This is a genomic window from Streptomyces sp. NPDC102279 (assembly GCF_044766365.1).
Lineage (GTDB): Bacteria > Actinomycetota > Actinomycetes > Streptomycetales > Streptomycetaceae > Streptomyces.
In genome coordinates this window covers 57,672-168,581 of sequence record NZ_JBIWLU010000010.1, presented here as the reverse complement: position 1 = coordinate 168,581, position 110,910 = coordinate 57,672, and the positions used below count along the sequence as shown (strand labels likewise).

Sequence of the window (110,910 nt, the reverse complement as noted above, 5' to 3'; positions counted from 1 at the left end):
AGGTGGTGACCGCCGCGGCGGCGCTGGACGCGGGGGTGGTCGACGACGTGGACGAACCGAGCGACTCGCCGAACCCGTACCGGCTGCCCGGCACGACGACACGGCTCACGAACGAGATCGAGGGCTGCGAGGACGCCTCGCTGCGCTATGCCTTCACCTGGTCGTGCAACACGGTGTTCGCCAAGCTGGGGTTGGACGTCGGACTCGACGCGATGACGCACACGGCGGCGGACTTCGGCTTCAACGACCGCAAGCTGCGCATCCCCTTCGCGGTGGCGCCGAGCAACTTCGATCTGCGGCTGGACAAGGCGCAGTTGGCGCTGTCGTCCATCGGCCAGTTCGACACCCGGGCGACCCCGCTCCAGATGGCGATGATCTCGGCGGCCGTCGCGGGAGACGGCACGGTCCGCAGGCCGTACCTGGTGGAGCGGACGACCCGGCGCGGCGGCGGGACCCTGGGCACGACGGGTCCGCGGACCCTCCACCAGGCGATGAGCGCGTCGACGGCCCAGCGGATGCGCGAGCTGATGACCGACGTGGTGGAGGAGGGCACGGGTACGGTGGCCGCCATTCCCGGTGCGACCGTGGGCGGCAAGACCGGCACCGCGCAGCACGGCGTCGGCAACGCGGGAACGCCGTACGCGTGGTTCATCTCCTGGGCCCGGCCCGACGACTCGATGGAGCCGGCGGTGGCGGTGGCGGTCGTCGTCGAGGACGCGGCGGCGAATCGCGGGGACATCAGCGGCGGCGGCTTCGCGGGCCCGATCGCCCGGTCGGTGATGGAGGCGGTGCTGGACACGAGGGGCCGCGGAGACCGCTGAACCGGGGGCGGACCTGCCCGGCCGTGTCGGCTCTCTCGTCCTGTGAGACGTGGGTGTGACAGCCGCCCGAGGCCGCCTACCGTTCGCTCATGACATTACCGACAGGCGCGCACGAACTCGCCGAGGTGAACATAGCCCGGCTCAAAGCACCTCTGGATTCACCGCAGTTGAAGGCCTTCGTCGACGCTCTCGATCCGGTGAACGCGGTGGCGGACGCGGCCGACGGTTTCGTATGGCGGTTGCAGAGCGACTCCGGGAACGCCACCGACGTTCCCGTCCTCGGGGACGACTGGCTGATCATCAACCTGTCCACCTGGCGCGATCCGGAGGCCCTGACGGCGTTCATGTACCAGGGGCAGCACCGCGAACTGCTGTCCCGGCGGCACGACTGGTTCGAGCGGCTCGCGGAGGCGATGACCGCGCTGTGGTGGGTTCCGGCGGGCCACCGTCCGACGGCCGAGGAGGCCGAGTCCCGTCTGCTGCACCTGCGTGAACACGGGCCCACACAGCACGCGTTCACTTTGCGGACGTCGTTCCCGCCAGCGGTCTCGACCGGGATCTAGAGCCCCCCGGGCACCAGTTCCCTGCGGCGCAGCCAGTCGTCGGCGACGTCAGCGACGCCGGTGCGGGCGGCCACCACGCCGCCGGTGATCGCACAGGTGGTGTCGACGTCGCCGAAGCCCTCGGCGGTGCTCCACAGGGCCCCGGTCAGGTCGGTCGCGTGCCGGGCGGCGCACCAGAGGGCGAAGGGAACGGTGTCGTCGGCGCGGATGCGCTGACCGTTGCCGAGGACGTCCGAGGCCTTCCAGGGCGGGGTGGCGAACGGGAGCACGGCCGCCCTCTCGACACCGTCCCGCACGGCACTCGGCGGGGTCGCGGCGGCGACCGCGGCCAGGTCGAGCCCGCCCCGCGCGGACAGTGCCGCCGCCATGGCCACCGCGACCGCGCCCGCGACGCCCTCCGGGTGGGCGTGCGTCACCTCGGCCGACAGCGCGGCCTGTTCGGCGACGGCGGGCAGGCTGGCCTGGAACCAGGCTCCCAGCGGGGCGACCCGCATGGCCGCGCCGTTGCCGAGGCTGCCCTCGCCGCCGAACAGGGCGCGCGCCAGCTCCGGCCAGCGGTGCGGCTCCTGGAGCAGCCGGGGCAGCAGTTCGTGCATGCCGTAGCCGTAGCCGCGGGCGGGGTCCGCGTCGTGGCCGAGGGCGAAGGCCCGGGCCAGTTCCGTCTGCCGGATCTCGCCGTGTTCGTCGAGGACGCGCAGGACACCGAGCGCCATCGCGGTGTCGTCGGTCCAGTGCCAGGTGTGCTCCTGCGGGGTGCGCCGGGCGCGGATCTCCTCGTACGCCTGGAGCCGGTCCCGGAAGAGGGGGAACCAGCGCTCGCCGAACGCGTCGCCGAGGGACAGGCCGTCGAGGCTGCGGCGGGCCGCTGGGCGGTCGGCGGGGATCGGCGGGGTCATGGGGTGATGATGCCGGGCCCGAGGGCCGGTTGCGCAGTGGTTTTCGCGCGTCGGGGTGTCGCGTCGCGGACGGTCGCGTACCGGTTGTGCGAACTAGTCCCGCCCAGGGGATTGACGAGCTTGCTGACAAGCAGTCTCATAAGTTGTGACCGCCGGTAACCCCCGCAGATCCCGTACGACGAGGTGGAAACAGTCATGACGACGGTGACCGAAGCCGAGGTGCTCCGTGATGCGCTCGGTCTGCTCAAGGACCGGGAGCAGGTGGCCGAGCGCCTCCTCGACTCATCCGCCAAGCACTCCTTCGACCCCGACAAGGAGCTCGACTGGGAAGCGCCCTTCGAGGAGGGCAAGTGGTTCTGGCCGCCCGAGCTGGTGTCGCTGTACGAAACCCCGATGTGGCAACGGATGAGCGAGGAGCAGCGGATCGCGCTGTCCCAGCACGAGGCGGCGGCGCTGGCCTCGCTGGGCATCTGGTTCGAACTCATCCTGATGCAGCTGCTGGTGCGGCACATCTACGACAAGGCGGCGACGAGCGCGCACGTGCGCTACGCGCTGACCGAGATCGAGGACGAGTGCCGGCACTCGAAGATGTTCGCCCGGCTGATCACCCGCGGCGGCACCCCGCACTACCCGGTGAGCCGGGCGCACCTCAACCTCGGGCGGCTCTTCAAGACCATCTCGACGACGCCCGGTTCGTTCACGGCGACGCTGCTCGGTGAGGAGATCCTCGACTGGATGCAGCGGCTGACGTTCCCGGACGAGCGGGTGCAGACCCTGGTCCGCGGCGTCACGCGCATCCACGTCGTGGAGGAGGCCCGGCACGTCCGCTACGCCCGCGAGGAGTTGCGGCGCCAGATGGTCACGGCACCGCGCTGGTCCCAGGAGTTCACCCGCGTCACCTCCGGCGAGTTCGCCCGCGTCTTCTCGGTCGCCTTCATCAACCCCGACGTGTACACGAACGTCGGCCTCGACAAGCGCGAGGCGATGGCCCAGGTCAAGGCGAGCGGGCACCGGCGCGAGGTGATGCAGACCGGCGCCAAGCGGCTGACGGACTTCCTGGACGACATCGGCGTGCTGCGCGGAACGGGACGGCGGCTGTGGAAGTCGTCGGGGCTGCTGGCCTGAGCCGTCGCGGCGGCGGGACCGGCCCCGGGCCGGTCCCGCCGGTCGCCCGCCGTTGTGTGGGAGTTGTGTACGGGCCGGTTACGCTGCCCGACATGACCTCGCAGGCCTCCACCCCCGCCTACCGCCGTCTCAGCGTCGAGGAGAGGCGCAGCCAGCTCCTCGAAGCCGCGCTCTCGCTGTTCGCCCAGCGGGTGCCCGAGGAGGTCTCGCTGGACGACGTGGCGGAGGCGGCCGGAGTGTCCCGGCCCCTGGTGTACCGGTACTTCCCGGGCGGCAAGCAGCAGTTGTACGAAGCCGCGCTGCGTTCCGCCGCGGACGAGCTGGAGCAGTGCTTCGCGGAACCCCCCGAGGGGCCGCTGACCGAGCGCCTCTCACACGCCCTGGACCGCTACCTCGCCTTCGTGGACCAGCACGACGCGGGGTTCAGCGCCCTGCTCCAGGGCGGCAGCGTCATCGAGACCTCACGGACGACGGCCATCGTCGACGGGGTCCGCCGGGCGGCGGCGGACCACATCCTGGACCACCTCGTGGTGCAGGACCCCGGGCCCCGGCTGCGGATGACCGTACGGATGTGGATCACGGCGGTGGAGGCCGCCTCGCTGGTCTGGCTCGACGAGGGCAAGGAACCGCCGCTGGACGAGCTGCGGGACTGGCTCGTCGAGCAGTTCGTGGCCGTCCTCGCGGCGAGCGCCGGGCGCGACGCGCAGACCGCCGCGGTGGTCCGGGCCTCGCTCGCGATGGAGCGTCCGGACGGCATCGTGGGGGCGCTGGTGCGCCGGGTGCTGCCCGTTGTCGGGGACGCGGCCCACCTGCTGTGACACTGGTCCGGTGAAGAGCGAAGACACCCCCTTTGCCGGCGGTCCGCTGGACGGCCGCGTGCTGCCCGTGCTGCTCGGGATCACCGGCCACCCGCCCAAGACGTACCGCGTCCCGGTGCCCGCCGCGGACGGCGGGCCGCCCACCGTGCTCGTGTACCGGCGTGTCCAGGCGGCGACGAGCCGGCGGCTCGGGCTCCACAAGGGGTGGAAGTACGAGTACGACCCCGAGGACGACGGGTCGGGGCCGCGGTTCGCGTGGCCCTGGTCCAACCGCAGGCACAAGGGCGCCGGCACGGGCGACGCCACGCCGGGCGGCAACGCCGACGAGTGACCTTCTTGGGCCGAAGCGGTCACCCGGCGCGCGCCCGGGACGCGCCCGCTCGATCCTGCCGGTGCGAGACGGGCGGTGGACGGGCCGCCCCGGCACCGGAGGTGATGACGTGTCAGGAAGGCTTCTGCGTCTGGTCTGCACGGCGGCGGTGGCGGCCGGAGCGCTGCTCGCGCCGTCCCCCGCGGTGGCCGTCCCCGACCCCGGCCCCGCCCCGACCGCAGGCAGCTCCGCCGGCCCCTCGGACCACGGCGGGAGCGGCACCGACGGCGCCGCGGGCCCGGGCGCCCCGCAGTCCGCGGCCACACTCCTGACGGAGCTTCAGCGGCTGTACCGGGAGGCCGAGAAGGCCACCGAGGCGTACAACGGCACCGCGGAGAAGCTGAAGAAGCAGCGCACGGAGACCGGCCGGCTCGACGCCCGCCTCGCCACGGCCCGCCTCTCGCTGCACGACAGCCGCGGAGCCGCCGGACGGCTGGCCCGGCAGCAGTACCAGAGCAGCGGCGAGATCTCCTCGTACGTACGGCTGCTGCTCGCCCGGGATCCGCAGCACGCGCTCGACCAGGGGCACGTGATCGGGCAGTTGTCGCTGGAGCGCGCCGAGACCGTGCAGCGGATCACCGGGAGCGAGAAGCGGACCGACGTGCTCGCGCGGGCGGCCCGCAAGGCCCTCGACGGTCAGCTGTCGCTCGCCGAACGGCAGAAGAAGGAACGCGACGCGGTGCGCGGGCGCCTCGACGCGGTGCAGAAACTGCTCGCCTCACTGACCGCGGAGCAGATCGCCGAACTGAACAGGACCGAGAAGGCCGGGACGGACACGGCACAGCGGAGCATCATGACGTCCGGGGCGCTCGGCAGCGAGCGGGCGCCGTCCCCCGCGGGCGAGCGAGCCGTGCGCTACGCCGTCGGACAGATCGGCAAGCCCTACGAGTGGGGCGCCGAGGGCCCGGCGGCCTACGACTGCTCGGGGCTCACCTCACAGGCCTGGGACCGGGCCGGGCAGCCCGTCCCCCGCACCAGCCAGGAGCAGTGGGCCGAGCTCCCGAGAGTCCCCCTGGACGAACTGCGCCCCGGCGACCTGGTGGTCTACTTCCCCGAGGCCACGCACGTCGCCCTCTACCTGGGCGGCGGAATGGTCGTGCAGGCGCCGCGGCCCGGCACGGACATCAAGGTCTCCCCCATCGCGGCCAACCCGCTTCTGGGCGCGGTCCGCCCCGACCCGGGCGGGGAGCCTCTGCGGCACTACACACCGCCGAAGCTCCCCGAGGGCGCGTCGGAAGGAAGCGACGAGGGCTACGCCTCCGTCGCCCCCGCGACCGAGGCCAGGTAGGCGCCCGTCTTCTCCGGGTCGTAGAAGAAGTTCTCGAAGTCGGCCGGGTTGTTGAAGCCGTTGGCGAAGCGGTCGGCGACGGGCTGGAGCTGGCCGGCCGCGCCGATCAGGTTGAGCACGTGCTCCGGCGGGACGCCGAGCATGGCGTTCGTCCACTTGGTGACGTGCTGCGCGGTGTCCCAGTAGCGGTCGAACGTCGCCTGCATCCACTCCTCGTCGAAGGGCTTGTCGCCGTGCTCGACGATCGAGGAGAGGTAGGCGGCGGCACACTTGGACGCCGAGTTGGAACCCTGTCCGGTGATCGGGTCGTTGGCCACGACGACGTCGGCGACGCCGAGGACCAGGCCACCGCCGGGGAGCCGGCCGATCGGGTTGCGGACCGTCGGGGCGTACCGCCCGGACAACGTGCCGCCCGCGTCGGTGAGTTCGACGTTGGTCGCCCGCGCGTACTCCCAGGGCGTGAACCGCTCCATGAGTTCCAGCGTCAACGAGAGGTGCTCGGCGGGGTCCTTGACGCCGTTGAAGACGTCGAGCGGGCCGCCGGGGACGCCCTCCCAGAAGAGGATGTCGGCGCGGCCCGAGGTGGTGAGGGTCGGCATGACGAACAGCTCGCCGACGCCCGGGACCAGGTTGCAGCGCACCGCGTCGAAGTCCGGGTGCTCCGGGCGCGGGCCCAGACCGTGGACGTAGGCCACCGCGAGGGCGCGCTGCGGCTCGCCGTACGGCGAACGGGAGGCGTCGCGGCCGAACATGGAGACGAGCTCGCCCTTGCCGGCCGAGACCATCACCAGGTCGTACGTGCGGGAGAAGTAGTCGAGGTCGGAGACCGCGGCGCCGTGGATGACCAGCTGGCCGCCGCGCTGGGCGAAGGTCTCCATCCAGCCGGCCATCTTGACCCGCTGGTCGACCGACTGCGCGTACCCGTCGAGCTTGCCGACCCAGTCGATGGCACGCTGCGAGGGGCCCGGGTCGAAGGAGCCGGGCGCGGCGACCGAGACACCGAGGCCCTCGATCCTCGGAGCCTGGGACTCCCAGAAGTTCAGCTGGAGATCGCGCTCGTGCTGAAGTGCCGTGTCGAACATGCACTGTGTCGACATGACCCGGCCGGTGCGGATCTCGTCCGCCGTCCGGTTCGACATCAGGGTGACCTCGTATCCCTGCGACTGGAGGCCGAGGGCGAGCTGGAGTCCGGACTGACCGGCTCCGACGACGAGTATCTTCCGCATGCGGGTGTTTCTCCTAGGACCTAGGCGTCCCTATTCGGGGCTGACTTCCAGCGCGTGGCCGACCACGGCCAGCAGGGTCTCGACGACCGAGATCCGGCGGCGCGCGTCCATGATCATGACAGGTATGTGCGGGGGCACGGTCAGGGCCTCGCGCACGTCGTCCGGCTCGAACCGCTCGCTGCCGTCGAAGTGGTTGACGGCGACGACGTACGGCAGGCCGCAGCTCTCGAAGTAGTCGAGCGCAGGGAAGCAGTCCGACAGACGGCGGGTGTCGGCGAGGACCACCGCGCCGATCGCACCGCGCACCAGGTCGTCCCACATGAACCAGAACCGCTGCTGACCCGGCGTACCGAAGAGGTACAGCACCAGGTCGTCGTCGAGGGTGATGCGGCCGAAGTCCATGGCCACGGTGGTGGTCACCTTGTCCGGCGTCCCCGTGAGGTCGTCGGTGTCCTCGCTGGCCTGGGTCATCAGCGCCTCCGTCTGGAGAGGCGTGATCTCCGAGACAGCGGTGACCATGGTGGTCTTGCCGACACCGAAGCCGCCCGCCACCACGATCTTGGTGGCGATCGGCGCACGCGTGCGGTCCGTCTGCCAGGCCTGAAGGTTCTCCTCATCGTCGAGGAGGGGAGCGACGCCAGGTGCGGCGTCAGAGACGACGGAGTCCACTCAGCACCCTTTCCAGCAGAGCGCGGTCCGGCTGTCCCGGGCCGTGACCTGTTCCGTACACACGGATCTTTCCCTGGTCCGCCAGGTCGCTCAGCAGCACTCGGACCACACCGAGGGGCATCCTGAGGAGGGCGGCGATCTCGGCCACCGTGCGCATACGGCGGCAGAGTTCGACGATGGCCAGCATCTCGGGCATGACCCGGTTGGCGAGCGAGCCGTTCGTCAGTTCCTTGCGTTCCTCCGGGGCCTCCAGCGCGGCCACGAAGGTCTCCACGAGCAGGACGTGCCCGAAGCGGGTCCGTCCGCCGGTGAGCGAGTACGGGCGCACCCGGGCGGGCTTGCGGTCGCCGCCGCGCACGGGGAGCTTCTGCACACTGTTAGACGCGGTCATCGGGCACTCCCGAGCGCTTCGGCCTCAAGGGATTTTCGGAGTTCGATGCGCAGCTCGGGGGTCAGCACGTGTCCGGCCCGGCCGACGAAGAGCGCCATGTGGTACGCCACCACGCTCATGTCGCAGTCCGGGGAGCCGTGCACGCCGAGGAGCGAGCCGTCGCTGATCGCCATGACGAAGAGACTGCCCTCCTCCATGGCGACCATCGTCTGCTTGACGCCGCCGCCGTCCATCAGCTTGGCGGCCCCGACGGTGAGGCTGCCGATGCCGGAGACGATGGTGGCGAGGTCGGCCGCCGAACCCTTGGGTCCCGCGGGCCTGGTGGTGTCGGCCGTCCGTGCCTCGGCGTTGCGGCCGGGGTCGGAGGACAGCAGCAGCAGGCCGTCGGAGGAGACGACCGCGACCGACTGGAGGCCCGGCACCTCCTCGACGAGATTCGTCAGCAGCCAGTGCAGGTTACGGGCTTCGCTGCTCAGGCCGAAGGTACTGGGCGCGGTCAACTGCTTGCCTCCTCGACGGTGCCCCCCGATGCTTCTACGTCCTGTGTGGTGCGCGGGCGCCCGGTGGGCGTGGATCCCGCGTGTGCGGTGGGCGCGGGTGCCGGCGGGGTCTGTCCCGCGGGGGCGGGCGTCTCCGCCGTCCGGTCGGCGATCTCGGCCTCCACTTCGCGACGGCCTTCGACCGCGCCCCGGTGGAACCCGCCCAGCCTGCGCCGCAGGGCGTCGGCGTCCACGCCGCCCACCCGAGGGGGCGGCGCGGCGGCGGGGGCGGAGATCTTCGGCGTCCGCTTGGGCAGGCCCTTGTCGGTGAGCCGGGGGCGCTCATCGGGGGCACGCTCGTGGCTGTCGGGGCCGATGGCGTAGGGGTCGGTCGTCCGGGTGGGCAGCGGCTCCGCAGGAGCGGGCGCCGCGCCGGGGCGGGCCCCGGCACCGGTGGGTGCGGCTCCGGCCGGGGTGCGTGTCCCGTCGCGGCGGGGCAGCGGCTCGGCGGGGACGTCCGCTCCGGACGGCACCGACGCGGGGCCGGTGTCCGGTTCGCCGAAGGCCCCGAGGGTCTCCGTGACCGGGGCGGGGTCGGTGCGGTGCGGTTCCTGGGTGTCCGCCGCGAGGTCCGGGAGCAGCAGCTCCATGGTGGTCTCGGGCGTGGCCTCCGGTGCCGGGGCAGCGGCCCGAAGCGGCTCGCGGGGCGCCGGGATGACCGGGGTCTGCGCGGAGCCGGGCACGGGGTCGGGGGCCTGCTCGGGCGTACGGTCCGGCGTGGGCTCACCGGAGTCCAGTACGGCCGCCTGGGCTGCGGCGATCAGCGGGTCCTCGACACCGGCGGGAGGCGGGGTGAGGGCCGAACGGCCGCGCAGGACGTTGGAGTTGGCCTCCGCGTCCGCGCCGGGCAGGGCCACCGAGGGGGCGGCTCCGGCGAGCCGGGTGGCCGGGGCCGGGACGCTGGACGAGGGTGCCGCCGCCATCAGGGACTTCGGCAGGACGACCACCGCGGCCACCCCGCCCTGCTTCTGCTCGCGCAGCTGTACGCGGACGCCGTGCCGGTGGGCGAGCCGGGCCACCACGTAGAGGCCGAGCCCGAGTCCCTCGCCGCTCTCCTGGTCGTAGGCGTCCTCGGGGTCGAAGTCGGCGAGCCGGGTGTTGAGCTGGCTCATCCGCTCGTCCGTCATGCCGATGCCCTCGTCCTGCACGGAGAGCATCACCTCACCGCTCTCCAGGAGCCAGCCGGAGACCTCGATGGGCAGGTCGGGCGGCGAGAACGAGGAGGCGTTCTCCAGGAGTTCGGCCACCAGGTGGCTGAGGTCGTCGGCGGCGAACCCGGCGAGGTGGGCGTGCGGCGGCAGCGCGGCGATCCGTACCCGCTCGTAGCGCTCGATCTCGCTGACCGCGGCCCGTACGACGTCGACCAGCGGGACGGGGCTCGCGTGGTGCTGGACGTGCTCGGCGCCGGCGAGGACGAGGAGGTTCTCGCTGTGCCGCCGCATGACGGTGGCGAAGTGGTCGAGCTTGAAGAGGGTGGCGAGGCGGTCCGGGTCCTGCTCGCGCTCCTCCAGTCCCTCGATGACGCCGAGCTGTCGCTCCACCAGGCCGAGGGTGCGCAGCGCGAGGTTGACGAAGGTGCCATGGATGGTGCCGCGGACCTGGTCCAAGTGGTTGGCGGCCGCGGTGAGTTCGATGCGGAGCCTGTCACGCTCGTCGGCCATCAGCTGGCGCTGGCCGATCAGGTGCTTGCGGTCGCCTTCGAGGGTGGCGTGCCGCTCCTGGAGCGCCGCGGCGTGTGTGTGCAGCGCGTTGACGGAGCGGACGACCTGGGCGAACTCGTCGTTGCGGCCGGTGAACTTGACCGGTTCCACGGAGCCGGGGTCGGCGGCGAGCCGGGCCGAACCGCGGCGGAGCACGGAGAGCGGCCGGGTGAGCGTGCGGGCCATGGCCATCGTGACGCCGACCGCGACGAGGAGCAGCGCGCCGAGGAGGACGACGCGGATCTCCAGGGCGGTGACGTCGTCGTCCCGGAGCTGTTCGAGGTCCTTGGTGCGGTGGTCGTTCAGGGAGGACTCGGCGCCGCGCATCAGGTCGATGCGGGCGGACAGCGCGGCGTCCAGCTTCTCGGCGGAGGTGCCGAGTTCGCCGTCCGCGAGCTTCGGCTCGTCGGTGAGGCCCGCCAGGTACTTGGCGGCGGAGCCCACGTCGGGGCCGGTGACCGTGGAGTCGTAGGAGGCGACGGCCTTCTTGGGTGCCGTCTCCCGGAAGCCGGCGAGGGCCGCGTCGGAACGGACCCGGGCCTGCTGGGCGGCGCTGCTCAGCGCGTCGCGCTGCTTGGCGCCGGCGGCCGAGGAGGCGGTCGTGGTGGTCGCCAGGCCCGTGAAGGGGTCGACGACGGTCTGCGTGGTGCGCGGGATGGCGAGGGCCGCGAGGAGCAGCCCGCGGGCGGCGGCGGACTGCTGGACGGCGGTGTCCAGTTCGGCGAGCGCGTGTGCGCCGGAGCCGGCCCGGACCGGCATGCGGTCGGCCAGGTCCTCGGCGAGGGCGTGGAGTTCGGCGATGGCCTCGGAGTAGGCCTGGTGCGCTTCGAGGGCGGTGCTCTTGCCGGTGAGGGCCGCGCGCCGCAGAGCGGAGATCCCGTCCAGGTCCTTGAGGAGTACGGCGGGGGCCTCGTCGTCTGCGCGCAGTTCGTCGACCTGCCGGTCGACGCGGGCGCTGCGCTGCTCGGAGGGCGCCTTGGCCTTGGGGCGGCCGGCGGCGACGTAGGAGGTGACGTCGTCGCGTTCGTCGGCCAGGGAGTGCGCGAGGGTGAGCGCCTGCTGGGTGCGCTGGGAGAGCGTCACCAGGTTCTGGGAGTCGTTCAGTTGCTGCGAGGCGGCCAGTACCGTGGGCGCGCCGGCTCCGGCGATGGCGACCGCGACGACCGCCACGGCGACGATGAGCCGGTTGCGTACGTGGGCGGTCCTGCCCCGGCCCGTGGAGCCGGTGGCGTCGCCGACGGCGCCACCCTCCGCGGAACTGGAGACCGTCTTCTTGCCTGTGCGCCTCGGCCGCGTCATCTGCACCGGTGCTCGCATTCCTGACTCGTGTACCCATCTGGGGCCCGGGTGACGTCCCGTCGATCGCGGCGTCCGCCCGGTACGGCTCCCGACCCTCCCAGTGCCGGTGGGCGGTGGTCCCGCTTCGTCCGGCCCGCCACCCGAAGGAGTGAACCCCGGAGGGGAGTTGGCGGGCAAGTTCCTGCGGCGCTTGCCACGAGCCCGCGCGGCGGGCCGGTTGGACGTCGGGACCGGGCTTTGGCAGTATTCGCCGCCACGCGTTGCCGGAGTCGATCATTCCATGCCAAACCAGGCTTCCGAGCTGGTGGTCGGCACGGGTTCGGCGACCGTTGCCAGCCTTTCGTGAGCCTTGTGAAGGGCTCGTGCAGACTGGTGTGATGCGCACTGAACTCGTCTCGGAGCCCGGCGACCCGGCCTGCCCCAATGAGGACTTCGCATCGGTCGGACTTCCCGCCTCAGGACAGGGCGGTTCCCTGGTCGTGCTGGACGGGGTGACTCCGCCCCGGAGCGACTACGGCTGCCGGCACACGGTCGCCTGGTTCTCCGCGCGGCTCGGCGGCGCCCTGGTCGAACTGTCCGTTTCGCAGGGCGATGTGACGCTGCGGGAGGTGCTGGCCGAGGCGATCCGCCGGGTGGCCGGGGCGCACGCCGCGACCTGTGACCTTTCTCACCAGCGGACGCCTCAGGCAACCGTCGTCCTCGCGCGGTGGTCCACCTCCGAGGTCGAGTATCTGGTCCTGTCCGACTCGGCCCTGCTGGTGGAATCACCCGTCGGCGAGGTGACCGCGCTGCTCGACGACCGCCTCTCCCGCGTGCCGCGCGCTTCCCTCGCCTCGGACGCGGTGGCCGACGCCACCGTCCGCAACAGGGAGGGCGGCTTCTTCACGGCGGCGGCGGATCCTGCGGTGGCCGCCCGCGCGGTGACGGGCACGCTGCCCCGCGCCTCGGTCCGCGCCCTGGCCGCCCTCACGGACGGCGCGACCCGCTGGGTGGAGAAGTTCCACGAGGGGGACTGGGCCGATCTGTTCGCGCTGGTGCGCAAGGAGGGCTCCGCGTCCGTGGTGGACCGTGTCCGGGAGCTGGAGCGCGCGGACGCGGTGGAGCGGCGGCACCTGCGGCGGAGCAAGACGCACGACGACGCGACGGTGGTGTTCGCGGAGCTGTGAGCGGCACCGGGAGGGGTGCCGCTCCGCTGTGGACGCGGGCGCTCACTTCTCCATGCGTGAGTTCACTTCTCCATGCGGGAGTTCAGCTGGTGCAGCAGCCGGGCGAGTTCGGCGACCTCGTCCTGGTCCCAGTGGGCGAGCTGGCGGACGTAGCGGGCGCGGCGGGCCTCGCGAACGCTGGTGACGCGGCCGCGACCCTCGTCGGTGAGATGGACGAGCCAGGCGCGGCCGTCGGCCGGGTCGGGTTCGCGGGCGACGAGTCCCAACTCCTCCAGGGCGCGCAGCTGCCGGGACATGGTGGCCTTGCCGACGCCGATGTAGGCGGCGAGTTCGGTGGCGCGCTGGCGGCCGCACTCGTCGAGCCGGACGAGCAGTCCGTACGCGGCGGACTCCAGGTCGGGGTGGACCTCGCGGGCCATCTCGCCCTGGCTGGCGCGGGCCCGGCGCAGGAACAGCGTCAACTCGCGCTCCAGGGACAGGAACTCGTGCACCCCGTCCCCGTGGTCCACGGGCCGGTCCGCCCCGTGGGCCGACGCGTCGGACGTGACCGGACGCCCGCCGTCGTTGCCGTGATCGTGCACGTCAGCACCCCTGACTCGGTTTCCCGATCCTGAAAGTTTCCGCCAGAACTCGCCCGTTACCGCAGCTCCGCCAGTATTTCGCAGGCGTAGACCAACGGCAGCGTCCGGCCCCTCTTCCCACGCCGTGGTCTACGTGCGTAGCTTCTTTATCAGGCACTTACATCGCTGGCATGCGCACGCCATTCCGGGTCAACGGCGACCTGTTCCCCAAGGCCCGCGTGCCCGCGCTCTCCCCCCACCGGGCTCCAACGGAGCTCCATCGCCCTTCGGAGGCACGCACATGCCCGTGCACAGATCCGGAACGGCCCGCCGCCTGCGCCTGCTCGCGGCCGGAACCCTGCTCGCCGCGTTCTCCCTGCTGTCCACACTCCCCTCCTCCGCCGCGGACATCCCCGCCCGGGGCTCCGCCCGGATGGGTATGGGGGTCGTCGCCCACGACGGCCAGGGCGGCCTGCCCACCGGCACTCAGGCCACCCAGACCGAAGGCGTGGACGTCTCCAACTACCAGGGCAACGTCGCCTGGGCCACGCTGTGGAGCAGCGGAGTCCGATGGGCCTACACGAAGGCGAGCGAGGGGACGTACTACACGAACCCCTCCTTCACCCAGCAGTACAACGGCTCGTACGGCGTCGGCATGATCCGCGGCGCGTACCACTTCGCCACCCCCGACACCACGACCGGCGCCGTCCAGGCCAACTACTTCGTCGACCACGGCGGCGGCTGGTCCAAGGACGGGAAGACGCTGCCGGGCACGCTCGACATCGAGTGGAACCCGTACGGGGCCGCCTGTTACGGCAAGACCCCGAGCGCGATGGTCAGCTGGATCAGCAGCTTCCTCACCCAGTACAAGGCCCGCACCGGGCGCGACGCGGTGATCTACACGGCCACCAGCTGGTGGAGCCAGTGCACCGGCAACTACGCCGGTTTCGCCGCCGCCAACCCGCTGTGGGTCGCCCGGTACGCCTCCGATCCGGGGACGCTGCCGGCCGGGTGGGGCTACTACACGATGTGGCAGTACACGTCGTCCGGCCCGACGGTCGGTGACCACGACAAGTTCAACGGCGCCCTGGACCGCGTGGTGGCCCTCGCCAACGGCTGACCCGCGCCGGACGTACGACGCGGGCACCCGACGCGGGACGGACGGGCCCGGCGCACGGCGAAGGCCCGGGCCTCCCTCACGGGACCCGGGCCTTCCCCTCCGATGGGCGTCCGTCACGCCGCCACCGGAACCTCCGGCACGGCACCGTTCGTCGCCGGCGCCAGTGCCAGCTCCAGGACCTGACGGACGTCCGTGACGGCGTGGACGTCGAGCTTCTCCAGGACCTCGGCCGGGACGTCGTCCAGGTCGGCCTCGTTGCGCTTGGGGATGATCACGGTCGTGACCCCCGCCCGGTGCGCGGCGAGCAGCTTCTGCTTCACCCCGCCGATGGGCAGGACCCGGCCGGTCAGCGAGACCTCACCGGTCATGGCCACGTCCGTGCGCACCGGCCGGCCGGACAGGAGCGACGCGAGGGCGGTCGTCATGGTGACGCCCGCGCTCGGACCGTCCTTGGGGATCGCGCCCGCCGGGAAGTGGATGTGCGCACCCCGGTCCTTCAGGTCGCCGACGGGGAGTTCGAGCTCCGCGCCGTGCGAGCGCAGGAAGGAGAGCGCGATCTGCGCGGACTCCTTCATCACGTCGCCGAGCTGACCGGTGAGGGTCAGACCGGCGGCGCCCGTCTCCGGGTCGGCCAGCGACGCCTCCACGTAGAGGACGTCACCGCCCGCTCCGGTCACGGCGAGACCGGTGGCGACACCGGGCACCGCGGTGCGGCGCTCGGCCGGGTCCTGGGCGGACTCGGGCACGTGGTGCGGGCGCCCGACGAGTCCGCGCAGGTCGGCGTCGGTCACCGTGAACGGCAGCTCCCGCTCGCCCAGTTCGTGCTGGGCCGCGACCTTGCGCAGCAGCCGGGCGATGCCCCGCTCCAGATTGCGCACGCCCGCTTCCCGGGTGTACTCCCCGGCGAGCTTGCGCAGCGCGCTCTCGTCGAGGACGACCTCGTCCTTCTCCAGACCGGCCCGCTCCAGCTGGCGCGGCAGCAGGTGGTCCCGGGCGATGACGACCTTCTCGTCCTCGGTGTAGCCGTCGAGGCGGACCAGCTCCATACGGTCGAGCAGGGCCTCCGGGATGGCTTCGAGCACGTTGGCCGTCGCGAGGAACACGACGTCCGAGAGGTCGAGTTCGACCTCCAGGTAGTGGTCGCGGAAGGTGTGGTTCTGCGCCGGGTCGAGGACTTCGAGCAGCGCCGCCGCCGGGTCGCCCCGGAAGTCGGAGCCGACCTTGTCGATCTCGTCGAGCAGGACCACCGGGTTCATCGACCCGGCCTCCTTGATGGCGCGGACGATCCGGCCGGGCAGCGCGCCGACGTACGTACGACGGTGGCCGCGGATCTCGGCCTCGTCCCGGACGCCGCCGAGGGCGACGCGGACGAACTTGCGGCCCATGGCGTGCGCGACGGACTCGCCGAGCGAGGTCTTGCCGACGCCGGGCGGGCCGACGAGCGCGAGCACGGCGCCTCCGCGCCGGCCACCGACGACCCCGAGGCCGCGGTCCGAGCGCCGCTTGCGCACGGCGAGGTACTCGGTGATGCGCTCCTTCACGTCCTCCAGGCCGGCGTGCTCGGCGTCGAGCACGGCCTGCGCGCCCTGGATGTCGTACTGGTCCTCGGTCCGTTCGTTCCACGGCAGTTCGAGGACGGTGTCGAGCCAGGTCCTGATCCAGCTGCCCTCGGGCGACTGGTCACTGGACCGCTCCAGCTTCTCGACCTCCTTGAGTGCCGCCTCCCGCACGTTCTCCGGGAGGTCGGCGGCCTCGACGCGGGCCCGGTAGTCGTCGGACTCGTCCTCCTCGCCACCCTCGCCCTTGAGGTCGCGCAGCTCCTTGCGAACGGCTTCGAGCTGGCGGCGCAGCAGGAACTCGCGCTGCTGCTTGTCGACGCCCTCCTGGACGTCCTTGGCGATGGACTCGGCGACGTCCTGCTCGGCGAGGTGCTCGCGGAGCTGCTCGGTGGCCAGCTTCAGGCGGGCCACCGGGTCGGCGGTCTCCAGCAGCTCGACCTTCTGGTCGAGCGAGAGGAAGGGTGAGTAACCGGAATTGTCGGCGAGCGCGGACACGTCGTCGATCTGCTGGACGCGGTCCACGACCTGCCAGGCGGCGCGCTTGCGCAGCCAGCTGGTGGCCAGGGCCTTGTACTCCTTGACCAGGTCGGCGACCCGGCCGGGCAGCGGGTCCGGCACGGTCTCGTCGACCCGGGTGCCCTCGACCCACAGGGCGGCACCGGGGCCCGTGGTGCCCGCGCCGACCTTCACACGACCGCGCCCGCGGATCAGCGCGCCCGGGTCGCCGTCGGCCAGCCGGCCGACCTGCTCGACGGTGCCGAGCACACCGGTGCTCGCGTAGGTCCCGTCGATACGCGGGACCAGGAGTACCTGGGGCTTGCCGGGCGTTGAACGAGCGGCGGACTGGGCTGCCTCCACGGCGGCCCGCACATCGGCGTCGTTCAGATCGAGCGGAACCACCATTCCAGGCAGCACGACCTCGTCGTCGAGCGGCAGCACGGGCAGAGTGAGTGATGCGGACGTCGAAGCCATGATCTTCCCTTCGGCATACAAGTTGAGCTATGCCGACTCAATGCATCGGAGTCCCTCAATGTTCCCCGAGGGCTGTTCGCTGTGAGCGATCACGCAGGAGGCGCCGGAAACAGGTCTGCCGCGAGGCACGTCTGGCGCGGGGCCGACGGGCCTGACATCATCTCCCCAGTAAGGGTCTCTATGTGACTAGGACCGTTACGTGAAGCATGGGCGCACGCAGCGGACGGCTGGGGAGACAGGGGGCAGGGGTGGACAGGATCGTGCGGGCCTGGGTGGACGGGTGGGTCGTCTCGCGCGGGGCGGCGGCGCCGGTGGTCCGGGAGTGGGGATACACGATCGACGTCGGGCAGGAGGGACACGTCACGCGGCACGTCCTCGGGGAGACGCGCGACCGGGTCGAGGCGGCGGCGGTCCGCAAGGTCGCGGACGCGGTGACCGCACCCGGTGTCTGGCTCAAGGTCTTCGCCGAGCCGTCGGCCGTCCGCCACCTGCTCGGCGAGGGCTGGTGGACCGACCCCGAACCGGGCTACCTGATGTCGGCACCGTTGGCCGCCACCGAGGACGCCGGCCCGGACGAGCCGCTCCCCCAGGGTTACCGGTTGCGCACCTGGTCCCGCGGCGGCGTCACCCGTGCCCTGGTCACGGCGCCGGACGGCTCCTGGGCGGCCCGGGGCCAGATCGCCACGACGGGAGCGACGGCCGTCGTCGACCAGGTAGAGACGTCGGCCGGGCACCGGCGGCGGGGACTCGGGCGCACGGTCATGCGCACGCTCGACCGGGCGGCGGCGGACCAGGGCGCGGAGACCGCCGTCCTCGCGGGAACACCGGAGGGACGGGCGCTCTACGCCTCACTGGGCTGGCGCGTGGAGGCACCGCTGCTGAGCGCGCGGTACACCGGAGAGGACACGCGCTAGGAAGCTGCCGGACTGTCGGCGTCGAGGTCGGGCGAGGCGGCGCGAGGGGTTCCCGTCGGCGGACGGGTCAGGTCTCGGCCGCTCCGGAAGCCGCCGCGCGCTCGCGCCGCGCGCCGCACCAGGGGCCAGGTCGCGACGCCGAGGGCCAGTGCCAGGAGGTGGCCCCAGTTCGTCATCGGGTCGTCGAGCGTGATCAGGTCCTCCGCGAGGACGGAGCCGAAGACCGTCAGCAGAGGCCACCGCAGCCAGGGCGGGAGGAGTCCCGCGAGGGAGCCGACGCTCGCGGCGACACCGAAGCTGATGCCGTAGTCGAACCGGTGCAGCGAGCTGCCGGGAAGCCGCCCCGCCCACACCGCCAGCCCGACCGGCACCTCGGTGGCCAGCGTGGCGACCACGTGCCCGAGCAGGAAGACACCGGCGGCCCGTGCCGCCCCGATCCGCCGCTCCAGTGCGGTCAGTACGAGCAGGAACCCGGCGGCGTACGGCGAGAGGATCCCGCCGACGATCCACAACGCGCTCGCGAACAGCACCGCCACGGGGTATCGCACGAGGTGCGCGACGTCCGTACTGGACGCCTGGTGCAGGGCGCGCACGAGCGCGGGATCCGCGTGGCCGGCGACGTACGAGGTGACGGCGAGGACGGTGGCGTACCCGAAGGTGAAGGGCGTGCCCGGCGGGGTGGGCAGGAGCCGTCCGACAGATCGGGCGGCTCGGGCCGCGAGACCGCCCGGCCGTCGCGCGTGGGCCGGTGCGGCCGACGGCGCGGACGCCGGAGCGGCGTCCGAGGAGAGGGCACTCGGCACAGGGGCCGCCGGGTTCGGAACAGCGGCCGCGCACCGAGCAGTTGGCGCAGCGACCTGCTCGGTGCGCTGCCGGGGCATGCCGTCGAGGCCGTTCGCCGCGGGTCCGTCCGACGTCGGTCCGGCGGTCCCGGGGCGGCGCGCGGCGGGCAGCCCCGCCCGCTCGACGGCTTCACCGCGTCGGGCTGCGGGCTCGTCCGGCCCGGTGGGTGCCGCCCCTCGCGGGCGGTGCCCGGTGATGCTCCCGTCCACGCTGCCGTGCTCCTTCCGTCACCGCCAAGCCTCCGCGCCCCACCCGGCGCTGTCCACGACAGGTGCCCCGTACCGGGCGATTCACAACAACTCCTCATGGTTCCCGGCCGGGCTCCGAGGTCGTTGCCGGGCGGAGCCCGGGGTCTCAGGCCTGCTGCGGCAGCCCGGTGCCCGCCGTCGTGACCGACCGCAGGCGGAGCGCCGCTCCCTGACCGTCCTGGCCGACCGGGACCTGCTGCCGGTCGGGGACCGCCCGAACCTGTGTCTGCGGGGCGTCTCGGAGCGGACGGCGGCGGCCGCGTACGGCAACGTCGTGGCCGACCCGCTCGACGCGGACCTCGCCGTCCCGCACCTCGGCACTCCCTACGAGGAGCGGCCCTGGCTCTTCGAGTCCTTCTTCCACGGGGGCTCGCTCCCCTTTCCCGAGGACGAGCTGTAGGAGATCCTGCGGCTCCTGGACACGGTGCCGACGCTGGTGCGCGTCAACCTGGAGCGGCCCGCCGTACTCCCGGAGATCGCGGAGCGGGTCGCCGCCCTGGCCGCCGGCTACGGCGCGAGTGCCGGCGCTCCTCGACGTCGCCGTCGGACGGGCGCGCGCCGAGGGCCGGCTGCCCTTCGAACTGCCGCGTTCCATGGAGGCGGTACGGGCGTCCCGGCCGGACGTGCCCGACGACACAGAGGACCCGGTGTTCGCCTGCGGGCACGGCCTGGACGTCGGATGAGACCGCGGGGTGCCTGATCGCGCCCGCACCGTCCGAGGCCCGGACCGTGGGGGGGCCGGGCCCCGGATATTCCGCCCCCGGGGCCCCGCCTGGATGCCAGGATGGAGGCCATGACTGCCACGTACGACACCCCCGTGGTCATCGACCGGCGCCAGGGCCCGTACGGCGAGGTCGTGCTGCGGCGTCACGGCGCGCTGCTGCAGATCATCGCCAACGGATGTTTCCTGATGGACACCTCCGACGGGCGTTCCGAGCGCCTGCTCGTGGACGCCGCCCGCGACGCCCTGGACGGACGTCCGGAGCCGAGCGTGCTGATCGGCGGGCTGGGCGTCGGGTTCTCCCTCGCGCACGCCGCCGCGGACGAGCGCTGGGGGCGCATCACGGTGGTCGAGCGGGAGCGGGCCATCATCGACTGGCACCGCGAGGGCCCCCTCGCCGAGCTGTCGGCCACGGCGCTCGCCGACCCGCGCACCGAGATCGTCGAGGACGATCTCGTCGACTACGTCAATGAGATCTCCGACACGTTCGACGCCCTGTGCCTCGACATCGACAACGGACCCGGATGGACGGTCACGGAGGGCAACGCGGGCCTGTACGGGAAGGCCGGACTCGCAAGCTGCGCAAGGACGTTGAAGCCGGGCGGCGTACTGGCCGTATGGTCGGCCCAGCCCTCTCCGGAATTTGAAGGAACCTTGTGGAATGCCGGATTCCAGCGGGTCCGTACCGAAGAGATCCCCGTTGCCCGGGGCGTTCCCGACGTGGTGCATCTCGCGGTAAGGCCTGGATAGCCGAGGCCCCGTGCCTGCCCGTACTCTGCTTTCCTGACGCGGATCATTCAAGCGTCAAGCGCAGTCATGGGATCACCCCACGGATTCCGGAAAGCACACTCAGGGGCGGGCGATGGAGCAGACACACACCTCCCAGAACGGCACGGCGGCGACACCGGGCGCTCAGCGCCGGGTGCTGGTGGTCGAGGACGACCCGACGATCGTCGAGGCCATCGCGGCCCGCCTGCGCGCCGAGGGATTCCTCGTGCAAACCGCGGGCGACGGTCCCGCCGCGGTGGACACGGCCGAGGCCTGGCAGCCCGATCTGCTGATCCTCGACATCATGCTGCCCGGCTTCGACGGCCTGGAGGTCTGCCGCCGCGTGCAGGCAGCGCGCCCGGTGCCGGTGCTGATGCTCACCGCGCGCGACGACGAGACCGACATGCTGGTCGGACTCGGCGTCGGCGCCGACGACTACATGACGAAGCCCTTCTCGATGCGTGAGCTGGCCGCGCGCGTGCACGTCCTGCTGCGCAGGGTCGAGCGCGCCGTGGTCGCCGCCTCCACGCCCCGCAGCGGCATCCTGCGCCTCGGCGAGCTGGAGATCGACCACGCACAGCGCCGGGTGCGGGTGCGCAGCGAGGACGTGCACCTCACTCCCACCGAGTTCGACCTGCTGGTCTGCCTCGCGAACACCCCCCGTGCCGTACTCTCGCGCGAGCAGCTGCTCGCCGAGGTGTGGGACTGGGCCGACGCGTCCGGTACCCGCACCGTGGACAGCCACATCAAGGCGCTGCGCCGCAAGATCGGTGCCGAGCGGATCCGTACGGTGCACGGCGTGGGCTACGCGCTGGAGACCCCGACTCCCTGAGTTGGGCCGCCGTCGGAACGCCGGGACCAACGCGTCCGGGACTTTCGTGAGGGGCTGATGTGATGAGCGTGCTCGGCGAGCGGGGACGCGGGCTCGGCGCGCGCTCCTCCGGGGAACGCAGGGGCGCGGGCCCCTGGGCCGGCCTCCGGCCCTTCTCCATCAAGACCAAACTGGGCGCGCTGGTCGTCATCTCGGTGCTCATCACCACGGGTCTGTCGATGATCGCGGTGCACACCAAGACGGAACTCCGCTTCATCACGGTGTTCTCGATGATCGCCACCCTGCTGATCACCCAGTTCGTGGCGCACTCGCTCACCGCGCCGCTGGACGAGATGAACGCGGTGGCCCGGTCCATCTCGCACGGCGACTACACGCGCCGGGTGCGGGACGACCGGCGCGACGAGCTGGGCGACCTGGCCCAGACGATCAACCTCATGGCGGACGAGCTGGAGGCCCAGGACCGCCAGCGCAAGGAACTCGTGGCGAATGTCTCGCACGAGCTGCGCACCCCGATCGCGGGGCTGCGGGCGGTGCTGGAGAACGTCGTGGACGGGGTGTCCGCCGCCGACCCCGAGACGATGCGCACGGCGCTGAAGCAGACGGAGCGGCTCGGGCGGCTGGTGGAGACCCTGCTCGACCTGTCCCGCCTGGACAACGGCGTCGTCCCGCTGCGCCGGCGGCGCTTCGAGGTGTGGCCGTACCTGTCGGGAGTACTGAAGGAGGCCAACATGGTCGCCTCGGCGCGCGCGGACATCGCGTCCGGCTCCGGCAGCCACACCCGCACCGACGTCCATCTGCACCTCGACGTGTCCCCTCCCGAGCTGACCGCGCACGCGGACCCGGAGCGGATCCACCAGGTCGTGGCGAATCTCATCGACAACGCCGTCAAGCACAGCCCGGCGCACGGCCGGGTGACGGTCAGGGCGCGGCGGGGCGATCACCCGGAGTCGCTGTCGCTCGAGGTCCTGGACGAGGGACCGGGCATCCCGAAGTCGGAGTGGCACCGGGTCTTCGAGCGGTTCAACCGCGGTGGGGTGCCCGCGCCGCACGGCCCCGGCAGCGACGGCGGCACGGGCCTCGGCCTGGCCATCGCCCGGTGGGCGGTCGATCTGCACGGCGGCCGGATCGGTGTGGCCGAATCCGAGCGGGGTTGCCGGATCCAGGTCATCCTTCCGGGACTTCCTTCTCTGCCAAGTTGACGTAAAGTTCGAAGCGGAGCCGCAAGATCCATCACGGTCGCCGCCGGTGTACACGTGTGATCAGGCAGAGGGCCGCGAGAGTCGTGCCGCGACCCGGGGTCGGCGTACCCTTCCAGAAGCGGAACCCCGCTTGTTTCCCGCCATTTCCCTGCGCGAAACACGGATTCCGATGTGACTTGCACGACGTTGGACGGGCCCGGCCTGACCTACCCGGCCGGGGAGGCGTAGCCTTTATTCCCGCTGTCCATCACCTTGTGAAGCGGAAGAGGGCGGTTGCCGCCGTGTCGCCACAGTCCCCCAGTAACTCGAGCACTTCGACCGAGGACCAAGCCGGGAAGAACCCCGCTGCCGCCTTCGGACCCAACGAGTGGCTCGTCGACGAGATCTATCAGCAGTACCTCCAGGACCCGAACTCCGTAGACCGAGCCTGGTGGGACTTCTTCGCCGATTACAAGCCCGGGGCGCCCGCCGCCTCGGCTCCGGCGGGTACTGCGGCCGCGGGGGCCGCAGGGACCACCACGCCCGCGCCGGCCGCTGCGGCCGCGCCCGCGCCGCCCGCGGCGCGCCAGGCTCCCCCTCAGGCGGCTCCCGCCGCTCCGGCCGCGCCCGCGCCCGCTCCGGCGGCTGCTCCCGCGGCTCCGAAGCCCGCTGCCGCCGCCCCGGCTCCCGTGAAGGCCGCTCCGGCCGCCGCGCAGCCGAAGGCCGAGCCGGCCACCGAGGCGCCCGAGGGCCCCGAGTACGTGACCCTGCGCGGTCCCGCCGGTGCCGTCGCGAAGAACATGAACGCCTCGCTGGAGGTGCCCACGGCCACGTCCGTGCGCGCGGTCCCGGTGAAGCTGCTCTTCGACAACCGCATCGTGATCAACAACCACCTGAAGCGGGCCCGGGGCGGGAAGATCTCCTTCACCCACCTCATCGGCTACGCGATGGTGCAGGCCATCAAGGCCATGCCGTCGATGAACTGGCACTTCGCGGAGAAGGACGGGAAGCCCACCCTCGTCAAGCCCGCGCACATCACCTTCGGTCTCGCCATCGACCTGGTGAAGCCGAACGGCGACCGCCAGCTCGTCGTCGCCGGCATCAAGAAGGCCGAGACGCTGAACTTCTTCGAGTTCTGGCAGGCCTACGAGGACATCGTCCGCCGGGCACGTGACGGCAAGCTGACGATGGACGACTTCTCCGGTGTCACGGTCTCGCTGACCAACCCCGGCGGCCTCGGCACCGTCCACTCGGTCCCGCGTCTGATGCCCTCGCAGTCGGTCATCATGGGCGTCGGCTCCATGGACTACCCGGCGGAGTTCCAGGGCACCTCCCAGGACACCCTGAACAAGCTCGGCATCTCGAAGGTCATGACGCTCACGTCGACCTACGACCACCGGGTCATCCAGGGCGCCGCCTCCGGCGAGTTCCTGCGGATCGTCGCGAACCTGCTCCTCGGCGAGCAGGGCTTCTACGACGACATCTTCGAGGCGCTGCGCATCCCCTACGAGCCGGTCCGCTGGCTCAAGGACATCGACGCCAGCCACGACGACGACGTCACGAAGGCCGCCCGCGTCTTCGAGCTGATCCACTCCTACCGGGTCCGCGGCCACGTCATGGCCGACACCGACCCGCTGGAGTACCGCCAGCGCAAGCACCCCGACCTGGACATCACCGAGCACGGCCTCACCCTGTGGGACCTGGAGCGGGAGTTCGCGGTCGGCGGCTTCGCCGGCAAGTCCCTGATGAAGCTGCGCGACATCCTCGGCGTGCTGCGCGACTCGTACTGCCGCACCACCGGCGTCGAGTTCATGCACATCCAGGACCCGAAGCAGCGCAAGTGGATCCAGGACCGCATCGAGCGCTCGCACTCCAAGCCGGAGCGCGAGGAGCAGCTGCGCATCCTGCGCCGGCTGAACGCGGCGGAGGCCTTCGAGACCTTCCTGCAGACGAAGTACGTCGGCCAGAAGCGCTTCTCCCTGGAGGGCGGCGAGTCCGTCATCCCGCTCCTGGACGCCGTCATCGACAGCGCCGCCGAGTCCCGGCTGGACGAGGTCGTCATCGGCATGGCCCACCGCGGCCGGCTGAACGTCCTCGCGAACATCGTCGGCAAGTCGTACGCGCAGATCTTCCGCGAGTTCGAGGGCAACCTCGACCCGAAGTCGATGCACGGCTCCGGCGACGTGAAGTACCACCTGGGCGCCCACGGCACCTTCACCGGCCTCGACGGCGAGCAGATCAAGGTCTCGCTGGCGGCGAACCCGTCCCACCTGGAGACGGTCGACCCGATCATCGAGGGCATCGTCCGCGCACGGCAGGACATCATCAACAAGGGCGGCACGGACTTCACCGTCCTGCCGGTCGCCCTGCACGGTGACGCGGCCTTCGCCGGCCAGGGTGTGGTCGCCGAGACGCTCAACATGTCGCAGCTGCGCGGTTACCGCACGGGCGGCACGGTCCACATCGTCATCAACAACCAGGTCGGCTTCACCGCCGCCCCGGAGTCGTCGCGCTCCTCCATGTACGCCACCGACGTGGCCCGCATGATCGAGGCGCCGATCTTCCACGTGAACGGCGACGACCCCGAGGCCGTCGTCCGTGTCGCGCGGCTCGCGTTCGAGTTCCGTCAGGCGTTCAACAAGGACGTCGTGATCGACCTCATCTGCTACCGCCGCCGCGGTCACAACGAGTCCGACAACCCGGCGTTCACCCAGCCGCTGATGTACGACCTGATCGACAAGAAGCGCTCGGTGCGCAAGCTCTACACCGAGTCCCTCATCGGTCGCGGCGACATCACCCTCGAAGAGGCCGAGCAGGCGCTGCAGGACTTCCAGGGCCAGCTGGAGAAGGTCTTCACGGAGGTCCGCGAGGCCGTCGCCCAGGCGCCCGAGACGCATGTCCCGGACGTCCAGGCCGAGTTCCCGGTCGCCGTGCCCACCGCGGTCTCCCAGGAGGTCGTGAAGCGGATCGCCGAGTCCCAGGTCAACATCCCGGACAACGTCACCGTGCACCCGCGGCTGCTCCCGCAGCTCCAGCGCCGTGCGGCGATGATCGAGGACGGCACGATCGACTGGGGCATGGGCGAGACCCTCGCCATCGGTTCGCTGCTCCTGGAGGGCACGCCGGTCCGGCTGTCCGGCCAGGACTCGCGCCGCGGCACCTTCGGCCAGCGTCACGCGGTACTGATCGACCGGGTCACGGGCGAGGACTTCACCCCGCTCCAGTACCTCTCGGACGACCAGGCCCGCTACAACGTCTACGACTCGCTGCTCTCCGAGTACGCGGTCATGGGCTTCGAGTACGGCTACTCGCTGGCCCGACCGGACGCGCTGGTCATGTGGGAGGCGCAGTTCGGTGACTTCGTCAACGGCGCGCAGACGATCGTCGACGAGTACATCTCGGCCGCCGAGCAGAAGTGGAACCAGACGTCCGGCGTCACCCTGCTGCTCCCGCACGGCTACGAGGGACAGGGCCCGGACCACTCCTCGGCCCGGATCGAGCGCTTCCTCCAGCTGTGCGCGCAGAACAACATGACGGTCGCGCAGCCGACGCTCCCGTCGAACTACTTCCACCTCCTGCGGTGGCAGGTGCACAACCCGCACCACAAGCCGCTGGTGGTCTTCACCCCGAAGTCGATGCTGCGCCTGAAGGCCGCGGCCTCGAAGGCGGAGGAGTTCACGACGGGCGAGTTCCGCCCGGTCATCGGCGACGACACGGTCGACGCGGCCGCCGTGCGCAAGGTCGTGTTCTGCGCCGGCAAGCTGTACTACGACCTGGAGGCCGAGCGGAAGAAGCGCGGCTCCACGGACACGGCGATCATCCGCATCGAGCGCCTGTACCCGCTGCCGGGTGCCGAGCTCCAGGCGGAGATCGCCAAGTACCCGAACGCCGAGAAGTACCTGTGGGCCCAGGAGGAGCCGGCGAACCAGGGTGCCTGGCCGTTCATCGCGCTCAACCTGATCGACCACCTCGACCTCGCGGTCGGAGCGGACGTCCCGCACGGCGAGCGCCTGCGCCGCATCTCGCGTCCGCACTCCTCGTCGCCCGCCGTCGGTTCCGCGAAGCGGCACCAGGCGGAGCAGGAGCAGCTGGTGCGTGAGGTGTACGAGGCCTAGTCCTCGGCGTCTCGCCACGGCAGCACGAACGAAGGGCCCGGCCCGAGTCCCTGTGGACTCGGGCCGGGCCCTTCGGCGTTCCCTCTGCGACGGCTTCCCCGCATCCCCGCACGGGGTACCGGGGCTCCGGGCTCAGGTGGACTGGGGCTCGAAGTCCCAGTGGGGCCGGTTGCGGGAGCGGGCGGAGATGGTGTGGACGTGCCGCGCACCGAGCGTGGAGTCGAGGTCGGACAGTGCCTCCTGCTCCACCTTCTCGGCCTCCTGACGGTCCGCCATGCCGCGCAGGTCGGCGGCGAGCGCGACGCGCGCGGACAGGGTGAGCGGGTGGGTGCGGCCGAGGGTCTCGGTGGCCCGGGCGACCGTCTGCCGGCTCAGCTCCGTCGCCGGTTCGGGACCGATGACGAGGTTGCGCAGGGCCGCGGCGTTCACGGCGCAGCCGAGCGTCCAGGGATGGTGCTCGCCCACCGCGGCCGTCATGTCGGCCAGCGCCTGCTCGACTACCTCGTGGGCCTGGTCCCATTCCCCGACGCTGCGCAGGATAAGGGCGTGGTTGGCGCGGGCGCCGACGATGAACGGATGGCCCTCGGGCAGCATCATCTCGTACCGGGCGAGGACGGACTCGCCGATCTCGCGCGCCTGGTCGATGTCACCGTGGTCGCGGTAGAAGCAGCTCGTGCCGACGGCGAACCGGAGGGTCTGCGGGTCGGTCTCGCCGAGGACCCGCTCACAGCGCTCCAGCACACTGGCGAACATCGGGCCCGCCGCGGTGCGGTCGCCGGTGCGGTACTGGCACAGGGCGAGGTTGTGCTCGGCGTCCAGGGTCTGCGGGTTGTCGCGGCCCATGACGTTGCGGTGCTCGCGCACGCTGGTGCGCTGCGCGGACTCGGCCTCGGCGTACCGGCCGAGGAGACGCAGGTCCGTCGCGTAGGAGATCTCCGAGTACAGCGTCCACGGGTGCCGTCCGCGCAGCAGCAGGCGCCGTGACTCCAGGGTGCGCAGGTCGGCGTCGTGGGCCTCCTGGTACCGGCCGAGGAGGCGGAAGGAGACGGCCAGGTTCTTCTGGGCGTTCAGGGTGCGGGAGTCGGCGTCGCCCAGGAGGTCGCGGTACAGCGCCAGCAGCCGTTCGGAGAGCCTCAGGGACTCGTCGTAGCGGCCGAGGCCCCGCAGGTCGGCGGCGAGTCCGCCGAGGGCCCGCAGATGGTCGAGGTCCTGCTCGCCGCGCTGCTCGCGCAGGTGCTCGACGGTGGCGCGCTCCAGGACCTCGGTGCCCTGGTAGTCGCCGGCGGCGCGGAGCAGGTTGGCGTAGTGGTAGGTCAGTTCCCAGACGCGCGGGTGGTTCTCGCCGAGGAGCGGCTTCCAGGCGGCCAGTGCGCGCTCGCCGAGCTTGGTGCCGGCCCGGTACTCGCCCGAGATGTACATGTAGCGGAGGCAGTTGAAGACCAGCGACTGCACCGCGGGGTCCTTGCTCTGCAGGACGTCCGCGAACTTCAGGTGCGGGACGATCTCGGCGTAGCCGGGCCACAGGCGGGTGTCGGTGGGCCGCCGGGGGTCGGCGGCGGCCAGGGCGCGCCGGACGACGTCGACGAACTCGCGGCGGTCCTCGTCGGGCATGTCCTTGTGGACGATCTGGTGGACCATGCGGTGCAGGTAGAGCGACTCGCCGGAGGAGGCGGTCTCGTCGCCGGCCGCCTCGTGGGACTCCAGTCGGACGACGGAGTACTGGCGGAGCTGGTTGATCGCCCGGTTCCACAGCAGCGGGTCGTTGAGCAGGCCCGCGATCTGTTCGGGGAGCTGGTCGTGCGGCATCTCCTTCAGGAGGCGCACGGGGATGAAGCCGGGCGCGAAGAAGGTGCACAGGCGGAGTAGGTCGACGGACTCGGGGACGGTGTCGCGGAGTTTGTTGAGGAGTATCGACCAGGCGGTCTGGAAGGCGACGGGGAAGTCGGCGGAGATCTTGACGACGTCCTGGTCGATGCCGCCGTCGAGGAGGGCGATGTACTCCTGGACCGACAGGTCCGAGTCGTTGAGCCAGCCGGCCGTCTGGTCCAGCAGGAGGGGCAGGTCCTCCAGCGCCTCGGCGAGCTGGTCGGCCTCGGGTTCGCTGAGGCGGGGCGCGCGGCGGCGGATGAAGGCGACGGACTCGTCGCGGTCGTAGACCGGCACCTCCAGGAGCTTGCTGTTGTGCTCGCTCCACTCGGGGTTGCGCGAGGTGATCAGGACGTGTCCGGCGCCGGTGGGCACGAGGTCGTAGATCTGGTCGGGCTCGTCCGCGCCGTCCAGGATCAGCAGCCAGCGGCCGTACGGCTCGCCGCGGCGCAGCGAGTCGCGGACGGCACGCAGCCGTTCGCCGTACTCGGCGCCGGTGCTGAGGCCCAACTGCGGTGCCAGCTCGGCCAGTCGGCGCCGGTAGGTGACCCGCTTCTCGGCGTTGACCCACCACACGACGTCGTACTCGGAGCCGAAGCGGTAGACGTACTCGGCGGCGAGCTGCGTCTTGCCGACGCCGGACATGCCGTGCAGGGTGACGACGCCGGCGCCCGGCTCGGCGCCCTGGAGCAGGTGGTAGGCGTCGTTCAGAAGGGGCTCGCGGCCGGTGAAGCGGGTGTTGCGGCGCGGGACGCCGCCCCACACCTCGGGCATGGCGGCCGGGTAGCGGGGACCGCGCCGGGCGCTCTCGGTGGCTTCCGGCAGCGGGTCGGAGGGCAGGTCGAGGCGGTCGAGGACGCGGCGTTCGGCCTCGTCGGCGCCCATGTTGTTCAGGTCGACCGCGCCGAGCACGGCGGTGGCCGTGGGGACCGGGCTGGTGGTGACGGACACGGCGGCGAACCGGGACGGGTCGGGGGCGACGACCTCGCGCAGCGCGGTGTTCCACTCCTCCTGGGTGCGGGGGCCGAGTTGGAAGTACCACTCGCTGACCACGATCAGGATCCGGCCCCGGGCGAGGGTCAGGTCGCGCAGCAGGTCGACGAGCGGGACCTCGGCCGGGGAGTCCCAGCGCTGGTAGACCACGCGATGGCCGCGCCGCTCCAGGCGGTCACCGATCCAGGCGGCCCAGGCCCGGTTGAACCCGGCGAAGCTGATCGTGACGGTCTGCTTCACGGCCCCCCTCTCGGCTGGCCGGACCGGCGTACGAGCTCCAGACATGCAGCGGCCTCCCCGCGCGTGATTTTAGAACCGCCGCGAGGGCCTGCGATAGGGCGCCGACACAGCCGCCCGCCGCCTGCCCACGGTCCTTGGTCAAACGTGTTCAGCGACGATCTTGGCGCACGGAGGGTCCCGCGTCCGGGAAGCCGCGGCTTTCGGCGAGGATGGCTCGATCCGGCCGGTGGCGTGAAGGCATTCACCGGCGGGGCGTGTGCCGCTGTGTCCACAGCGTGCGGGCGGCCCGTACGTAGGCGGTGGCCCGCGCCGTCTGGCCGCGCGGCGCCGGCTGCTCGGCGAGCCGTTCGTACACCTCGACCATGCGGTCGACGAACTGGCGTCCCCGCGTGGTGAGATCGCCGGATCCGACGAGCGCGGGCAGGACGGCCCCGACCTGCTCCTGGTAGCGGGCGTGCCGGGCCCAGGCTGCGTCCCGCTCGGCGGGGTGCCGGGCGGCGAGCGCGGTGCGCTGGAAGAAGTCGGCCAGCGCCAGGTGGGAGTAGGCACCCTGCAACAGACCGTCGTACGGGCGCGGGTCGGGCCGCCAGGGCGCGAAGTGCCGTGCCTCGCCGTCGGCGTGATGGAGCGTCATCATGTCGCCGAGCGCGGCGAGTTTGGTGTGCTGTATCTCGTGGACGAGGGTCGCGGCAAAGGCGGTGGCGGTCGCCGGAGCGCTGCTCAGGACGGCACCGAAGGCCTCACGGCGGGTGCCGCTGCAACTGCCGCCCGCCCGGCCCTGCACCGCCCCGGGGGGTGCGGAGAGGGGGACGAGGCAGCGCAGCAGGGCCGCCGCTTCCGTGAGGCGCCGCTCGCCGCCGAGACCGAGCGCCGCCGCCGTGCCGGACCAGGCGTGCAGCCAGTGCTTGCGGTCGGCGTCGTCGAGGGTGACGGGGCCGCTGAGCGTGTGCGGCCGGGGCCCGCCGCGCGCCGTCCGGTAGGGGTCGAGGTCGTCGAGCGGCACGGGCGCGGAGCCCGGCAGCAGCCCCGGCAGCGCGTACGCGGGTGTCCAGGCCGCCGCCTCCGACCACGCGCCGACGCCGCTCTGCACGTGGACGACCACGTCGGCCTCGCCCGGCCGCCGGAACGTCAGCCGTCCCCGCCGGTGCACGAGGCACACCTCGGTGTCCCCGGGACAGCCGGTGCGCAGCGCCCCGAGAGAGGGCAGCGTGAGGACGCCGTCGCGCGCGCTGAGGCGTACGGCGCAGGACACCCCGGCGCGGACGGCGGCCACGGCGGCGAGCGCCCCGAAGTGGGCGAGCGCGCGGGCCGGTTCACCGGGATCGCGCTCGGTGCCGGGGCCGGTCGCGGTGCCGAGTCCGCGCAGGGCGTCACGGGCCCAGGGGCCGGTGAAGGGGTGCAGGAGCAGGGACCGGACGCCGGTCGGGTGTGGGACGGGGAGAGCGGGGGCGGAGGTGTTGTGGCCGGTCCGGTGCGGGGGGCGGGACGGCGACGGCGCGCGGTCCGCCGGGACCTGGCCGTTCTCGTCACCGGTGGCCCGTTCGGCCGGCGGCTCGGACACGAAGGCATCCGCGTGCCGGGCGGGCCGTCCGGCCGGGGGCTCGGACACGACACCGCCCGCGGGGCCGAACACCCCCGTAAGTGCGCCCACTTCACCTGTCCCGGCGCCGGGGACCGGCCTCGCTTCGGGGCCCGGACCGGCCGCCCCGCGCGCGCGGCGGGCGGCCCGCTCCAGGCGTTCCACCTCCTCCAGGAGGGCCCAGTCCTCGTGCAGCCGGTTCAGGGCGGCGGCGGGCAGGAGTCGCGGGCCGGCGGCCTCCGCGGCGTCGAGGACCGCGCGGAGCAGGAGCAGCCGCCGGGTGTGCTGGTCGCGCACGAGCAGCCCGAGGGTCTCGGGGCCGCCTTCGGTGCGGCCCAGTTCGGTCAGGGCCCGCTCCGGAACCGGCGGCAGGATCACGGGAAGCCCCCTTCGGAAGCGGCGGGGACGGTGACGGCCCCGGCCAGTCTCCCCGCGACGTGCCGGATGAAGCGCTGGAGGTCGGCGCAGTAGACGGACGGGTTGGCGAAGCCCCGCCCGGCCCGGTAGCGGTGCGCGTAGTGCCCGCCGCCGCAGACCGTGAGCAGCGGGCAGGCCCTGCAGTCGGCCGAGAGCGCGGCGGCGCCAGCCTGCCGGGCGGCGATCCCGGGGTGGCCGAGAGCCTCGTCGAAGCCGTGCCGGAAGACGTCGAGTCCGGTCTCCGCCGCCCCCGCGTAACAGGACTTCAGGGAGTCGACCTGTTCGATGGAGCCGTCGGTCTCCACGACGACGGCGTCGAACGGTGCGAGGCCGAGCGACTCGGTGGCGGCGGGCAGCCCGAGGAGCAGCGCGAGGCACTCCTCGAAGAGCCGGACGCGCGTCTCCCGCCGCCCCGCCCCCCACCAGCGGTCGAAGACCGCGCACAGCCAGTCCCCGTAAGCAGTCGCGCCGACGGCCCAACGCAGCGGCGGGGCCGACCAGTTGCCGTGCGGGAGCAGCAGGTCGAGGGCGGGTGGCCGCAGCGCGAGCAGTGACTCGTACAGCTCGACCGGGTCCGTCGTGGGGTCCACGACGGTGAGGATTCCGGCGTACGCCCGCGGGTGGTGTGCGGCGATCAGGCGGGCGCCCCGGGTGGCCGCGGGCCAGGAGGGGCGTCCGGCGCGGTCGGTGCGCAGCGTGTTGTGCTCGGGCAGGCCGCCGTCCAGGCTGATGCCGACGCGGATGCCGTGCCGGGCGAGGACGGCGAGCCGGCGTTCGGTGAGCAGGGTGGCGTTGGTCTGGACGGTGGCGTGCACCGTGCAGTCGTCCGGGACCAGGTGGCGGACCCGGTCGGTGAACCGGGCGAGGGTGCCGACGCCGGCGAGCAGCGGTTCGCCGCCGTGCAGGACCAGGGACAGGGCGGTCGAGCCGTGGGCGCGGGCGTGTTCACCGATCCGCCGCGCGGTGTGTTCCAGGACGGCGGGCGGGGTGGCGGCGGGGCGGGCGCGCCAGCCGTGGTCGGGGCCCTCGTAGAGATAGCAGTAGCGACAGGCGAGGTTGCAGCGGCCGTGCATCTTGACGATGAACTGCCGGAAGGGGAAGGGCGGTTCACCGGGGTGGGCCGCGTCGGCGTGCGACGGGGCGGGACCCGGCGGGCGGGAGGTCGCGGTGGCGCGCGGACCGGGATGTGGGGTGTCCCGGTGCGGGGTGGACGTCGTGGGGATCGCGGAGGTCACCTCTTCCGACACTCCGGCACCCCCATGACGTACGGCCCCGCGGTTCCGCGGCGCGCACCGCGCCTCGGCCCCTGCCCGTACGGGGCGGCATTCCCGGGCGGGGCCCGGACACAAACGCGGCGCGCCGGAAGTTGTCCGGTTCAGTCACCGGAGCGGACCGGAACTGACGTCTTGCGCGACCGCGTCGGCGTTCCACACGTCCTTCGCGCCCTTCAGAAGGAGTTGTTGAACCCCCAGAGGATCTCGCTGGGCTGTGCGGCCCGTTCCCGCAGATCGGCCAGCACCTCGTCCAGCACCGGGTGCCGGACCGCGCGCAGTTCCGCGAGGTCCAGTTCCAGCAGATCGGGCAACTCCGCCGGCCCCGGCGGCCGGTCCTCCGTGACGTCCGCGTCCCGTGCTTCGTCCCGTACGCCCATGTCTTCCCCCTAGGCTTCCCTGTCGCCGCACCGGCGGACGCCGGCGGGCACCTGCTCGCTCACTCCAGCTCGGCCAGCCGTTGCGCCGTCTGCCGGGCCGTCGGCTCGCCCGTGCTCAGGGCGCCCTCCGGGAACCGGGACCACTCGGCCCGTGCGGCCCGGTAGGCCTCGCGCGCGGCCCGCGGCCGTGCCGCCGCCTCGTAGGACATACCCCGCCAGTGCTGTGCCCGCGCCCCCAGTTCCACGGCCTCCTGGCGCTCACGGTCCGTCTCCGCCTCGCCCTCGGCGTCGCGCGCCGTCTCGGCGGCGGCCCGGAAGGCGTCGATGGCCTCGTCGAGACGCGCCTTGCGACCGAGGCTCTGGTACGCCTCGAACTGCGCCTGCCCGAGCTCCAGCCAGCAGCGCGCGGTGGTCAGCGGCGGGCCCTCCTCCAGCGCCGCGAGCCCGAGAAGGTGCTCGGCCTCCCGCAGGTCGACCCGGTCGCCGCGGGCGCGGTAGCGCAGCATCAGCGCGCGGCCGAGCAGCAGCAGGCGGTGGGCGAGATCGCGGCTGCCCGCCGGGGTCTCGGCGCGGCAGTCGCGCAGCACCCGGATGGCCCGGGACAGCGACTCGGGTCCGCGGTCCAGGACCGCGCGGTGCAGCAGGGCCTCTCCCCATTCGGCCAGGACGTCCGCGTGCGCGGGGGCGTCCCGGGGCACGCCGCGGGACGCCTGCTGGAACCGGTCGGCGGCGTCCTGGAGTTCACGGGGGTCGCCGCTCTCCGCGTACCGGGCGACGTGAATGCGGCCGGCCCGCACGTGCAGGGCGGCGCGCAGTCCCTGGTCGCGGGTCAGGCCGAGCGCCTCGTCGACGTGGGTGCGGGCGTCGTCGAGCGGGCCGCCGGACCGGAGGACCGCGTCGACGAGGTCGAGGAGTATCCGGACGCGCGCGGTCTCGGCGGCGACGCCGGTCGCGCTTGCGGGGCCGGGTTCGAGGGCGGCGCGCAGGGAGTGGGCGCCCTGTTCCGCGTAGAGCCTGGCCTGTTCGTGGTCGGCCGTGGCGCCCGAGAGGCGCAACAGCACGCGGCCGTGGGCGAGCGGCAGTTCGGGCGGTCGGGGCTGCTCGTCGGGCCAGGCGTCGGCGAACGCCTCCAGCATGCCGACCGCGCCCTGCAGGAGGGCGCTGTCGCCGCCGAGGCGCCACTGCGCCTCCAGGGCGCGGACCCGTTCCAGGGTGAGTCGCAGGGCCTCGGCGTCCTCCAGGCCGGGCGCGGCGCAGGCCACCGCGTACTCGCGGTCGGCGCGGCGCAGCAGGTCGAGCGCGCCGCGCCGGTCGCCGCGCCGCCTGCGGTCGGTGGCGGCGGCGTGCAGTACCCGGGCGAGGGCGGCGCGTTCGCGCAGGGCCCGGGGGTGCGCGACGGCCCGTTCGGCGGCGGCCTCCGCCTCGCGCAGCAGGTCGGCGCCGCCCTGCACCTCCCACAGCCGCAGCACGCGGGTGGCGTACTCGGCCCACAGTTCCGGGTCGGCGCCCGCGGGCCGTTCGTGTTCGGTGGCGCCGCGCAGCAGTTGGACGGCGTCGATGAGGTCCTGCACCATGCCGTCGCTGTCGAACTGGCCGGCCAGGGAGCGGGCCCGGATCACCGCGGGGTGCGTGGGCCGGCCGCCGGGCAGGTCGTCGCGGCCGCGCCCGCCGTACAGCGCGAACTGTTCGGGCAGCGGCATGAACCGCTCCAGCACCCGGGCGGCGACCTCGGCGAAGGGCTGCGGTACGAGGGTGGCACCGCCGTTGTCGCCGTTCTCGCCCGCGTATCCGGTGCCGGGCGGGTACGGCCGCCCGGAGCCGCCGTCGCCGAGCTGGGCGAGCGCCAGGGCGGGGAAGTTGGGGCCACCCCTGCCGAAGCGGTGCGCGATGTACTCGGAGCAGTGCTTGAGGACGAGCATGGCCTCGTCGCGGCCCAGGGGCGACAGCAGGGCCTCCTGCACGCCCGGCGCGAACTCGTACCACTGGGCGCCGTCCTCGCCGTGGTCCTCGGCCTTGGCGCGCGAGACCAGTCCGCTGAGCAGGACCTCCGCCAGTTCGGAGGGCCCGGAGTCGGGGAGCATGGTGCGCTGGACGAGCTGCATCACGGGGAGGCTGAGAGGGGCCGCCGCGAGGTAGCCGGCGAGCCTGCCGGCGGCCTTGGAGGCGTTGGACCGGAACCGGCTGACCAGTTCCAGTCCGGACAGCCGTCGCCCGGCGCGGGGTCCCTGGGCCGGTCCGTGGTCGTGACGGACCCATCCGACCGCGCCGGCGACGGGTCCCGCTCCGGCCCCGGACAGCAGCCGCGCCCAGGCGCCGAGGGCGGTGGGCTCGGGGGGCAGGACGGGCACCGGCAGGGCGCCCGCGCGTGCCTCAGGCACCGTTCCGGCGGGGAGGCGGACCTTCAGCGTGGCGGCACCCGCGAGGGCTTCGCCGCGTGTCAGGCGGCCGTAGGAGACCGGGAGCCGGGTGCGGTTCCACATGCGCTGCGGGAGTGGCTGGAGCACCGCGACGGGGCCGAGCCGGGACAGGTGGTGGAGCAGCCGGTGGGCGCGGCCGCTGTGCCACAGGGGACCCGCGCAGTCGCTGACGAGGAGGGTGACCCGACGGCCGGTGGGATCGCTGAGCCGGTCGGCGGAGTGCAGCGGGGCGACGCCGGGCTCGGGGCTTCGGCTGACCGCGGGCTCGCCGTCGGGCCCCTGGTGCAGATGGCTGACCTCGATTCCCCAGAAGGCGCCCAACTGGCCGAAGACCTGCTCCAGTTCGGTGAACATGCGGTCCCACACGCGCATCGACGAGGAGGCGTCCATCACCAGTTGGAGCGCCGCGTCGGCGCGGGTGACACCACGGAACACCGGGAGGACCAATCCGCCCGCGCGGGCGCTGAGTTCGGCGGTGGCCGTCTCGTCGAGGGCGGTGCGCAGGGGCGGCGCGGCGGTCCGGTATCCCTGTAACGGGCGTAAGGCGCGCTGGAGTTCGAGTGGGGAGGGGAACGCGGGCGCTGCCGGTACGCCGACCGGCAGCTCCGCCGCACGGCCTCGCACGGGTCCGCGGGGCGCGCCGTCCCGCGGCACCGGGTACAGCGCGACGCGCCGGTCCGTGCCGGGGTCCTGCCGGGGCGACCCGGTCCCGTCGCCGGGCGGCGGCCGGCCGGTGTCCCGCGGATCGGGCCGCACGGGAAGCGGACCGTCGCCCGGCGTCAGCGCGACGTCCGGCGGCGCGCTCCCCCGCCCGCGCTCCACGGCGTCCGTCGGACGGGACCAGCGCGCCAGCCAGAGCGCGTCGGCCAGTTGTCCGGCGTCGGGATCGAGCCCGATCTGCCGCATCCGGGCGATGAGTTCGGCGATCGGGTCGCCGCCGGGCATCAGCGCGTCACCTCGGGCGGTCGAGTCGCTGGATGAGCAGGTCGGCGAGCCGGTCGCGGCTGGGCGGGGCGGCCGCGTCCGTGAGGTAGATGGCGTTCAGGAGCTGGTCGGCGGCGACGAGTTCGCTGCGCGAGCGCTCCAGGAAGTGGGTGATGAGATCGTCCCCTGCGCGGGCGGCCTCGTCGCCGAGGTGGGCGCGGACGAAGGTGGCGAGCCGCTTGTGGTCCGGGCGGCCGAGTTCGAGGTGGATGCAGCGGCGCATCAGCGGGGCCGGGAAGTCGCGCTCGCCGTTGCTGGTGAGGACCACGAAGGGGAAGGCGCGGCAGCGCACCCGTCCGTCGCGGACCCGTGCCTTGCCGCCGTCGGCGGTGAGCACCTCGGCCTCGCCGCCGGGCAGCCGATCGGCGACGCGCTCCAGCTCGGGGATCGCGAACTCGCCCTCCTCCAGGACGTTCAGGAGGTCGTTGGGCAGGTCGATGTCGCTCTTGTCGAGTTCGTCGATGAGCAGCACGCGCGGGGTGTCGGACGGGAGCAGGGCGGTGCCGAGCGGGCCGAGCCGGATGTAGCTGCCGATGGCCTCGACGGAGCCGGGGGCGCCGGGCGTGGCCGGGCCGGCGCCCTGGGGGGCGGCGATCTGCACGTCCTGGAGCCGGGCGATGGCGTCGTAGTGGTACAGCCCGTCCTGGAGCGTGGACCGGCTGACGATGGGCCAGCGCAGCACGTTGCCCAGGCCGAGTTCGTAGGCCACCGAGTGCGCGAGGGTGCTCTTGCCCGCGCCGGGGCTGCCGGTGACGAGCAGCGGGCGGCGCAGGTACAGCGCCGCGTTGATCATCTCCAGCTCCTCGGCGCCGGGCCGGTGCAGTTCGGCCAGATGCCGGTGCGCGCCCAGCCTGCGGTCCTCGGAGCCGTCGGCGCCGGCTCCGGCCGTGTCCCGGCTCGCGAAGTCGCGCCACGGCGGCGGGGCCGGAAGGCGGTCCAGGCCGTCGTGGGGTTCGCCGGCGCCCCGGTAGATGAGCCACTCGCTGGATTCGGTCATTGCCCAGTCCTCGTCGTCACTCGTCCACCACGGCAGCCGTCGGAGTCTGCATCACCGTATCGACCCTCGGGAGGCCTCGTAAGGTCCCAAGGCGGGCTCACGGCAGCCCACTTGGGCTCTCCCGGCGCATCGCGGGGCCGCGCCCCGGCCGGTGCGGTCACGGCGCCTCCAGCAGGTCTCCGGTGCCGGGCAGGGGCCGGCGGGGGTCGTCGTAGAAGAGGGCGATCCCGTCGGCCCAGTAGGTCTCCGGTTTGCCCGCGCGCAACCCGGCCCGCAGGGCGTGCACCAGCTCGGGGAGCCGGTCCGCGCCGCCCGCGCCGGCCACCGCGTCGCCGGCTCTGCGGTGGAACTCGCCACAGACCGCGTCGGCCTGCCCGCGCCAGCGCCGCCACAGGGCCACCCCGTACCCGCCGTGCACGATCCGTACGAGCGCCACCCGGTCGTCCTCGAAGCGGTGGTCGCCGTACCGGCAGAGCACCGGGACGGTCCGGTGCGGCAGCCCGCGCAGCGACTCCGCGGCGGGGACGGGCACCCGCAACCCGTCCTCGCAGTCGAGGACTTCGGCCTGGGCGCCGTGCGTGTGGATCCACTTCCAGCGCGCCTCCCGCTCGTCCCGCTCCTCCTCTGGCAGCGGTCCCTCCTTCCCGTCCGGCAGGCCGCTCCCGTCGCCGGGGTCGGGCAGCTGTTCCCGGTCGGCGCAGCGCACGACGACGGGGCGGTACGCGCCGAGCGGCGGCTCGTCGGCGCCCAACTGCCAGGCGTCGACGTCGAGTCCGAGCAGCAGATGGGGCAGCGCGACCTGGAGGTCGGCGGGCCGTCCGGGTTCGTCGCACTGGCGGAAGGCCTCCGCGAGGGCCGGTGCGAGGACGGCCGGCAGGTCCTCCAGCACGGTGCGTTCGCCGTCGCGCAGCCGCACCACCTCGCCGGTCGGCCGGCCGACCGCCACGTGCCAGTCGCAACGGCCCGGCTCCCAGCCGAGCTGCTCCAGTTCGAGCAGGACGAACAGCCGGGGCGCACGGTCGGCGCTCCGCACCGGGGCGCGCGCCGCCCCTGCCCCGGCCGCCGACGGACCGCGCGGCGGCAACTGGAGCCGCTCGATCCACTGTTGGCCCAGGCGGCGCCGGTAGCCGGGGCCCGGTCGGCCCTCGGCGGTCTGCCGCACCCACTCCCACAGGGCCCGCTCGGCGGCCTGGGTCCCCGGGGTGACGAAGGGCCGCTCGGCGGACATGGCCCGCATCGCGTAGTCGAGGACGAGGTCCAGTGCGGCGTCCTGGCGGGAGCTCTCGTACAGCGCGCCGAGTCCGTCGCGCCAGCCGCGCGGCGCCGGGTGCGGGATCGCGGTCTGGTCGCCGAGGAGGGATTCGAGCAGGCCGAGGAGGGCGCGGGTGCTGACCGGCGGCGGCAGGTCGGCGAGTCGGCCGAGCAGCTGGGTCCGCTCCTCGGGGCTCAGTGCCCGGCCGGGGCGGGCTCCGAGCTGGTTCTGCACGTCGGCCCAGGTGCTGCGGTCGGTGTCGGGATGGCGCTGCCGGTCCCGGTGGTAGCGGTCATGGGCGTGGAAGACGGCCTGGTAGCTGTCATCGTGCTCGGCACGCGGCTCCTCGGCGGGCACCGGCAGGGACCGTAACTGCTCGACCCCGGTGCAGGTGCCCCCGAGTCCGCGGTCCGCGCGCGACTTGAGGACGCCGACGACCTCACCGCGTACGGGATCGACGACGGGGCCGCCCGAGACGCCGGGCGGCAGCACGTCGCCGCCCAGCCGGATCTGCTCGTCGTCGGACCAGCCGCCGAGGGTGCCCTGCACCGTGCAGGTGCCGCTCAGCCGGCGCAGTTCCCCGCCGACCACGGACCAGCCGGAGTAGAGGACGACGGCCTCCTCGTAGTAGGCCGCCGGGCGTTCGGTGACGTAGGCGCAGTCGTGGTCCACGGGTTCGCTCAGGCGCACCAGGGCGAGGTCGGGAGAGGGCCAGGTGCCGCGCGCGGGGAGGTCCACGTGTTCCGGGAGGGCCGTCGCCACCACTCCGGCGACGGCGGACGTGCCCCGGCCCGGCCCTGTCTCGTACACCACCGTCACCTCGTCCCCCTCCCCGCTCCGGACCACGTGCGCGCAGGTCAGAACCCAGTTCGGAGCGATGAAGAAGCCGCTCCCGAGGAACGTGCCGGGTTCGTCCAGGGCATACCCGGCAGCCGCGCGATGGATGCGTACGGTGGCCGCCATGACGAGGTCGTGCAGCGCACGGTGGCCGTTGCCCGGGCCGCCCGGTGCTCCCGGGGCGTGCCCGTCCCTCATGCTCCGCCCCCGCCGGGGGCGTCGTCGGCGCCGCCGTGCGCCGGGGCGCCGGGAGACGCGCCCGCGTGCGGGATGGCCGCGGTGTCGTCCAGGTCCGGCGGGCCGCCGTTCCACGTGAGCGTCACGGTGATGCCGGCCTTGGCCTCGCCGTCCGCCAGCAGGCCGACCACCTTGCCGGCCTTCGCGGTCAGCTCGATGCCGAACTCGACACTCACCTCGTCGGGCCGTACGGCACGCAGCGGCGCCGCGAGGGAGCGCGCGACGCTGGTGATGACCGCATGCAGGCTCTCGACCTGGGCCTCGACCCGGTCTCCGAAGGCGACGTCCGACAGGGACAGCTCGCCGGACTGTTCCTCCAGCTCGTCGGCGCCCGTGATCCGGGCCCACACCGGTGTCCCGTCCGGCATCTCGATCCGTGCGATCCGGGTCACTGCGTCACCCATGGCATCCCCCGTTCCCCCACGCCCCCGTGGTACCGCCGACCTCGCAGGCTAGCCGCAGGTCCCCGCACACGACAGAGGCCCTTCACGGGCACAGCGGCCCGCCTATCCTTTTCCCAGCGCGTCCCAGCGTTCCACTTCCCCTGCACCGACGGAGCACCATCCATGTACTTCACCGACCGCGGCATCGAGGAACTTGAGAAGCGGCGCGGCGAGGAAGAGGTCACCTTCGAGTGGCTCGCCGAGCAGTTGCGTACGTTCGTCGACCTCAACCCGGACTTCGAGGTCCCGGTGGAGCGGCTGGCGACGTGGCTGGCCCGGCTGGACGACGACGAGGACGAGGAGGACGAGGAGTAAGCCCCTCGTCCGGTCCGCGGCCCCTCGTCCGGCCTGACCTCTTGCCCTCGTCGGCTCACGTCCGTCCGAGGCAGCCGGCCCTCGCGAGGGGGCTGTCAGGAGCGGGCGCGCAGGCGGTCGTACGCGAGGCCGAGGGCGCCGCGGGCCGTCAGGACCGAACCGGCGACGATCCAGCCGCCGCCGCGGTGCCGCAGTCCCCAGGCGGTGAGCGGGAGGCCCAGCGCCAGCTGGGCGACGGCGAGGGCGCGGGCTCGCCGACCGCGCAGCCAGGGTCCGAGGGCGCCGCGCTCCACGACGTCGAGTTCGGCTCCGACGGCGCCGCGCCAGCCGGCCCACTCGACCTGTTCCGCGTCGGGCAGGATCCGGGCGGCGCCACGGAGCCGGTCGGCGGGCTCCCCCGGGGCGAGACCGGCCGGGAGGAGCAGCTCCGCGCGCGTGAGGACGGCGAGCAGCCCCCGTACGCGTGCCGGGGCGTCGGCCTCCGGATCGGGTCGTGTCAGCGGCTCCAGGGCCTGCACGTCGAGGACCGGGTCGAGCCCGAGGCGGGCGGCGAAGGTGCGCATCGCCTCGTCCTCGCCGACCGGGGTGCCGTCGGCGAGCCATTCGTAGCCCACCGGCCGGCGGAATCCGGACGCCAGGGAGAAGCCGCTGCGGTCGGTGTCCCACCACAGGGCGAGGACGGGCCAGGGGGCGCCCACGGCCAGTGCCGTGGCCCAGCCGGTGAGCACGCGGTCGACGGGTTCCGCACTGTCCTGCCAGGGCTTTCCCTCGGGAACCAGCAGGCTCCACTCGGCCCCCGCTCCGGCGAGCACCATCCGCTCGCGCAGCAGCGTGGCCGCCGGGCCGACGGCCTCGGGACGGGCCCGGCACAGCAGGAGGGCGCCAGGGGCCCGGGCCGGACGCCGGTCCGGCGGGCGGTCGTCCCATGGCGTGCCGGAGGCAGTCGACATGGTGCCACTTTAGGGGGATTTGCCCACTTCAGCGCAGCGATGGCACCGGAACGGGTGTCTTGACTTTCCGTATCCGCGATATATCGTGAATAGCGCTAGACGCGATATGGCGCGTCGAGTTCGGGCCCGCCAGCGGGTCCGGCCCGGTCGAGGAGGTCTGCACCATGTCCGAGTGGTCCGTGGCAGAGCCGAAGAAGCTCTCCTTCGACGACCCGGTGACGACGCTGCGCGTGCGCGTCGTCAACGGAACAGTGAACGTCGTGGGGACCGACGAGGGTTCCGCGCGCCTGGAAGTGTCCGAACTGGAGGGGCCTCCGCTCCAGGTCGCCCACAAGGACGGCACGCTCACCGTGGCCTATGAGGATCTGCCCTGGAAGGGCTTCCTCAAGTGGTTCGACACCAAGGGCTGGCGCCGCTCGGCGGTGGTCTCGCTGGCCGTTCCGGCCGGCACCCGCGTCGAGGTGGGCGTGGTGGGCGCCGCCGCCGTGCTCTCCGGAGTGGACGGACGGGTCGAGGTGAAGGGCGTCAGCGGTGACACGACCCTCGTCCGCGTCGCCGGCCCGACCCACGTCACCACCGTCTCCGGAAACCTGGAGGCCCAGGCCGTCACGGGCGACCTGCGTTTCAACTCCGTCTCGGGCGACCTGACCGTCGTCGAGGGCTCCGGCTCCTCCGTGCGGGCCGAGTCGGTGAGCGGCTCGATGATCGTCGACCTCGACGCCACGGGCGCCCCGACGGACGTCCAGCTGTCGAACGTCTCGGGCGAGATCGCCATACGGCTCCCGCACCCGGCGGACGCGGAGGTGGAGGCCAACACCGCGAGCGGTACCGTCTCCAGCGCCTTCGAGGACCTCCGCGTCGGCGGCCAGTGGGGCGCCAAGAAGATCACCGGCCGGCTCGGCGCGGGCAACGGCCGGCTGAAGGCGGTGACCGTCTCGGGCTCCATCGCCCTGCTGCGCCGGCCCCCGGCGGAGGAGGAACCCTTCGAGGACGCCCCGAAGGCCACGGACCCCCCGAGGCCCACGGGCACTCCCGAGGCCACCGACCTGACGAAGGGCACGGACGGCCCCGGGACGGCAGGACCGGACGACGCCACCGCGAGCGACGGTTCCGGCGAAGGCCGCCCGGCCGACACCCCGACCGACAAGAAGGTGCTCTGAGATGGCTCCCGTCTTCGCCCACGGCCGACTGCGCCTGTACCTCCTCAAGCTGCTGGAGGAGGCGCCGCGCCACGGGTACGAGGTGATCCGGCTCCTGGAGGAGCGTTTCCAGGGGCTGTACGCACCCTCGGCGGGCACCGTCTATCCCCGGCTCGCCAAGCTGGAGGCCGAGGGGCTCGTCACGCACACCTCCGAGGGCGGCCGCAAGGTGTACGCGATCACCGACGCGGGCCGCGCCGAACTGGCCGACCGCAGTGGCGAGCTGGCCGACCTCGAACTGGAGATCCGCGAATCCGTCGCGGAGCTGGCGGCGGAGATCCGCGCCGACGTGCGAGGCGCGGCCGGTGACCTGCGACGCGAGATGCGGGCCGCGGCCACGGAGGCACGGCGCGGCGGCGCGAAGGGCGCGGCCGGCGCCGAGCGGCACGACTCCGCGGCGGGTGGCTCCGGCGGCGTGGACGACTTCCAGGACAGGGAGTCCTGGCGGGCGGCCAAGGAGGAGATGCGGCGCGTCCGGCAGGAGTGGAAGGAGCAGGCCCGCCGCGCGAAGGACGAGAGCCGCCGCGCCCGTGACGAGGCCCAGCGCGCCCGCCGCCAGGCCAAGGAGGCCCAGGAGCGGGCCCGCGCCCAGGCGCAGGAGGAGATGCAGCGCATGGCCAAGCGCGTCCAGGACCAGGTTCAGGACCACTTCGCGCGGGGCGACTGGCCGACGGGCGTCCGCGAGGGGTTGACCGAACTCGCCAAGGAGTTCGGCGACTTCGGGAAGAACTTCGGCAAGGACCTGGGGAAGGACTTCGGCAAGGAGTTCGGCTTCGGCCGCACCCCGTCCGGCGCCCCCGCCGAGCCGGAGTACACGGCCACCCCGGAGGACTTCCCCGCGGAGTACGAACCCTCCTGGGCCCACGAGGACTCCACCGGCAACCCGGCCCGCGACCTGGACCGCCTCCTGGACCGCTTCCGCGACGAGATCCGCGACGCGTCCCGCGACCACGGCGTGACGGAAGCCCAACTCCAGGACACCCGGCGCCACTTGTCGGCAGCGGCGGCGCACATCGCATCGACCCTGAGAAGCAGGCGGGTGTAGCCGACCGGGCAGGTCGGCCGCGATCCCGGCCGGATTCCGGCCCCGTCCGCCGAAGGCCCGGTCGAGCGACCGGGCCGACAGGCGGACCGGCCAGGCCCGAACGGGGGCGCGAGCCGGCCGGCCGGTGGCCGAACGGGAACACCGGTGCGCGAGCCGGCCGGCCGGAAGCCGACCCGGGACACCTGTGCGCGAGCCGAGCGGCCGGGCGCGCCCTGTCCATCCGTCGGCGCCGGCCACTGCCCGGCGCATCCTCACGGACGAGCGGCACGTGCGCGCGGTCCGAGCACCTCGGCCGACCCCGGGCAGACCGCACCTGAGTCACCGCCCCGGCACGGACGGAAGCCACCGGTGCGCGAGCCGAACGGCGAGCACGCCCTGTCCATCCGTCGGCGCCGGCCACTGCCCGGCGCATCCTCACGGACGAGCGGCACGTGCGCGCGCGGCCCGCGCACCTCGGCCGACCCCGGGCAGACCGCACCTGAGTCACCACCCCGGCACGGACGGAAGCCACCGGTGCGCGAGCCGAGCGGCGGGCACGGCCTGTCCACCTGTCGGCGCCGGCCACTGCCCGGCGCATCCTCACGGACGAGCGGCACGTGCGCGCGGTCCGAGCACCTCGGCCGACCCCGGGCAGACCGCACCTGAGTCACCACCCCGGCACGGACGGATGCCACTAGGCCGCACACCGGGGACCGGGCTCGGCGCACCGGGTGAGCCGGCCGACCGCCGGCTCACCCTCCCCTCGCCCCGCTCCCCTCGCCCCCTCCCTCCGGCTCCCCTCCCTCCGGCTCCCCTCACCCCGCCTCCGCCACCGAGCCCCCCTCTCCGTACAGCAGGCGGGTCACCGAGGCGTGGGTGACGCCGTGGTCGGCGAGGACCTCGGACGCCAGGCCGCCTTGCAGGGTGACAGCCAGGAGCAGGTGCTCGTCTCCGATGTGGCGGTCCCGGCGGGCCACGGCGACGCGCAGGGACCGGGTCAGGACATCCTTGGCGCTCTGGCCGAAGGGCCGTCGCCCGGCACGGCGGCCGTTCACACCCCGCCCACCCCTCTCCAGCGCCCCTTCGCCGTGCGCCTCCTCGACCCGGGCGACGATCTCCGACAGGTCGATGCCGAGTCCGGAGAGGGCGTCCGCGTCGGCACGGGACAGCCCGCCCCGGCGGCGGGCCTCGGCGAGGTCCCGTTCCAGCGACTCCCGCGGCCCGGCCGACCTCAGCGACCCGAGGGCGAAGGAGCCCCGGCTTCCCTCCCGGTCGAGGAGGGCGAGCAGCAGGTGCTCCTCCTCCACCGTCGCGGCCCCCACCCGCTCGGAGTGCGACACCGCCCCCGTGACGACGGCCCGCGCGTCCTTCGTGAAGCGTTCGAACATCACTGCCTCCCGTACTTCTTGTGCACGGCCTGCCTGGTCACTCCGAGTTCCGCGGCGATCTCCTGCCACGACCAGCCCTGATTGCGCGCACTGCGCACCTGTACCGCTTCCAACTGCTCCAGCAGCCTCCGCAGCGCGGAGACCGCCCGCAGCCCGACCCGCGGATCGCGATCACCCGCGCGCTCGGCAAGATCCGTTGCTTCGGTCATGATGTCAACTTACGTTGACAGAACCTCCGTGTCAACCAAAATTGACACCGGGCGGGTGCGCGGACGCGGACATGGACATGGACATGGACAGCGAAACGGCGGGCCCGGAACCCGGACCCGCCGCACGCATCGGCTCTCGCCGGTCCCCGGTCAGCTCCCCGTCAGCACGATCTTGCCGAAGTGGTCACCGGCCTCCAGTCGCTCGAACCCCTCGCGGGCCCGGTCGAGCGGCAGCACCTCGTCGATGACCGGCCGTACGCCGGTGGTGGCGCAGAACGCCAGCAGGTCCTCCAGCTCGTCCTTCGTGCCCATGGTGGAGCCGACGACCTTGAGTTCGAGGAAGAAGATGCGCGTCAGCTCGGCGTGCGAGGGCCGGTCCCCGCTGGTGGCGCCGGTGATGACGACGGTGCCGCCGGGACGCAGCGACTTGATCGAGTGGGACCAGGTGGCCGCGCCGACCGTCTCGATGACGGCGTCCACACGCTGCGGCAGCCGCGCCCCGGACTCCAGCGCCTCGACCGCACCGAGTTCGAGCGCCCGCTTCCGCTTGGCCTCGTCGCGGCTGGTGGCGAACATCCGCAGGCCGGCGGCCTTCCCGAGCACGATCGCCGCGGTGGCGACACCGCCGCCGGCGCCCTGCACGAGCACGGAGTCGCCGGGCCGTACCCCGGAGTTGGTGAACAGCATGCGGTACGCCGTCAGCCAGGCGGTCGGCAGGCAGGCGGCCTGCTCGAAGGAGAGCTCGCGGGGCTTGGGCAGGACGTTCCAGGTCGGTACGGAGACCTGCTCGGCGAAGGTCCCCTGGTAGCGCTCGGTGAGGATGGAGCGGGGTTCCGTGGGGCCGACCCCGTGGCCGGTCTGGCCGATGACGGAGTGCAGGACGACCTCGTTGCCGTCCTGGTCGACTCCGGCGGCGTCGCAGCCGAGGATCATCGGGAGTTTGTCCTCGGCGAGACCGACTCCGCGCAGCGACCACAGGTCGTGGTGGTTGAGGGAGGCGGCCCGTACGTTCACGGTGGTCCAGCCAGGCCTCTGTTCGGGAGCCGGACGCTCCCCCAACTCCAGGCCGTTCAGCGGCTGGTCACGGTCGATTCGGGCGGCATAGGCAGCGAACATGGCCCCGACGATAGGCTCCGCCCACTCCCGGCGGAACCGCCCTCCCGTGTGACACGCGTCCCGGCCCCGGATCGGCCCCGGATCATCTCTGGAGCACAAACGTTCTTCGCCCTCGCCCCCGCCCCCGGACCCGCCTCCCCTCCCCGTCCCGTGACGGGGGCGGCAACCCCGGATACGGGACAGGGGCGGCCGGGGCGAAAACAATGACCCCGCCGGGAGGAAGCCTCCCGGCGGGGTCACGGCGAACGCGTGCCTCAGCGGCGGGCCACACCTTCCGCACGGGCGGCGGCGGCCACAGCGGCCGTCACCGCGGGCGCCACCCGCTCGTCGAACGGCGAGGGAATGACGTAGTCCGCGGCGAGGTCGTCACCGACGACCGCGGCCAGCGCCTCTGCGGCGGCGATCTTCATGGCCTCGGTGATCCGGGAGGCCCGGACCTGGAGGGCACCGGCGAAGATGCCGGGGAACGCCAGCACGTTGTTGATCTGGTTCGGGAAGTCCGACCGCCCGGTCGCGACGACGGCCGCGTACTTGTGGGCGACCTCGGGGTGCACCTCGGGGTTCGGGTTGGCCATCGCGAACACGAAGGCGCCCTCCGCCATGGAGGCGATCGCCGGCTCCGGGACCGTACCGCCGGAGACGCCGATGAAGACGTCGGCGCCCGCGAGAGCGGACTCCAGCGAACCGGAGAGCCCGGCCTTGTTGGTGATCTCGGCGAGCTCCCGCTTGACGTCCGTGAGGTCGTCCCGGTCGCGTGACACGACGCCCTTGCGGTCGGCGACCGCGACATCGCCGATGCCCGCCTCCAGCAGGAACTTGGCGATGGCCACACCGGCCGCGCCCGCACCGGAGATCACCGCGCGCAGCGATCCGATGGAGCGTCCGGTCAGCCGGGCGGCGTTGCGCAGGGCGGCGAGCGTGACGACCGCGGTTCCGTGCTGGTCGTCGTGGAAGACGGGGATGTCCAGGCGCTCCTGGAGCTTCCGCTCGATCTCGAAGCACCGGGGCGCCGAGATGTCCTCCAGGTTGATTCCGCCGAAGGAGGGCGCGAGCCGGGCCACGGTCTCGACGATCTCGTCGACACCGGTGCAGGCGAGCGCGATCGGGACCGCGTCGACGCCGCCGAACTGCTTGAAGAGGATGGCCTTGCCCTCCATGACGGGGAGCGAGGCCTCGGGGCCGATGTCACCGAGCCCGAGCACGGCCGTTCCGTCGGTCACGACGGCGACCACGGACGACTTCCACGTGTAGTCGTGGACGAGTTCCGGCTGCTCGGCGATCGCGCTGCACACCTTCGCGACGCCGGGCGTGTAAGCCAGGGACAGGTCGTCCTTGTTGCGGACCGGCACGGTGGCTTGCACAGCCATCTTGCCGCCGCGGTGCAGCGCGAAAGCCGGGTCGAAGGAGTCGAGGGGCTCCGCCCCGTCTTCCTGATCCGTACTGCTGTCGCTGCGAGGATTGACGATCTCCGCTGCCACTTTGTTTTACCCCTTAAGTCTTCAGTGTCTGAGGGTGACCACTCCTGGTTGAGGGGTGGGCGGGCACCGCGCAGGCCCTGCCGCCGTGGTTGCGTACGGGCGGCTGCGCGACGGGCGCGCCGCACACGCGCCCTGAGCCCCGGATGAGGGGTGTAAAGAACCTTCTTACCCGACGCACCGTGTCGCGGACGAGTCCATAACGCCAAGATCACACGCCGGTGAGATGACTCATGCCTGGATTCGTTGACAATTCAGGACAAGGGATCATTCGGCCCAGGCCGCGTAATAGCGGCCGTCCGCGCCGCGGGATGCGCCGAAGATCTTCCGGTCGGAAGAAGAGATTCCCGCACAAGATCCGGTCAGGCAGTACTGACCCGTGGCGGTTCGGGGGTCACCCGTTATCCGATTTTGACATAGCGGGCACCCTGAATGCCGCGGTCCGAATGGCAAGATGCCGTCATCACACGAGGTCGCGACACCCGAAGGTGTGTGTTCTCGTCGACCTGTCGGCTACTCCCTCATCCGCCGGAGGACCCTCATGACCGCACGCACCACCCGTCGTACCACCGCCGCGCAGTCCCGGATAGCAGCGGCCGGTGCGATCGCGGTCGCCGGCGCCCTTATCCTCACCGGCTGCGGTGACCAGACCGACAAGAGCGGCAGCTCCACGGAGTCGGCCAAGAGCAACAGTGCCCCGCTGTTCTCCAAGCTGCCCAAGAAGATCCAGGACGCGGGCGTCATCAAGGTCGGCACGAACGCCGAGTACGCCCCCATGGAGTCGACCGACGGCGGCAAGATCGTCGGCGTCGACCCCGACCTGGCTGACGCGCTGGCCAAGCAGCTCGGCGTGAAGTTCACCTTCACCTCGGGCTCCTTCGACGGCCTGATCACGGCCGTCAACTCCGGCCGCTACGACATCGCCATGTCGTCCATCACGGACAACAAGCAGCGCCAGGAAGGCCTCGACGACAAGGGCAAGAAGCTCGGCGAGGGCGTCGACTTCGTCGACTACTTCACGGCCGGTACGGCCATCTACGTGAAGAAGGGCAACCCCAAGGGCATCAAGGGCATCGAGGACCTGTGCGGTCAGACGGCCGCGGTGCAGCGGGGAACCACGTACGAGACGGCCCTCCAGGACCAGTCGAAGAAGTGTAAGGACGCGGGCAAGAAGGCCATCAACATCGAGTCGTTCGAGAACGACACGGAGGCCCAGACCCGCGTGAAGTCCGGCGGCGCCGTCGCCGGCATCAACGACTACCCGGTGGCGGTCGACCTGGCCAACAAGGCCGACGGCGGCAAGGCCTTCGAGGTCATCAACAAGCAGTACGACGCCGGCCCGTTCGGCATCGTCCTCAACAAGAAGAACACCGAACTCCGTGACGTCCTGAAGGAAGCCGTCGACGCGATCATCAAGGACGGCTCGTACCAGAAGGTGCTGGAGAAGTGGGGCGCCCAGTCCGGCGCGATCGAGCAGTCCGCCGTCAACGGCGGCAAGTAAGCCCGAGCGCACCACTGAAGGGCAGTCACATGACTGACAATCTCGACAAGTCCCCCGAGGACACCCCGCCTCCGGGCGGCACGGCGACGAAGGACGCGGCTTCCGGGCCGCCTCCGGAGTCCATCAAGGCGATTCCCGTCCGGCACTACGGCCGGTGGGTCAGCGCCGTCGTCGTCGTCGTGCTCCTGGTGGCGCTCGGCTACGCGTTCTCGCAGGGCAACATCCAGTGGCACACGGTCGGTGACCAGCTCTTCGTGTCCAGCGTCGTCCAGGGCGCCGGCCGCACGTTGCTGATCAGCGTGCTCGCCATGATCGTGGGTGTGGTGCTGGGCATCATCCTGGCGGTGATGCGGCTCTCGAAGAACCCTGTGACCAGCACGGTCGCGTGGCTGTACATCTGGTTCTTCCGCGGCACCCCGGTCTACGTCCAGCTGCTGCTCTGGTTCAACCTGGCGCTGATCTTCCCGGTCCTGAATCTCGGTCCGATCTACAAGAACGAGATGACGGACGTCATGACTCCGTTCATGTGCGCCCTGCTGGGTCTCGGTCTGAACGAGGCCGCGTACATGGCCGAGATCTGCCGCGCCGGCCTGCTGGCCGTGGACGAGGGCCAGACGGAGGCGTCGCACGCCCTGGGCATGAGCCACACCAAGACGCTGTTCCGGATCGTGATCCCCCAGGCGATGCGCGTCATCGTGCCGCCGACGGGCAACGAGTTCATCAACATGCTGAAGACCTCGTCGCTGGTGTACGCGGTCACGTACAACGAACTCCTGCGTTCCACCTCGGCGATCGGCTCCACGTCGTACGCCGTCATGGAGATGCTGTTCGTCGCCTCGATCTGGTACCTGGCCATGACCAGCGTGTTCAGCGTCTTCCAGTACTACCTGGAGCGCTACTACGCACGCGGTTCCAGCCGCAGCCTGCCGCCGACCGTCTTCCACAAGATCAAGGTGAACATGCTCGGTCTCGGCCGCGAGAGGGGCAACGCATGACCGCGATGGTGAAGTCCGAGGGCGTCCACAAGTCCTTCGGTCCGGTGGAGGTCCTCAAGGGCATCGACCTGGAGGTGAACACCGGTGAGGTGTTCTGCCTGATCGGTCCGTCCGGCTCCGGCAAGTCGACCTTCCTGCGGTGCATCAACCACCTGGAGAAGATCAACGCCGGCCGGCTGTACGTCGACGGCGAGCTGGTCGGCTACCGCCAGAAGGGCGACAAGCTCTACGAGCTGAAGGACAGCGAGGTCGCGCTGAAGCGCCGGGACATCGGCATGGTCTTCCAGCGCTTCAACCTGTTCCCGCACATGACGGCCATAGAGAACATCATGGAAGCGCCGATCCAGGTGAAGGGCGCGAAGAAGTCGGACGCCCACCACCGGGCGATGGAGCTGCTCGAACGGGTCGGCCTGGGCGACAAGGCGCGCAGCTATCCCTCGCAGCTCTCCGGCGGCCAGCAGCAGCGTGTGGCGATCGCCCGCGCGCTGGCGATGGACCCGAAGCTGATGCTCTTCGACGAGCCCACCTCGGCCCTGGACCCGGAGCTGGTCGGTGACGTCCTCGACGTCATGCGCGACCTCGCCGAGTCCGGCATGACGATGATCGTCGTCACGCACGAGATGGGCTTCGCCCGCGAGGTCGGGGACAGCCTGGTCTTCATGGACGGCGGTGTGGTCGTCGAGTCCGGCAACCCGCGCGACGTCCTGACGGACCCGCAGCACGAGCGCACCAAGTCGTTCCTGTCGAAGGTCCTCTGACCGGAAGACCTTCCTCGCGCGACGTGCGGCGAGGTCCGGAGGAAAAGGGGCGGTACGGGATTCCCGTACCGCCCCTTCCGTCTGACGCGGCGGCGCGCCGCGCGGTTACTTGACCGCCAGTACCAGCGCGTCCGAGGGCGAGCGCCACACCGGGCGGGCCTCCGCGAAGCCCTTCTCGCGCAGCACGCGCGCGTGCCAGTCGGCGGAGGGGGTGTCGCCGTCGGCGTGCTCGCCGTAGATCTCGAAGCGGCGGGCGGTGGGTCCGGCGAGGACGGGGTCCTGCGCGGCCACCTTCCACCACTCGGCCCAGTCGAGGGCGCCGGTGTCCCTGGCCCGGTCCATCCGGGCGTGCCGCAGGGCGCGGTCCGCCGCGTTGATCCGGGGCGTGGTCTCGTCGATCATGTGGTCGGCGTTCATGAAGACACCGCCGTCGCGGACGAGTTCCGCGATCCGACCGTAGAGGGCCGCGAGGGGTTCGCTGTGCAGCCAGTGCAGGGCCGTGGCGGTCAGCACGGCGTCGTACGTGTCGTACGGCAGCCGGGTGCGCCACTCGGGGTCCTTGAGATCGGCCGTCACGAAGGAGACCCGGTCGTCGCCGGCGAAGGTGCCCTCGGCGATGGTGAGCAGCGCGGGGTCGAGGTCGACGCCGGTGCTGGTGGCTCCGGGGAGGCGGTCGAGCAGCCGGGCGGTGATGGTGCCGGTGCCGCAGGCCAGGTCGAGGACGCGGGGAGCGGGTCCGACGAGCGCCTCGGTCATGTCGAGCATCACCGTGAAGCGGTCCTCGCGGTCCGGCATGTACCACTCCTGCTGACGGTCCCAGCTCCGCTGCCAGGCCTGCCAGTCCGTTCCGGTGCCTATGGCCATGAAAGCCCCTCCTCCACTCGACCACGTAATACCCTGTAAGCACGATCATCTGTTACCTGACCGCCGTCACGACGATAGAGCCCCTCCGTAAGGACTACAAGTGGAACTGGCCTATTACGCGGATTACGCCGTCCGCCTCGTCAACAGCGAGGAACCGGCCCGCGGCAAAGACACGCTGACCTCGGTCGAGGCCGTCCGTGACCTGTTCGGGAGCAACGCGTCGGCGGCCCGCCGCGCCGCGGAGGCGGACGTCACCCGCTTCCGCTCCGTGCGGGCCCGGCTGCGCGCGGTCTTCGAGGCGGCCGACGGCGGCGACGAGACCCTCGCGGTGGACCTGCTGAACTCGCTGCTCCTGGAGTTCCCGGTGAGCCCGCAGATCTCCGGGCACGACCACCGGGACGACGACGGCCGCCCGCTGTGGCACATGCACCTGGCGGACCACCCGTCGAACGCGACAGCGGGCTACGCGGCGATCGCGTCGATGGGCCTGGCCTTCCACCTCACCGAGCACGGCGTGGACCGGCTCGGCCTGTGCGAGGCGGCACCCTGCCGCAACGCCTATCTGGACACCTCGACCAACCGCTCCCGGCGCTACTGCTCGGACCGCTGCGCGACCCGCGCCAACGTCGCGGCCTACCGGGCCCGCAAGCGTCTGGAGGCCGACCGGGCGGAGAGCACCGGCCTGGCGGCGACCAGCACCCAGCGGGCGACGGCGAACGGCGAGCGCTGACCGGCCGGCGGCCGGAACCGGAACCGCACCTTCCCGAGGACGAGGTCCTCGGGAACGGTTCCGTAGTCGGTGCTGTCCCCGCCCGCGTACCCGTTGTCGCCCAGCACCCACCAGCCGCCCTCGCGCCGCTCCGCGATCCGCTTCACGACGAGCAGGTCCTGCTGGAAGGGGTGCCGCAGGACGACCACGTCGCCCGGCCCCACCCGCGCACCCCACTGCACCACGAGCCGATCCCCGTGCTGGAGCGTGGGCACCATGGACGGGCCCGTCACCTCCGCCGCCCCGAACGGCAGCAGGGCCCTCCCCCGCTCGGTCTCCTGCGACAGCTCCGGCATCACCGGCACCTCCCCGGTTCCATCCTCCACCAGTCCCAGTCTCACCCTGGACTTTTGTCCTAAGCCCATGGGGGCACTCGCGAAAACAGGTCTCCTACGGAGTAATGTCCCACCTGAGAAGACGATCACGAGGAAGGACAGCTCAATGCTCTCCCGCCTGTTTGCCCCCAAGGTGAAGGTCAGCGCGCACTGCGACCTGCCCTGCGGCGTGTACGACCCGGCCCAGGCCCGCATCGAGGCGGAGTCGGTGAAGGCCGTCCAGGAAAAGATGGCCGGAAACGACGACGCGCAGTTCCAGACGCGCGCCGTCGTCATCAAGGAGCAGCGCGCCGAGCTCGCCAAGCACCACGTGTCGGTGCTCTGGAGCGACTACTTCAAGCCCCCGCACTTCGAGAAGTACCCGGAGCTGCACCAGCTGGTCAACGACACCCTGAAGGCCCTTTCGGCCGCCAAGGCGTCCGCCGACCCGGCGACCGGCCAGAAGGCCCTCGACTACATCGCCCAGATCGACAAGATCTTCTGGGAGACCAAGCAGGCCTGACCCCGGTTCTCCGGGGTGCCGGGCCTCCGGGTCCGGCCGCGCCGACCTGCGGTTCGTCCGGCCGCACGTCTCGCGACACGCACCTGGTCCGCGGGCCACCGAACTCGGTGGCCCGGCGGTCCGGGTGCGTTCTGCTGTCACGGTCACGCGGGCAGCCGGCGCAGTTCGATCACACGCAGGCCGAGCGCCTGGAACCGGCTGAGCAGCCCGTGCAGGTGGGCGTCGTCGATGACGTGGCCGAAGAACAGCGTCTGTTCCGCCGTGGGCACGCTGTCCAGTTCCGAGAACGCCGAGGCGAGCGTGTCCGACACGATGCCGGCGACGCGGAATTCGTAGCGCATACGAGCACTTCCCTCAGGACCGGGGTTCGGGGTCCGGGTCCGCCGGGGTCCGCCGCGATCCCCTGTCATCGTGTGCCCTGCGGGCAATCCTCAGCTCACCCGCCGGGGGTGAGGCGGTCGTGCGGCCCGTCGACGCACTGTGGTCGAGCGTGGCGATGTCGTACGACGACAGGAGTTCGACCATGAACGGCTCTACGCTCGACCTGGCAGCGGACTATCCCCTGCTGAACGTCTTCTGGACCACGATGTGGTTCTTCCTGTGGATCCTGTGGTTCATGCTGCTCTTCCGCGTCATCGGGGACATCTTCCGGGACGACGAGCTGAACGGCTGGGGCAAGGCCGGCTGGTGCGTCTTCGTCGTGATCCTGCCCTTCCTCGGCATCTTCGTGTACCTGATCGCGCGGGGCCGCGGGATGGGCGAACGCGAGGCGAGGCGCATCCAGAAGAGCCAGGAGGACGTGCAGTCCTACATCCGCGACACCGCCGGGACCACCGGCAAGGCCGACGAACTCGCGAAGCTCGCGGAGCTCAAGAGCGGCGGTCACCTCACGTCCGAGGAGTTCGAGCAGGCCAAGGCCAAGGTCCTGGCCGCCTGACCCCTCGTTGCCCCTGACCGCCGGGCCGCCGGCCCGGCGGTCAGTCGGTCAGGGCGTTCGGGGGCCCGTTGTCGGTGGCCCGTGTCATTCTGGGCGGGTGGGAAATCCCAGACTCCTGGAGGACCTGGTCCGGCTGCGCAAGGCCCGTGACCGGATGAACCGCGAGTTCGCGGAGCCGCTGGACATCGCGACGATCGCGCGTACGGCGCTGATGTCGCCGGGCCACTTCCAGCGCAGCTTCCGCGAGGCCTTCGGCGAGACGCCGTACACGTATCTCATGACCCGCCGGATCGAGCGCGCGAAGGCGCTGCTGCGGCGCGGCGACATGACGGTGACGGAGGTGTGCTTCGCGGTGGGGTGCACGTCACTCGGTTCGTTCAGTTCGCGGTTCACGGAGCTGGTCGGCGAGACGCCGAGCGCCTACCGGGCCCGTCCGCACGACCACGGCGCGCCCATCCCGTCCTGCGTGGCCCGCCGGATGACCCGCCCGGCCCGCCACCGCAACCCCGAGGCGGAACCGGGCACGCGCCTCTAGGTTGGACGCCATGGACCTGAAACTCTCCCAGTGCTTCATCTCCGTCGACGACCACGACAAGGCGCTCGCCTTCTACCGTGACGTGCTGGGCCTGGAGGTCCGGGGCGACGTCGGGTTCGAGGGGATGCGCTGGGTCACGGTCGGTTCGCCGCTCCAGCCCGACGTGGAGATCGTCCTGGAGCCCCCGGCGGCGGACCCGGACGCCTCCCCGGCGGACAAGCAGGCCATGGCGGAGCTGCTGGCCAAGGGCATGCTGCGCGGGGTGATCTTCACGACGACGGACTGCGACGCCCTCTTCGAGCGCGTCCGCGCCTCGGGCGCCGAGGTGCTCCAGGAGCCCGCCGACCAGCCGTACGGCCTGCGGGACTGCGCCTTCCGCGATCCGGCGGGCAACCTGCTGCGGTTCGCGGAGAGCCGCCGCGACGGCTGACCCTGCGGCCGGCCCGGGGCGCCGGGTGCCGGGGGACGGGCGGGAGGGAGACTACGTGCGTGTGTCCGCGGCGGGTCCGTGGGCCGAGCCGCCCGAGCGTCCTTCGAGGAGTCCCCGTGCCGTCCGCGCGCCCCCGTGTCCTCTACGTCAGCGACCTGGCCTACCCGGCCAGGGGGCGGCGGTACTGCGACGAGGACATCGTCCTCACCGCGCGGCTGCGCGAGGACTTCGACATCGCCGTGTGCCATCCGCTGGACGCGGCCGCGCTGATGGCCGGCTTCGACGCCGTGGTCGTCCGCAACAGCGGGCCCGTCCTGCACCATCAGGCGGCGTACGACGCCTTCCGGGAGCGGGCGCTCGCGGACGGTGTGCGGGTCTACAACCAGTTGTCCGGCAAGGGCGACATGGCAGGCAAGGGGTACCTGCTGGAGCTGACCGCCGCCGGGTTCCCGGTCATCCCCACCGTGGACCGCGCGGCGGACCTGTACCTGCTCCCGGAGGCGGACAGTTACGCGGTGAAGCCGAAGCAGGGCGCGGACTCCATCGGCCTGGAGTTCGTGGAGCGCGACCGGCTCGCCGGGCTGCCGTTCGGCGACCTCCTCGTCCAGCCGCGCATCGACTTCCGCTACGAGGTGTCCTTCTACTTCGTCGACGACACCCTCCAGTACGCACTGTACGCACCGGACCCGGAGCGCCGGTGGGCGCTGGAGCCCTACGAACCCACCGACGAGGACCGGGAGTTCGCGCAGCGGTTCGTCGACTGGAACGACATCACGTACGGCATCCAGCGCGTCGACGCCTGCCGGGCACCGGGCGGCGAACTGCTCCTCGTCGAGCTGGAGGACCTCAACCCGTACCTCTCCCTGGACGTCCTCTCCCCCGAGGCGCGGGACGCCTTCGTCTCACGGATGAAAACGTCGTTGCGCACGCTGATCGGCCGGGAGACGGTACGAGCCGCAGCGTCCGTACGACAGGAGGAGCGGCCCCGATGAGCACGCGACCGGTGGTCCGGTGGACCCGTGCCTTCGTCGACCGGCCCGAGCCGGATCTCGGGGCCGCGGTGGCCTTCTGGACCGCGGTCACCGGCACGACCGTCTCCGAACCGCGCGGCGACCGGGGCGAGTTCGTGACGCTGCTGCCCGACGGTTCGGACGCCTGCGTGAAGGCGCAGGGCGTCGGGGACGGCCCCGGCGGCGCGCATCTCGACCTGTCCGTCGAGGACGTGCCGGCCCTGGTGGAGTGGGCGCTGGGGCTGGGTGCCGAGGTCGTCGCCGACCATGACGGCTGGGCCGTACTGCGCTCCCCCGGAGGGCAGTTGTTCTGCGCGGTGCCCTGGCAGGGCGAGTCCGTGCGGCCGCCGGTGACCCGGACGCCGGGCGGTGCGACGAGCCGGCTCGACCAGGTGTGTCTCGACGTGGCGCCGGGCGCGTACGCCGCCGAGACCGCCTTCTGGGCCGGGCTGACCGGCTGGGAGTCCCTCGCGGGCGCGCTCCCCGAGTTCCACCTGGTCCGGCCGCCCGCCGGGCTGCCGCTGCGCCTCCTGCTGCAGCGCCTGGGCACCGACCGGCCCGCCGCCGCCCACCTCGACCTCGCCTGCTCGGACGTCGACGCGGTGCGGGCCCACCACGAGACGCTCGGGGCGAGAGCGGTCGGCCGGGGCGCCCGCTGGACGGTGATGCGGGACCCGGCCGGCGGCACCTACTGCCTCACCGGCCGCGACCCCGGGACGGGCGGCCTGCCGTAGCAGGCGGAGGATCGGGCGGCGGGGTTCGTCACCGCGCGGGCGCCGCTCCCGGGGTCCAGACCTCCACGTCCACGACGGCGTCGGCCGGGATCGGCCCGTAGACGTGCGGGAACTCCTCGCCGCCGGGCTCCATCGCCTCGAAGCGGACCGGCACGGTGAGCCGGTCGGGGTCGACGACGAGGACCACCAGTTCGTCGGAGCCGGTGTAGGAGCCGTACACCATCCTCGCCACCGGCTGGAGTTGGTGGCGCAGCGAGCAGTGGATGAAGCCCTCCTCCTGGAGGGTCCGGCCGCGGGTGGACATCTCGAAGGCGCCGGTGGCGCGGGCCGTGTCCCACAGGGAGCGCTCGGTCAGGTGCAGCAGGGGTTCGGACATGGGACGAACGCTACGGGCTCAGCCGGGCCGCGCGCGCTTCCAGATAGCGGCGTTCCGGGAGACTGAGGGTCCGGCCGGCGGCCGACATGTAGGCGGCGCGCGCTCCCGGCGTGTCCCCGGCGCGCTCCAGCAGATGGCCTCGGACGGCGTCCAGCCGGTGTCCGGCGGCCGACCCGTCCTCCAGCCGGTCGAGTTCGGCGAGGGCGACGCGCGGGCCGTGCACCATGGCCACGGCGACGGTGCGGTTGAGCTGCTCGACGGGACCGGGGACCTGGCGGACCAGGACGTCGTACAGGCCGAGGATCTCGGCCCAGTCCGTCGCCTCCGGCGTGGGCGCCTCGTCGTGGACGGCGGCGATGGCGGCCCGCAGCTGGTACGGGCCGGCCCGTCCTCGTGCCAGCGCCTCCGTCACCAGGGCCACGCCCTCCTCGATGGCTGCCGCGTCCCAGCGGTCGCGGTCCTGTTCGTCGAGGGGGACCAGGTCCCCGTGCGGGTCGGTGCGCGCGGCGCGGCGGGCGTCGGTGAGCAGCATCAGCGCGAGCAGTCCGGCCACTTCACCGTCCTCGGGCAGCAGCCGGCGGACCGTACGGGCCAACCGGATGGCCTCACCGGCGAGTTCGGCCCGTTGTAGGGAGGTCCCGGAGGTGGCCGTGTAGCCCTCGTTGAAGATCAGGTAGAGGGTGTGGAGGACGGCGGGGAGCCGTTCCTCCCAGCGTTCGGGGCGGGCGAACCGTACGCCCCGCACCTTCCGTTTGGCGCGGCTGATCCGCTGCGCCATGGTCGCCTCGGGCACCAGCCAGGCCCGCGCGATCTCCGCCGTGGTGAGTCCGCCGACGGCGCGCAGGGTGAGCGCGATCTGCGCGGGCGGGGTCAGGTCGGGGTGGCAGCACAGGAAGAGGAGCGTGAGCGTGTCGTCCTCGGACGGGGCGCGGCCGGCGCCGGGCGGCGGTGCGGTGAACGCGTCGCGCGGTGTGAGCGCCGCCGCCTTCTCCTCCCGCAGCCGCCGTGCCTGTTCCGCGCGCAGGGCGTCGACGAGCCGCCGCGAGGCCACCTTGATCAGCCAGCCGCGCGGGTTGTCCGGCACTCCCTTGGCGGGCCATTGGCCGGCCGCCGCGAGCAGCGCCTCCTGGACCGCGTCCTCGGCGGCGTCGAAGTGCCCGTAGCGGCGGACCAGGGCCCCGAGGACCTGCGGCGCGTGGCGACGCAGCAGGTCCTCGGCCCCGGTCGTGCCGTTCATCCCGCTCAGACGTCCCCGCCGCCGTCCCCGATGGGCCGGATGATCACCGGGTACGTCGGGGCGCCCTTCGGAACGGGGCAGGCGGTGACGCGCGCGGCGATCTCGGTGACCCGCTCCAGGCTCGCGCAGTCGACCACCCAGTAGCCGGCCATCACTTCCTTGGTCTCGCTGTACGGGCCGTCGGTGATCACGACCTCACCGTCCGCGCCGCGGGCCACGAGACGGGCCTTCGCGGGTTCGAGCAGGCCGTTCACGTCGACCAGCTCGCCCGATTCGGAGAGGTCGTCGTTGATCGCGCCCATGTGCGCGAACATCGCCTGGATCTCCTCCTCGCTCCAGGCCGGCGGCTGCGCGGAGGCGTCGCCGCGCTGACTCGCGTAGTCGGCCTGCGTTCCCTGCACCATCACCAGGTACTTCATGAGTCCGCTCCCTCTGTTTCCTCGGCTCGGGCCGCCCGTGCGGGGCGGCTCTCACAGGGGACGTCGGAGCCGGTCCGCGGTTCTCGACACGACGGGGTCCACGACGTCGGAATCTTTTTCGGGGGCGGGCCGTTCCCTGCCCTCAGGGTAGGGCGAGGGCGGATTCAGCGCTTCCTGCCGTAGGTCCGCACGATGACGCCGTTCCCGAAGATCCGCACCTCGTCGAGGGTGAACGCGCCGACGTCGAATCCGGAGCCGAACATCGGCATCCCGGAGCCCAGGACCACCGGGTAGGTCTTGATGACCAGTTCGTCGACCTCGTCGACCAGCTCACCGGCGAGCTGCGAGCCGCCGCACAAGTAGATGCCGAACTCGCCTTCCTCCGCCTTGAGTTCACGCACGGTGCCGACGACGTCGTCGGCGACGATCCGGACGGCCGGGTCGGGCGACTCCGTGAGGCTGCGGGAGGCGACGTACTGGCGCAGATGTGCGTAAGGGCTGGTCACGCCGATGTCGAGGGCCACCTGGTAGCTGGCCCGGCCCTGGACGACCGTGTCGAAGGCCCGGTTCTCCAGGTCGTCGATGCCGAGGGCGCGGCGGCCGTGGGTCGCGACGGTCTCGGGGTACTCCGCCGTCAGGAAGGCGAGGAACTCCTCGTCGACGAACGACATGAAGGGTTGTGCGTCGCCGCCGGGATCGCCGATGAAGCCGTCGATCGAGCAGGCGACGAAGTACGAGAGCTTGCGCAAGCGGGTCTCTTTTCCGAGGCGGCGTCGTGGTGGACGGCTTCCGCCGAACCACTTCAGTTATAGTGCTTCACCTGTAGTGGTTCAAGGGATTTGACGAGTCCACCTCCGGGAGGCCCGGCCGGGATGACGCCGGGAGGCCGGAGCGGCGCGGGGAGAGGAACCTTCATGGCCAGGAACACCGAGCGCAGGGCAGCCCTCGTCGACGCGGCGGTGGCGGTGCTGGCCCGCGAGGGTGCGCGGGGACTGACGTTCCGCGCGGTGGACGCGGAGGCCGCGGTTCCGGTGGGTACCGCGTCGAACTACTTCACCGACCGCGACGATCTGCTGAACCAGGTCGACAGCCACCTCCACCGACGGCTGGCCCCGGACCCCGCGGTCCTGGCGCGTCTGCTGGAGGCCCCCCGTGACCGCGCCCTCGTCCTGGAGTTCATGCGCGACCTGGTGGCCCGGGCGATCCGCGACCGCACGGGCTACCTCGCCCTCTTCGAGATGCGTCTGGAAGCCACCCGCCGCCCGGCCCTGCGCGCCTCGTACACGGCGTCGGTGCGCGGCGACCTGGAACAGGCGATGGAGTTCCACCGGGACGCCGGACTGCCCGGCGGCGACCCGACCGTGGCCGTCCTCTACCTCGCGGTCCTCGGCCTGCTCCTGGAACACCTCACCCTGCCCGGCGTCCTGGAGGGCGTCCTGCCCGGCGTGGCCGTACCGGACGCCCTCCTCGAAAGGATCGTGACGACGATCGTCCCCGAGGACCGCGCCGGAGACCGGAAATCGGACCGGGCCTAGCTCGTGACCTGCTGCCCCGAGCGCGGTTCGCGCCACATCGGCCACATGCGCGGACCGTCGGGCAGGTCGAGCGGGCGGCCCGTGAGGACGAAACCGAGACGCTCGTACAGGTCGCGGCTGCGGGCGTTGCTCGCCTCCAGGTAGGCGGCGAGACCCTCGCGGTCGCAACGGTCGAGCGCCGGCTCCATGAGCGCGCTGCCGAGTCCCTCGCCCTGGCGCTCCGGCGACACCGCGATCATCCAGAGGTAGGCGTGCGCGCGGCCGGAGGGGTGGACGTCCGCCGTGAGCCGGCCGATCAGCTCGACGCGTTCGTTGTCCGGGTCGACGGCGGCGCGCAGCTGCGCGGGGCCGTCCTCGCCCTGCGGCTCCCCGCCCCCACCCTCGTGATCCTCGGCGGCGACGTCCAGCCACAGCGCGCACGCCGAACCGTCCTCGGCCAGGTCGACCCGACCCTCGGCGAGCACGACGTCGGCGAACGCGGCCATCAGCCTGTGGTGCGTGGCCCGGCGGTGCGCGGGGTCGGGGAAGACCCAGCCGCTCACCGGATCGTTCTGGAACGCCTCGTCCAGCAGCCGGACGACCAGCTCCCGGTCACCACCGTCCGCCACCCGGATCGCCACACCCATGACCTGCCCCGCCCCTCGCGCCAACCGCCCTTGATCGTACGGAGGTTGAGCCTAGTACGCGGGTCCGGATCCGGCCGGGCCTCCGCCGGGTGCGGGCCGGGGCAAAAGGTGCGGGCCCCGCACGCCGTGGGGATGTGCGGGACCCGCTCACCGGAGTCCGGCACCGTACGGCGGTCAGGTTCCGTACGGTGCCCGGGGCTCCGGGGTCTTGCAGCGGCCGGGGCCGGTCAGCTGCTGCGCCGGGTCACGAACTCGGCGAGTGCGAGGAGGCCTCCCGCGGCCTCCGGATCGGGGACCGCCCGGGACAGTTCGTGCATCGCCCGCGCCATCCGGTCCGCCGCCTGGGCCTGTGCCCAGTCACGGCCGCCGGCCCGCTCGACCGCGAGCACCGTGCGCTCCAGCTCTCCTTCCCGGTAGGGCGCTCCGTACAACGCGGCCAGCTCGACGGCCGCCGGAGTGCCCGAGCCGAGCGCCGCGACCACCGGCAACGACTTCTTGCGGGCGATGAGGTCCGCCCCGGCGGGCTTGCCGGTGCGGCTCGGGTCCCCCCAGATCCCGATCACGTCGTCGATGAGCTGGAACGCGAGCCCGGCCTCCCGGCCGAACGCGTCGAGCGCGTCGACGTCCTCCGCGCCCGCCCCGGCGTACAGCCCTCCCAGGGCGCAGGCGCACCCGATCAGTGCGCCCGTCTTCGCCTCGGCCATGGCGAGGCACTCGTCGAGGGTGACCTCGTCCGGGCCGAGCTTCTCCATGGCCGTGTCCGTGTGCTGTCCCGCGCACAGTTCGACGACGCAGCCCGCGAGCCGCGCGGCGGCCGCCGCGGACGCGGGGTGCGGATCCTCGGCGAGCAGTTGCTGGGCCAGCGCCTGCAACGCGTCCCCGGCGAGGATCGCGTCGGCGTCGCCGAACACGGTCCACGCGGTGGGGCGGTGTCTGCGGGTGGTGTCCCGGTCCATCACGTCGTCGTGGAGCAGGGTGAAGTTGTGGGTCAGCTCCATCGCGGCGGCCGCACGGACGGCCGCCGCCTGCTGTCCGCCGAGCGCCCGGACCGCGGTCAGGACGAGCGCGGGCCGGATGGCCTTGCCCGCGTTGCCCGCGGCCGGGGTGCCGTCCGCGTGCTCCCAGCCGAAGTGGTAGAGCGCGACCCTGCGCATCGACCCGGGCAGCGAGTCGATGGCCCTGCGCAGCTCGGGGTCGACGAGCGCCCGGGCACGCTCCAGGACGTCCACGGCCTCCTGCCCGTCGGGCGGACCCGGCACCGCCCGCCGCTCACCGTGTCGTCTCATGGACCTCCCGCCGGCGCTTCGCGTGTCCGGGATCCCGGCCGGAGGCCGCCTGTTCGGGATGCCGGCCGGACCCTGCTTCGTCCCCGTCGTCATACGGTCTCCCCCGCGGTCGTCTCGCAGAGCGGGCCGGTCGTGGCGCCGTCACGGCCGCCGGGCACGTACTCCCCGGGTGTGCCCGCCCCGGAGGGCGGGCGCACGCCGGGTTCCGCCGTGCGGAACGTCACCGCCAGCGGCCGATCTCGACGTTCTCCAGGATGCCGAGGGCGTCCGGCACGAGCACCGCGGCCGAGTAGTACGCCGTCACCAGGTAGGAGATGACCGCCTGTTCGTTGATGCCCATGAAGCGCACCGACAGACTCGGCTCGATCTCGTCCGGGATGCCCGCCTGCTGGAGCCCGACCACACCCTGCTCGGCCTCACCCGTACGCAGGGCGATGATCGAGGTCGTACGGGCGTCCGTGACCGGGATCTTGTTGCACGGGAAGATCGGGATGCCGCGCCACGTCGGGATGCGGTTGCCCGCCATCTCGACGCTCTCGGGGACGAGCCCGCGCTTGTTGAACTCGCGGCCGATCGCGGAGATCGCCCGCGGGTGCGCTAGGAGCATCTTGGTGCCGCGGCGGCGGCTGAGCAGCTCGTCCAGGTCGTCGGGGCTGGGCACGCCGTCGTGCGGCTGGAGCCGCTGGTCGTACTCGCAGTTGTTGAGCAGGCCGAACTCCCGGTTGTTGATGAGCTCGTGCTCCTGACGCTCCTTCAACGCCTCGACGGTGAGCCGGAGCTGCTGCTCCGTCTGGTTCATCGGCTGGTTGTAGAGGTCGGCCACACGCGTGTGCAGACGCAGGACGGTCTGGGCGATGCTCAGTTCGTACTCGCGCGGACTGCCCTCGTAGTCCACGAAGGTGCCGGGGATGTCCGACTCACCGGTGTGGCCGGCCGCGAGGTCGATCTCCTTCTCGCCGTACTTGTTGGTGCGCTGCGACGGGATGGCGCGGAGCTCCTGGAGGTGCTCGCGCAGCGACTCGGAACGCTCCGCGACCTGTTCGAGGTCCTGGCGGGGCAGCGCGAGCACGGTCACCGACGTGACCGCGCGGGCCGTGTACTCCCAGATGGCCTCCGGGTCGATCAGGGACTGTTCCCCGAAGTACGCGCCGTCGGCCAGGACGCCGAGCACCGCGTCGTCCCCGTAGGGACCGGTGCCGATCTTCTCGACCTTGCCGTGCGCCAGCAGGAACACCTCGTCGGCCTGGCTTCCGAACGAGGCCAGTACGTCGCCCGGGACGAACTCGCGCTGCCGGCACCGGGCCGCGAGCTCGGCCAGCACCTCCTGGTCCTCGTACGACCGCAGGACGGACAGCTCGCCCAGCTCCGCGGGGATGACCTGGACCTGGTCCCCGGTCTTCACGAACGTCACGCGGCCGTCGCCCACGGAGTAGCTGAGCCGCCGGTTCACGCGGTACGTGCCACCCTGCACGTTCACCCACGGAAGCATGCGCAGCAGCCACCGCGAGCTGATCTCCTGCATCTGTGGCGCGGACTTGGTGGTGGTGGCCAGGTTCCGCGCGGCTGATGTGCCGAGACTCTGCTGCGGGCGGTTCTGTTCCGCGCGGACCTCTTCGCCTACCGACATGAAAATTGCCCTCCCGGTCGTGCACTGATCTTCGAGGGCAAGCCTTCCATCACGGAGCGTGCCGGTGCTATTACACGAATGAGGGGGAATGGATCAGCCGCGAGTTGGGCAGAGAGGGTGATTTCGTCGAGCTCTCACCGCGCGTCGGCCGGGGAACTCCCGCTTCCGGCCGTCCGTTTGATCACTGACGGACGACGACGGGAGATCGCAGTGGCAGGCTTTCTGGACCGCGCGAAGGAACAGGCGCAGCGCGGCCTCACGCAGGGCAAGCAGAAGCTGGACGACGTGCAGGCCCAGCGGGCCGGCGCCGACCTCCTGAAGAGACTCGGCGCCGCGTACTACGCGGAGCGGCACGGCACCGGCTCCCCCGAGGCGACCCAGCAGGCCCTCCAGTCCCTGGAGAGTCACATCACCGTCCACGGGGACGGCTTCCTGCACTCCTGACCGGATCCCGCGCCGCTGACCGGATCGGCTCGCTCGCCGTGCGAACGAGTGGGTCCGGCAGCCGCGTCGGCGATACAAGCTGCGATACGAGACGGCCGCGCGAGGCGGCCGGCGCGCAGCGCGAAGGAGGCGGCCATGGCATCGCCCATGTCCGCGGGCAGTTTCCTGGACCGGATCAGGGACGAGGACGTCCACGTCGTCGAGGTGGGCGACTGGAGACATCACAACCGCAACCACAAGGGACCGTGGGGGCCGGTGCACGGCGTGATGATCCACCACACGGTGACCTCGGGTGCCGCGCGCACGGTCGGGCTGTGCCGTGACGGACGGGAGGACCTGCCCGGTCCGCTGTGCCACGGCGTCATCACGAAGGACGGCGTCGTCCACCTCGTCGGGTACGGCAGGGCCAACCACGCGGGCCTCGGCGACGACGACGTCCTGCGCGCGGTGATCGCCGAGAAGGCCCTCCCGCACGACAACGAGGCGAGCACCGACGGCAACCGCCACTTCTACGGCTTCGAGTGCGAGAACCTCGGCGACGGCAAGGACCCGTGGCCCGAGGCCCAGCTGGCGGCCGTGGCCAAGGTCTCCGCGGCCATCTGCCGTCATCACGGCTGGACCGAGCGCTCCGTGATCGGCCACCTGGAGTGGCAGCCGGGCAAGGTGGATCCGAGGGGCTTCACGATGACCTTCCTGCGGGGCCGCGTCCGCGAGCTGCTGAAGTAGTACCGGCCCCCGCGCCGGGCCGTCTCCGGACAGGTGTCCGACAATGGGCGGGTGACCAGCCGCGACACCCCGGAGACCACCACCACCGCCGCCGCCGAGACGTCCCGCTCCGGCGGTGCGCGACGCGGTGTGTCCGCGGTGCCCGGGCCGCTCGGGACCGCGCCACGGCTGCCGTCCCCGCTGCTGGAGGCGGTGGACGAGCGGTTCGCCCGCCACGGGGTGCGCCTGCTGCTGAAGCGGGACGACCTGATCCACCCGGACCTCGTCGGCAACAAGTGGCGCAAGCTGACGCCGAACCTCGCGGCGGCGGCAGGCCGCACCCTGGTCACCTTCGGCGGGGCGTACTCGAACCATCTGCGGGCCACCGCCGCGGCCGGCCGGCTTCTCGGTCTGCCCACCCTCGGCGTGGTCCGCGGCCAGGAGCTGGCCGGCCGCCCCCTCAACCCCTCACTCGCGCGCTGCGCCGCCGACGGCATGCGCCTGCACTTCGTCGACAGATCGACCTACCGCCGCAAGACGGAGCCGGAGACCCTGGCGGAGATCCTGCGCGCCACGGGAACCGAGGACGCGTACGTGGTGCCGGAGGGCGGCAGCAACGCCCTGGCGGTACGCGGCTGCCGGACGCTCGGCGAGGAGCTGCGCGGCCACGGCGTCGACGTGGCCGCGCTCGCCTGCGGCACCGGCGGCACCCTCGCGGGCCTGGCCGCCGGCCTCGCCCCGGACCAGCGCGCCCTCGGCATCCCGGTCCTCAAGGGCGGCTTTCTCGGCGCGGAGACGGAGTCGCTCCAGAGCGCCGCGTTCGGCGGCCGGCGCGGCACCTGGTCCCTCGACGACCGCTTCACCTTCGGCGGCTACGCCCGTACCACCCCCGGACTCGACGCCTTCGCCGAGGACTTCGGGCAGCGGCACGGTCTGCCGGTCGAACGTCTCTATGTCGCCAAGATGCTGTACGGACTTGTCGCCCTGACCGAGGAGGACGCGTTCCCGCGCGGCACGACGGTCGCGGCGGTGATCACCGGAGCGCCGTTCCCCGCCGCCGGGTCCGCGCCTCAGGCCGCCTCGCGATAGGCGGCGGCCTCCTCCAGGTCCAGCCGGCGCAGCAGCGTCCGCAGCATCTCGTCGTCGATGTAGCGCAGGTCGCGCAGCTTGACGAACACCTCGCGCTCGGCGCCGATCATCTCGCGGGAGAGCCGGCGGTAGGTGTCGTCGGCGTTCTCGCCGGTGACCGGGTTGACCGCGCCGAGCCGCTCCCAGACGGAGTTGCGGCGCCGCTCCATCACCGTGCGCAGCCGCTCGGCGAGCGGCGGGGGCAGGGCGTTGCGCTCGTCGGTGAGGAGGTCGTCAAGGCGCCGTTCGGCGGCCTGGGAGGCCTGTGCCTGCGCGTTGGCCTCGGCGAGCGTCTCGGCCTGGGTGTCGCGACCCGGCAGCTTCAGCAGCCGGATCAGCGGGGGCAGTGTGAGCCCTTGGACGACGAGCGTGCCGATGACGGTCGTGAAGGTCAGGAAGAGGATCAGGTTGCGGCCGGGGAAGGCCTCGCCGCCGTGCATCGTGAGCGGGATGGAGAAGGCGATGGCGAGCGAGACGACGCCCCGCATCCCCGCCCAGCCGATGACGAACGGCGCTTTCCAGGTGGGGTCGTCCTCGCGTTCGCGGATGCGTGACGAGAGGATGCGGGGCAGGAAGGTGGCGGGGTACACCCACACGAACCGGGTCGCGACGACGACGACGAAGAGGGCGATCGCGTACCAGGCGGCGCTCGTTCCCTCGTACGCCCCGAGGCCCTTGAGGACGACGGGCAGTTGCAGGCCGATGAGCGCGAACACCGCGGACTCCAGGACGAACGCGACCATCTTCCACACCGCCTCCTCCTGGAGCCGGGTCGCGAAGTCGACCTCCCAGGCGCGGTGGCCGAGGTAGAGGGCGACGACGACGACGGCGAGGACGCCGGAGGCGTCCACCCACTCGGCGACGCCGTAGGCGACGAAGGGGATCAGCAGGGAGAGGGTGTTCTGCAGCAGCGCCTCGTTGATGTGGGTGCGCAGCCAGTGGATGGGGATCATCAGGACGAGCCCGACGACCACGCCGCCGACGGCCGCGAGCAGGAACTCGCGGACACCGCCCGCCCAGGTCGCGCCCTCGCCGACGGCGGCGCCGAGCGCCACCTTGTACGCGGTGATCGCGGTCGCGTCGTTCACCAGGGACTCGCCCTGCAGGATCGTGGTGATCCGGGAGGGCAGCCCCACCCGGCGCGCCACCGCGGTCGCGGCCACCGCGTCCGGCGGCGCGACGACCGCGCCCAGCACGAGCGCCGCGGTCAGCGGCAGGCTCGGCACGAGGAGATACGCCGCCCAGCCGACGACGAGCGTCGCGAACAGGACGTAGCCCACCGACAACAGTGCCACGGGCCTCATCTGGGCCCTCAGGTCGAGGTAGGAGCTGTCGGTCGCCGCCGTGTACAGCAGCGGGGGCAGCAGCAGTGGAAGCACGATGTCGGGGTCGAGTTCGTACGCCGGCACACCGGGGATGTACGACACGGCCAGGCCCGCCGCGACGAGCAGCAGGGGCGCCGGGACCGGGGTCCGGCGGGCGGCCCCGGCGACCGCCGCGCTCCCGGCAACCAGCAACAGCAGTGGCAATACGTGCATCGTCTTCTGCCCGCCCTCGTTTTCGCGCGGCATCCCGCACACCCGACGTAACCTGGCAATCATGAAACAGTGCACGCACACCGACGCGCTGCCGCAGCAGGAACCCGAGCCCGAGAGCGAAACGTGCCTGGAGTGCGTGGCCGCGGGCACGCATCCGGTACAGCTTCGGCTGTGCCTGGAGTGCGGGCACCTCTCCTGTTGCGACTCCTCACCTCTGCGGCACGCGACCGAGCACCACAAGGACACGGGACATCCGATCATGCGCACCTTCGAGCCGGGGGAGAGCTGGCGTTGGTGCTTCGTGGACCACGTGCTCGTCTGAGCCGTGCGCGAGCGAGGAGCGTGGCCGAAAGCCGGGACGGTTCGACCCTCTGACGCCTGGGTACGTCAACCCGGCGCGCGCTCTTCCGATTTGGGCCCCGCAGACCCCTAGCCACTGTCCGTGCTCGTGGGCTTACTATGAGTGACAGCAAGGGACGGGGTCCCCAGGACAGGAAAGACGGGAGCGCGGTAGCGTCACCGCTGCACGACGTAGCGCGTTACCCCGGGGGGCGACCCTCGGCCCCCGAGAGAGCTCGAATGAGCTTGTACCACCATGGAGGTGAGGGTGTCCCAGATCGCAGGCGAGCCCGCGACGAAGGACTTCGTGGAAGTCCGGCTGCCGGCCGCGGGTGCCTACCTGTCGGTACTGCGCACGGCCACGGCCGGGCTGGCGGCCCGGTTGGACTTCACCCTCGACGAGATCGAGGATCTGCGCATCGCGGTGGACGAGGCCTGCGCGATCCTGCTGCAGCAGGCCGTTCCCGGTTCCGTCCTCAGCTGTGTCTTCCGGCTCATCGAGGACTCACTGGAGGTCACGGTCTCCGCTCCGACGACCGACGGTCACGCTCCGTCACGGGACACGTTCGCGTGGACCGTGCTGTCGGCCCTCGCCGGCAAGGTCGAGTCCACCGTCGCCGAGGACAAGACCGTTTCGATCAGCCTCTACAAACAGCGCGGCGCGGGACCCGGGCCGGCGTGAAGGACGGGGACGGGCCGGTGCGGGACGAAGAGCGCGGCACACGGGAGCCCCCCGCGGAACGCGCCGGCGGCCCCGACGGGTCGCGGCACGCGGGGGACGGCGTCGACGGCATCCCCGAGCAGGCCCGGCAGCATCCGGAGGGCGGTGCCGGCGAGGTGACCAGCGGAGCCGGCGCCGCGCAGTCCGGGGTCTCCCCCGCCCGGGGAGGTTCTCCCGGTCCGAGTGCTGCCGAGGTCATGGGGGAAGAGCCGCGGGCTCGGGGAATGGTGACGGGCGGGACTATGAGCGAGCACGAGCGAGACGCGGAGCAGAGCGTGCAGGGCACGCAGCACGGGCCGAGCGCCCAGCACATCCGGCACGACCCGCAGGACCGCAGCGCGGCGCGGGCGATGTTCGTCGAGCTGCGCAAGATGCAGGACGGCAGCGCCGAGTACGCGGAGCTGCGCAACCAGCTGGTCCGCATGCATCTGCCGCTCGTGGAGCACCTCGCGCGCCGCTTCCGCAATCGCGGTGAGCCGCTGGACGACCTGACCCAGGTCGCGACGATCGGCCTGATCAAGTCGGTCGACCGTTTCGACCCCGAGCGGGGCGTCGAGTTCTCGACGTACGCGACGCCGACGGTGGTCGGCGAGATCAAGCGTCACTTCCGCGACAAGGGGTGGGCGGTTCGTGTCCCGCGCCGTCTCCAGGAGCTTCGCCTCGCCCTGACCACGGCCACGGCGGAGCTCTCCCAGCTGCACGGCCGCTCCCCCACGGTCCACGAGCTGGCCGAGAAGCTGGCCATCTCGGAGGAGGAGGTCCTGGAGGGCCTGGAGTCCGCGAACGCGTACTCCACGCTGTCCCTGGACGTCCCCGACACGGACGACGAGTCGCCCGCCGTCGCGGACACCCTGGGATCGGAGGACGAGGCGCTGGAGGGCGTCGAGTACCGGGAGTCGCTCAAGCCGCTGCTGGAGGACCTTCCGCCGCGGGAGAAGCGGATCCTGCTCCTTCGCTTCTTCGGCAACATGACGCAGTCGCAGATCGCGCAGGAGGTCGGCATCTCGCAGATGCACGTCTCCCGGCTGCTGGCCCGCACCCTGGCCCAGCTGCGGGAGAAGCTCCTCGTCGAGGAGTGAGACCCGCTACTTCTCTTCCTGCACGTCGCCGCCGGGCCCTCGGATTCCGAGGGCCCTCGTCGTTGCCGGGTTCACCAGCAGCACCAGGGCGGCCACCGCCACGACCGCGAGGGCGATGCCGGCGGGGATCGCGACGCTGTCGGCCTGGAGCAGGTTGTAGGCGACGGGCAGCGCCATGATCTGGGTGATGACGGCCGGGCCCCGGCTCCAGCCGCGGCGCAGCAGCAGTCCGCGCGCGGCCAGGAGCGGCAACAGCGCCAGCACGATCAGCGTGACGCCGCCGGTGACGGCCTGCTGCCGGTCGTCGGGGTCGCCCGTGAGACCGAGGACGAGGATGTAGACGCCGCCCGCCACGAGGGCGAGCCCCTCCAGCGCGGCCAGTGCCGCGGCGGCGGTCAGCCGCCCGGGGCGCGGTTCGGCGAGGGGGGCGTCGGGGGTGGGATTCTGCTCTCGGCTCACTCCTGAAGAGTAGCCGTCGGCCCCGGACCGCCGAGTGCCCCGGGGGCGGGCACTCCCCTTTCCGGGAGCCCCGGCGGCGGTGCGCTGTGGCCCGGCTCACGCCCCGGTCTCTTACCGGACCCCTACCTCGGTCTGGGCCGAGTACCACCCAGTAGGTACGCTGCATCGCATGCGTGCACTTCTCGTGATCAATCCGGCAGCAACCACCACAAGTGCGCGCACGCGCGATGTCCTGATCCACGCGTTGGCCAGCGAGATGAAGCTGGAGGCCGTCACCACCGAGTACCGCGGGCACGCCCGGGACCTCGGCCGGCAGGCCGCGGACAGCGACGAGATAGACCTGGTGGTGGCTCTCGGCGGGGACGGCACGGTCAACGAGGTCGTGAACGGTCTGCTGCACCGGGGCCCCGACCCGGACGCCCTGCCCCGCCTCGCCGTCGTCCCCGGCGGCTCCACCAATGTCTTCGCCCGCGCGCTCGGTCTGCCGAACGACGCCGTGGAGGCGACCGGCGCCCTGCTGGACGCCCTGCGCGAGGAGCGGGAGCGGACCGTGGGCCTCGGCCTCGCGGCGGGCACTCCCGGCACGGAGGACGAGGCCGTGCCCTCCCGCTGGTTCACCTTCTGCGCCGGGCTCGGCTTCGACGCCGGAGTGGTGGGCCGGGTCGAGCAGCAGCGCGAGCGCGGCCGGCGGTCGACGCACGCGCTGTATATCCGCCAGGTGATGCGGCAGTTTCTGGACGAACCGCACCGCCGGCACGGAACGATCACGCTGGAGCGCCCCGGCGCCGACCCGGTGACCGATCTGGTGCTGTCCATCATCTGCAACACCGCGCCGTGGACGTTTCTCGGCAATCGTCCGGTGTACGCGTCGCCTAAGGCCTCGTTCGATACGGGGCTCGACGTACTCGGCCTCAGCCGCATGTCGACGGCCTCGGTTGCCCGGTATGCCACCCAGTTGCTCACTTCGTCCCCCGAGCGGGGACCCCGCGGCAAGCACGCCCTCTCCCTGCACGACCTGACGGACTTCACCTTGCATTCGAAGGCCCCGCTGCCCCTCCAGATGGACGGCGACCACCTCGGACTGCGAACCAGCGTGACGTTCACAGGCGTACGCCGTGCACTGCGTGTGATTGTGTGAGCGGAAGGGCCCAAAGTCCTTTCACTCGAACGTTTAGACCAGGGTCCACCCCATGGAAGTACGGCTGTGACCTAGTCGACACCGAGGAATCAAAAAAAACTTTCCAGAAGGGGTTGTATCCGCCGCCGAGGTTTGCGAGTCTCTATCTGGCGCTCGGGACGGCCCGCAACATCGGCCCCACAGAGCACCGGAACCCCTCCTCAAATCACAGGACCACACCAGTCCGTCTGGTCGTCGGCCCTTCACTTGTTGAGGGATTCGTGAAAGCGTTCACATTCACAAGCAACGTGCATGTAATACCAAGGAGAGGTAGCAGCCATGGACTGGCGTCACAACGCCGTTTGCCGCGAGGAAGACCCCGAGCTCTTCTTCCCCATCGGCAACACCGGTCCTGCGCTGCTGCAGATCGAGGAAGCCAAGGCCGTCTGCCGTCGCTGCCCCGTCATGGAGCAGTGCCTGCAGTGGGCGCTCGAGTCCGGCCAGGACTCCGGCGTCTGGGGTGGCCTCAGCGAGGACGAGCGCCGCGCAATGAAGCGCCGTGCCGCCCGCAACCGAGCTCGTCAGGCCACCGCCTGACGTTCCACCCCGCACGAGCCTGAGCTTGGCGGCGCGTACAGCGTGTACGCATCTCCCGCCCCCGAGCCGCAGCGCGCAGTACCCCGATGCGCTTGATTGCAACGAGCTTTCAGCCCCGGACCACCTGGTGGTCCGGGGCTCATTGCTGTCCGCACGCCACCCATGCCCGGAGAGGGTCACCCTGAGTGACCGACCGAGCGGTCGTCGACTGCCGCCATCCGGGGGCCAGTTGTGCGGGTCGTGTGCCGATCGGCTACTTGGGCACGCGGACCGGGAGGTCCAGGATCACCTGGGTGCCGCGCTCCGGGGCGGCGACCATGTCGAAGGTGCCACCCAACTCGCCCTCCACCAGCGTTCGTACGATCTGCAGGCCGAGGTTGCCCGAGCGGTGCGGGTCGAAGCCCTCGGGCAGGCCGACCCCGTCGTCCTGGACGGTGACCAGCAGACGCGCCTCCTTGGCGGTACCGCCGCGGACCGCCGAGACCTCGACGGTGCCCCGGTCACCCTCGCCGAAGCCGTGCTCCAGCGCGTTCTGGAGGATCTCGGTGAGCACCATGGACAGCGGGGTGGCGACCTCGGCGTCCAGGATGCCGAAGCGTCCGGTGCGCCGGCCGGTGACCTTGCCGGGGGAGATCTCGGCGACCATGGCGAGCACCCGGTCCGCGATCTCGTCGAACTCGACCCGCTCGTCCAGGTTCTGGGAGAGTGTCTCGTGCACGATCGCGATGGAACCGACCCGCCGCACGGCCTCCTCCAGCGCCTCCCGGCCGCGCTCCGAGTCGATGCGCCGGGCCTGGAGCCGCAACAGGGCCGCGACCGTCTGGAGGTTGTTCTTCACCCGGTGGTGGATCTCCCGGATGGTGGCGTCCTTGGTGATCAACTCGCGCTCGCGGCGGCGCAGTTCGGTGACGTCCCGGAGCAGCACCAGGGAACCGACGCGGGTGCCCTTGGGCTTGAGCGGGATCGCCCGCAGCTGGATCACGCCCTCGGCGCTCTCGATCTCGAACTCGCGGGGCGCCCAGCCGCTGGCGACCTTGGCCAGCGCCTCGTCCACCGGGCCTCGGGACGGCGCGAGTTCGGCGGTGGTGGAGCCGAGGTTGTGGCCGACCAGGTCGGCGGCGAGGCCCAGCCGGTGGTAGGCGGACAGCGCGTTCGGAGAGGCGTACTGCACGACTCCGTCCGCGTCGAGGCGGATCAGTCCGTCGCCGACCCGCGGTGAGGCGTCCATGTCGACCTGCTGGTCGGGGAACGGGAAGGTGCCCGCCGCGATCATCTGGGCGAGGTCGGAGGCGCTCTGCAGATACGTCAGTTCGAGGCGGCTCGGGGTGCGCACGGTGAGCAGGTTGGTGTTGCGGGCGATGACACCGAGGACGCGGCCCTCGCGGCGCACCGGAATGGACTCGACGCGGACCGGGACCTCCTCGCGCCACTCGGGGTCGCCCTCGCGCACGATCCGGCCCTCGTCGAGCGCCGCGTCCAGCAGGGGCCGGCGGCCGCGTGGGACCAGGTGGCCGACCATGTCGTCCTGGTACGAGGTCGGGCCCGTGTTCGGCCGCATCTGGGCGACCGAGACATAGCGGGTGCCGTCGCGCGTGGGGACCCACAGCACGAGGTCGGCGAAGGAGAGGTCGGAGAGCAACTGCCACTCCGAGACCAGCAGATGCAGCCACTCGAGATCGGAGTCACCGAGGGCGGTGTGCTGGCGTACGAGGTCGTTCATGGAGGGCACGAGTGCGAGCGTACCCGGCGGATCCCCCGCGACCCCGATCAGCCGCCCGCAGGGGGCCTCCGCGAATCGCGCGGGGCCCCGGAGACACCCGCGGGCCGCGGCGCCTGGGAGGGACCCTCAACCCTCCCGGCACCGCAGCCCGGAGCAACAACGGCCACGGGGTGTGCGGTCCCGATCGGCCGAAGAGAGGAGCCGGAGCAGTCAGGGCAGAGAGCGCCGGTTCCTCGGTCCGCCTTCCTGTGCGGGGAAGGCGGAGGCTTGTTCAGTTTCTCAAAGCATTGTGGACTAGACCATGGTCCTGCGTCCATGTGTTCGCTGTCCATGCGTCCGTGGATGTTTGTTGTCGTCCGATTCTCAAACACCCGCGAGCATCCATCAGACTAGCCCGCTTCGGTTCGTGAACGGGCGGGATCGGCGGATGCGGCGGCCGTACGGGGCGGCGGCGCCGGGTTGCCGGCGCACTGTCCGCGGCGAGCATGGAGGGCGACGGGCGGGTGGCGCTCTGCTAGATTGGTCTATACCACACGTGTCCCCCTTCGGGTTCCAGTTGAGTCCCCTCTCCAGATCGGCAGGCCCAGCGTGGAAGTTGTCATCGTCCCGGACGCCAAGGCGGGCGGCGAGCTGATCGCCGAGGCCATGGCGGAGCTGCTCAGGCGCAAGCCCGACGCCCTGCTCGGCGTGGCCACCGGCTCGACGCCGCTGCCCATCTACGAGGCGCTGGCGGCAACCGTGCGTTCCGGTGCCGTGGACGCCTCGGGCGCACGCGTCGCGCAGCTCGACGAGTACGTGGGGCTGCCGGCCGAGCACCCCGAGTCCTACCGTTCCGTGCTGCGCCGTGAGGTGCTCGAACCGCTGGGCCTCGGCATGGACGCGTTCTTGGGTCCGGACGGCACCGCGGCGGACGTCCAGGCGGCCTGCGAGGCCTACGACGCGGCGCTCGCCGCCGCCGGCGGGGTCGACCTGCAGATCCTGGGCATCGGCACGGACGGGCACATCGGGTTCAACGAACCGTGTTCCTCGCTCGCCTCGCGCACCCGCATCAAGACGCTGACCGAGCAGACCCGGGTGGACAACGCGCGGTTCTTCGAGGGCGACATCGAGCAGGTCCCGCACCACGTGATCACCCAGGGCATCGGCACGATCCTGGAGGCGCGCCACCTCGTGCTGCTCGCCACCGGTGAGGGCAAGGCGGACGCGGTGGCGGCGACGGTCGAGGGGCCGGTCGCGGCGATCTGCCCGGCCTCCGCGCTGCAGCTGCACCCGCACGCGACGGTCGTGGTCGACGAGGCCGCCGCGTCCAAGCTGAAGCTCGCGGACTACTTCCGCGCCACCTTCGCCGCGAAGCCGGACTGGCAGGGCATCTAGAGCCCGGTGGTCGGTGGACGTACACGTGCCGGTGCCCGGCCTCCCCAGGGGAGGCCGGGCACCGGCACGTCCGGGCCAGGGGCCCGCGCGGCTACTCCCCCGCGATGACCTCGGCCGCCGCCTGGCCGCAGACCCGTGCGGCGCCGTGGGTGGCGATGTGCAGGGCGCCGCGCGGCGCCGACTGGGGAACGCCCATCTCGACGACAACGCTGTCCGGGCGGGCGGCGAGGAGCGTGTCGAGGGCGGCCGCCATCCAGGGGTGCCGGTGCTCGTCCCGGACCACGGCGACGACCGGGCGGTTCCCGGCCGCGGCGAGGACCGAGGAGCCCGCGTCCTCGCCGGTGAAGCTGCCGGTCTCGGTGCCGGGGAGCAGCCGGGCCAGTTCGGCGGCCACGCCCCAGGGCGTCTCGTCACCGACCGCGATGTTCGCGACCGGGGTGAGGGCGGCGACGTAGGGCGCCTCGGTGAGCGGCGTGAACGCCCCGGAACGGGTCACGGTGAGCGCGCGGCGGGCGGCGACCAGACCGACGTCCACGGCGCTGTCGGAGCCCGCCGGGTCACCCGCGGAGCTCGTACCGACCGTGACGGTCGGGGTGCCCGAGCCGTTCGACGCGTTCGAACCGTTTGAGCCATTCGCGTGGGACCGGGAGACCGCGGCGGCCGCGGCCGTCCACTCGGCGAGCGCCCGTACCCGGTTCGCCGCGTCCGCCAGCCGTTCCTCGGCGAGTTCGCCGGCGCGGACCGCGGAGACCAGGGCGTCCCGGAGCCGGCGCACGGTGTCGTCGTCGGCGAGCCCGCCGCCGACGCAGATGGCGTCGGCGCCGGCCGCGATGGCCAGCACGCTGCCCCGCTCGATGCCGTACGTCGCGGCGATGGCCTGCATCTCCATGCCGTCGGTGACGATGAGGCCCTGGTAGCCGAGCTCCTCGCGCAGCAGGCCGGTGAGGATGCGGCGGGAGAGGGTGGCCGGGCGGTCCGGGTCCAGGGCCGGGACCAGGATGTGGGCGCTCATCACGGCGCGGCTGCCCGCGGCGATCGCGGCCCGGAACGGGGCGAGTTCGCGCGACTGGAGGACCGCGAGGTCCGCGTCGATGCGGGGCAGTGCGTGGTGGGAGTCGACCGCGGTGTCGCCGTGGCCCGGGAAGTGCTTGGTGCAGGCGGCGACGCCGGCGGCCTGCAGGCCGGTGACGTAGGCCGCCGTGTGCCGGGCCACCAGGTCGGTGTCGGCGCCGAAGGACCGTACGCCGATGACCGGGTTGGAGGGGTTGGAGTTCACGTCGGCGGAGGGCGCCCAGTTGAGGTTCACCCCGCACGCGGCCAGCCTGCGGCCGAGTTCGAGCGCGACGGCCTCGGTGAGCGCCACGTCGTCGACGGCGCCCAGCGCGTGGTTGCCGGGGAACGACGAACCGGTGCGCACCTCCAGGCGGGTGACGTCGCCGCCCTCTTCGTCGATGGCGACGAGGACGTCGTCGCGCTCAGCGCGCAACTGGGCGGTCAGAGCGGCCAGTTGATCGGGAGTGGCGATGTTGCGGCCGAACAGGCCGACGGAGGCGAGACCTTCACCGAGGCGGCGGAGCAGCCAGTCCGGAGCCGTGGTTCCGGGGAAACCGGGCTGGAGGACGGTGAGGGCGTCGCGCGTCAGGGTGTCGGTACCACTGGCGAATGTCGTCATCGGGTGGCGTTATCCCTTCACGGCGCCAGCGGTCAGACCCGCGGCCATCTTGCGCTGGACGAGGAGGAACAGGACGACGATCGGCACGGCCATCATGGTGGATCCGGCCATCATCGGGGCGTACTCGGTGCCGTGCTTGGTGGTGAAGTTACCCAGCCAGACGGTGGCGGTCTGGTTCTTCTGGCTCATCAGCATCAGGGCGTAGAGGTATTCGTTCCAGGCCTGGATGAACGCGTAGACGGACGTGGCCACCATGCCCGGGGCCAGCAGCGGGAAGACCACGCGCATGAAGGCGCCGGTGCGGCTGCACCCGTCGACCATCGCGGCCTCCTCCAGCTCCTTCGGGATGTTGACGATGAAGCCGCGCAGCGTCCACACCGTGAAGGGCAGGATGAACGTCAGGTAGGTGATGATCAGGCCCGACAGCTTGTCGTACTGGTCGAGGTCGTTCAGCAGCAGGAAGACCGGGATGATCATGGCGACCAGCGGGACCATCTGGACCGCGAGGATGCCGACGATCACGACCTTGCGGCCGCGGAAGGCGAAGCGGGAGATGGCCAGTGCGGCCAGCATGCCCACGATGATGCCGACCACGACCACCGAGACGGACACGACGAGGCTGCGGCCGACCGGGCCCCAGAAGTCGGCGATGTCCAGCGCGCGGCGGAAGTTGTCGAGCGTGAGGCCCGTGGGGAACAGGCTCGGATCGGAGTCGATGGCGTCCTTGGCCGGCTTGAAGGCCGTGTTGAACATCCAGTAGACCGGGAAGCCCGCGGTGAGGAAGACGAGGAGGCCGAGCAGGTTCCAGCCGAGCTTGGACTTGCGAGGGCCCGAGGACTTCCGCCCCGCGGCGGACGGACGCCCGGGCGTGGCGACGGCGCTCATTCGACCTCTCCGATCTTCAGCATCTGACGCATGTACACGGCGACCACGCCCAGCAGGAGCAGCACGGTCAGCAGGGCGATCGCCGATCCCTGGGCGTAGTCGTTGACGACGAAGGCGCGGTCGTACGAGTAGGTGGTGAGGAGTTGGAACTCTTCCTCGGGGTGGCCGCCGCGCATCACGAAGACCTGCGGGAAGACGCCCATGTCCCAGATGACGGAGAGGGTCGTGAGCATCACGATGATCGGCTTGAGGATCGGCAGCGTGACATAGCGGAAGACGCCCCAGGCGCCCGCTCCGTCGAGCCGTGCGGCCTCCTCCAGCTCCGCGGGCACCTGGGTGAGTCCGGCGCTGAGCGTGATGACGACGAACGGTACGGCGCCCCAGACGACCAGGAGCATGATCACGGCCAGGCCCTGCGGTCCGCTGGCGAACCAGTTGTGACCGATCATGTCGACGCCGGGGAGTTTGCTGAGCAGCGCGTTGAAGACGCCGTAGTCGGAGTCGAAGAGCCACTTGAAGACCGTGGTGGCGACGATGATGGGCATGCCCCAACTGGCCACCAGCACGATGTTGATGAGCGTCTTCACCCAGCCGGAGACCCGCTGGAGGAGCAGGGCGATCAGCATGCCGGCGACCATCGTGAAGATGACGGAGCCGCCCGCGAAGATGATCGTCCGGACGACGACCGCCCAGAACTCGCTGTCGCCGAGCACGTTGTTGAAGTTGTCGAAGCCGACGGACTCGGCCGGCTGGAAGCCCCAGAGCTGGGACTGTCCGAACTTCTGGAACGAGAGGGTGACCAGGCGGACCAGCGGGTAGCCGAGGACCAGCGCGAGGATCAGCAGGCAGGGGGCGAGCAGCGCCCAGGGTGTCGCCGGTCCGCCCGAGGTGCGCCGCTTGCGCGGTGCCGTGGGGGCGGCCGGTGGCGGCGGCGCCTGCCGCGGTGGCGGCAGCTTGGCGGGGGTGGTCGTGTCTGCGGCACTCATCGCGCGCTCCTCAGCGGTCCCTCAGGTCGTACGAAGGCGAAGGCCCGCACGGCCGGGCCCGAGGTGCGTGACCCCGGGCCGGGCCGTACGGCAGGCAGGGCCCCGCCCCTCCGTGAAGGAGGACCGACGGGGCCCTGCTCTCAGGTCACTTGGTGTTGATGACCTTGTCGATCTTGGCGTCCGCTTCCTTCGCGGCGTCCTCGACCGACTTCTTGCCGGTACCGATGCTCTGCAGCATGGTCTGCAGGACCTGGGCCTTCTCGACCTGGCCCCAGCCCGGCGCCATCGGGACGAACCAGTTGGACTCGGCCGCGGTGGCCGGGACGACCGTCGCCGGGTCGTTCTTCAGGGTGGCGAGGTCGGTCTTGTTGTTCGGCAGGTTGCCCTTGGCCATCAGGCCCTTCTGGCCCTTGGCGCCGGTGAACGCGTTGATCCACTCGGAGGCCACGGCCTGCGCCTTCGACTTCACCGGGACGGCGAGGTCGGAGCCGCCCAGGAAGACCGGGAGGTTCTTGCCGGACGGACCGGGCATCACGAAGTTCTCGAGGTTGCCCTTGAGCTTGCCGGTCTTGTCGCTCTTCGGGTCCTCGGCGGTCGCGCCCTCCCAGGCGGCACCGAAGATCATGCTGGACTTGCCCTGGCCGTAGACGATGTAACGGTCGGACTCGTCCTTGGTCTTGTCGCCGTGCATGTACTTGTCGACGACGTTCTTGAACTCGGTGAGGCCCTTGACCGACTCGGGCGAGGAGAGGTTGGCCTTCCACTGGCCGCCCTCCTCCTTCGCGATGGAGCCGCCGGCGTCGTAGACGAAGGACATGGCCGCGTACCAGTCACGGGTGGGCTGGTACCAGGCGCTGAACTTGCTGCCCTCCTTCTTCTGGATCTTGTCCAGGGCGGAGGTGAGTTCCGCGTACGTCTTCGGCGGGGTCTTCACGCCGACCGAAGCCGCGACGTCCTTGCGCCAGTTGCCGACGCGGCCACCCGCGTAGTACGGCACGCCGTAGGTCTTGCCGTCGTAGGTGACGGAGGCCTTGAGGCCGTCCAGCCAGGCGTCCGAGTTCTCGAACTTCGACGTGTCCAGGGGAGCGAAGGCGCCCTTGACCATGTAGCCGAGCATCTCGGTGTTGCCCATCTCGACCACGTCGGGCGCCTTGTCGGTGGCGAGGACGGCGTCGAGCTTGGTGTTCTTGTCCGGCCAGCCGTAGTACTCGTGGTTGATCTTGATGCCGGGGTGCTTCGCCTTGACCGCCGCGTCGGCCGCCTTGACCAGCTCGGGCCAGTTGTTCTGCGCGTCGACCGTGAGCCAGACCGTCAGGGCCTTGGTGTCCCCGGCCTTGTCCGACCCCCCGGACTTGTCGTCACTGTCCCCGCACGCCGCGATGGAGAACATCATGCCCGCGATACCGATCGCGGCTATCAGCTTGCGCTTCACGCCACCCTCCTCAGGGATGCCACAAACCCCCCTGCTCCCCGCGGTGACATACGCCGTGTGACCGCCCGTGGGGCCGGGACTGGACCAATGGTGTAGACCAGTACGGGGAGCTTGGCCTAGACCTAGAGGGGTGTCAAGGGTGTGTAAGCCCGTCCAGTCGGCCGTTATGGGACCTACATATGCAAGGACCTTTAAGTAGGTAAGCGGCATAAATGGCGGGGGTGTTCGGGAACCCCCGGGAGACGGCGGCCGAACCGCCGGCACACCCCGGGTGACCCGCCCGTACGTCCCCCGGGAACCGCACCGCGGGCCCCCTCCGTAACGTCAAGCGCACGATCACGTCCACGCGATGGACTAGACCAACAGGAACGCCGACGGTATATAGAGGGGATCACGGAGCGTGCGGGGGACACTCGCACGACAAGCCGTGCCACGATGTGAGCCGTGACCGACGGAACGTCGGTCGCTTCGGCATCCGGAGCCGGGAAGGCGGAGCATGAGCACCGACGTCAGCAGTGCGGAGAACGAGGGTGGGGCGCCCATCCGTACCGCGCGCGTGCCCAAGTACTACCGGCTCAAGAAGCACCTGCTCGACATGACGGAGACCCTTCCGCCCGGGACACCGGTACCGCCCGAGCGCACGCTCGCCGCGGAGTTCGACACCTCGCGCACCACCGTGCGGCAGGCGCTTCAGGAACTGGTCGTCGAGGGCCGCCTCGAACGCATCCAGGGCAAGGGCACGTTCGTCGCCAAGCCCAAGGTCTCCCAGGCGCTCCAACTCACCTCGTACACCGAGGACATGCGCGCCCAGGGGCTCGAACCCACCTCGCAGCTTCTGGACATCGGCTACATCACCGCGGACGAGACACTCGCCGGTCTGCTCGACATCACGGCCGGCGGCCGGGTGCTGCGCATCGAGCGGCTGCGCCTGGCGAGCGGCGAGCCGATGGCGATCGAGACGACCCATCTCTCCGCCAAGCGCTTTCCCGCCCTGCGCCGCTCGCTGGTCAAGTACACCTCTCTCTACACCGCGCTCGCCGAGGTCTACGACGTCCATCTCGCCGAGGCCGAGGAGACCATCGAGACCTCGCTGGCCACCCCGCGCGAGGCCGGACTGCTCGGCACCGACGTCGGGCTGCCGATGCTGATGCTCTCCCGCCACTCGCTCGACAAGCTGGGCGAGCCGGTGGAATGGGTGCGGTCGGTGTACCGCGGCGACCGGTACAAGTTCGTCGCCCGCCTCAAGCGCCCGACGGACTGAGCCAGTCGGGGCGGCGCGCGACCGCCCGCCCGCCCGGACCGTGGGGAGCGCGACCGCTCCCCGCGGTCCCGCCGCTCCCGAGGCGTCGCCCGGCACGCACACCAAGCCTCCACACCGGCGCTCCGAGCAGGGGTTCCCTAAAGCTGAACCGTCGCCTAGATTGCCTGCGCGTTACACAGGTGATCGCGAGGGGACGGAGCCGCCGTATGTCAGATTTGCCCGAAGTGAAACCACCGGTGGTGACACCGGTCCGCGTGGTGATCGCGCTCTGCCTGGCCGCACCCTTCGTGGCGATGCTGTGGGTCGGTTCGTACGCCAAGACCGACCCGACCTTCATCGGCATCCCGTTCTTCTACTGGTACCAGATGCTGTGGGTGCTCCTCTCGACGGTGCTGACGGTGACCGCGCACCAGCTCTGGCGGCGTGACCAGCGGGCCCGCGCGGCCAAGGGAGGTACCGGAGCATGAACGACGGTGTGAACGGCGTCGCCCTCGGCGTCTTCATCTTCTTCTTCCTGGCCGTCACGGCCATGGGCTTCCTGGCCGCGCGCTGGCGCAAGGCCGACAACGAACACAGCCTCGACGAATGGGGCCTGGGCGGACGGTCGTTCGGCACCTGGGTCACCTGGTTCCTGCTCGGCGGCGACCTCTACACGGCGTACACCTTCGTCGCCGTCCCCGCGGCGATCTACGCGGCGGGCGCGGCCGGTTTCTTCGCCGTGCCCTACACGATCCTCGTGTACCCGCTGATCTTCACGTTCCTGCCCCGCCTGTGGTCGGTCTCCCACAAGCACGGCTACGTGACCACCTCGGACTTCGTGCGCGGCCGGTTCGGCTCCAAGAGCCTGTCGCTGGCCGTGGCCGTCACCGGCATCCTCGCGACCATGCCGTACATCGCGCTCCAACTGGTCGGCATCCAGGCCGTCCTCGACGTGATGGGCGTGGGCGGCGGCGAGAACACCAACTGGTTCGTCAAGGACCTGCCGCTTCTCATCGCCTTCGGCGTGCTGGCCGCGTACACCTACTCCTCGGGTCTGCGGGCCCCCGCGCTGATCGCGTTCGTGAAGGACACCCTGATCTACATCGTGATCGCGGTGGCCATCATCTACATCCCGATCAAGCTCGGCGGCTTCGACGAGATCTTCAAGGCGGCGGGCGAGAAGTACACGGCGGCCGGGGCCGGCGGGGTCGTTCCGCCCGCGGCGGGCCAGTGGACCTACGCCACGCTCGCGTTGGGCTCTGCTCTGGCGCTGTTCATGTATCCGCACTCCATCACCGCGACGCTGTCCAGCCGCAGCCGCGAGGTGATCCGCCGCAACACGACCATCCTCCCCCTCTACTCGCTGATGCTGGGCCTGCTCGCCCTGCTCGGGTTCATGGCCATCGCGGCCGGCGTGAAGGTGCAGAACGGCCAGCTCGCCATCCCCCAGCTCTTCGAGACCATGTTCCCCGACTGGTTCGCGGGCGTGGCCTTCGCCGCCATCGGCATCGGGGCGCTCGTCCCGGCGGCCATCATGTCGATCGCAGCGGCGAACCTCTTCACCCGCAACATCTACAAGGACTTCATCAAGCCGGACGCGACACCGAAGGAGGAGACCCGGGTCTCCAAGATCGTCTCGCTGCTGGTGAAGGTGGGCGCGCTGGTCTTCGTCCTGACGATGGACAAGACCGTCGCGATCAACTTCCAGCTGCTGGGCGGCATCTGGATCCTGCAGACCTTCCCCGCGCTGGTCGGCGGCCTGTTCACACGCTGGTTCCACCGCTGGGCGCTGCTGGGCGGCTGGGCGGTCGGCATGGTCTACGGGACGCTCGCCGCGTACGGGGTGGCCTCGCCGACGCAGAAGCACTTCGGCGGCAGTTCGAAGGAGATCCCCGGCATCGGGGAGATCGGCTACATCGGCCTCACGGCGTTCGTCATGAACGTGGTCGTCTCCGTCGTCCTCACCTTCGTCCTGCGGGCGCTCAAGGCGCCGGACGGCATCGACGAGACGTCTCCCGAGGACTACACGGTCGACGCGGGCGAGCCCGGCGTGACGACGAAGCTTCCGCCGGCCACGGCGGGCGCGAGCCACTAGGACACGCCACCCCGGGAACGGGGCGGGCAAGCGACGCACTGGCACGGGCCGCCGGAGAGGACATCCGGCGGCCCGTCGCCGTGTCCGTCCGGCGCAACCGCCCGCGTGGGCTCGGGAAGCCGGCCGACGCCCCCCGGGCGCACGGCCGTCGAGGACGACGGCGTGGGCGGCGGCGCGGACGGCGTGATCCGGAGCCCGACGACATCCGGCCGCTCACCTACGAGTTGACCCTCCGGCACGCTCCGTAGCGCTCTCCGGCACCGACACGACACAACATGTGGTGGTGCTCCCTGAGCCCGGCACAAGATGTATGCTCATGCTCGCTGTCGTCGCAGGGGAATCCGGTGCGAATCCGGAACTGTCCCGCAACGGTGTACTTGTGCGTGTTCGTGTATTGGACGTGCCCGCACAGGTCTCAGTCCGAGGACCTGCGGACAGCGCGCCCCGGCCACCCGGCCCGGGTGCCGACGACGTCCGGGCCTCGCGGAATGGGCCGGTGGACGCGGTGCGCTGGCTGCCCAGAAGCGCTTCCGTGTGCCCCCGTGCTCCCCGACAGGCCCCGTGCCGAGCGAGGGAGAGCCCCACGTGACCATCGCGCCAGCAGATCCGGCTTCAATCACCGCGCACCAGGCCCCGGTGGAGACCGACGGTCCCGGAGCCGCGCTGCTGCGGACCCTGACCGACCTCACCGCCGACCTCACCGACGCCGACCCCGGCAGGGTCGCCGCCGCGGCACTGCGTGGCCGGTCCGCCCGCGCCGACGAGGCCGAGCTGCGCGAACTGGCCACCGAGGCGGCCGCCGGTCTCATCTCCGAGGACCCGGTCTACTCCCGGCTCGCCGCGCGTCTGCTCACCATCAGCATCGCCGCGGAGGCCGCGTCCCAGGGCGTCACGACCTTCTCCGAGTCCGTCGCCGTCGGCCACCGTGAGGGCCTGGTCGCCGACCGCACCGCCGAGTTCGTCCGGCTGCACACCGCACGGCTCGACGCGCTGATCGACACGGAAGGCGACGACCGCTTCGGCTACTTCGGCCTGCGGACGCTGCACAGCCGTTACCTGCTCCGCCACCCCATCACCCGCAAGGTCGTCGAGACGCCCCAGCACTTCATGCTGCGGGTCGCCTCCGGTCTCGCCGAGGGCGACACGGCCCACGCCGTCGACGAAGTCTCCGCGCTCTACAGGCTCATGAGCCGGCTCGACTACCTCCCGTCCTCCCCCACGCTCTTCAACTCCGGTACGCGGCACCCCCAGATGTCGTCCTGCTACCTCCTCGACTCCCCGCTGGACGAGCTGGACTCCATCTACGACCGCTACCACCAGGTGGCACGGCTGTCGAAGCACGCCGGCGGCATCGGCCTGTCGTACTCCCGCATCCGGTCGCGCGGTTCGCTGATCCGCGGCACCAACGGGCACTCCAACGGCATCGTCCCGTTCCTCAAGACCCTCGACGCCTCGGTCGCCGCGGTGAACCAGGGCGGCCGGCGCAAGGGCGCGGCCGCGGTGTACCTGGAGACCTGGCACTCCGACATCGAGGAGTTCCTGGAGCTGCGCGACAACACCGGTGAGGACGCCCGGCGTACGCACAACCTGAACCTCGCCCACTGGATCCCGGACGAGTTCATGCGCCGGGTGAACGAGGACGGCGTCTGGTCGCTCTTCTCCCCCTCGGACGTGCCCGAGCTGGTCGACCTGTGGGGCGACGCGTTCGACGCCGCCTACCGCAAGGCCGAGGAGGCGGGCCTCGCGAAGAAGACCATCGCGGCCCGTGACCTGTACGGCCGCATGATGCGCACCCTCGCGCAGACCGGCAACGGCTGGATGACCTTCAAGGACGCCGCCAACCGCACCGCCAACCAGACGGCGGAGCCCGGCCACACCGTCCACTCCTCCAACCTCTGCACCGAGATCCTGGAGGTCACGGACGACGGGGAGACCGCGGTCTGCAACCTGGGCTCGGTCAACCTCGGCGCGTTCGTCGTCGGTGACGACATCGACTGGGAGCGGCTCGACGAGACCGTCCGCACCGCGGTCACCTTCCTCGACCGTGTCGTCGACATCAACTTCTACCCGACCGAGCAGGCGGGGCGCTCCAACTCCCGCTGGCGCCCGGTCGGTCTGGGCGCGATGGGCCTGCAGGACGTCTTCTTCAAGCTGCGGATGCCCTTCGACTCGCCGCAGGCGCGCGCCCTGTCCACCCGGATCGCCGAGCGCATCATGCTCGCCGCCTACGAGGCCTCCACCGACCTCGCCGAGCGCAGCGGCCCGCTCCCCGCCTGGGAGAAGACCCGTACCGCCCGCGGTGTCCTGCACCCGGACCACTTCGACGTCGAGCTGAACTGGCCGGAGCGCTGGGCGGCCCTGCGGCAGCGGATCGCCGAGGTCGGCATGCGCAACTCGCTGCTCCTCGCCATCGCGCCGACCGCCACCATCGCGTCCATCGCGGGCGTCTACGAGTGCATCGAGCCGCAGGTGTCGAACCTGTTCAAGCGCGAGACGCTCTCCGGCGAGTTCCTCCAGGTCAACTCCTACCTGGTGGCCGAGCTGAAGAAGCTCGGCGTGTGGGACGCGCAGACCCGTGAGGCGCTGCGCGAGTCCAGCGGCTCGGTGCAGGGCTTCACCTGGGTGCCGCAGGACGTGCGCGACCTGTACCGCACGGCGTGGGAGATCCCGCAGCGAGGCCTGATCGACATGGCCGCCGCACGGACCCCGTTCCTGGACCAGGCGCAGTCGCTGAACCTGTTCCTGGAGACGCCGACCATCGGCAAGCTCTCCTCGATGTACTCCTACGCCTGGAAGTCGGGTCTGAAGACCACGTACTACCTGCGGTCCCGTCCCGCGACGCGCATCGCCCGCGCGGCCCAGGCCCAGGCGCAGCCCGAGAAGACCATCCCCGTCCAGCAGGTCGCCGACCCCGACGCCGTCGCCTGCTCCCTGGAAAACCCCGAGTCCTGCGAGGCCTGCCAGTAATGACCGACACGAACCACGAGAAGGCCGCGTCCGAGAAGAACCTGCTCGACCCGGGCTTCGAGCTGACTCTCCGTCCCATGCGCTACCCGGACTTCTACGAGCGCTACCGGGACGCGATCAAGAACACCTGGACCGTCGAGGAGGTCGACCTCCACTCGGACGTCGCCGACCTCGCGAAGCTGACGCCGGGTGAGCAGCACATGATCGGCCGGCTGGTCGCCTTCTTCGCGACGGGCGACTCGATCGTGTCGAACAACCTCGTGCTGACGCTGTACAAGCACATCAACTCCCCCGAGGCGCGGCTCTATCTGAGCCGTCAGCTGTTCGAGGAGGCCGTGCACGTCCAGTTCTATCTGACGCTGCTCGACACGTACCTGCCCAACCCGGAGGACCGCGCGGCGGCCTTCGACGCGGTCGAGAACATCCCCTCCATCCGCGAGAAGGCGCAGTTCTGCTTCAAGTGGATGGACTCGGTCGAGAAGATGGACCGGCTGGAGACACAGGCCGACCGCCGTCGCTTCCTGCTGAACCTGATCTGCTTCGCCGCGTGCATCGAGGGCCTCTTCTTCTACGGTGCCTTCGCGTACGTCTACTGGTTCCGCAGCCGGGGTCTGCTGCACGGCCTGGCGACCGGCACCAACTGGGTGTTCCGCGACGAGACGATGCACATGAGCTTCGCCTTCGAGGTCGTCGACACCGTCCGCAAGGAGGAGCCTGAACTCTTCGACGACAAGCTCCAGGAGCAGGTGACCGACATGCTGCGCGAGGCCGTCGAGGCCGAGCTGCAGTTCGGGCGCGACCTGTGCGGTGAGGGCCTGCCGGGCATGAACACCGACTCGATGCGCCAGTACCTGGAGTGCGTCGCCGACCAGCGTCTGCAGCGGCTGGGCTTCGCGCCGGTGTACGGCTCCGAGAACCCGTTCTCCTTCATGGAGCTCCAGGGTGTCCAGGAGCTGACGAACTTCTTCGAGCGCCGCCCGTCGGCGTACCAGGTCGCGGTGGAGGGTTCGGTCGACCTCGACGAGGACTTCTGAGCGTTCGTCACCGACCCGGTCGCCTGACCGGACGTCATCGATGAGAGCCGGGCCGCGCACGCGTGACCGGTGAGAGCCGGGCCGCCTGTGCGGCCCGGCTTTCGTCACGGGCTGCCCCCGGGCCGCCAATCCCCTTTCCAATCCCCGTCCATGGAGCGGCAAAGTTCTGCGGGCACGGCTGTTCGCAGGTCGTCGGGCCCGGCTACGTTCTGGCCGTCCCTCCGTGTCGCCCGGCAGCGGCACGACAGGACGACTGGATTGGCATGCGCATGACGTATCGCGGATCGCCTCGGAGCACCCTTCCGTGAACCGCGCTACGCGCGTCATGAGCCCGCCCTTCAGAGCGCCGAGAACCCCCACTTCCGGCTGTGGCACCGCGCAGGGCCTCACCCGGGCCCACGCGGCACCGGCCTCGAACCGATGGAGGCGACACCCCCATGCGTTCTCAAGCCCCGATACGCTCCGGCAGACCCGCCCGGAGCCTGCGAAGACTCCTCACCACGGCACTCCCCGCCCTCGCCCTCGGCCTCGCCGGGTTCGCGGCGGCCCCGCCCGCGGACGCGCAGCCCGCACCGGTCCCCCAGATCTCCCGCACCACCCAGAACACCCGGGCGCTCACCGACCCGGCCCGGCAGGCCGTCCACGCCACCGGAAAGGCCGGCCAGAAGGTCGCGACGAAGCACCTGTGCGCCGAGGCGGCCCGGCCCGGCACGATGTCCTGCTTCGCGCAGCGCAGGACCGACATCGCCCAGAAGCTCGCCGCCGCCGTCTCCCCGGACGCGGCCGCCGCGGTCTCGGGCCTGAGCCCGGCCAACCTGCACAGCGCCTACAACCTGCCCTCGACCGGCGGCTCCGGCCTGACCGTCGCCGTCGTCGACGCGTACAACGACCCCAACGCCGCGGCCGACCTGGCGACGTACCGCACGCAGTTCGGCCTGTCCGCCTGCACGAAGGCCAACGGCTGCTTCAAGCAGGTCGGTCAGACGGGCTCGACCACCTCGCTGCCGACGAACGACACCGGGTGGGCGGGCGAGGAGGCGCTCGACATCGACATGGTCAGCGCCGTCTGCCCGAACTGCAACATCGTCCTGGTCGAGGCGAACTCGGCCAACGACACCGACCTCGGCACGGCGGAGAACGAAGCGGTCGCACTCGGCGCGAAGTTCGTCTCCAACAGCTGGGGCGGCGACGAGGCCTCCTCGCAGACCGGCGAGGACACCTCGTACTTCAAGCACCCGGGCGTCGCGATCACCGTCTCCTCGGGCGACGAGGCCTACGGCGCCGAGTACCCGGCCACCTCCCAGTACGTGACCGCCGTCGGCGGGACCGCGCTGACCACCTCCTCCGCCACCCGCGGCTGGAGCGAGTCGGTCTGGAAGACCAACAGCACCGAGGGCACCGGCTCCGGCTGCTCCGCGTACGACGCCAAGCCGAGCTGGCAGACCGACACCGGCTGCTCGCGGCGCATGGAGTCCGACGTCTCCGCGGTCGCCGACCCCGCGACCGGCGTGGCCGTCTACGACACCTACGGCGGCTCCGGCTGGGCGGTCTACGGCGGTACCAGCGCCTCGGCCCCGATCATCGCCGGCGTGTACGCGCTGGCCGGCACCCCTGGCTCCGCCGACTACCCGGCGAAGTACCCCTACTCCCACACGTCGAGCCTCTACGACGTGACCAGCGGCAACAACGGCTCCTGCTCGCCGTCGTACTTCTGCACCGCGGGCACCGGCTACGACGGACCGACCGGCTGGGGCACTCCCAACGGCACGGCCGCCTTCACCGCGGGCACCACCACGGGCAACACGGTCACCGTCACCAGCCCGGGCAACCGGTCGACGGCCACGGGCAGTTCGGTGAGCCTGCAGATCGCGGCCACCGACAGCGCGGGCGCGGCCCTCACGTACAGCGCGACCGGTCTGCCGACCGGACTGTCGATCAACGCCTCCACCGGGCTGGTCTCCGGCACCGCGAGCACCGCGGGCACCTACGCGGTCACCGTCACCGCGAAGGACAGCACGGGCGCCTCCGGTTCGGCCTCCTTCACCTGGACCGTGAGCACCTCCGGCGGCGGCACCTGCACCTCGGCGCAACTGCTCGGCAACCCGGGCTTCGAGTCGGGCAGCACCTCGTGGACCGCGTCGAGCGGCGTCATCACGACCGACACCGGTGAGGCGGCGCACGGCGGGTCCTACAAGGCCTGGCTGAACGGCTACGGCTCCACCCACACCGACACGCTGTCCCAGTCGGTGACCGTCCCCGCCGGCTGCAAGGCCACGCTCACCTTCTATCTGCACATCGACACGGCCGAGACCAGCACCAGCACGGCCTACGACAAGCTCACCGTCACCGCGGGCTCCACCACGCTGGCGACCTACTCCAACCTGAACAAGGCCACCGGCTACGCCCAGAAGACCTTCGACCTGTCCTCCTTCGCCGGCTCCAGCGTCACGCTGAAGTTCAGCGGCGCCGAGGACTCCTCCCAGCAGACCAGCTTCGTCGTGGACGACACCGCCCTGACGACCGGCTGAGCATGGACGGGGCCCCGGTCGCCGCGGCGGCCGGGGCCTCGTCGCGGGCCCCGCGAGCCCGATGGATCCTGATCCACCGGTGGCACGTCCAACCCGCAAGGAGGCCACCCCATGCGTCGAACGACCCACACCAGGACCATCGCCCTCACCGCACTGACCCTGCTCGTCGCGGCGGGCTGCGGAACGCGGGGCGGGAGCGAGGCGGGCGGCAGCGGCACCGTGTCGCCGTCATCCGCTCCGTCGAGCCCGTCCTCGCCCGCGTCCTCGTCCGTGCCGCCGACCCCGACCCCGTCGTCATCCTCGCCCTCGTCCGGTCAGGACTGCGTGGCGGCGACGGGGGAACTCGGTGCGGCCGACACCGGCCACACCTACTGCCTGGCGGCCGGGGACACGATCCGCGTCACCCTGGACGGCACCACACCCCGGCCGTGGAAGCCCGTGAAGAGCGACGGCAGCGGCCTTGAGCCGGCCAACAGCGGCATCGTCCTCCAGGCCGGCGACGCGTCCGCCGCGTACCGGGCGGTCTCGGCCGGGACGGTCCGGCTGACCTCGTCCCGGCCGATGTGCCCGAGCGATCCGGGCCGGATCTCCTGCAAGGGACTTCAGGAGTGGACGGTCACGGTGGTCGTGACGAAGGCGTGAGGCCGCGGTGGCCGACCGGCGTCCTTCCGGGCGCCGGCGGCCGCCCGGAGCTGACGGTCCACGCGCCGCTCGCGGGCCAGCCCGATCAGGGACGGGAGCGCCACGAGCGCGAAGATCCCGAGGACGACGAGGATTCCGACGAGGTTGTCCATCAGTGCGTTCATAGACATCAGTGTCCCGTCGGTGACTCCTTACCGTCAGTGGCAGAACTGCCGCACACCCTCGAATTGCTGCCACTTCCGGTGCACACTGGGGACCATGCTGAACAACGTGGCCGCCGTCCTGCTCGACGGCGTGCATCCCTTCGAACTCGGCGTCGTGTGCGAGGTGTTCGGCCTCGACCGCAGCGACGAGGGCCTGCCCGTCTACGAGTTCGCGGTCGTCTCCGCCGAGGGGCCGACACTCGGCACCCATGTCCCCGGGTTCACGGTCTCCACGCCGTACGGCCTGGACCGGCTCGAAGAGGCCGACCTCGTCGTCGTCCCCGCCGGGAACACCTTCGCCGTCCGCGGCTATCCGCCCGAACTGCTCGCGTCGCTGCGCCGGGCGGTGGACCGCGGGTCCCGGGTCCTCAGCGTGTGTTCGGGCGTCTTCGCCCTCGGCGCGGCCGGGCTGCTCGACGGCCGTCGCTGCGCGGTGCACTGGCAGCACGCCGACGAGCTGGCCCGGCAGTATCCGCGGGCGGTCGTCGAACCGGACGTGCTGTACGTGGACGCGGACCCGGTGATCACCTCGGCCGGCACCGCCGCCGGGATCGACGCCTGTCTGCACATCGTCCGCAAGGAGCAGGGCACCGAGGTGGCCAACAGCATCGCCCGCCGCATGGTGGTCCCGCCGCACCGGGACGGCGGCCAGGCCCAGTACATCGAGCGGCCCCTGCCCCGCTCGCGGTGCGACACGGTCGGTGACGTGCTGGTATGGATGCAGCGGCACCTCGACCTGGAGACGACCGTCGAACAGCTCGCCGCCCGCGCCCACATGGCGCCCCGCACCTTCGCGCGCCGCTTCCAGCAGGAGACCGGGACCACGCCCTACCGCTGGATCCTGAGCCAACGGGTGCTGCTGGCCCAGCGGTTGCTGGAGGCGTCGGACGAGACGATGGACGCGATCGCGAGCCGCACGGGATTCGGCACCGCCGCCGCCCTGCGCCATCAGTTCGTCCGGAGCCTGGGAACGACCCCGAACACGTACCGGCGCACGTTCAGGGGCCCGGAGGCGGCCTGAACGTGCGCCAGGTGGACGTGCGGGTGGGTACGGTCCGGCCGCGGCCGGACGGTGGACCCGGCTAGCGCGGGTCGGCCTTCAGCCGCAGCTTGTGCGGCCGCAGGGTGATGCCGACGCGGGTCGCGTCGTTGGAGCCGGACACCTGCTCGAAGCGCCAGCGGGAGGCCACGGTCGCGGTGACGAGCGTGAGCTGCGCCATCGAGAAGTGGTCACTCGGGCACTTGCGGTTGCCGACGCTGAAGGGACGCATCGCGTACTTCGGGATGTCCTTGGAGCGTTCCGGAAGCCAGCGGTCGGGGTCGAAATCCAGGTGCTCCTGGTACGACCGGGGATCGCGCTGGATCGCGTACGGGCTGTAGACGATGTCGGCACCGGCCGGAATGCGATAGCCGCCCAGTTCGGTTTCGGTCACCGCCCGCCGCGTCAATATCCATACGGCGGGGCGCAAACGCATGGCCTCGACGACGACATTGTTGGTGTGCGACAGCTTCCGGACGTCGTCGAATCCGACGGGCCGGTCCCCGACGACGGATTGGACCTCGGCGGCCACCTTGTCCGCCTCTTCCGGGTGTTCGGCGAGGACTTGGAGCAGCCACATGATCGTGGACGCGATGGTTTCACTTCCGGGCGTGAGTATCGCGACGACCTGGTCGTGGATCTCCTGTTCGTCGATGGGGTCGCCGTCGTCGTTCTTCGCTTCCAGCAATGCCGTCAGCAAATCGTCCGGCTTTTGACCAGATGCGCGGCGCTCGGCGATGATCTCGTCGACGAGAGCGTGCAAATCGGCCAATGCCCGGTCGAATTTGCGCATGGACGGAAGCGGGAGCCGATAGAACGGCCCCGCGGGTATGACCATGCGCTGGTACATGCCGCGGAACACCGTCGCGAGGGCAAGGCTGAGCCGCTCGGCGCGCTCGTCCATGAAGCGGCCGCGCAGCAGGCAGCGGGCGGCCATGCGGACGGCGACACGGAAGGACTCGGCGGTGCAGTCGACGGTCGCCCCGTCCTCCCAGCGGTCCGCGAACGCGCGGGACTCCTCCTCCATGATCGGCCCGTACTCGGGGATGATGTCGGCGCGGAACGCGGGCTGGATGGTCCGTCGCTGACGCCGGTGCATCGGCCCGTTGGCCGTCGCGACGCCCTTGTTGCCCAGCAGCCCTTCCAGCGACTCCCACAGGGGGCCGCCGATCTCGTAGTCCGGGTTGAGCGCCAGCGCGCCGGTGAGCGCGGGGGCGGTGACGGCGTACACCGTCTTGGGGCCCATCTTCAGACGGACGACGTCGCCGTGGTCGCGCAGCTGGGTGAGGAAGGCCAGGGGGTCGCGGACCAGTTTCCAGCCGTGCCCGAGCACGGGCACCCCGCCTCCGGCGAGGGGTGGAACGGACAGCTCCAGCACCTCGGGCACCTCGGGTCGTACGGACTCGACGGTCATTTCTCACCTGCCGCTTCATTGTTGACGTACGGGGGTGTCGAGCGGTCGTCCCAGCTGTCGACCATGTACCGGCCCGACTCGTGGTGGAACCAGTACACGGAGCTGAACCAGTTCCGCATGTTTCCGACGCACGCCCTCACCGCGGCACTCGTCGCCTTTCCCTGCACGGTGCCGTCCGTGAGGGTTTCGGCGAGCCTTAAGACGTCCTTCTCGGTGGCAAGGAATTCGCTGATGCATTCCTCGACCCGGCGCCGGACTTCGGTGACGGCTTCTTCGAGCGTCAGCCCCTGATGGTGAATGAGACTGATGCCGAGATTGTGGACCTCGTCGCCCGCTATTTCCTTCGGCAGCGAACAGAGGTCGTTGTACCAGGCGGCGAATTCCTGACTGAGCAGGGCCGCCCGGTGAAATGCGGGATGCAGTCGCACCGTGTCGGGGAGTTCCTGTCCCGCGCTCGGTTCGAGGAGATCGGTCCAGATCCAGTGTGCGAAGGTGAGCCGACGCAGTTCGAGATATTCCTCGACGGTGGGTACGGCGCCGGACGTACGGTTCCGGAATTCCCGGTCGTAGGCCTCGATCACCGCGTGGAAGTGGAGCGCGAACCGCTCGTTCCAGTTCTCCCCGAGGAACGAGTACAGCCGGCCCACGCTGTCGGCGAACCCCGCGACCAGGGGATCCTGGTGGTGCAGGTGGTCCCTGGGTGCGTCGAGGGCCGCGTGAAGCTGGAACCTGAGCGTCCGCCAGGCGTCCGCGCGGCCGTGGATGACGTCCCGGTCGTGCCGGTCGTCCCAGACGAAGAACCACGCGCTGTAGTCGGCTATCGCCTGCAGGACCTCGTCGGGAGCGCCTATGTAGTAGCCCGCCATCAAGTCCGTGTAGCACAGACCGTCGGCATATTCCTCGACCTTGTCCGCGGGCATCAGCCGCTTTTCGAGGAGCCAGGTCCGGGTCTTCTCCTGGAGCCTGGGCCAATACGGGTGCAGTTGACGGGGAAACTCGGACTCGATCACCGGGAGAGAGAGCGCCGGTGGGACCGCGATCGCTGTCGGTGTCGATGAAGAGCCGTGTGAGAAAGCATGCACGAACAAACCCCTCTCAGCCGCCTGTTGGCGCCACGCCCCTCCCGCTGTGCCGGGCGTGCGCCGTTGCGTATCCCCGCACTTCCCATTCAGCACCACAACTGACCGTTCTGGGAACGGATTTGCTCCATTCACTACCTCAAGGTGCCGAGAATCTCCCCTTGTGTGACTGAATCTGGATCATCGGGAGAGCACAAGGGAGCGAACGTGCGACGCACATACGAACGGTGCCTGGTCAGGAGCTTCCCCTGACCAGGCACCGTTCGAGCCGGCCCACGAGGGGCCGCGGGTCCCGCCTGTCAATTTCTGTCACAGCCGTACGGGACGGCTGGAGACGTGCTACGTCAGTCGTTCGCGACGATCTCGTAGCGCGGTTCGTTCTCGGCCATCTGCCGCAGGGCGTCCTTGCGTTCACGCTTGGAGAGCCGGTCGATGTACAGGTACCCGTACAGGTGGTCCGTCTCGTGCTGGAGGCAGCGCGCGAAGTAGCCCGTACCGCGCACCCGGACCGGGTTGCCCTTCTCGTCCTGCCCGGTGACCTCGGCGTAGTCGGGGCGGGCCAGCGGCGCGTACGCCGTGGGCACGGACAGGCAGCCCTCGTTGCTCTCGTCGAGCTGACGCTGCTCGGCCGGCAGGTCGACGAGCTTCGGGTTGCAGACCACACCGACGTGCCGGGTGCCCTGGTCGTCCTGGCAGTCGTAGACGAAGACCTTCAGGTCGACGCCGATCTGGTTGGCGGCTAGGCCCACGCCCTCGGCGGTGTGCTGGCTCGCGAACATGTCGGCGATCAGTCGGTCCAGCTCGTCGCCGAAGTCGGTGACGTCCTTGCACTCCTTGTGCAGCACCGGGTTGCCGACCACCGTGATCGGCCGCGAGGTACCGCGCTCGCGGTAGGCCGACTCACGCTCCTCGGTCTCCTCGCTGTCGATGACGTAACCGTCGTCGTCCACGGGAAGCACGCCCACGTGCTGCTGATCGGTGTCCTGCTGGGCCATGACGACGTACGCCTTCCTCAAACCTTCGGGTAATTCCGCGGGTACAGCCTAAAGGGGACCTCAGCAGACCTCTTCCAGGTCCCGCCAGTCCCGGGAATCCGGGCTGTCCGCCACCCAGCCGTCCAGCAGCCCGCGCACCAGCGAGGCGGGCGCCGCGAGCCCGCACTCCCGCTCGGGCACCCACAGCTGCCCGTCGGTGCGGTGCCCCAGCGGGCCCGGGTGTCCCGGCTCGCTGTGGTCGTGCGGGTCCAGGTGCTCCCCGTCGCCCTCGTCGGACGGCATCCGCGACTCGGAGCACATCCGGCACAGCAGCCGCACGGACGAGGACCAGTCCTCGGCGGCGAAGCCCGCGTCGGCGGCGAGCTGCTCCAGCGCGTCCCGGTCGTCCTCGGTCGCCGCCTCCAGCAGCACGACCCAGGTGGGTACCGGTGAGGGGGCCCACAGCTCGATCTCGTCGAAGACCGGATAGGAGTGACCGGCCGCCGTGGTCCGCTCGCCGTGCGGGACGCCGTCGTGCAGCACGACCTCGCCCCAGCGGCGCCCGGAGGACGGCAGCGGGATCGACAGCACCTCGATACGGGCGGGGTCCAGCCGCCGCCCCCACACGACCTCGGCCTCGCCCTCGGGTGACAGCCGGACGGCCGCGCTGCCGAGGTCCATGCCCACCGGCTCGCCCGGGACGGCTGCACCGCCGGGCACCCGCAGCCCGTACGCCTGCCAGGCACGGCGGGCCAGCGGCCAGTCCTGGAGGGCGGTGGCCGCGATCCCGACGTTCCACCAGTCGGGTGCGCCGGCCTCCCGGTCGAGCAGCGCGACGGCCCGCAGGCCCGCCGCCCGTGCCTGCTCCCAGTCGTGCCGGAACTTGTGCAGCAACGCCAGGTTGAACCAGGACTCGGACAGCCAGGGCTCCAGGTCCGCGGCCCGCGTCAGCAGCGCTCCCGCGTCCTCGTACCGGCCGTCGCCGATGAGCGTGAACGCACGATCGGTGGCCTGCCGCCATGAGGCGGAGGGCCGGTGTCGTCCCTTGCCGAAGATCCTCACGATTCCCGCCTGCCAGTTCCTTGCGTTTCCCGCCTGCCGGTTCTTTGAAGAGTTTCTTGAAGACAGTGCGGGCCCGGGCAGACCCGTACCCCCGAACACCCTCTTCCTCGCATCCAACCACGTACCGTCGGACGGCCGCTCATTACCCATGGGTTACCCAGCCCAGGGCAAGGTCAGACCGGGTCGTGACAGGACCCGGGCCAGCGACTCCACGACCTCGGGCTGGTAGTCGCGGGCGGTCGCGAGCCTCAGGTTCTCCAGGGCCGTCAGCGGCCCTCCGGGCCCTGCTTCCCGGGCCATCTCCTCGTATGCGTTCACGGCGCGGACGATGCGGGCGGTGACGGGCTGATCCCGGTACGGATCCGCCTGCCGCTCCACCACCACGGCCACCTCGGCGTCCACCCCGGTCTGCCGGACGACGGCACCCCCGAGCAGCGCGATCCGCCGCTGCTCGTCCGGCGGGAGACCGGCGGTCGCTCCGGCCGGCACGGGGTCGACCAGGCTGAGCTGTCCGATGTCGTGCATCAGCGCCGCGTACTCCAGGACGGTGAGGTCGGGTTCGGACAGGCCCAGCTCGCGGCCGACGGCCCGGCTGAGGGCGGCCACCCGCCGGGCGTGCCCGGCCGGGGTGTACCCGGCGATCTCGGTCGCCCGGGCGAGCGAGGCGATCGTCTGCCGGTAGGTGACCCGCACCGCCGCGTACCGCCGGAACGACAGCTGGGTGAGCAGCAGCGGCAGCGAGAAGACGGGCAGTGCCCACAGTCCGACCACCGCGACCGCGAGCGACATGACGGCCCCGGTCGCGCACACCGCCGAACCGATCCCGAGCGTGGCCCGCAGTTCGTCGCGCAGCAGCGGCCCGAACGGCCACCGGGTCCGCGCGTGCGCCGTCGCCGCCGCGAGCACGGCGTCCCACAGCGTGGTGAGCACGAGCAGCGCGACGAGCAGCAGTGCGACCGCCGGCCCTCTCCACTCCATCAACCTGCCCTGGTTGTAGAGGGGTTGGAAGCAGACGGCGGCGAAGGCGACGGTGAGGACGCGCCGCGCGAGGTGGTCGAGGGTGGGTCCGCGTCCCCGGGCGACGTGCGGGACGCAGCCGATCAGGGCCGCCGCGACGACCACGGCGACGACCTGGAGGACGCCGTGTCCGGTGCGCTGCCCCGCGTTCTCGCCGAGCAGCGCGTACGCGAGGGCTCCGGCGGCTCCGAGGGGCGCCGACTCCCTTTCCTCGGCTCCGCTCCAGCGGGCCAGCTCGCCGACGGCGATGAGCACGCCGAAGGCCAGCGCCGTACCGCGGTCGTCGAGCCCGCCCCAGAGGGTGACGCCGAGGGCCAGGACGGCGAGGAGGAGGGCGAGGGCGCGTACGGCGGTGACCGCGGCGGGCGGCGCGACGGCCGACGGGAGACGAGCGGGACGCGCGGACAGCCCGTGCCGGGGTGCGGCGGTGCTCACGGAGCCCCCCGGCCGAGGGCGTCGGAGGCGTGCGGGGAGGCCATGGGGACGCCGGGAACGGCGGGCGGGCCGTCGTCAGCGGTCACCGCGGGATGCCAGCCGTGCCGGCCGAGCGCCCGCACCAGCGCCGCGACCATTCCGGGGTCGAACTGCGTCCCCGCGCAGCGTTCCAGCTCCTCCAGGGCCGTCGGCACCGGCCGGGCCCTGCGGTAGGACCGGGTGGAGGTCATCGCGTCGAAGGCGTCGGCGACGGCCACCACCCGGGCGAACTCGGGGATCTGCGCGCCGGTCAGGCCGTACGGATATCCGCTGCCGTCCAGCCGTTCATGGTGGTGCAGGATCGCCGAGCGTGCCTCGCCGAGGAACGCGATCCCGCGGACCATCTCGTGCCCGTACTCCGGGTGCAGTTCGATGATCCGGCGTTCCTCGGGGGTCAGTGGGCCGTCCTTGCGCAGCAGCCGGGTGGGCACGCCGAGCTTGCCGACGTCGTGCAGGATCCCGGCGAAGCGCAGTCCCTCGACGCGGTCGTCGTCCATGCCGAGTTCACGGGCGATCAGCATGGACGCCTGGCCGACCCGCTCACTGTGCCCGCGGGTGTAGCCGTCCTTGATGTCGACGGCCTGGACGAGGGCGCGGATGGTGGCCTGGTGGGCGGCGCGTTCCCGGTGGTACTGGGCGAAGACCCAGCAGGACACGTACATGGGGAGCAGCACGAGCAGGGCGGCGACGGGGCCGTACGGGCTGCGCCAGAGCACCGCCATCATCAGCCCGGCCAGCCCGTGTGCGGCGACGGGGGCCAGCGAGCGCGCGAAGAGGCCGCGCCAGGCGGTGCGCAGCGGCGCCCGTTCGGCGAGCGCGAGGATGCCGCCGTCGAGGACGGCGAGCACGGCGCAGAAGGTGAGGACGGCGGCGCCCGCGGGCACCAGCGCGTAGGGGAAGCGGGGAGTGGCCACCGCGTCCGCGCCGCCGAGCGTGCCGTACGCCCGGGAGGCCGCCCAGACGGCGACGGCGAGCTGGGCGGCGCGCCAGACGCGGCGCGGTGCGCGCGGTCGCTGGTCGACCCGGGCGAGCAGCGCTCCGGGCAGCGCGACGAGGGCGGCGGCGGACGGGGGCAGCAGGAAGGCGCCGGCCAGCAAGACGGGGAGGAAGGTGCCCATGCCCTGGGGGCTCTCGCCGCCGGGTGATCCGGCGGCGCGTGGTCCGCGTGGCGGCGGGACGTGGTCGCAGCCGGCGTAGAGCGCGGCGAGCAGGGCGACGATCCACCAGGGGACGCGGAGGTCCGGCACGGGGGTGAGACAGGCGAGCGCCGCGAGAACGACACAGGTCACGTACACCCGGGCTCCCGCCGGAACCGAACCCATCTCCTCGTCCCTCCCCCGGTCTCAGGCTCCGGAGCCTAGGACGGGGGAAGCGGCACGTGGACGCGTATGCACGAATCCGCGGGCCGGAAGCCCGCGGATTAGCACGTTCGGGTGACGGGCGGACGGTCTTTCGGTGTCCGTGCCGGTCGCGCCGGGGTCAGGACTCCCGGACCGTCGCGGTCACGTCGTGGTCGGGAACGGCCTGCCCCGAGCGGATGAGGTCGATGCGTCCCATGACCTTGGCCCGCAGATCGGTGGGCACGTCGTCATGACCGCAGCACCGCTTCACCAGCTTCTTGACGGCTTGTTCGAGGCCGTACTTCTCGAGGCACGGGGAGCACTCCTCGAAGTGGACCTCGAACTTGGTGCAGTCCGCGTCCGGCATCTCATGATCGAGGAACTCGTAGAGATGATCGAGTACCTCACTGCAATCCGTCTCGTGCGGCTCTCCGCAGCTCATGAGCCCGAGCCTTTCGCTTCGTTCGACTCTCCGGCGCCCGCGGGGACCAGCCCGCGGTCACGGGCGTAGTCCTCCAGCATGCCGCGCAGTTGGCGACGGCCCCGGTGCAGCCGGGACATCACCGTTCCGATGGGTGTCCCCATGATGTCCGCGATCTCCTTGTACGCAAAGCCCTCTACGTCCGCGAGATACACGGCGATGCGGAATTCCTCGGGAATCGCCTGCAGCGCTTCCTTGACGTCCGAGTCGGGCAGGTGGTCGAGCGCCTGCGACTCCGCGGAGCGCAGTCCCGTCGACATGTGCGACTCGGCGCGCGCCAGCTGCCAGTCCTCGATCTCCTCGGCCGCACTGCGCTGGGGTTCGCGCTGCTTCTTGCGGTACGAGTTGATGAAGGTGTTGGTGAGAATGCGGTACAACCACGCCTTGAGGTTGGTGCCCTCACGGAACTGGTGGAAGGACGCGTACGCCTTGGCGTACGTCTCCTGCACCAGGTCCTCGGCATCGGCCGGGTTGCGCGTCATGCGCAGGGCGGCCGAGTACATCTGGTCGAGGAATTCGAGCGCGTCCCGCTCGAAGCGCGCGGTGCGCTCGGTGGACGATTCCGCCGTCGCGTCGCTCGTGCCCTGGCCCTCGGGCTGCTCCGCCTGGCCGTTTTCGGTCCCTGCGTCGGTCCCAGTGACCGGACCCACCTCCTCCAGCGATGTAGCGAGACCGAGACCGGTCCCACTGGAATCGGAGAATAGACGACCTTCGGTCGGGGCGGCTTGCCCAGCCGCCGGGGAGGGACGTACATCCTGGCCGCCCGGTGTCCGAACCGGAGTGTTCTTACCCGCGCGCAGCACCGTCCAGTCCAGGTCAGCGCGGCTGCTGCGGCTCGGGCAGAAGGTCGAACCCATGCGGCGGACTTCCTCTCGTACGAACGGTCCAGCACGCGCTCCGTGCTGTCTGATCCGCACAACAGTGGTCCGTCACGCAACATTCCCGGGCATCACCCGAGTGACGCGGACCACCGCACGACACCGTCCGTGACGATCTTCAGCGCCTCGTCCTGACCGAGGGGCGCCTTTTTCGGTACGACGAAGCCGTGGTCCGCGTACTCCACCTCGACCAGTTCGTACGAGCCGTCCGGGAACTCCTGAGGTCGGCCGAACGGGTCGTTGCCGCCCTGGACGACGAGCGTGGGCACCCCGGCGCCGAGCAGTTCCGCCGCCCGCGACTTCTCCGGCTTGCCCGGCGGGTGCAGCGGGAAGCTGAGCGCGAGGACGGCGGCGGCTCCGAGCTCGGGCGCGGTGCGGCAGGCGACGCGGGCGCCCGCGCTGCGGCCGCCGGAGATCACCGGCAGTCCGGGTCCCGCCAGTGCCGGCCACACCCCGCGCCAGCCGACGTCCAGCGTCTTCGGCGCGGGCGCCACCTTCTTGCCCGCCACCCGCCAGGGCTGTTCGACGAGGGCGACGCTCACCCCGTGTCCGGGGAGCACCCCGGCGAGCGCCCGGAGGTCCCTGGCCTCGATGCCGCCGCCCGCGCCGTGGCTCACGGCGAGGAGGAGCCGCGGGTTCGCCGCCGGGTGCCAGGTGACGCGGGCCGGGCCGGCGTCCGTCTCGATCGTCTCGCTCACGCTGTTGATCTCGGTCACGTCAGAAGAGTGTGCCCTCCTCGGGCCCCTCCAGCTCCTTGAGCAGCTCCGGTCCGTTGTTGCGGACGTTGCTGACCGCCGTGGAGACGGGGAACGCGCGCATCAGTCCGGTGGGCGGCGGGGCGAGCAGGTCACGCAGGACGTCCGGGTCCGTGCCGGCCGGGTCGAGCCAGCTGTCCCAGTGGTCGGGGGTGAGCATCAGGGGCATCCGCGGGTGGATGTCGGCGAGCGCCCGCGGGCCCGCGTCGGGCGCCACCGCGAGCGGCGTGGTCTCCGCCTCGGTCGTGATCACCGAGCAGGTCGCCCACCAGGCCAGCGGGTGCTCGTCCGGCAGGGTCCGGTCCCGCCAGAACTCGTAGAGCCCGGCCATCGCGAAGACCGAGCCGTCCGCCGGGGTCACGAAGTACGGCTGCTTGCGCGGCCGCTTCTTCTTGCCCTCGACCTCCAGGTCGCGCTCGGCGGTGCCGGTGACCCACTCGTAGTAGCCGTCGGCCGGGATGATGCACCGCCGCGAGGCGAAGGCGTTGCGGTACGAGGGCTTCTCGTGCACCGTCTCGGCGCGCGCGTTGATCATCCGGGCGCCGCCCTCGGGCGTCTTGGCCCAGGACGGGACGAGCCCCCACTTGAGCTTGCGCAGCTGGCGAACCGGCCTCGGGCTGTCCGCGTCCTTAACAGGACGGTCGAGGACGGCGTAGACCTCCTTCGTCGGGGCCACGTTGTAGTCAGGAGCCAGGGTCTCCTCGACGTCCCACTTCTCGATCTCAAAGATTCCTGCGAGATCCTCGGGTCGACGACTCGCCGCATACCGTCCGCACATACGTGCCAGACTGCCAGACTCCGCGTCACGATAGGGAGCCCCCGCCGACCATGGACAGCACCGCATCCACCTCGCTGGCCTCCCTGAGCTCGCTGTGGGACGAGGTCTTCGGCAGCCAGCCCGACCCCGATCTGTGGGTGGTGATCGCCACTCTGGTCGCGGCCCTCGTGGCGGTCGTCCCGCACGGGGTGTGGCGCCTCTCCCGCAACGCCGTCACCATCGCGCACGAGGGCGGCCACGGTCTGGTCGCGCTGCTCACCGGCCGCAGCCTGAGCGGCATCCGGCTGCACTCCGACACCAGCGGGCTGACCGTGAGCCGCGGCAAGCCGACCGGCCTCGGCATGATCCTGACCGCCGCGGCGGGCTACACCGCTCCCCCGCTGCTCGGCCTCGGCGGCGCGGCCCTCCTCGCCGCCGGCCACATCACCCTGCTGCTGTGGGTCGCCACGGCCCTGCTGATAGCCATGCTGGTGATGATCCGCAACGCGTACGGCGCGCTGACCGTGATCATCGCCGGCGGAACGTTCGTGATGGTCTCCTGGCTCACCGGACCCCAGGTACAGGCGGCGTTCGCGTACGCCGTGGTGTGGTTCCTGCTGCTCGGCGGTGTCCGGCCGGCCTTCGAGCTCCAGGCGAAGCGGATGCGCGGCAACGCGGGCGACTCGGACGCCGACCAGTTGTCGCGGCTCACCCACGTACCGGCGGGGCTGTGGCTGTTCCTGTTCCACGCCGTGTCGCTGTGCTCGCTGATGGGCGGCGCGCGGTGGCTGCTGGAGGTGTGACCCGGTTGCCCGGCTCCTCGGGCCCTCCCGCGCACTGAGGGGTCCCGAGCTGCGGGGCGGTCGTTCGCGCCGGCCCGGGCACCGGGCGGTCCCCGCGCCCGTCCGACGGCGTCTCCGGCCGTGACGGACCAACGGCGGCCCGGCCTCCAGCCGATAAAGTGGAGCGCATGACCGCGAACCCCGCCCACACCGCCCTCTGGCCCGCCCCGTACGCAAGCGGAGCCGTCGACGCGACGGTCCACGTGCCGGGGTCCAAGTCGGTCACCAACCGCGCTCTCGTGCTGGCCGCGCTGGCCTCCGAGCCGGGCTGGCTGCGCCGCCCGCTGCGTTCCCGCGACACCCTGCTGATGGCGGGCGCGCTGCGCGCCATGGGCGTGGGCATCGAGGAGACGGTCGCCTCCAGCTCGACCGTCGCGGCGGGCCCGGACGCCTCCGGCGAGGCCTGGCGGATCATCCCCTCCGGTCTGCGCGGCCCGGCCACGGTCGACGTCGGCAATGCCGGCACCGTGATGCGCTTCCTGCCCCCGGTCGCCGCGCTCGCCGACGGCCCCATCCGGTTCGACGGCGACCCGCGGTCCTACGAGCGTCCGCTGCACGGAGTGATCGACGCCCTGCGGCTGCTCGGCGCCCGGATCGACGACAACGACCGCGGTGCGCTGCCGCTGACCGTGCACGGCCAGGGTTCCCTGGACGGCGGCCCGGTGGAGATCGACGCCTCGTCGTCCTCCCAGTTCGTGTCCGCCCTGCTGCTCTCGGCGCCGCGCTTCAACCAGGGCGTCGAGGTCCGGCACACCGGCTCGACGCTCCCCTCCATGCCGCACATCCGGATGACCGTGGACATGCTGCGCGCGGTCGGCGCCCAGGTGGACACCCCGGAGTCGGGCGGCGAGCCGAACGTGTGGCGGGTGACGCCGGGCGCCCTGCTCGGCCGCGACCTGATCGTCGAGCCCGACCTGTCGAACGCCCAGCCGTTCCTCGCGGCGGCCCTCGTGACCGGCGGCACGGTCGTCGTCCCCGACTGGCCGGCCCACACCACGCAGCCCGGTGACCGGCTGCGGGAGATCTTCACCGAGATGGGTGGCTCCTGCGAACTCACCGAGGGCGGCCTGGAGTTCACCGGTTCGGGTGCTGTCCACGGCATCGACGTGGACCTCGGCGAGGTCGGTGAGCTGACCCCGGGCATCGCGGCGGTCGCCGCGCTCGCCGACTCCCCCTCCACCCTGCGGGGCGTGGCCCACCTGCGGCTGCACGAGACGGACCGGCTGGCCGCGCTCACCAAGGAGATCAACGAACTCGGCGGCGACGTCACCGAGACCGCCGACGGCCTGCACATCCGGCCGCGCCGGCTGCACGGCGGTGTCTTCCACACGTACGACGACCACCGCATGGCGACGGCCGGCGCGATCCTCGGGCTGGCGGTGGAGGGCGTCCAGATCGAGAACGTGGCGACGACCGCGAAGACCCTGCCGGACTTCCCCGACCTGTGGACCGGAATGCTCGGGAACTGACGGGCGGACCTGGATCATGCGCCGTTACAACAAGAACACCGACGAGGACGACATCCGCCAGCGGCCGAACCGCAAGGGCAACCGTCCGCGTACGAACATCCGCCCCAAGCACGAGGAAGCCGTCGAGGGCATGGTCCTCACGGTCGACCGCGGCCGGCTGACCTGCCTGGTCGACGGCCGGACCGTGATGGCGATGAAGGCGCGCGAACTGGGCCGCAAGGCCGCCGTCGTCGGCGACCGGGTGGCCATCGTCGGCGACCTGTCCGGCGAGAAGGACACACTCGCCCGCATCGTCCGTATCGAGCCGCGCACCTCCGTGCTGCGCCGCACGGCCGACGACGACGATCCGTTCGAGCGCGTGGTCGTCGCCAACGCCGACCAGCTCGCCATCGTCACCGCCCTCGCCGACCCCGAGCCGCGCCCGCGACTGATCGACCGCTGTCTGGTGGCGGCCTTCGACGGCGGCCTCACCCCGCTCCTCGTCCTGACGAAGTCGGACCTCGCCCCGCCGGACAAGTTCCTTGAGCTGTACGGCGCGCTGGACATCCCGTACGTCGTGACCAGCCGCGAGGAGCTGCGGAGCGAGGCCGCGGCCGACCTGGTGCGGGAACAACTGGTCGGCAGGATCACGGCGTTCGTCGGCCATTCGGGCGTCGGCAAGACGACCCTGGTGAACGCTCTGGTGCCGCCGGAGCAGCGCCGGACGACCGGTCACGTCAACGCGGTCACCGGCCGCGGCCGGCACACCACCACCTCCGCGCTGGCCCTGCCGCTGGCGGGCAAGGCGGGCGGGTGGCTCGTCGACACCCCCGGCGTCCGGTCCTTCGGCCTGAACCACGTCGACCCGTCCCGGGTCATCCACGCCTTCCCCGACCTCGAACCCGGCACCGAGGGCTGTCCGCGCGCGTGCAGCCACGACGAGCCGGAGTGCGCGCTCGACCAGTGGGTGGCGGACGGTCACGCGGATCCGCAGCGGCTGTACTCGCTGCGCCGACTGCTCGCCACCCGGGAGCGCCACGAGGGCGACTGACGTCGGCGTGTTTGCGTGGGTCCGTGGTCGGTAAGGGCTTCTCCCGGCCGTTGAATGCATAATCGCACCGAGCCGGATCCGGGCCAGCCGAAGCAGTCGACGTGCGGACAAGGGAGGACACGACATGGCGTGGCTGCTGGTCGTTGTGGCGGGACTGCTCGAAACCGGCTTCGCCGTCTGTCTGAAGCTCTCGCACGGCTTCACCAGACTCTGGCCCACCGTGGCCTTCTGCGTCTTCGCCCTCGGCAGCTTCGGTCTGCTGACGCTGTCCCTGAAGAAGCTCGACGTGGGGCCGGCGTACGCGGTGTGGACGGGGATCGGCGCGGCGGGCACCGCCATCTACGGCATGATCTTCCTCGACGACCTGGTCTCGGTCCTCAAGATCGTCTCGATCAGCTTCGTCATCATGGGCGTCATCGGCCTCCAGCTGTCGGGCTCGGCCCAGTGAGGCGCGGAGCGCACGGCATCCGGGGCGGCCTCAGACCCCGTGCCGGTGCGACGGCGCCAGAGCGGCCTTCACCAGGTCCGTGGCCCCGCCCTCCGCGGGCGGCGCGATCACGTACGACAGCCCGAGCCGGACGACGAGTTCGCACGACCGCGTGACCTCGGCGGCGTCCGCCCGGGAGACGCCGAGGGTGGCGACGGCCCGGTCCCTGACCAGCGCCACGAAGTCCGCGGGCGAGGGCAACGGCCCGTCCGCCCGCCGCTGCGCGGGCACCACGGAGGCGGACGGTACGGCGGGCAGGCCGGGTGAGGGCAGCCGTTCGCCCCAGCACCCGGTGAGCATCGCCCGCACCAGCGCGTTGCTGCGCGCCGCCGAGGCCGTCCATTCGACGGCCGCGACCAGCCGTTCCCGGGCGTCCGTGTGGGTGGCGAGTGCCCGGTCGACCCCGGCGAGGTAGGCGTCGGCCTCCCGACGTACGAGGGCGCGCGCGAGGCCGTCCTTGCTCCCGAACTCGTTGTAGAGCGTCTGGCGTGACACCCCCGCCACGGCCGCAACGTCGACCATCCGCACGGCCGACCACGCTCTGCGCGCCAGTGCCGTGTAGGCGGCGTCCAAAAGGGATTCTCGCGCTGCGGGCATCATCGCCTCCCTGGGGCGAGCGGCTCTGCAGCCAGATTTGACGCGCGGGGAGGCACTGTCAAGGGTGCGCGGCGGCTCCGGGGGTTCGCCGCGTGACCGGAGGGCGCGCGCACCCGGCCGCGCGCCCGGGCCCAAGCCCCGGCACGAGCGCCCGGCCTCCACAGCGGCGGGAGCGGTCGGCGCGGTCCCGATCATCCCCGGTCCCCTGTAGCCCCGTCCCGACACGGACAGATACGGTTCGGTCATGCCCGACTATCTCGATGACCTGCGGCTCGCCCATGTCCTCGCGGACGCCGCCGACGCCGCGACGATGGACCGGTTCAAGGCGCTCGACCTGAAGGTCGAGACCAAGCCGGACATGACGCCGGTGAGCGAGGCGGACAAGGCCGCCGAGGAGATCATCCGTGGTCATCTCAAGCGGGCCAGGCCGCGCGACGCGGTCCTCGGCGAGGAGTACGGCGTCGAGGGCACGGGCCCGCGCCGCTGGGTCGTGGACCCGATCGACGGCACCAAGAACTACGTCCGCGGCGTCCCCGTCTGGGCGACGCTGATCTCTTTGATGGAGGCGGGCGAGGGCGGCTTCCAGCCCGTCGTCGGCCTCGTCTCCGCGCCCGCGCTCGGCCGCCGCTGGTGGGCGGCGAAGGGCCACGGCGCCTACACCGGCCGCAGCCTGTCCTCCGCGAGCCGGCTGCGGGTCTCCGACGTGTCCCGGATGTCCGACGCCTCGTTCGCGTACTCCTCGCTGTCCGGCTGGGAGGACCAGGGGCGCCTCGACGGTTTCCTCGACCTCACGAAGGCCGTGTGGCGCACCCGCGGCTACGGCGACTTCTGGCCGTACATGATGGTCGCCGAGGGCGCCGTGGACATCTGCGCCGAACCCGAGCTGTCGCTCTGGGACATGGCGGCGAACGCGATCGTGGTGACCGAGGCGGGCGGCTCCTTCACCGGACTCGACGGCCGTCCCGGCCCGCACAGCGGCAACGCGGCGGCGTCGAACGGCATTCTGCACGACGAGATGCTGGGTTACCTCAACCAGCGCTACTGACCCTGGATGGGCGGCGGTTGACGAGGTGGCGGTGAGTGGCGGTCGACCGCGCCGGTGGGTGGCCCGGGCCGCTCACCGGCCTCGACCTCACTCGGCCGTTCTTTACCCCGGCAGGAGACGCCGGGCGCGACTCCTGAGCAGCTCCGGTCGGCCAGGGACTGCTGAGTACTCCTCGGGCGCCCCCGAACTCACCGCACGCGCCCTCTTGTTGACCCTCCCTTTAACTGCGACTCTGAGAGCTCCCCCACTTGTGAACTTGTGAACCGTTTCTCCAGTGCCGCACCGGGAGGTCGGCGGTTCACCAAGGAGGTGGCTCCAGCCCATGCTCGTCCGCGACGCCATGAGCACGGTGGTCCTCACCATCGGCCCGACACACACGCTCCGCCAGGCGGCCAGACTGATGTCGGCGCGCCGCGTCGGGGCGGCGGTGGTCCTCGACGAGGACTCCTCCGGCCTCGGCATCCTCACCGAGCGCGACATCCTCAACTCACTCGCCCTGGGCCAGAACCCCGACACCGAGACCGCCTGCACCCACACCACCACCGACGTCGTCTTCGCCGCTTCCGGCTGGACGCTGGAGGAGGCCGCCTCCGCGATGGCACACGGCGGCTTCCGGCATCTGATCGTGCTCGACGGCGGCGGACCGGTCGGCATCGTCTCGGTCCGCGACATCATCCGCTGCTGGGCTCCGGCGCGGCAGCAGATCCCCGCCTGATCCCCGTACGGCACGTACGACCCGGAGAACGAGCGGGCCGGAGCCCCGGGGTCGCCCCCGGAGTTCCGGCCCGTCGTCCACGGCAGCGCCGGCCGTCAGCCGCGCAGGGCCTGGACCGCGGCGTCCAGCCGCTTGCCGAAGTCGGCGTCCGCCAGGCGGAAGTTGCGCACCGCGCGCTCGGCGATGTCGTCACGGGAGACCTTGGCGATGAAGCCCGCCAGGTTCTCGATCAGCCGCTCCTTCTCGCCCTCGGACATCAGCCGGTACAGGTCGCCCGCCTGCACGAAGTCGTCGTCCTCGGCGTGGAGCGGGGCCGCGTCGTTCCCGGTGTGCCCGTCGACCGGGACGGGCCGCCACAGCGGCAGGTCCGTCTGGACGGGTCCGCCGAAGCTGTTCGGCTCGTAGTTCTTCGCCCCGTTGTGACGGCCGTCGTACAGTGCGCCGTCGCGCGCGTGGGTGCGGGCCTCGGTGGCGTGCGGGCGGTTCACCGGCAGGTGGCCGGCGTTGATCCCGACGCGGTAGCGGTGCGCGTCCCCGTACGCGAACAGCCGCCCCTGGAGCATCTTGTCGGGCGAGGGCCCGATGCCCGGCACGAAGTGGGCCGGCGAGAAGATGCTCTGCTCGACCTCGGCGAACACGTTCTCCGGGTTGCGGTTCAGCTCCAGCCGGCCGATCTCGACGGGCGGGTAGTCCTCGTGCGGCCACACCTTGGTGAGGTCGAACGGGTTGAAGCGGTACGTCGCCGCCTCGGCCGCGGGCATGATCTGCACCTGCACGGTCCAGGACGGGAAGTCACCGCGCTCGATGGCCTCGCGCAGGTCGCGCTGGTGCGAGTCGGGGTCCACGCCGGAGAGCCGGACGGCCTCCTCGGTGGTGAGGTTCCTGACGCCCTGGTCCGTCTTGAAGTGGTACTTGACCCAGAAGACCTCTCCGGCCGCGTTGTTCCACTGGTACGTGTGCGAGCCGTAGCCGTTCAGGTGGCGGTAGGAGGCGGGGATGCCGCGGTCGCCGAAGAGCCAGGTCACCTGGTGGGTGCTCTCCGGGCTCAGGCCCCAGAAGTCCCACACGTTGTCGGCCTCCTGCGAGCCCGTGTGCGGGTCCCGCTTCTGCGTGTGGATGAAGTCCGGGAACTTGATGGCGTCCCTGATGAAGAACACGGGGGTGTTGTTGCCGACGAGGTCGTAGTTGCCCTCCTCGGTGTAGAACTTCAGCGCGAAGCCGCGGGGGTCGCGCACGGCGTCCGCCGAGCCGAGGTTCCCGGCCACGGTCGAGAAGCGCAGGAACGTCTCGGTCCGCGTGCCCACCTCGGAGAGGAACGCGGCCCGCGTCCACCGCGAGACGTCACGGGTCAGCGTGAACGTGCCGTACGCACCCGCACCGCGCGCGTGGACGACGCGCTCCGGAATGCGCTCGCGGTTGAAGTGGGCGAGCTTCTCCAGCAGGAGCTGGTCCTGGACGAGGACGGGCCCGCCGGCGCCTGCGGTCTCACTGTTCTGGTTGTCGGCGACCGGCGCTCCGGCCTCCGTCGTCAGCGGTCCCTGCGTCATGTGCGCCTCCAGCGTCATCCAGGCCAGTTCGACTCCTTGGCCAATACCGAACTTGATCCTACGATAGACATTGTCTAAGTCAAGCCTGCTTCCAAAGTCACACCCATTCGGGATCTGGTTCACCTGCTGTTACGCTGATCTGTATGAGTGACCTGTTGGAACGACTGCGCGGACGTGGCTGGCGGATGACATCGCAGCGGCGTGTCGTGGCCGAGGTGCTCGACGGCGACCACGTCC

At 71.6% G+C, this 110,910-nt stretch carries 105 protein-coding genes and 1 riboswitch (2 of these 106 running past the window's edge); of the genes, 53 read left to right on the top strand and 52 right to left on the bottom strand.

The window, feature by feature from the left end; translation table 11 throughout:
- Both ACIRQH_RS26020 and ACIRQH_RS26015 read left to right on the top strand, forming a co-directional pair.
- Positions 1-821, top strand: partial view of a penicillin-binding transpeptidase domain-containing protein gene (locus tag ACIRQH_RS26020; protein ID WP_404227076.1) — the 3' portion only. The gene continues 655 nt to the left of window position 1, outside the view; only the last 821 of its 1,476 coding nucleotides appear in the window; its start codon lies beyond the left edge, outside the window; its stop codon occupies positions 819-821.
- An 89-nt stretch (positions 822-910) separates the two neighbouring features.
- Positions 911-1,384, top strand: a complete 474-nt coding sequence (locus ACIRQH_RS26015; protein ID WP_388866664.1) for a DUF3291 domain-containing protein — start codon at positions 911-913, stop codon at positions 1,382-1,384.
- Here ACIRQH_RS26015 and ACIRQH_RS26010 read toward each other — a convergent pair.
- Positions 1,381-2,280 (bottom strand): ADP-ribosylglycohydrolase family protein, encoded by a 900-nt coding sequence (locus ACIRQH_RS26010; protein WP_404227075.1) that lies wholly within the window; start codon positions 2,278-2,280, stop codon positions 1,381-1,383. The two genes, ACIRQH_RS26015 and ACIRQH_RS26010, sit on opposite strands and share 4 nt — an antisense overlap.
- Positions 2,281-2,475: 195 nt before the next feature.
- Between ACIRQH_RS26010 and ACIRQH_RS26005 the strand changes: the two genes are divergently transcribed.
- From ACIRQH_RS26005 to ACIRQH_RS25990, 4 genes are all read left to right on the top strand, one after another.
- Positions 2,476-3,405, top strand: a complete 930-nt coding sequence (locus ACIRQH_RS26005) for a diiron oxygenase (protein ID WP_358815734.1) — start codon at positions 2,476-2,478, stop codon at positions 3,403-3,405.
- 92 nt (positions 3,406-3,497) lie between these two features.
- Positions 3,498-4,223 (top strand): TetR/AcrR family transcriptional regulator, encoded by a 726-nt coding sequence (locus tag ACIRQH_RS26000; protein ID WP_388929720.1) that lies wholly within the window; start codon positions 3,498-3,500, stop codon positions 4,221-4,223.
- A 10-nt stretch (positions 4,224-4,233) separates the two neighbouring features.
- Positions 4,234-4,554, top strand: a complete 321-nt coding sequence (locus ACIRQH_RS25995; RefSeq protein WP_388866676.1) for a hypothetical protein — start codon at positions 4,234-4,236, stop codon at positions 4,552-4,554.
- A 109-nt stretch (positions 4,555-4,663) separates the two neighbouring features.
- The gene (locus ACIRQH_RS25990; protein WP_404227074.1) at positions 4,664-5,881 is read left to right on the top strand and encodes an NlpC/P60 family protein; all 1,218 of its coding nucleotides are present in this window, start codon (positions 4,664-4,666) and stop codon (positions 5,879-5,881) included.
- Here the strand turns inward: ACIRQH_RS25990 and ACIRQH_RS25985 are convergent.
- Genes ACIRQH_RS25985 through ACIRQH_RS25965 form a run of 5 tightly spaced genes read right to left on the bottom strand, consistent with a single transcriptional unit; the run spans position 5,845 to position 11,723 of the window.
- Complete coding sequence (locus ACIRQH_RS25985; RefSeq protein ID WP_358815730.1) at positions 5,845-7,107, bottom strand: styrene monooxygenase/indole monooxygenase family protein; 1,263 nt, start codon at positions 7,105-7,107, stop codon at positions 5,845-5,847. The genes ACIRQH_RS25990 and ACIRQH_RS25985 overlap by 37 nt on opposite strands.
- A gap of 30 nt (positions 7,108-7,137) precedes the next feature.
- A complete protein-coding gene (locus ACIRQH_RS25980) occupies positions 7,138-7,776 on the bottom strand; it encodes an ATP/GTP-binding protein (protein WP_358815729.1) in 639 nt (212 codons plus the stop codon).
- Entirely contained in the window at positions 7,757-8,167 is a 411-nt protein-coding gene (locus ACIRQH_RS25975; RefSeq protein WP_358815728.1) for a DUF742 domain-containing protein, read from the bottom strand. The genes ACIRQH_RS25980 and ACIRQH_RS25975 overlap by 20 nt, the downstream gene beginning before the upstream one ends.
- Positions 8,164-8,667, bottom strand: coding sequence for a roadblock/LC7 domain-containing protein (locus tag ACIRQH_RS25970; RefSeq protein WP_358815727.1), 504 nt, complete (start codon positions 8,665-8,667; stop codon positions 8,164-8,166). The genes ACIRQH_RS25975 and ACIRQH_RS25970 overlap by 4 nt, the downstream gene beginning before the upstream one ends.
- Positions 8,664-11,723, bottom strand: coding sequence for a nitrate- and nitrite sensing domain-containing protein (locus ACIRQH_RS25965; RefSeq protein ID WP_404227073.1), 3,060 nt, complete (start codon positions 11,721-11,723; stop codon positions 8,664-8,666). The genes ACIRQH_RS25970 and ACIRQH_RS25965 overlap by 4 nt, the downstream gene beginning before the upstream one ends.
- 359 nt (positions 11,724-12,082) lie before the next feature.
- Between ACIRQH_RS25965 and ACIRQH_RS25960 the strand changes: the two genes are divergently transcribed.
- Complete coding sequence (locus tag ACIRQH_RS25960; RefSeq protein ID WP_404227072.1) at positions 12,083-12,871, top strand: protein phosphatase 2C domain-containing protein; 789 nt, start codon at positions 12,083-12,085, stop codon at positions 12,869-12,871.
- A gap of 62 nt (positions 12,872-12,933) precedes the next feature.
- On the opposite strand, the gene ACIRQH_RS25955 is transcribed toward ACIRQH_RS25960, so the two are convergent.
- Positions 12,934-13,452 (bottom strand): MarR family transcriptional regulator, encoded by a 519-nt coding sequence (locus ACIRQH_RS25955; protein ID WP_358815724.1) that lies wholly within the window; start codon positions 13,450-13,452, stop codon positions 12,934-12,936.
- A gap of 280 nt (positions 13,453-13,732) precedes the next feature.
- Between ACIRQH_RS25955 and ACIRQH_RS25950 the strand changes: the two genes are divergently transcribed.
- Positions 13,733-14,551: a lysozyme gene (locus tag ACIRQH_RS25950; RefSeq protein ID WP_358815723.1), complete on the top strand. Its 819-nt coding sequence runs from the start codon at positions 13,733-13,735 to the stop codon at positions 14,549-14,551.
- 113 nt (positions 14,552-14,664) lie between these two features.
- Here ACIRQH_RS25950 and lon read toward each other — a convergent pair whose 3' ends face one another.
- Complete coding sequence (gene lon, locus ACIRQH_RS25945) at positions 14,665-17,082, bottom strand: endopeptidase La (RefSeq protein WP_358815722.1); 2,418 nt, start codon at positions 17,080-17,082, stop codon at positions 14,665-14,667.
- Between the two features lie 248 nt (positions 17,083-17,330).
- Between lon and ACIRQH_RS25940 the strand changes: the two genes are divergently transcribed.
- On the top strand, positions 17,331-17,996 hold the full coding sequence (locus tag ACIRQH_RS25940) for a GNAT family N-acetyltransferase (protein ID WP_388866693.1): 666 nt from the start codon (positions 17,331-17,333) through the stop codon (positions 17,994-17,996).
- On the opposite strand, the gene ACIRQH_RS25935 is transcribed toward ACIRQH_RS25940, so the two are convergent.
- Positions 17,993-19,048, bottom strand: coding sequence for a rhomboid-like protein (locus ACIRQH_RS25935; protein WP_358815720.1), 1,056 nt, complete (start codon positions 19,046-19,048; stop codon positions 17,993-17,995). The two genes, ACIRQH_RS25940 and ACIRQH_RS25935, sit on opposite strands and share 4 nt — an antisense overlap.
- Here ACIRQH_RS25935 and ACIRQH_RS25930 point away from each other — a divergent pair.
- The 6 genes from ACIRQH_RS25930 to ACIRQH_RS25905 all read left to right on the top strand — a co-directional run bounded on the left by ACIRQH_RS25930 (position 19,035) and on the right by ACIRQH_RS25905 (position 26,701).
- Positions 19,035-19,487 (top strand): hypothetical protein, encoded by a 453-nt coding sequence (locus ACIRQH_RS25930; protein WP_404227071.1) that lies wholly within the window; start codon positions 19,035-19,037, stop codon positions 19,485-19,487. The two genes, ACIRQH_RS25935 and ACIRQH_RS25930, sit on opposite strands and share 14 nt — an antisense overlap.
- 118 nt (positions 19,488-19,605) lie before the next feature.
- Positions 19,606-19,770, top strand: a complete 165-nt coding sequence (locus ACIRQH_RS25925; RefSeq protein ID WP_388866702.1) for a hypothetical protein — start codon at positions 19,606-19,608, stop codon at positions 19,768-19,770.
- Positions 19,771-19,880: 110 nt separating this feature from the next.
- Complete coding sequence (locus tag ACIRQH_RS25920; RefSeq protein ID WP_358815717.1) at positions 19,881-20,558, top strand: spermidine synthase; 678 nt, start codon at positions 19,881-19,883, stop codon at positions 20,556-20,558.
- Between the two features lie 112 nt (positions 20,559-20,670).
- Positions 20,671-21,408, top strand: a complete 738-nt coding sequence (locus ACIRQH_RS25915; protein WP_355875922.1) for a response regulator transcription factor — start codon at positions 20,671-20,673, stop codon at positions 21,406-21,408.
- Between the two features lie 62 nt (positions 21,409-21,470).
- Positions 21,471-22,607 carry a HAMP domain-containing sensor histidine kinase gene (locus ACIRQH_RS25910; protein ID WP_355875925.1) on the top strand — a complete coding sequence of 379 codons (1,137 nt, stop codon included), beginning with the start codon at positions 21,471-21,473 and terminating at the stop codon, positions 22,605-22,607.
- A 281-nt stretch (positions 22,608-22,888) separates the two neighbouring features.
- Positions 22,889-26,701, top strand: a complete 3,813-nt coding sequence (locus ACIRQH_RS25905) for a multifunctional oxoglutarate decarboxylase/oxoglutarate dehydrogenase thiamine pyrophosphate-binding subunit/dihydrolipoyllysine-residue succinyltransferase subunit (protein ID WP_388866709.1) — start codon at positions 22,889-22,891, stop codon at positions 26,699-26,701.
- A 132-nt stretch (positions 26,702-26,833) separates the two neighbouring features.
- Here ACIRQH_RS25905 and fxsT read toward each other — a convergent pair whose 3' ends face one another.
- The 8 genes from fxsT to ACIRQH_RS25865 all read right to left on the bottom strand — a co-directional run bounded on the left by fxsT (position 26,834) and on the right by ACIRQH_RS25865 (position 40,575).
- Positions 26,834-29,845, bottom strand: coding sequence for an FxSxx-COOH system tetratricopeptide repeat protein (fxsT, locus tag ACIRQH_RS25900; RefSeq protein ID WP_358815714.1), 3,012 nt, complete (start codon positions 29,843-29,845; stop codon positions 26,834-26,836).
- 196 nt (positions 29,846-30,041) lie between these two features.
- Positions 30,042-31,757 carry an aKG-HExxH-type peptide beta-hydroxylase gene (locus ACIRQH_RS25895; RefSeq protein ID WP_404227070.1) on the bottom strand — a complete coding sequence of 572 codons (1,716 nt, stop codon included), beginning with the start codon at positions 31,755-31,757 and terminating at the stop codon, positions 30,042-30,044.
- Complete coding sequence (locus tag ACIRQH_RS25890; RefSeq protein WP_388867070.1) at positions 31,754-32,869, bottom strand: FxsB family cyclophane-forming radical SAM/SPASM peptide maturase; 1,116 nt, start codon at positions 32,867-32,869, stop codon at positions 31,754-31,756. Before ACIRQH_RS25890 ends, ACIRQH_RS25895 begins: the two co-directional genes overlap by 4 nt.
- A gap of 374 nt (positions 32,870-33,243) precedes the next feature.
- A complete protein-coding gene (gene fxsA, locus ACIRQH_RS25885) occupies positions 33,244-33,447 on the bottom strand; it encodes an FxSxx-COOH cyclophane-containing RiPP peptide (RefSeq protein WP_358815713.1) in 204 nt (67 codons plus the stop codon).
- Positions 33,448-33,506: 59 nt separating this feature from the next.
- Positions 33,507-36,809 (bottom strand): SAV_2336 N-terminal domain-related protein, encoded by a 3,303-nt coding sequence (locus ACIRQH_RS25880; protein ID WP_404227069.1) that lies wholly within the window; start codon positions 36,807-36,809, stop codon positions 33,507-33,509.
- Positions 36,810-36,816: 7 nt separating this feature from the next.
- Entirely contained in the window at positions 36,817-37,845 is a 1,029-nt protein-coding gene (locus tag ACIRQH_RS25875; protein ID WP_358815711.1) for a MoxR family ATPase, read from the bottom strand.
- 157 nt (positions 37,846-38,002) lie between these two features.
- Positions 38,003-40,132, bottom strand: a complete 2,130-nt coding sequence (locus ACIRQH_RS25870; RefSeq protein WP_404227068.1) for a trypsin-like peptidase domain-containing protein — start codon at positions 40,130-40,132, stop codon at positions 38,003-38,005.
- A complete protein-coding gene (locus ACIRQH_RS25865; protein WP_388866721.1) occupies positions 40,129-40,575 on the bottom strand; it encodes a CU044_2847 family protein in 447 nt (148 codons plus the stop codon). Before ACIRQH_RS25865 ends, ACIRQH_RS25870 begins: the two co-directional genes overlap by 4 nt.
- Positions 40,576-40,737: 162 nt before the next feature.
- Here ACIRQH_RS25865 and ACIRQH_RS25860 point away from each other — a divergent pair, with 162 nt between their 5' ends.
- The gene (locus ACIRQH_RS25860; protein ID WP_358815708.1) at positions 40,738-40,929 is read left to right on the top strand and encodes a DUF6104 family protein; all 192 of its coding nucleotides are present in this window, start codon (positions 40,738-40,740) and stop codon (positions 40,927-40,929) included.
- A gap of 95 nt (positions 40,930-41,024) precedes the next feature.
- Here the strand turns inward: ACIRQH_RS25860 and ACIRQH_RS25855 are convergent, their stop codons facing one another.
- Complete coding sequence (locus tag ACIRQH_RS25855; protein ID WP_358815707.1) at positions 41,025-41,879, bottom strand: hypothetical protein; 855 nt, start codon at positions 41,877-41,879, stop codon at positions 41,025-41,027.
- Positions 41,880-42,043: 164 nt separating this feature from the next.
- Between ACIRQH_RS25855 and ACIRQH_RS25850 the strand changes: the two genes are divergently transcribed.
- Both ACIRQH_RS25850 and ACIRQH_RS25845 read left to right on the top strand, forming a co-directional pair.
- Entirely contained in the window at positions 42,044-43,039 is a 996-nt protein-coding gene (locus ACIRQH_RS25850) for a DUF4097 family beta strand repeat-containing protein (protein WP_358815706.1), read from the top strand.
- 1 nt (position 43,040) lies between these two features.
- On the top strand, positions 43,041-44,123 hold the full coding sequence (locus tag ACIRQH_RS25845; RefSeq protein ID WP_388866728.1) for a helix-turn-helix transcriptional regulator: 1,083 nt from the start codon (positions 43,041-43,043) through the stop codon (positions 44,121-44,123).
- A gap of 794 nt (positions 44,124-44,917) precedes the next feature.
- Here ACIRQH_RS25845 and ACIRQH_RS25840 read toward each other — a convergent pair.
- The 4 genes from ACIRQH_RS25840 to ACIRQH_RS25825 form a co-directional block, all read right to left on the bottom strand.
- Positions 44,918-45,490: a Clp protease N-terminal domain-containing protein gene (locus ACIRQH_RS25840; protein ID WP_404227067.1), complete on the bottom strand. Its 573-nt coding sequence runs from the start codon at positions 45,488-45,490 to the stop codon at positions 44,918-44,920.
- The gene (locus ACIRQH_RS25835; RefSeq protein ID WP_081219377.1) at positions 45,490-45,699 is read right to left on the bottom strand and encodes an HTH domain-containing protein; all 210 of its coding nucleotides are present in this window, start codon (positions 45,697-45,699) and stop codon (positions 45,490-45,492) included. The genes ACIRQH_RS25840 and ACIRQH_RS25835 overlap by 1 nt, the downstream gene beginning before the upstream one ends.
- A 150-nt stretch (positions 45,700-45,849) precedes the next feature.
- Complete coding sequence (locus ACIRQH_RS25830) at positions 45,850-46,815, bottom strand: zinc-binding dehydrogenase (RefSeq protein ID WP_358815703.1); 966 nt, start codon at positions 46,813-46,815, stop codon at positions 45,850-45,852.
- A 254-nt stretch (positions 46,816-47,069) separates the two neighbouring features.
- Entirely contained in the window at positions 47,070-48,293 is a 1,224-nt protein-coding gene (locus ACIRQH_RS25825) for an NADP-dependent malic enzyme (RefSeq protein WP_358815702.1), read from the bottom strand.
- A 538-nt stretch (positions 48,294-48,831) separates the two neighbouring features.
- On the opposite strand from ACIRQH_RS25825, the gene ACIRQH_RS25820 reads away from it, so the two are divergent.
- From ACIRQH_RS25820 to ACIRQH_RS25810, 3 genes are read left to right on the top strand one after another with little or no spacing between them, the layout of a single operon-like run.
- On the top strand, positions 48,832-49,791 hold the full coding sequence (locus tag ACIRQH_RS25820; RefSeq protein ID WP_358815701.1) for an ABC transporter substrate-binding protein: 960 nt from the start codon (positions 48,832-48,834) through the stop codon (positions 49,789-49,791).
- Between the two features lie 29 nt (positions 49,792-49,820).
- Entirely contained in the window at positions 49,821-50,786 is a 966-nt protein-coding gene (locus ACIRQH_RS25815) for an amino acid ABC transporter permease (RefSeq protein WP_388866741.1), read from the top strand.
- Entirely contained in the window at positions 50,783-51,544 is a 762-nt protein-coding gene (locus ACIRQH_RS25810; RefSeq protein ID WP_358815699.1) for an amino acid ABC transporter ATP-binding protein, read from the top strand. Before ACIRQH_RS25815 ends, ACIRQH_RS25810 begins: the two co-directional genes overlap by 4 nt.
- 105 nt (positions 51,545-51,649) lie before the next feature.
- On the opposite strand, the gene ACIRQH_RS25805 is transcribed toward ACIRQH_RS25810, so the two are convergent.
- Entirely contained in the window at positions 51,650-52,408 is a 759-nt protein-coding gene (locus ACIRQH_RS25805; protein ID WP_388866744.1) for a class I SAM-dependent methyltransferase, read from the bottom strand.
- A gap of 100 nt (positions 52,409-52,508) precedes the next feature.
- Here ACIRQH_RS25805 and ACIRQH_RS25800 point away from each other — a divergent pair, with 100 nt between their 5' ends.
- On the top strand, positions 52,509-53,138 hold the full coding sequence (locus ACIRQH_RS25800) for a CGNR zinc finger domain-containing protein (protein WP_358815697.1): 630 nt from the start codon (positions 52,509-52,511) through the stop codon (positions 53,136-53,138).
- Here the strand turns inward: ACIRQH_RS25800 and sodX are convergent.
- A complete protein-coding gene (sodX, locus tag ACIRQH_RS25795) occupies positions 53,042-53,473 on the bottom strand; it encodes a nickel-type superoxide dismutase maturation protease (protein WP_358815786.1) in 432 nt (143 codons plus the stop codon). The two genes, ACIRQH_RS25800 and sodX, sit on opposite strands and share 97 nt — an antisense overlap.
- Before the next feature lie 145 nt (positions 53,474-53,618).
- On the opposite strand from sodX, the gene sodN reads away from it, so the two are divergent.
- Positions 53,619-54,014 carry a superoxide dismutase, Ni gene (sodN, locus tag ACIRQH_RS25790; protein ID WP_329186082.1) on the top strand — a complete coding sequence of 132 codons (396 nt, stop codon included), beginning with the start codon at positions 53,619-53,621 and terminating at the stop codon, positions 54,012-54,014.
- Positions 54,015-54,157: 143 nt separating this feature from the next.
- Here the strand turns inward: sodN and ACIRQH_RS25785 are convergent, their stop codons facing one another.
- Positions 54,158-54,355 carry a hypothetical protein gene (locus tag ACIRQH_RS25785; protein WP_358815696.1) on the bottom strand — a complete coding sequence of 66 codons (198 nt, stop codon included), beginning with the start codon at positions 54,353-54,355 and terminating at the stop codon, positions 54,158-54,160.
- Between the two features lie 182 nt (positions 54,356-54,537).
- On the opposite strand from ACIRQH_RS25785, the gene ACIRQH_RS25780 reads away from it, so the two are divergent.
- The 5 genes from ACIRQH_RS25780 (at position 54,538) to ACIRQH_RS25760 (ending at position 57,660) form a co-directional block, all read left to right on the top strand.
- Positions 54,538-54,951, top strand: coding sequence for an SHOCT domain-containing protein (locus ACIRQH_RS25780; RefSeq protein ID WP_358815695.1), 414 nt, complete (start codon positions 54,538-54,540; stop codon positions 54,949-54,951).
- Positions 54,952-55,105: 154 nt separating this feature from the next.
- On the top strand, positions 55,106-55,486 hold the full coding sequence (locus tag ACIRQH_RS25775) for a helix-turn-helix transcriptional regulator (RefSeq protein ID WP_388867073.1): 381 nt from the start codon (positions 55,106-55,108) through the stop codon (positions 55,484-55,486).
- 10 nt (positions 55,487-55,496) lie between these two features.
- The gene (locus tag ACIRQH_RS25770; RefSeq protein WP_358815694.1) at positions 55,497-55,916 is read left to right on the top strand and encodes a VOC family protein; all 420 of its coding nucleotides are present in this window, start codon (positions 55,497-55,499) and stop codon (positions 55,914-55,916) included.
- 116 nt (positions 55,917-56,032) lie between these two features.
- On the top strand, positions 56,033-56,908 hold the full coding sequence (locus tag ACIRQH_RS25765; RefSeq protein ID WP_388866748.1) for a hypothetical protein: 876 nt from the start codon (positions 56,033-56,035) through the stop codon (positions 56,906-56,908).
- Positions 56,905-57,660, top strand: a complete 756-nt coding sequence (locus ACIRQH_RS25760) for a VOC family protein (protein ID WP_404227066.1) — start codon at positions 56,905-56,907, stop codon at positions 57,658-57,660. Before ACIRQH_RS25765 ends, ACIRQH_RS25760 begins: the two co-directional genes overlap by 4 nt.
- A gap of 28 nt (positions 57,661-57,688) precedes the next feature.
- Here the strand turns inward: ACIRQH_RS25760 and ACIRQH_RS25755 are convergent, their stop codons facing one another.
- The 4 genes from ACIRQH_RS25755 to ACIRQH_RS25740 all read right to left on the bottom strand — a co-directional run bounded on the left by ACIRQH_RS25755 (position 57,689) and on the right by ACIRQH_RS25740 (position 60,441).
- Positions 57,689-58,036 carry a DUF952 domain-containing protein gene (locus ACIRQH_RS25755; RefSeq protein WP_404227065.1) on the bottom strand — a complete coding sequence of 116 codons (348 nt, stop codon included), beginning with the start codon at positions 58,034-58,036 and terminating at the stop codon, positions 57,689-57,691.
- Positions 58,037-58,046: 10 nt separating this feature from the next.
- Positions 58,047-59,273 (bottom strand): RNA polymerase sigma factor, encoded by a 1,227-nt coding sequence (locus tag ACIRQH_RS25750; RefSeq protein WP_388929708.1) that lies wholly within the window; start codon positions 59,271-59,273, stop codon positions 58,047-58,049.
- A 5-nt stretch (positions 59,274-59,278) separates the two neighbouring features.
- Positions 59,279-59,692, bottom strand: a complete 414-nt coding sequence (locus tag ACIRQH_RS25745; RefSeq protein WP_358815690.1) for a YciI family protein — start codon at positions 59,690-59,692, stop codon at positions 59,279-59,281.
- Positions 59,693-59,856: 164 nt separating this feature from the next.
- Positions 59,857-60,441, bottom strand: coding sequence for a dihydrofolate reductase family protein (locus tag ACIRQH_RS25740; RefSeq protein ID WP_388929707.1), 585 nt, complete (start codon positions 60,439-60,441; stop codon positions 59,857-59,859).
- A 165-nt stretch (positions 60,442-60,606) separates the two neighbouring features.
- Here ACIRQH_RS25740 and ACIRQH_RS25735 point away from each other — a divergent pair, with 165 nt between their 5' ends.
- Positions 60,607-61,227, top strand: coding sequence for a TetR/AcrR family transcriptional regulator (locus tag ACIRQH_RS25735; RefSeq protein ID WP_388929706.1), 621 nt, complete (start codon positions 60,607-60,609; stop codon positions 61,225-61,227).
- Here ACIRQH_RS25735 and ACIRQH_RS25730 read toward each other — a convergent pair.
- From ACIRQH_RS25730 to ACIRQH_RS25720, 3 genes are all read right to left on the bottom strand, one after another.
- Complete coding sequence (locus tag ACIRQH_RS25730) at positions 61,224-61,853, bottom strand: GNAT family N-acetyltransferase (RefSeq protein ID WP_404227064.1); 630 nt, start codon at positions 61,851-61,853, stop codon at positions 61,224-61,226. The two genes, ACIRQH_RS25735 and ACIRQH_RS25730, sit on opposite strands and share 4 nt — an antisense overlap.
- Before the next feature lie 227 nt (positions 61,854-62,080).
- A complete protein-coding gene (locus tag ACIRQH_RS25725) occupies positions 62,081-63,139 on the bottom strand; it encodes a family 2 encapsulin nanocompartment cargo protein polyprenyl transferase (RefSeq protein WP_358815686.1) in 1,059 nt (352 codons plus the stop codon).
- A gap of 220 nt (positions 63,140-63,359) precedes the next feature.
- Positions 63,360-64,766: a family 2B encapsulin nanocompartment shell protein gene (locus tag ACIRQH_RS25720; protein WP_358815685.1), complete on the bottom strand. Its 1,407-nt coding sequence runs from the start codon at positions 64,764-64,766 to the stop codon at positions 63,360-63,362.
- A gap of 210 nt (positions 64,767-64,976) precedes the next feature.
- On the opposite strand from ACIRQH_RS25720, the gene ACIRQH_RS25715 reads away from it, so the two are divergent.
- The 3 genes from ACIRQH_RS25715 (at position 64,977) to ACIRQH_RS25705 (ending at position 67,004) form a co-directional block, all read left to right on the top strand.
- A complete protein-coding gene (locus ACIRQH_RS25715; protein ID WP_358815684.1) occupies positions 64,977-65,210 on the top strand; it encodes a hypothetical protein in 234 nt (77 codons plus the stop codon).
- Between the two features lie 135 nt (positions 65,211-65,345).
- The gene (locus ACIRQH_RS25710) at positions 65,346-65,936 is read left to right on the top strand and encodes an N-acetylmuramoyl-L-alanine amidase (RefSeq protein ID WP_404227063.1); all 591 of its coding nucleotides are present in this window, start codon (positions 65,346-65,348) and stop codon (positions 65,934-65,936) included.
- Positions 65,937-66,065: 129 nt separating this feature from the next.
- A complete protein-coding gene (locus ACIRQH_RS25705; RefSeq protein ID WP_404227206.1) occupies positions 66,066-67,004 on the top strand; it encodes a 1-aminocyclopropane-1-carboxylate deaminase/D-cysteine desulfhydrase in 939 nt (312 codons plus the stop codon).
- Here the strand turns inward: ACIRQH_RS25705 and ACIRQH_RS25700 are convergent.
- Positions 66,986-68,581, bottom strand: a complete 1,596-nt coding sequence (locus tag ACIRQH_RS25700) for a Na+/H+ antiporter (RefSeq protein WP_388867079.1) — start codon at positions 68,579-68,581, stop codon at positions 66,986-66,988. The two genes, ACIRQH_RS25705 and ACIRQH_RS25700, sit on opposite strands and share 19 nt — an antisense overlap.
- A 61-nt stretch (positions 68,582-68,642) precedes the next feature.
- On the opposite strand from ACIRQH_RS25700, the gene ACIRQH_RS25695 reads away from it, so the two are divergent.
- From ACIRQH_RS25695 to ACIRQH_RS25685, 3 genes are all read left to right on the top strand, one after another.
- Entirely contained in the window at positions 68,643-68,903 is a 261-nt protein-coding gene (locus ACIRQH_RS25695; RefSeq protein ID WP_358815682.1) for a UBP-type zinc finger domain-containing protein, read from the top strand.
- A 285-nt stretch (positions 68,904-69,188) separates the two neighbouring features.
- Positions 69,189-69,602 carry an anti-sigma regulatory factor gene (locus ACIRQH_RS25690; protein WP_081221804.1) on the top strand — a complete coding sequence of 138 codons (414 nt, stop codon included), beginning with the start codon at positions 69,189-69,191 and terminating at the stop codon, positions 69,600-69,602.
- On the top strand, positions 69,599-70,720 hold the full coding sequence (locus ACIRQH_RS25685; RefSeq protein WP_358815681.1) for an RNA polymerase sigma factor SigF: 1,122 nt from the start codon (positions 69,599-69,601) through the stop codon (positions 70,718-70,720). Before ACIRQH_RS25690 ends, ACIRQH_RS25685 begins: the two co-directional genes overlap by 4 nt.
- 6 nt (positions 70,721-70,726) lie before the next feature.
- Here the strand turns inward: ACIRQH_RS25685 and ACIRQH_RS25680 are convergent, their stop codons facing one another.
- Positions 70,727-71,179 carry a hypothetical protein gene (locus tag ACIRQH_RS25680; RefSeq protein ID WP_358815680.1) on the bottom strand — a complete coding sequence of 151 codons (453 nt, stop codon included), beginning with the start codon at positions 71,177-71,179 and terminating at the stop codon, positions 70,727-70,729.
- 169 nt (positions 71,180-71,348) lie between these two features.
- On the opposite strand from ACIRQH_RS25680, the gene ACIRQH_RS25675 reads away from it, so the two are divergent.
- Together ACIRQH_RS25675 and ACIRQH_RS25670 are read left to right on the top strand one after the other, a co-directional pair.
- Positions 71,349-72,317 carry a diacylglycerol kinase family protein gene (locus ACIRQH_RS25675; RefSeq protein ID WP_358815679.1) on the top strand — a complete coding sequence of 323 codons (969 nt, stop codon included), beginning with the start codon at positions 71,349-71,351 and terminating at the stop codon, positions 72,315-72,317.
- 318 nt (positions 72,318-72,635) lie between these two features.
- Positions 72,636-72,893, top strand: coding sequence for a WhiB family transcriptional regulator (locus ACIRQH_RS25670; RefSeq protein WP_006380970.1), 258 nt, complete (start codon positions 72,636-72,638; stop codon positions 72,891-72,893).
- A 253-nt stretch (positions 72,894-73,146) separates the two neighbouring features.
- On the opposite strand, the gene ACIRQH_RS25665 is transcribed toward ACIRQH_RS25670, so the two are convergent.
- Entirely contained in the window at positions 73,147-74,613 is a 1,467-nt protein-coding gene (locus ACIRQH_RS25665) for a PAS domain-containing sensor histidine kinase (RefSeq protein WP_358815781.1), read from the bottom strand.
- Between the two features lie 588 nt (positions 74,614-75,201).
- On the opposite strand from ACIRQH_RS25665, the gene nagB reads away from it, so the two are divergent.
- Positions 75,202-75,987 (top strand): glucosamine-6-phosphate deaminase, encoded by a 786-nt coding sequence (gene nagB, locus ACIRQH_RS25660; protein WP_404227062.1) that lies wholly within the window; start codon positions 75,202-75,204, stop codon positions 75,985-75,987.
- A 91-nt stretch (positions 75,988-76,078) separates the two neighbouring features.
- Here the strand turns inward: nagB and ACIRQH_RS25655 are convergent, their stop codons facing one another.
- From ACIRQH_RS25655 to ACIRQH_RS25640, 4 genes are all read right to left on the bottom strand, one after another.
- Positions 76,079-77,659: a glycoside hydrolase family 3 N-terminal domain-containing protein gene (locus ACIRQH_RS25655; protein ID WP_358815677.1), complete on the bottom strand. Its 1,581-nt coding sequence runs from the start codon at positions 77,657-77,659 to the stop codon at positions 76,079-76,081.
- A gap of 9 nt (positions 77,660-77,668) precedes the next feature.
- Entirely contained in the window at positions 77,669-78,544 is an 876-nt protein-coding gene (locus ACIRQH_RS25650; RefSeq protein ID WP_358815676.1) for a carbohydrate ABC transporter permease, read from the bottom strand.
- Positions 78,541-79,530, bottom strand: coding sequence for a sugar ABC transporter permease (locus tag ACIRQH_RS25645; protein ID WP_358815675.1), 990 nt, complete (start codon positions 79,528-79,530; stop codon positions 78,541-78,543). The genes ACIRQH_RS25650 and ACIRQH_RS25645 overlap by 4 nt, the downstream gene beginning before the upstream one ends.
- Before the next feature lie 145 nt (positions 79,531-79,675).
- Positions 79,676-80,962: an extracellular solute-binding protein gene (locus tag ACIRQH_RS25640; protein ID WP_358815674.1), complete on the bottom strand. Its 1,287-nt coding sequence runs from the start codon at positions 80,960-80,962 to the stop codon at positions 79,676-79,678.
- A 496-nt stretch (positions 80,963-81,458) separates the two neighbouring features.
- On the opposite strand from ACIRQH_RS25640, the gene ACIRQH_RS25635 reads away from it, so the two are divergent.
- The 7 genes from ACIRQH_RS25635 to ACIRQH_RS25605 all read left to right on the top strand — a co-directional run bounded on the left by ACIRQH_RS25635 (position 81,459) and on the right by ACIRQH_RS25605 (position 91,468).
- Positions 81,459-82,223, top strand: coding sequence for a GntR family transcriptional regulator (locus ACIRQH_RS25635; RefSeq protein WP_358815673.1), 765 nt, complete (start codon positions 81,459-81,461; stop codon positions 82,221-82,223).
- Positions 82,224-82,429: 206 nt separating this feature from the next.
- The gene (locus ACIRQH_RS25630) at positions 82,430-82,690 is read left to right on the top strand and encodes a DUF3311 domain-containing protein (protein WP_358815672.1); all 261 of its coding nucleotides are present in this window, start codon (positions 82,430-82,432) and stop codon (positions 82,688-82,690) included.
- Entirely contained in the window at positions 82,687-84,297 is a 1,611-nt protein-coding gene (mctP, locus tag ACIRQH_RS25625) for a monocarboxylate uptake permease MctP (RefSeq protein ID WP_358815671.1), read from the top strand. Before ACIRQH_RS25630 ends, mctP begins: the two co-directional genes overlap by 4 nt.
- Before the next feature lie 303 nt (positions 84,298-84,600).
- A riboswitch (cobalamin riboswitch) is annotated at positions 84,601-84,748 on the top strand.
- Positions 84,749-84,882: 134 nt separating this feature from the next.
- Positions 84,883-87,264, top strand: coding sequence for a ribonucleoside-diphosphate reductase subunit alpha (locus ACIRQH_RS25620; RefSeq protein ID WP_404227061.1), 2,382 nt, complete (start codon positions 84,883-84,885; stop codon positions 87,262-87,264).
- Positions 87,264-88,298 (top strand): ribonucleotide-diphosphate reductase subunit beta, encoded by a 1,035-nt coding sequence (locus ACIRQH_RS25615; RefSeq protein WP_358815669.1) that lies wholly within the window; start codon positions 87,264-87,266, stop codon positions 88,296-88,298. The genes ACIRQH_RS25620 and ACIRQH_RS25615 overlap by 1 nt, the downstream gene beginning before the upstream one ends.
- A gap of 437 nt (positions 88,299-88,735) precedes the next feature.
- Positions 88,736-90,826 carry a putative Ig domain-containing protein gene (locus ACIRQH_RS25610; RefSeq protein ID WP_358815668.1) on the top strand — a complete coding sequence of 697 codons (2,091 nt, stop codon included), beginning with the start codon at positions 88,736-88,738 and terminating at the stop codon, positions 90,824-90,826.
- A gap of 111 nt (positions 90,827-90,937) precedes the next feature.
- Complete coding sequence (locus tag ACIRQH_RS25605; RefSeq protein WP_404227060.1) at positions 90,938-91,468, top strand: hypothetical protein; 531 nt, start codon at positions 90,938-90,940, stop codon at positions 91,466-91,468.
- Here the strand turns inward: ACIRQH_RS25605 and ACIRQH_RS25600 are convergent.
- Positions 91,429-91,632, bottom strand: a complete 204-nt coding sequence (locus ACIRQH_RS25600) for a hypothetical protein (protein WP_358815666.1) — start codon at positions 91,630-91,632, stop codon at positions 91,429-91,431. The two genes, ACIRQH_RS25605 and ACIRQH_RS25600, sit on opposite strands and share 40 nt — an antisense overlap.
- 94 nt (positions 91,633-91,726) lie before the next feature.
- Here ACIRQH_RS25600 and ACIRQH_RS25595 point away from each other — a divergent pair, with 94 nt between their 5' ends.
- Complete coding sequence (locus ACIRQH_RS25595) at positions 91,727-92,692, top strand: helix-turn-helix domain-containing protein (protein ID WP_358815665.1); 966 nt, start codon at positions 91,727-91,729, stop codon at positions 92,690-92,692.
- Positions 92,693-92,753: 61 nt separating this feature from the next.
- Here ACIRQH_RS25595 and ACIRQH_RS25590 read toward each other — a convergent pair whose 3' ends face one another.
- The 10 genes from ACIRQH_RS25590 to ACIRQH_RS25545 all read right to left on the bottom strand — a co-directional run bounded on the left by ACIRQH_RS25590 (position 92,754) and on the right by ACIRQH_RS25545 (position 102,962).
- On the bottom strand, positions 92,754-94,124 hold the full coding sequence (locus tag ACIRQH_RS25590; RefSeq protein ID WP_358815664.1) for a cytochrome P450: 1,371 nt from the start codon (positions 94,122-94,124) through the stop codon (positions 92,754-92,756).
- Complete coding sequence (cyc1, locus tag ACIRQH_RS25585; RefSeq protein WP_358815663.1) at positions 94,121-95,206, bottom strand: epi-isozizaene synthase; 1,086 nt, start codon at positions 95,204-95,206, stop codon at positions 94,121-94,123. The genes ACIRQH_RS25590 and cyc1 overlap by 4 nt, the downstream gene beginning before the upstream one ends.
- Before the next feature lie 341 nt (positions 95,207-95,547).
- Positions 95,548-96,198 carry a peptide deformylase gene (def, locus tag ACIRQH_RS25580; protein ID WP_388866794.1) on the bottom strand — a complete coding sequence of 217 codons (651 nt, stop codon included), beginning with the start codon at positions 96,196-96,198 and terminating at the stop codon, positions 95,548-95,550.
- Between the two features lie 60 nt (positions 96,199-96,258).
- A complete protein-coding gene (locus tag ACIRQH_RS25575; RefSeq protein ID WP_358815661.1) occupies positions 96,259-97,239 on the bottom strand; it encodes a hypothetical protein in 981 nt (326 codons plus the stop codon).
- 153 nt (positions 97,240-97,392) lie between these two features.
- Positions 97,393-98,691 (bottom strand): HD-GYP domain-containing protein, encoded by a 1,299-nt coding sequence (locus ACIRQH_RS25570; RefSeq protein WP_388929700.1) that lies wholly within the window; start codon positions 98,689-98,691, stop codon positions 97,393-97,395.
- On the bottom strand, positions 98,688-100,052 hold the full coding sequence (locus ACIRQH_RS25565) for an HD-GYP domain-containing protein (RefSeq protein WP_388866800.1): 1,365 nt from the start codon (positions 100,050-100,052) through the stop codon (positions 98,688-98,690). The genes ACIRQH_RS25570 and ACIRQH_RS25565 overlap by 4 nt, the downstream gene beginning before the upstream one ends.
- A 157-nt stretch (positions 100,053-100,209) precedes the next feature.
- The gene (gene rsrA / locus ACIRQH_RS25560) at positions 100,210-100,512 is read right to left on the bottom strand and encodes a mycothiol system anti-sigma-R factor (protein WP_358815659.1); all 303 of its coding nucleotides are present in this window, start codon (positions 100,510-100,512) and stop codon (positions 100,210-100,212) included.
- Positions 100,509-101,201: an RNA polymerase sigma factor SigR gene (gene sigR / locus ACIRQH_RS25555; protein WP_358815658.1), complete on the bottom strand. Its 693-nt coding sequence runs from the start codon at positions 101,199-101,201 to the stop codon at positions 100,509-100,511. The genes rsrA and sigR overlap by 4 nt, the downstream gene beginning before the upstream one ends.
- A gap of 299 nt (positions 101,202-101,500) precedes the next feature.
- Entirely contained in the window at positions 101,501-102,127 is a 627-nt protein-coding gene (locus tag ACIRQH_RS25550) for an alpha/beta family hydrolase (RefSeq protein ID WP_404227203.1), read from the bottom strand.
- A gap of 19 nt (positions 102,128-102,146) precedes the next feature.
- Entirely contained in the window at positions 102,147-102,962 is an 816-nt protein-coding gene (locus tag ACIRQH_RS25545) for an SOS response-associated peptidase (RefSeq protein ID WP_404227059.1), read from the bottom strand.
- Between the two features lie 50 nt (positions 102,963-103,012).
- On the opposite strand from ACIRQH_RS25545, the gene ACIRQH_RS25540 reads away from it, so the two are divergent.
- The 4 genes from ACIRQH_RS25540 to ACIRQH_RS25525 all read left to right on the top strand — a co-directional run bounded on the left by ACIRQH_RS25540 (position 103,013) and on the right by ACIRQH_RS25525 (position 106,730).
- Complete coding sequence (locus ACIRQH_RS25540; RefSeq protein WP_358815655.1) at positions 103,013-103,744, top strand: M50 family metallopeptidase; 732 nt, start codon at positions 103,013-103,015, stop codon at positions 103,742-103,744.
- A 167-nt stretch (positions 103,745-103,911) separates the two neighbouring features.
- Positions 103,912-105,252 (top strand): 3-phosphoshikimate 1-carboxyvinyltransferase, encoded by a 1,341-nt coding sequence (aroA, locus tag ACIRQH_RS25535; RefSeq protein ID WP_356434325.1) that lies wholly within the window; start codon positions 103,912-103,914, stop codon positions 105,250-105,252.
- A gap of 16 nt (positions 105,253-105,268) precedes the next feature.
- Positions 105,269-106,282, top strand: coding sequence for a ribosome small subunit-dependent GTPase A (gene rsgA, locus ACIRQH_RS25530; protein WP_358815654.1), 1,014 nt, complete (start codon positions 105,269-105,271; stop codon positions 106,280-106,282).
- 124 nt (positions 106,283-106,406) lie between these two features.
- Entirely contained in the window at positions 106,407-106,730 is a 324-nt protein-coding gene (locus tag ACIRQH_RS25525) for a multidrug efflux SMR transporter (RefSeq protein ID WP_358815653.1), read from the top strand.
- 30 nt (positions 106,731-106,760) lie between these two features.
- On the opposite strand, the gene ACIRQH_RS25520 is transcribed toward ACIRQH_RS25525, so the two are convergent.
- Complete coding sequence (locus ACIRQH_RS25520; protein ID WP_358815652.1) at positions 106,761-107,369, bottom strand: TetR/AcrR family transcriptional regulator; 609 nt, start codon at positions 107,367-107,369, stop codon at positions 106,761-106,763.
- Positions 107,370-107,610: 241 nt separating this feature from the next.
- On the opposite strand from ACIRQH_RS25520, the gene hisN reads away from it, so the two are divergent.
- Complete coding sequence (gene hisN / locus ACIRQH_RS25515; protein ID WP_388866807.1) at positions 107,611-108,411, top strand: histidinol-phosphatase; 801 nt, start codon at positions 107,611-107,613, stop codon at positions 108,409-108,411.
- Positions 108,412-108,733: 322 nt separating this feature from the next.
- Positions 108,734-109,126, top strand: coding sequence for a CBS domain-containing protein (locus ACIRQH_RS25510; protein WP_355864779.1), 393 nt, complete (start codon positions 108,734-108,736; stop codon positions 109,124-109,126).
- Positions 109,127-109,221: 95 nt separating this feature from the next.
- On the opposite strand, the gene ACIRQH_RS25505 is transcribed toward ACIRQH_RS25510, so the two are convergent.
- Complete coding sequence (locus ACIRQH_RS25505) at positions 109,222-110,691, bottom strand: catalase (protein ID WP_388929697.1); 1,470 nt, start codon at positions 110,689-110,691, stop codon at positions 109,222-109,224.
- Positions 110,692-110,816: 125 nt separating this feature from the next.
- Here ACIRQH_RS25505 and ACIRQH_RS25500 point away from each other — a divergent pair, with 125 nt between their 5' ends.
- Positions 110,817-110,910, top strand: partial view of a Fur family transcriptional regulator gene (locus ACIRQH_RS25500; RefSeq protein WP_358815649.1) — the 5' end (the start) only. The gene runs 323 nt beyond the window's last position; only the first 94 of its 417 coding nucleotides appear in the window; it begins with the start codon at positions 110,817-110,819; its stop codon lies off the right edge, out of view.

What these genes read in the sequence shown, in the direction of transcription:
- ACIRQH_RS25820 (WP_358815701.1), top strand. Translation starts at nt 48,832, where the DNA reads ATGACCGCACGCACCACCCGTCGTACCACCGCCGCGCAGTCCCGGATA.
- ACIRQH_RS25875 (WP_358815711.1), bottom strand. Translation starts at nt 37,845, where the DNA reads ATGACCGAATCCAGCGAGTGGCTCATCTACCGGGGCGCCGGCGAACCC.
- ACIRQH_RS25855 (WP_358815707.1), bottom strand. Translation starts at nt 41,879, where the DNA reads ATGTCGACTGCCTCCGGCACGCCATGGGACGACCGCCCGCCGGACCGG.
- ACIRQH_RS25615 (WP_358815669.1), top strand. Translation starts at nt 87,264, where the DNA reads ATGACCGACACGAACCACGAGAAGGCCGCGTCCGAGAAGAACCTGCTC.
- ACIRQH_RS25880 (WP_404227069.1), bottom strand. Translation starts at nt 36,809, where the DNA reads ATGCCCGGCGGCGACCCGATCGCCGAACTCATCGCCCGGATGCGGCAG.
- ACIRQH_RS25760 (WP_404227066.1), top strand. Translation starts at nt 56,905, where the DNA reads ATGAGCACGCGACCGGTGGTCCGGTGGACCCGTGCCTTCGTCGACCGG.
- ACIRQH_RS25695 (WP_358815682.1), top strand. Translation starts at nt 68,643, where the DNA reads ATGAAACAGTGCACGCACACCGACGCGCTGCCGCAGCAGGAACCCGAG.
- ACIRQH_RS25770 (WP_358815694.1), top strand. Translation starts at nt 55,497, where the DNA reads ATGGACCTGAAACTCTCCCAGTGCTTCATCTCCGTCGACGACCACGAC.
- ACIRQH_RS25845 (WP_388866728.1), top strand. Translation starts at nt 43,041, where the DNA reads ATGGCTCCCGTCTTCGCCCACGGCCGACTGCGCCTGTACCTCCTCAAG.
- ACIRQH_RS26010 (WP_404227075.1), bottom strand. Translation starts at nt 2,280, where the DNA reads ATGACCCCGCCGATCCCCGCCGACCGCCCAGCGGCCCGCCGCAGCCTC.
- ACIRQH_RS26000 (WP_388929720.1), top strand. Translation starts at nt 3,498, where the DNA reads ATGACCTCGCAGGCCTCCACCCCCGCCTACCGCCGTCTCAGCGTCGAG.
- ACIRQH_RS25860 (WP_358815708.1), top strand. Translation starts at nt 40,738, where the DNA reads ATGTACTTCACCGACCGCGGCATCGAGGAACTTGAGAAGCGGCGCGGC.
- lon (WP_358815722.1), bottom strand. Translation starts at nt 17,082, where the DNA reads ATGGCTTCGACGTCCGCATCACTCACTCTGCCCGTGCTGCCGCTCGAC.
- ACIRQH_RS25720 (WP_358815685.1), bottom strand. Translation starts at nt 64,766, where the DNA reads ATGTCGGTAGGCGAAGAGGTCCGCGCGGAACAGAACCGCCCGCAGCAG.
- ACIRQH_RS25890 (WP_388867070.1), bottom strand. Translation starts at nt 32,869, where the DNA reads ATGCACGGCCGCTGCAACCTCGCCTGTCGCTACTGCTATCTCTACGAG.
- ACIRQH_RS25665 (WP_358815781.1), bottom strand. Translation starts at nt 74,613, where the DNA reads ATGAACGACCTCGTACGCCAGCACACCGCCCTCGGTGACTCCGATCTC.
- sodN (WP_329186082.1), top strand. Translation starts at nt 53,619, where the DNA reads ATGCTCTCCCGCCTGTTTGCCCCCAAGGTGAAGGTCAGCGCGCACTGC.
- ACIRQH_RS25960 (WP_404227072.1), top strand. Translation starts at nt 12,083, where the DNA reads ATGCGCACTGAACTCGTCTCGGAGCCCGGCGACCCGGCCTGCCCCAAT.
- ACIRQH_RS25920 (WP_358815717.1), top strand. Translation starts at nt 19,881, where the DNA reads ATGACTGCCACGTACGACACCCCCGTGGTCATCGACCGGCGCCAGGGC.
- ACIRQH_RS26005 (WP_358815734.1), top strand. Translation starts at nt 2,476, where the DNA reads ATGACGACGGTGACCGAAGCCGAGGTGCTCCGTGATGCGCTCGGTCTG.
- ACIRQH_RS25655 (WP_358815677.1), bottom strand. Translation starts at nt 77,659, where the DNA reads ATGACGACATTCGCCAGTGGTACCGACACCCTGACGCGCGACGCCCTC.
- ACIRQH_RS25910 (WP_355875925.1), top strand. Translation starts at nt 21,471, where the DNA reads ATGAGCGTGCTCGGCGAGCGGGGACGCGGGCTCGGCGCGCGCTCCTCC.
- ACIRQH_RS25710 (WP_404227063.1), top strand. Translation starts at nt 65,346, where the DNA reads ATGGCATCGCCCATGTCCGCGGGCAGTTTCCTGGACCGGATCAGGGAC.
- ACIRQH_RS25985 (WP_358815730.1), bottom strand. Translation starts at nt 7,107, where the DNA reads ATGCGGAAGATACTCGTCGTCGGAGCCGGTCAGTCCGGACTCCAGCTC.
- ACIRQH_RS25630 (WP_358815672.1), top strand. Translation starts at nt 82,430, where the DNA reads ATGTCAGATTTGCCCGAAGTGAAACCACCGGTGGTGACACCGGTCCGC.
- fxsT (WP_358815714.1), bottom strand. Translation starts at nt 29,845, where the DNA reads ATGTCTGGAGCTCGTACGCCGGTCCGGCCAGCCGAGAGGGGGGCCGTG.
- ACIRQH_RS25805 (WP_388866744.1), bottom strand. Translation starts at nt 52,408, where the DNA reads ATGGCCATAGGCACCGGAACGGACTGGCAGGCCTGGCAGCGGAGCTGG.
- ACIRQH_RS25565 (WP_388866800.1), bottom strand. Translation starts at nt 100,052, where the DNA reads ATGGGTTCGGTTCCGGCGGGAGCCCGGGTGTACGTGACCTGTGTCGTT.
- ACIRQH_RS25810 (WP_358815699.1), top strand. Translation starts at nt 50,783, where the DNA reads ATGACCGCGATGGTGAAGTCCGAGGGCGTCCACAAGTCCTTCGGTCCG.
- ACIRQH_RS25815 (WP_388866741.1), top strand. Translation starts at nt 49,821, where the DNA reads ATGACTGACAATCTCGACAAGTCCCCCGAGGACACCCCGCCTCCGGGC.
- ACIRQH_RS25750 (WP_388929708.1), bottom strand. Translation starts at nt 59,273, where the DNA reads ATGAACGGCACGACCGGGGCCGAGGACCTGCTGCGTCGCCACGCGCCG.
- ACIRQH_RS25780 (WP_358815695.1), top strand. Translation starts at nt 54,538, where the DNA reads ATGAACGGCTCTACGCTCGACCTGGCAGCGGACTATCCCCTGCTGAAC.
- mctP (WP_358815671.1), top strand. Translation starts at nt 82,687, where the DNA reads ATGAACGACGGTGTGAACGGCGTCGCCCTCGGCGTCTTCATCTTCTTC.
- ACIRQH_RS25850 (WP_358815706.1), top strand. Translation starts at nt 42,044, where the DNA reads ATGTCCGAGTGGTCCGTGGCAGAGCCGAAGAAGCTCTCCTTCGACGAC.
- ACIRQH_RS25700 (WP_388867079.1), bottom strand. Translation starts at nt 68,581, where the DNA reads ATGCACGTATTGCCACTGCTGTTGCTGGTTGCCGGGAGCGCGGCGGTC.
- rsgA (WP_358815654.1), top strand. Translation starts at nt 105,269, where the DNA reads ATGCGCCGTTACAACAAGAACACCGACGAGGACGACATCCGCCAGCGG.
- ACIRQH_RS25975 (WP_358815728.1), bottom strand. Translation starts at nt 8,167, where the DNA reads ATGACCGCGTCTAACAGTGTGCAGAAGCTCCCCGTGCGCGGCGGCGAC.
- ACIRQH_RS25525 (WP_358815653.1), top strand. Translation starts at nt 106,407, where the DNA reads ATGGCGTGGCTGCTGGTCGTTGTGGCGGGACTGCTCGAAACCGGCTTC.
- ACIRQH_RS25635 (WP_358815673.1), top strand. Translation starts at nt 81,459, where the DNA reads ATGAGCACCGACGTCAGCAGTGCGGAGAACGAGGGTGGGGCGCCCATC.
- ACIRQH_RS25590 (WP_358815664.1), bottom strand. Translation starts at nt 94,124, where the DNA reads ATGACCGTCGAGTCCGTACGACCCGAGGTGCCCGAGGTGCTGGAGCTG.
- ACIRQH_RS25735 (WP_388929706.1), top strand. Translation starts at nt 60,607, where the DNA reads ATGGCCAGGAACACCGAGCGCAGGGCAGCCCTCGTCGACGCGGCGGTG.
- ACIRQH_RS25650 (WP_358815676.1), bottom strand. Translation starts at nt 78,544, where the DNA reads ATGAGCGCCGTCGCCACGCCCGGGCGTCCGTCCGCCGCGGGGCGGAAG.
- hisN (WP_388866807.1), top strand. Translation starts at nt 107,611, where the DNA reads ATGCCCGACTATCTCGATGACCTGCGGCTCGCCCATGTCCTCGCGGAC.
- ACIRQH_RS25645 (WP_358815675.1), bottom strand. Translation starts at nt 79,530, where the DNA reads ATGAGTGCCGCAGACACGACCACCCCCGCCAAGCTGCCGCCACCGCGG.
- ACIRQH_RS25870 (WP_404227068.1), bottom strand. Translation starts at nt 40,132, where the DNA reads ATGAGGGACGGGCACGCCCCGGGAGCACCGGGCGGCCCGGGCAACGGC.
- ACIRQH_RS25785 (WP_358815696.1), bottom strand. Translation starts at nt 54,355, where the DNA reads ATGCGCTACGAATTCCGCGTCGCCGGCATCGTGTCGGACACGCTCGCC.
- ACIRQH_RS26015 (WP_388866664.1), top strand. Translation starts at nt 911, where the DNA reads ATGACATTACCGACAGGCGCGCACGAACTCGCCGAGGTGAACATAGCC.
- fxsA (WP_358815713.1), bottom strand. Translation starts at nt 33,447, where the DNA reads ATGGGCGTACGGGACGAAGCACGGGACGCGGACGTCACGGAGGACCGG.
- def (WP_388866794.1), bottom strand. Translation starts at nt 96,198, where the DNA reads ATGGCCCAGCAGGACACCGATCAGCAGCACGTGGGCGTGCTTCCCGTG.
- ACIRQH_RS25505 (WP_388929697.1), bottom strand. Translation starts at nt 110,691, where the DNA reads ATGACGCTGGAGGCGCACATGACGCAGGGACCGCTGACGACGGAGGCC.
- ACIRQH_RS25600 (WP_358815666.1), bottom strand. Translation starts at nt 91,632, where the DNA reads ATGAACGCACTGATGGACAACCTCGTCGGAATCCTCGTCGTCCTCGGG.
- ACIRQH_RS25830 (WP_358815703.1), bottom strand. Translation starts at nt 46,815, where the DNA reads ATGTTCGCTGCCTATGCCGCCCGAATCGACCGTGACCAGCCGCTGAAC.
- ACIRQH_RS25775 (WP_388867073.1), top strand. Translation starts at nt 55,106, where the DNA reads ATGAACCGCGAGTTCGCGGAGCCGCTGGACATCGCGACGATCGCGCGT.
- ACIRQH_RS25595 (WP_358815665.1), top strand. Translation starts at nt 91,727, where the DNA reads ATGCTGAACAACGTGGCCGCCGTCCTGCTCGACGGCGTGCATCCCTTC.
- ACIRQH_RS25930 (WP_404227071.1), top strand. Translation starts at nt 19,035, where the DNA reads ATGCTCCCGTCCACGCTGCCGTGCTCCTTCCGTCACCGCCAAGCCTCC.
- aroA (WP_356434325.1), top strand. Translation starts at nt 103,912, where the DNA reads ATGACCGCGAACCCCGCCCACACCGCCCTCTGGCCCGCCCCGTACGCA.
- ACIRQH_RS25950 (WP_358815723.1), top strand. Translation starts at nt 13,733, where the DNA reads ATGCCCGTGCACAGATCCGGAACGGCCCGCCGCCTGCGCCTGCTCGCG.
- ACIRQH_RS25965 (WP_404227073.1), bottom strand. Translation starts at nt 11,723, where the DNA reads ATGCGAGCACCGGTGCAGATGACGCGGCCGAGGCGCACAGGCAAGAAG.
- ACIRQH_RS25835 (WP_081219377.1), bottom strand. Translation starts at nt 45,699, where the DNA reads ATGACCGAAGCAACGGATCTTGCCGAGCGCGCGGGTGATCGCGATCCG.
- ACIRQH_RS25755 (WP_404227065.1), bottom strand. Translation starts at nt 58,036, where the DNA reads ATGTCCGAACCCCTGCTGCACCTGACCGAGCGCTCCCTGTGGGACACG.
- ACIRQH_RS25545 (WP_404227059.1), bottom strand. Translation starts at nt 102,962, where the DNA reads ATGTGCGGACGGTATGCGGCGAGTCGTCGACCCGAGGATCTCGCAGGA.
- ACIRQH_RS25675 (WP_358815679.1), top strand. Translation starts at nt 71,349, where the DNA reads ATGCGTGCACTTCTCGTGATCAATCCGGCAGCAACCACCACAAGTGCG.
- sodX (WP_358815786.1), bottom strand. Translation starts at nt 53,473, where the DNA reads ATGCCGGAGCTGTCGCAGGAGACCGAGCGGGGGAGGGCCCTGCTGCCG.
- ACIRQH_RS25670 (WP_006380970.1), top strand. Translation starts at nt 72,636, where the DNA reads ATGGACTGGCGTCACAACGCCGTTTGCCGCGAGGAAGACCCCGAGCTC.
- ACIRQH_RS25745 (WP_358815690.1), bottom strand. Translation starts at nt 59,692, where the DNA reads ATGAAGTACCTGGTGATGGTGCAGGGAACGCAGGCCGACTACGCGAGT.
- ACIRQH_RS25610 (WP_358815668.1), top strand. Translation starts at nt 88,736, where the DNA reads ATGCGTTCTCAAGCCCCGATACGCTCCGGCAGACCCGCCCGGAGCCTG.
- ACIRQH_RS25865 (WP_388866721.1), bottom strand. Translation starts at nt 40,575, where the DNA reads ATGGGTGACGCAGTGACCCGGATCGCACGGATCGAGATGCCGGACGGG.
- ACIRQH_RS25725 (WP_358815686.1), bottom strand. Translation starts at nt 63,139, where the DNA reads ATGAGACGACACGGTGAGCGGCGGGCGGTGCCGGGTCCGCCCGACGGG.
- ACIRQH_RS25510 (WP_355864779.1), top strand. Translation starts at nt 108,734, where the DNA reads ATGCTCGTCCGCGACGCCATGAGCACGGTGGTCCTCACCATCGGCCCG.
- ACIRQH_RS25840 (WP_404227067.1), bottom strand. Translation starts at nt 45,490, where the DNA reads ATGTTCGAACGCTTCACGAAGGACGCGCGGGCCGTCGTCACGGGGGCG.
- rsrA (WP_358815659.1), bottom strand. Translation starts at nt 100,512, where the DNA reads ATGAGCTGCGGAGAGCCGCACGAGACGGATTGCAGTGAGGTACTCGAT.
- ACIRQH_RS25730 (WP_404227064.1), bottom strand. Translation starts at nt 61,853, where the DNA reads ATGGGTGTGGCGATCCGGGTGGCGGACGGTGGTGACCGGGAGCTGGTC.
- ACIRQH_RS25915 (WP_355875922.1), top strand. Translation starts at nt 20,671, where the DNA reads ATGGAGCAGACACACACCTCCCAGAACGGCACGGCGGCGACACCGGGC.
- ACIRQH_RS25540 (WP_358815655.1), top strand. Translation starts at nt 103,013, where the DNA reads ATGGACAGCACCGCATCCACCTCGCTGGCCTCCCTGAGCTCGCTGTGG.
- ACIRQH_RS25520 (WP_358815652.1), bottom strand. Translation starts at nt 107,369, where the DNA reads ATGATGCCCGCAGCGCGAGAATCCCTTTTGGACGCCGCCTACACGGCA.
- ACIRQH_RS25605 (WP_404227060.1), top strand. Translation starts at nt 90,938, where the DNA reads ATGCGTCGAACGACCCACACCAGGACCATCGCCCTCACCGCACTGACC.